The 103021-nt window shown below is 43.2% G+C and carries 90 protein-coding genes and 7 tRNA genes (1 of these 97 cut by a window edge); 56 read left to right on the top strand and 41 right to left on the bottom strand.

Going from position 1 to position 103021, the window contains the following annotated elements; all coding sequences use genetic code 11:
- Positions 1 to 47 precede the first annotated feature (47 nt).
- From MHN30_RS09040 to MHN30_RS09010, 7 genes are all read left to right on the top strand, one after another.
- A tRNA-Lys gene (locus MHN30_RS09040) sits at positions 48 to 123 on the top strand.
- A gap of 154 nt (positions 124 to 277) precedes the next feature.
- Positions 278 to 353, top strand: a tRNA-Lys gene (locus MHN30_RS09035).
- 154 nt (positions 354 to 507) lie between these two features.
- Positions 508 to 583: transfer RNA gene (locus MHN30_RS09030), tRNA-Lys, on the top strand.
- Between the two features lie 154 nt (positions 584 to 737).
- Positions 738 to 813 (top strand) — tRNA-Lys (locus tag MHN30_RS09025).
- 29 nt (positions 814 to 842) lie between these two features.
- A tRNA-Lys gene (locus MHN30_RS09020) sits at positions 843 to 918 on the top strand.
- Between the two features lie 133 nt (positions 919 to 1051).
- The gene (gene nadA / locus MHN30_RS09015; RefSeq protein WP_026000839.1) at positions 1052 to 2095 is read left to right on the top strand and encodes a quinolinate synthase NadA; all 1044 of its coding nucleotides are present in this window, start codon (positions 1052 to 1054) and stop codon (positions 2093 to 2095) included.
- Between the two features lie 89 nt (positions 2096 to 2184).
- A tRNA-Ser gene (locus MHN30_RS09010) sits at positions 2185 to 2275 on the top strand.
- Positions 2276 to 2623: 348 nt separating this feature from the next.
- Here MHN30_RS09010 and MHN30_RS09005 read toward each other — a convergent pair.
- Together MHN30_RS09005 and MHN30_RS09000 are read right to left on the bottom strand one after the other, a co-directional pair.
- On the bottom strand, positions 2624 to 3682 hold the full coding sequence (locus tag MHN30_RS09005; RefSeq protein WP_239359297.1) for a hypothetical protein: 1059 nt from the start codon (positions 3680 to 3682) through the stop codon (positions 2624 to 2626).
- An 84-nt stretch (positions 3683 to 3766) separates the two neighbouring features.
- Positions 3767 to 3979, bottom strand: coding sequence for a hypothetical protein (locus tag MHN30_RS09000; RefSeq protein ID WP_239359296.1), 213 nt, complete (start codon positions 3977 to 3979; stop codon positions 3767 to 3769).
- Between the two features lie 409 nt (positions 3980 to 4388).
- On the opposite strand from MHN30_RS09000, the gene MHN30_RS08995 reads away from it, so the two are divergent.
- The 3 genes from MHN30_RS08995 (at position 4389) to MHN30_RS08985 (ending at position 6339) form a co-directional block, all read left to right on the top strand.
- Positions 4389 to 4904 carry a hypothetical protein gene (locus tag MHN30_RS08995; protein WP_130164335.1) on the top strand — a complete coding sequence of 172 codons (516 nt, stop codon included), beginning with the start codon at positions 4389 to 4391 and terminating at the stop codon, positions 4902 to 4904.
- Between the two features lie 82 nt (positions 4905 to 4986).
- A complete protein-coding gene (locus MHN30_RS08990; protein ID WP_130164334.1) occupies positions 4987 to 5388 on the top strand; it encodes a hypothetical protein in 402 nt (133 codons plus the stop codon).
- 135 nt (positions 5389 to 5523) lie between these two features.
- The gene (locus tag MHN30_RS08985; RefSeq protein WP_239359295.1) at positions 5524 to 6339 is read left to right on the top strand and encodes a hypothetical protein; all 816 of its coding nucleotides are present in this window, start codon (positions 5524 to 5526) and stop codon (positions 6337 to 6339) included.
- Here the strand turns inward: MHN30_RS08985 and MHN30_RS08980 are convergent.
- On the bottom strand, positions 6336 to 6914 hold the full coding sequence (locus MHN30_RS08980; RefSeq protein ID WP_045990613.1) for a TetR/AcrR family transcriptional regulator: 579 nt from the start codon (positions 6912 to 6914) through the stop codon (positions 6336 to 6338). The two genes, MHN30_RS08985 and MHN30_RS08980, sit on opposite strands and share 4 nt — an antisense overlap.
- Positions 6915 to 7070: 156 nt before the next feature.
- On the opposite strand from MHN30_RS08980, the gene MHN30_RS08975 reads away from it, so the two are divergent.
- The 5 genes from MHN30_RS08975 (at position 7071) to recD (ending at position 18223) form a co-directional block, all read left to right on the top strand.
- On the top strand, positions 7071 to 8111 hold the full coding sequence (locus tag MHN30_RS08975; protein WP_239359294.1) for an alkene reductase: 1041 nt from the start codon (positions 7071 to 7073) through the stop codon (positions 8109 to 8111).
- 305 nt (positions 8112 to 8416) lie between these two features.
- The gene (locus tag MHN30_RS08970; protein WP_130164331.1) at positions 8417 to 9442 is read left to right on the top strand and encodes a GGDEF domain-containing protein; all 1026 of its coding nucleotides are present in this window, start codon (positions 8417 to 8419) and stop codon (positions 9440 to 9442) included.
- Between the two features lie 126 nt (positions 9443 to 9568).
- Complete coding sequence (recC, locus tag MHN30_RS08965; RefSeq protein WP_239359292.1) at positions 9569 to 12826, top strand: exodeoxyribonuclease V subunit gamma; 3258 nt, start codon at positions 9569 to 9571, stop codon at positions 12824 to 12826.
- The gene (recB, locus tag MHN30_RS08960; protein WP_239359290.1) at positions 12813 to 16349 is read left to right on the top strand and encodes an exodeoxyribonuclease V subunit beta; all 3537 of its coding nucleotides are present in this window, start codon (positions 12813 to 12815) and stop codon (positions 16347 to 16349) included. Before recC ends, recB begins: the two co-directional genes overlap by 14 nt.
- Positions 16346 to 18223 (top strand): exodeoxyribonuclease V subunit alpha, encoded by a 1878-nt coding sequence (recD, locus tag MHN30_RS08955; RefSeq protein ID WP_239359288.1) that lies wholly within the window; start codon positions 16346 to 16348, stop codon positions 18221 to 18223. The genes recB and recD overlap by 4 nt, the downstream gene beginning before the upstream one ends.
- A gap of 136 nt (positions 18224 to 18359) precedes the next feature.
- On the opposite strand, the gene MHN30_RS08950 is transcribed toward recD, so the two are convergent.
- Together MHN30_RS08950 and MHN30_RS08945 are read right to left on the bottom strand one after the other, a co-directional pair.
- A complete protein-coding gene (locus tag MHN30_RS08950) occupies positions 18360 to 20546 on the bottom strand; it encodes a cation:dicarboxylase symporter family transporter (protein ID WP_239359286.1) in 2187 nt (728 codons plus the stop codon).
- Between the two features lie 94 nt (positions 20547 to 20640).
- Positions 20641 to 21129: a malate synthase gene (locus tag MHN30_RS08945; RefSeq protein WP_130126123.1), complete on the bottom strand. Its 489-nt coding sequence runs from the start codon at positions 21127 to 21129 to the stop codon at positions 20641 to 20643.
- 145 nt (positions 21130 to 21274) lie between these two features.
- On the opposite strand from MHN30_RS08945, the gene MHN30_RS08940 reads away from it, so the two are divergent.
- A complete protein-coding gene (locus MHN30_RS08940) occupies positions 21275 to 22756 on the top strand; it encodes a DUF3612 domain-containing protein (protein WP_239359285.1) in 1482 nt (493 codons plus the stop codon).
- 501 nt (positions 22757 to 23257) lie between these two features.
- Here the strand turns inward: MHN30_RS08940 and MHN30_RS08935 are convergent.
- Entirely contained in the window at positions 23258 to 23395 is a 138-nt protein-coding gene (locus tag MHN30_RS08935; RefSeq protein WP_239359284.1) for a hypothetical protein, read from the bottom strand.
- Positions 23396 to 23408: 13 nt separating this feature from the next.
- Here MHN30_RS08935 and MHN30_RS08930 point away from each other — a divergent pair, with 13 nt between their 5' ends.
- Both MHN30_RS08930 and MHN30_RS08925 read left to right on the top strand, forming a co-directional pair.
- Positions 23409 to 24800, top strand: coding sequence for a pre-peptidase C-terminal domain-containing protein (locus MHN30_RS08930; protein ID WP_239359283.1), 1392 nt, complete (start codon positions 23409 to 23411; stop codon positions 24798 to 24800).
- Between the two features lie 240 nt (positions 24801 to 25040).
- Positions 25041 to 25496 (top strand): GNAT family N-acetyltransferase, encoded by a 456-nt coding sequence (locus tag MHN30_RS08925; protein WP_239359282.1) that lies wholly within the window; start codon positions 25041 to 25043, stop codon positions 25494 to 25496.
- A gap of 55 nt (positions 25497 to 25551) precedes the next feature.
- Here the strand turns inward: MHN30_RS08925 and mnmC are convergent, their stop codons facing one another.
- Complete coding sequence (gene mnmC, locus MHN30_RS08920) at positions 25552 to 27537, bottom strand: bifunctional tRNA (5-methylaminomethyl-2-thiouridine)(34)-methyltransferase MnmD/FAD-dependent 5-carboxymethylaminomethyl-2-thiouridine(34) oxidoreductase MnmC (protein ID WP_239359281.1); 1986 nt, start codon at positions 27535 to 27537, stop codon at positions 25552 to 25554.
- Between the two features lie 176 nt (positions 27538 to 27713).
- On the opposite strand from mnmC, the gene fabB reads away from it, so the two are divergent.
- A complete protein-coding gene (gene fabB / locus MHN30_RS08915; RefSeq protein WP_010379118.1) occupies positions 27714 to 28928 on the top strand; it encodes a beta-ketoacyl-ACP synthase I in 1215 nt (404 codons plus the stop codon).
- Between the two features lie 82 nt (positions 28929 to 29010).
- Here fabB and smpB read toward each other — a convergent pair whose 3' ends face one another.
- Entirely contained in the window at positions 29011 to 29493 is a 483-nt protein-coding gene (gene smpB, locus MHN30_RS08910) for an SsrA-binding protein SmpB (protein WP_010379116.1), read from the bottom strand.
- A gap of 141 nt (positions 29494 to 29634) precedes the next feature.
- Between smpB and MHN30_RS08905 the strand changes: the two genes are divergently transcribed.
- Both MHN30_RS08905 and MHN30_RS08900 read left to right on the top strand, forming a co-directional pair.
- Positions 29635 to 30069 (top strand): type II toxin-antitoxin system RatA family toxin, encoded by a 435-nt coding sequence (locus tag MHN30_RS08905; RefSeq protein ID WP_017215972.1) that lies wholly within the window; start codon positions 29635 to 29637, stop codon positions 30067 to 30069.
- Positions 30069 to 30404, top strand: a complete 336-nt coding sequence (locus tag MHN30_RS08900; protein ID WP_222243500.1) for an RnfH family protein — start codon at positions 30069 to 30071, stop codon at positions 30402 to 30404. Before MHN30_RS08905 ends, MHN30_RS08900 begins: the two co-directional genes overlap by 1 nt.
- 258 nt (positions 30405 to 30662) lie before the next feature.
- On the opposite strand, the gene bamE is transcribed toward MHN30_RS08900, so the two are convergent.
- Positions 30663 to 31022 (bottom strand): outer membrane protein assembly factor BamE, encoded by a 360-nt coding sequence (bamE, locus tag MHN30_RS08895; RefSeq protein ID WP_239359280.1) that lies wholly within the window; start codon positions 31020 to 31022, stop codon positions 30663 to 30665.
- Between the two features lie 181 nt (positions 31023 to 31203).
- On the opposite strand from bamE, the gene MHN30_RS08890 reads away from it, so the two are divergent.
- Positions 31204 to 31536 carry a GIY-YIG nuclease family protein gene (locus MHN30_RS08890; protein WP_045987601.1) on the top strand — a complete coding sequence of 111 codons (333 nt, stop codon included), beginning with the start codon at positions 31204 to 31206 and terminating at the stop codon, positions 31534 to 31536.
- Here MHN30_RS08890 and MHN30_RS08885 read toward each other — a convergent pair.
- From MHN30_RS08885 to ilvC, 4 genes are all read right to left on the bottom strand, one after another.
- Positions 31464 to 32399 carry a M20/M25/M40 family metallo-hydrolase gene (locus tag MHN30_RS08885; RefSeq protein ID WP_239359279.1) on the bottom strand — a complete coding sequence of 312 codons (936 nt, stop codon included), beginning with the start codon at positions 32397 to 32399 and terminating at the stop codon, positions 31464 to 31466. The two genes, MHN30_RS08890 and MHN30_RS08885, sit on opposite strands and share 73 nt — an antisense overlap.
- A gap of 8 nt (positions 32400 to 32407) precedes the next feature.
- Positions 32408 to 33607, bottom strand: coding sequence for a tetratricopeptide repeat protein (locus tag MHN30_RS08880; protein WP_130164318.1), 1200 nt, complete (start codon positions 33605 to 33607; stop codon positions 32408 to 32410).
- Between the two features lie 197 nt (positions 33608 to 33804).
- Positions 33805 to 35706, bottom strand: coding sequence for a methyl-accepting chemotaxis protein (locus MHN30_RS08875; protein WP_130164317.1), 1902 nt, complete (start codon positions 35704 to 35706; stop codon positions 33805 to 33807).
- A gap of 270 nt (positions 35707 to 35976) precedes the next feature.
- The gene (gene ilvC, locus MHN30_RS08870) at positions 35977 to 37449 is read right to left on the bottom strand and encodes a ketol-acid reductoisomerase (protein ID WP_239359278.1); all 1473 of its coding nucleotides are present in this window, start codon (positions 37447 to 37449) and stop codon (positions 35977 to 35979) included.
- Positions 37450 to 37554: 105 nt separating this feature from the next.
- Between ilvC and ilvY the strand changes: the two genes are divergently transcribed.
- From ilvY to MHN30_RS08840, 6 genes are all read left to right on the top strand, one after another.
- Positions 37555 to 38448: an HTH-type transcriptional activator IlvY gene (gene ilvY, locus MHN30_RS08865; protein WP_130164316.1), complete on the top strand. Its 894-nt coding sequence runs from the start codon at positions 37555 to 37557 to the stop codon at positions 38446 to 38448.
- A gap of 63 nt (positions 38449 to 38511) precedes the next feature.
- Complete coding sequence (locus tag MHN30_RS08860) at positions 38512 to 39207, top strand: response regulator transcription factor (RefSeq protein ID WP_010373828.1); 696 nt, start codon at positions 38512 to 38514, stop codon at positions 39205 to 39207.
- Positions 39208 to 39516: 309 nt separating this feature from the next.
- The gene (locus MHN30_RS08855; protein ID WP_239359277.1) at positions 39517 to 41343 is read left to right on the top strand and encodes an Ig-like domain-containing protein; all 1827 of its coding nucleotides are present in this window, start codon (positions 39517 to 39519) and stop codon (positions 41341 to 41343) included.
- A gap of 82 nt (positions 41344 to 41425) precedes the next feature.
- A complete protein-coding gene (locus MHN30_RS08850) occupies positions 41426 to 42694 on the top strand; it encodes an imelysin family protein (protein ID WP_239359276.1) in 1269 nt (422 codons plus the stop codon).
- Entirely contained in the window at positions 42687 to 44894 is a 2208-nt protein-coding gene (locus MHN30_RS08845; RefSeq protein WP_239359274.1) for a TonB-dependent receptor, read from the top strand. Before MHN30_RS08850 ends, MHN30_RS08845 begins: the two co-directional genes overlap by 8 nt.
- Positions 44895 to 45011: 117 nt before the next feature.
- On the top strand, positions 45012 to 45998 hold the full coding sequence (locus tag MHN30_RS08840) for a sterol desaturase family protein (protein ID WP_239359272.1): 987 nt from the start codon (positions 45012 to 45014) through the stop codon (positions 45996 to 45998).
- Between the two features lie 188 nt (positions 45999 to 46186).
- Here the strand turns inward: MHN30_RS08840 and MHN30_RS08835 are convergent, their stop codons facing one another.
- Positions 46187 to 46474 (bottom strand): hypothetical protein, encoded by a 288-nt coding sequence (locus MHN30_RS08835; RefSeq protein WP_069020008.1) that lies wholly within the window; start codon positions 46472 to 46474, stop codon positions 46187 to 46189.
- A 277-nt stretch (positions 46475 to 46751) separates the two neighbouring features.
- Positions 46752 to 48323, bottom strand: coding sequence for a cation:proton antiporter family protein (locus MHN30_RS08830; RefSeq protein ID WP_130164311.1), 1572 nt, complete (start codon positions 48321 to 48323; stop codon positions 46752 to 46754).
- A 131-nt stretch (positions 48324 to 48454) separates the two neighbouring features.
- On the opposite strand from MHN30_RS08830, the gene MHN30_RS08825 reads away from it, so the two are divergent.
- Together MHN30_RS08825 and MHN30_RS08820 are read left to right on the top strand one after the other, a co-directional pair.
- Entirely contained in the window at positions 48455 to 49198 is a 744-nt protein-coding gene (locus MHN30_RS08825) for a sporulation protein (RefSeq protein WP_010605088.1), read from the top strand.
- A gap of 107 nt (positions 49199 to 49305) precedes the next feature.
- Positions 49306 to 49752 (top strand): GNAT family N-acetyltransferase, encoded by a 447-nt coding sequence (locus tag MHN30_RS08820; protein ID WP_130164349.1) that lies wholly within the window; start codon positions 49306 to 49308, stop codon positions 49750 to 49752.
- Between the two features lie 35 nt (positions 49753 to 49787).
- Here MHN30_RS08820 and MHN30_RS08815 read toward each other — a convergent pair whose 3' ends face one another.
- The 4 genes from MHN30_RS08815 to MHN30_RS08800 form a co-directional block, all read right to left on the bottom strand.
- The gene (locus MHN30_RS08815) at positions 49788 to 51134 is read right to left on the bottom strand and encodes a sodium-dependent transporter (RefSeq protein ID WP_130164310.1); all 1347 of its coding nucleotides are present in this window, start codon (positions 51132 to 51134) and stop codon (positions 49788 to 49790) included.
- A gap of 222 nt (positions 51135 to 51356) precedes the next feature.
- Positions 51357 to 52643, bottom strand: a complete 1287-nt coding sequence (locus MHN30_RS08810; protein WP_239359268.1) for a HAMP domain-containing sensor histidine kinase — start codon at positions 52641 to 52643, stop codon at positions 51357 to 51359.
- A 21-nt stretch (positions 52644 to 52664) separates the two neighbouring features.
- Positions 52665 to 53372, bottom strand: a complete 708-nt coding sequence (locus MHN30_RS08805; RefSeq protein WP_130164308.1) for a response regulator — start codon at positions 53370 to 53372, stop codon at positions 52665 to 52667.
- 119 nt (positions 53373 to 53491) lie between these two features.
- Entirely contained in the window at positions 53492 to 54295 is an 804-nt protein-coding gene (locus tag MHN30_RS08800) for a hypothetical protein (RefSeq protein WP_010605083.1), read from the bottom strand.
- 98 nt (positions 54296 to 54393) lie between these two features.
- On the opposite strand from MHN30_RS08800, the gene MHN30_RS08795 reads away from it, so the two are divergent.
- Positions 54394 to 55641 (top strand): serine hydrolase domain-containing protein, encoded by a 1248-nt coding sequence (locus tag MHN30_RS08795; protein WP_239359266.1) that lies wholly within the window; start codon positions 54394 to 54396, stop codon positions 55639 to 55641.
- Here MHN30_RS08795 and yhbY read toward each other — a convergent pair.
- The gene (gene yhbY / locus MHN30_RS08790) at positions 55638 to 55934 is read right to left on the bottom strand and encodes a ribosome assembly RNA-binding protein YhbY (protein WP_010373854.1); all 297 of its coding nucleotides are present in this window, start codon (positions 55932 to 55934) and stop codon (positions 55638 to 55640) included. The two genes, MHN30_RS08795 and yhbY, sit on opposite strands and share 4 nt — an antisense overlap.
- 86 nt (positions 55935 to 56020) lie before the next feature.
- Here yhbY and rlmE point away from each other — a divergent pair, with 86 nt between their 5' ends.
- The 9 genes from rlmE to MHN30_RS08745 all read left to right on the top strand — a co-directional run bounded on the left by rlmE (position 56021) and on the right by MHN30_RS08745 (position 65748).
- Complete coding sequence (gene rlmE / locus MHN30_RS08785; RefSeq protein ID WP_017215956.1) at positions 56021 to 56650, top strand: 23S rRNA (uridine(2552)-2'-O)-methyltransferase RlmE; 630 nt, start codon at positions 56021 to 56023, stop codon at positions 56648 to 56650.
- A 67-nt stretch (positions 56651 to 56717) separates the two neighbouring features.
- Positions 56718 to 58670, top strand: a complete 1953-nt coding sequence (gene ftsH, locus MHN30_RS08780; RefSeq protein WP_130164305.1) for an ATP-dependent zinc metalloprotease FtsH — start codon at positions 56718 to 56720, stop codon at positions 58668 to 58670.
- Positions 58671 to 58816: 146 nt separating this feature from the next.
- Positions 58817 to 59662, top strand: coding sequence for a dihydropteroate synthase (gene folP, locus MHN30_RS08775; protein ID WP_130164304.1), 846 nt, complete (start codon positions 58817 to 58819; stop codon positions 59660 to 59662).
- A complete protein-coding gene (gene glmM / locus MHN30_RS08770) occupies positions 59659 to 60999 on the top strand; it encodes a phosphoglucosamine mutase (protein WP_130164303.1) in 1341 nt (446 codons plus the stop codon). Before folP ends, glmM begins: the two co-directional genes overlap by 4 nt.
- A gap of 79 nt (positions 61000 to 61078) precedes the next feature.
- Positions 61079 to 61819, top strand: a complete 741-nt coding sequence (gene tpiA, locus MHN30_RS08765) for a triose-phosphate isomerase (protein WP_239359264.1) — start codon at positions 61079 to 61081, stop codon at positions 61817 to 61819.
- A gap of 4 nt (positions 61820 to 61823) precedes the next feature.
- Positions 61824 to 62171: a preprotein translocase subunit SecG gene (secG, locus tag MHN30_RS08760; protein ID WP_010373860.1), complete on the top strand. Its 348-nt coding sequence runs from the start codon at positions 61824 to 61826 to the stop codon at positions 62169 to 62171.
- A gap of 23 nt (positions 62172 to 62194) precedes the next feature.
- Positions 62195 to 62279 (top strand) — tRNA-Leu (locus MHN30_RS08755).
- Positions 62280 to 62770: 491 nt separating this feature from the next.
- Entirely contained in the window at positions 62771 to 65014 is a 2244-nt protein-coding gene (locus MHN30_RS08750) for a TonB-dependent receptor (RefSeq protein ID WP_239359262.1), read from the top strand.
- Between the two features lie 329 nt (positions 65015 to 65343).
- Entirely contained in the window at positions 65344 to 65748 is a 405-nt protein-coding gene (locus tag MHN30_RS08745; protein ID WP_223193607.1) for a PaaI family thioesterase, read from the top strand.
- Between the two features lie 123 nt (positions 65749 to 65871).
- On the opposite strand, the gene MHN30_RS08740 is transcribed toward MHN30_RS08745, so the two are convergent.
- The gene (locus MHN30_RS08740; protein WP_239359260.1) at positions 65872 to 68124 is read right to left on the bottom strand and encodes a TonB-dependent receptor; all 2253 of its coding nucleotides are present in this window, start codon (positions 68122 to 68124) and stop codon (positions 65872 to 65874) included.
- Positions 68125 to 68377: 253 nt separating this feature from the next.
- On the opposite strand from MHN30_RS08740, the gene MHN30_RS08735 reads away from it, so the two are divergent.
- The 3 genes from MHN30_RS08735 (at position 68378) to MHN30_RS08725 (ending at position 72297) form a co-directional block, all read left to right on the top strand.
- Positions 68378 to 69379: a substrate-binding domain-containing protein gene (locus MHN30_RS08735; protein ID WP_239359258.1), complete on the top strand. Its 1002-nt coding sequence runs from the start codon at positions 68378 to 68380 to the stop codon at positions 69377 to 69379.
- A 129-nt stretch (positions 69380 to 69508) separates the two neighbouring features.
- A complete protein-coding gene (locus MHN30_RS08730) occupies positions 69509 to 70771 on the top strand; it encodes an MFS transporter (protein WP_239359256.1) in 1263 nt (420 codons plus the stop codon).
- Positions 70772 to 70779: 8 nt separating this feature from the next.
- Positions 70780 to 72297 (top strand): trehalase family glycosidase, encoded by a 1518-nt coding sequence (locus MHN30_RS08725; protein ID WP_239359254.1) that lies wholly within the window; start codon positions 70780 to 70782, stop codon positions 72295 to 72297.
- On the opposite strand, the gene MHN30_RS08720 is transcribed toward MHN30_RS08725, so the two are convergent.
- A complete protein-coding gene (locus MHN30_RS08720) occupies positions 72233 to 73144 on the bottom strand; it encodes an AraC family transcriptional regulator (RefSeq protein WP_039497388.1) in 912 nt (303 codons plus the stop codon). The genes MHN30_RS08725 and MHN30_RS08720 overlap by 65 nt on opposite strands.
- Positions 73145 to 73302: 158 nt before the next feature.
- Here MHN30_RS08720 and MHN30_RS08715 point away from each other — a divergent pair, with 158 nt between their 5' ends.
- Positions 73303 to 74823 carry an aldehyde dehydrogenase family protein gene (locus MHN30_RS08715; protein WP_239359252.1) on the top strand — a complete coding sequence of 507 codons (1521 nt, stop codon included), beginning with the start codon at positions 73303 to 73305 and terminating at the stop codon, positions 74821 to 74823.
- A gap of 61 nt (positions 74824 to 74884) precedes the next feature.
- On the opposite strand, the gene MHN30_RS08710 is transcribed toward MHN30_RS08715, so the two are convergent.
- Together MHN30_RS08710 and MHN30_RS08705 are read right to left on the bottom strand one after the other, a co-directional pair.
- Positions 74885 to 76528 carry a HAMP domain-containing sensor histidine kinase gene (locus MHN30_RS08710; protein ID WP_239359250.1) on the bottom strand — a complete coding sequence of 548 codons (1644 nt, stop codon included), beginning with the start codon at positions 76526 to 76528 and terminating at the stop codon, positions 74885 to 74887.
- 114 nt (positions 76529 to 76642) lie between these two features.
- Positions 76643 to 77359, bottom strand: coding sequence for a haloacid dehalogenase type II (locus MHN30_RS08705; protein WP_239359298.1), 717 nt, complete (start codon positions 77357 to 77359; stop codon positions 76643 to 76645).
- Between the two features lie 147 nt (positions 77360 to 77506).
- Between MHN30_RS08705 and MHN30_RS08700 the strand changes: the two genes are divergently transcribed.
- The 4 genes from MHN30_RS08700 to MHN30_RS08685 all read left to right on the top strand — a co-directional run bounded on the left by MHN30_RS08700 (position 77507) and on the right by MHN30_RS08685 (position 80581).
- The gene (locus tag MHN30_RS08700; RefSeq protein ID WP_130164294.1) at positions 77507 to 78394 is read left to right on the top strand and encodes a LysR family transcriptional regulator; all 888 of its coding nucleotides are present in this window, start codon (positions 77507 to 77509) and stop codon (positions 78392 to 78394) included.
- A gap of 119 nt (positions 78395 to 78513) precedes the next feature.
- A complete protein-coding gene (locus MHN30_RS08695) occupies positions 78514 to 78798 on the top strand; it encodes a hypothetical protein (RefSeq protein WP_130164293.1) in 285 nt (94 codons plus the stop codon).
- A 204-nt stretch (positions 78799 to 79002) separates the two neighbouring features.
- Positions 79003 to 79485 carry a YbaK/EbsC family protein gene (locus MHN30_RS08690; protein WP_239359248.1) on the top strand — a complete coding sequence of 161 codons (483 nt, stop codon included), beginning with the start codon at positions 79003 to 79005 and terminating at the stop codon, positions 79483 to 79485.
- Between the two features lie 331 nt (positions 79486 to 79816).
- Positions 79817 to 80581 (top strand): class II glutamine amidotransferase, encoded by a 765-nt coding sequence (locus MHN30_RS08685; RefSeq protein ID WP_010605063.1) that lies wholly within the window; start codon positions 79817 to 79819, stop codon positions 80579 to 80581.
- Positions 80582 to 80645: 64 nt separating this feature from the next.
- Here the strand turns inward: MHN30_RS08685 and MHN30_RS08680 are convergent, their stop codons facing one another.
- The 3 genes from MHN30_RS08680 to purM are packed head-to-tail and all read right to left on the bottom strand — an operon-like array spanning position 80646 to position 83057.
- Positions 80646 to 81341: a DUF3108 domain-containing protein gene (locus MHN30_RS08680; protein ID WP_239359246.1), complete on the bottom strand. Its 696-nt coding sequence runs from the start codon at positions 81339 to 81341 to the stop codon at positions 80646 to 80648.
- A 13-nt stretch (positions 81342 to 81354) separates the two neighbouring features.
- Complete coding sequence (gene purN, locus MHN30_RS08675) at positions 81355 to 82005, bottom strand: phosphoribosylglycinamide formyltransferase (RefSeq protein WP_010605061.1); 651 nt, start codon at positions 82003 to 82005, stop codon at positions 81355 to 81357.
- Entirely contained in the window at positions 82005 to 83057 is a 1053-nt protein-coding gene (gene purM / locus MHN30_RS08670) for a phosphoribosylformylglycinamidine cyclo-ligase (protein ID WP_039497406.1), read from the bottom strand. Before purM ends, purN begins: the two co-directional genes overlap by 1 nt.
- Positions 83058 to 83443: 386 nt before the next feature.
- Here purM and MHN30_RS08665 point away from each other — a divergent pair, with 386 nt between their 5' ends.
- Positions 83444 to 83686, top strand: a complete 243-nt coding sequence (locus tag MHN30_RS08665) for a DUF465 domain-containing protein (RefSeq protein WP_039497408.1) — start codon at positions 83444 to 83446, stop codon at positions 83684 to 83686.
- A gap of 252 nt (positions 83687 to 83938) precedes the next feature.
- Positions 83939 to 85441, top strand: a complete 1503-nt coding sequence (locus tag MHN30_RS08660; RefSeq protein WP_239359244.1) for a bifunctional diguanylate cyclase/phosphodiesterase — start codon at positions 83939 to 83941, stop codon at positions 85439 to 85441.
- 61 nt (positions 85442 to 85502) lie between these two features.
- Here the strand turns inward: MHN30_RS08660 and MHN30_RS08655 are convergent, their stop codons facing one another.
- The gene (locus MHN30_RS08655) at positions 85503 to 86474 is read right to left on the bottom strand and encodes a LysR substrate-binding domain-containing protein (protein ID WP_010605058.1); all 972 of its coding nucleotides are present in this window, start codon (positions 86472 to 86474) and stop codon (positions 85503 to 85505) included.
- A 155-nt stretch (positions 86475 to 86629) separates the two neighbouring features.
- On the opposite strand from MHN30_RS08655, the gene MHN30_RS08650 reads away from it, so the two are divergent.
- Both MHN30_RS08650 and MHN30_RS08645 read left to right on the top strand, forming a co-directional pair.
- Positions 86630 to 87610 (top strand): zinc-binding dehydrogenase, encoded by a 981-nt coding sequence (locus MHN30_RS08650; RefSeq protein WP_226898914.1) that lies wholly within the window; start codon positions 86630 to 86632, stop codon positions 87608 to 87610.
- A 322-nt stretch (positions 87611 to 87932) separates the two neighbouring features.
- Complete coding sequence (locus MHN30_RS08645) at positions 87933 to 88520, top strand: ABC transporter substrate-binding protein (RefSeq protein WP_010373895.1); 588 nt, start codon at positions 87933 to 87935, stop codon at positions 88518 to 88520.
- A gap of 78 nt (positions 88521 to 88598) precedes the next feature.
- Here MHN30_RS08645 and MHN30_RS08640 read toward each other — a convergent pair whose 3' ends face one another.
- Together MHN30_RS08640 and MHN30_RS08635 are read right to left on the bottom strand one after the other, a co-directional pair.
- Positions 88599 to 89579, bottom strand: a complete 981-nt coding sequence (locus tag MHN30_RS08640) for a 2-hydroxyacid dehydrogenase (protein ID WP_239359242.1) — start codon at positions 89577 to 89579, stop codon at positions 88599 to 88601.
- Positions 89545 to 90060, bottom strand: coding sequence for a glutathione peroxidase (locus MHN30_RS08635; RefSeq protein ID WP_010373899.1), 516 nt, complete (start codon positions 90058 to 90060; stop codon positions 89545 to 89547). Before MHN30_RS08635 ends, MHN30_RS08640 begins: the two co-directional genes overlap by 35 nt.
- A gap of 128 nt (positions 90061 to 90188) precedes the next feature.
- Here MHN30_RS08635 and MHN30_RS08630 point away from each other — a divergent pair, with 128 nt between their 5' ends.
- Positions 90189 to 91076, top strand: coding sequence for an NAD(P)-dependent oxidoreductase (locus tag MHN30_RS08630; RefSeq protein ID WP_239359240.1), 888 nt, complete (start codon positions 90189 to 90191; stop codon positions 91074 to 91076).
- 43 nt (positions 91077 to 91119) lie between these two features.
- Here MHN30_RS08630 and MHN30_RS08625 read toward each other — a convergent pair whose 3' ends face one another.
- The 7 genes from MHN30_RS08625 to MHN30_RS08595 all read right to left on the bottom strand — a co-directional run bounded on the left by MHN30_RS08625 (position 91120) and on the right by MHN30_RS08595 (position 97672).
- Positions 91120 to 91812, bottom strand: coding sequence for a M15 family metallopeptidase (locus MHN30_RS08625; RefSeq protein WP_130164346.1), 693 nt, complete (start codon positions 91810 to 91812; stop codon positions 91120 to 91122).
- Positions 91805 to 92932, bottom strand: a complete 1128-nt coding sequence (gene dapE / locus MHN30_RS08620) for a succinyl-diaminopimelate desuccinylase (RefSeq protein ID WP_239359238.1) — start codon at positions 92930 to 92932, stop codon at positions 91805 to 91807. Before dapE ends, MHN30_RS08625 begins: the two co-directional genes overlap by 8 nt.
- Complete coding sequence (locus MHN30_RS08615; protein ID WP_039497426.1) at positions 92932 to 93279, bottom strand: ArsC family reductase; 348 nt, start codon at positions 93277 to 93279, stop codon at positions 92932 to 92934. Before MHN30_RS08615 ends, dapE begins: the two co-directional genes overlap by 1 nt.
- Complete coding sequence (locus MHN30_RS08610; RefSeq protein WP_039497428.1) at positions 93276 to 93788, bottom strand: PTS glucose transporter subunit IIA; 513 nt, start codon at positions 93786 to 93788, stop codon at positions 93276 to 93278. Before MHN30_RS08610 ends, MHN30_RS08615 begins: the two co-directional genes overlap by 4 nt.
- On the bottom strand, positions 93785 to 94165 hold the full coding sequence (locus MHN30_RS08605) for an ACT domain-containing protein (protein ID WP_039497430.1): 381 nt from the start codon (positions 94163 to 94165) through the stop codon (positions 93785 to 93787). The genes MHN30_RS08610 and MHN30_RS08605 overlap by 4 nt, the downstream gene beginning before the upstream one ends.
- A gap of 157 nt (positions 94166 to 94322) precedes the next feature.
- Positions 94323 to 96470, bottom strand: a complete 2148-nt coding sequence (pta, locus tag MHN30_RS08600) for a phosphate acetyltransferase (protein WP_026001076.1) — start codon at positions 96468 to 96470, stop codon at positions 94323 to 94325.
- A gap of 2 nt (positions 96471 to 96472) precedes the next feature.
- Positions 96473 to 97672 carry an acetate kinase gene (locus MHN30_RS08595; RefSeq protein WP_045989341.1) on the bottom strand — a complete coding sequence of 400 codons (1200 nt, stop codon included), beginning with the start codon at positions 97670 to 97672 and terminating at the stop codon, positions 96473 to 96475.
- A 152-nt stretch (positions 97673 to 97824) separates the two neighbouring features.
- On the opposite strand from MHN30_RS08595, the gene yfbV reads away from it, so the two are divergent.
- Complete coding sequence (gene yfbV / locus MHN30_RS08590) at positions 97825 to 98271, top strand: terminus macrodomain insulation protein YfbV (RefSeq protein ID WP_130164345.1); 447 nt, start codon at positions 97825 to 97827, stop codon at positions 98269 to 98271.
- Between the two features lie 67 nt (positions 98272 to 98338).
- Here yfbV and rlmA read toward each other — a convergent pair whose 3' ends face one another.
- From rlmA to xthA, 3 genes are all read right to left on the bottom strand, one after another.
- Positions 98339 to 99139: a 23S rRNA (guanine(745)-N(1))-methyltransferase gene (gene rlmA / locus MHN30_RS08585; RefSeq protein WP_130164287.1), complete on the bottom strand. Its 801-nt coding sequence runs from the start codon at positions 99137 to 99139 to the stop codon at positions 98339 to 98341.
- On the bottom strand, positions 99136 to 99759 hold the full coding sequence (locus MHN30_RS08580; RefSeq protein ID WP_130164286.1) for an energy-coupling factor ABC transporter permease: 624 nt from the start codon (positions 99757 to 99759) through the stop codon (positions 99136 to 99138). The genes rlmA and MHN30_RS08580 overlap by 4 nt, the downstream gene beginning before the upstream one ends.
- A gap of 81 nt (positions 99760 to 99840) precedes the next feature.
- Positions 99841 to 100650, bottom strand: a complete 810-nt coding sequence (gene xthA, locus MHN30_RS08575) for an exodeoxyribonuclease III (protein ID WP_130164285.1) — start codon at positions 100648 to 100650, stop codon at positions 99841 to 99843.
- Between the two features lie 265 nt (positions 100651 to 100915).
- Here xthA and MHN30_RS08570 point away from each other — a divergent pair, with 265 nt between their 5' ends.
- On the top strand, positions 100916 to 101350 hold the full coding sequence (locus tag MHN30_RS08570) for a hypothetical protein (RefSeq protein ID WP_010373924.1): 435 nt from the start codon (positions 100916 to 100918) through the stop codon (positions 101348 to 101350).
- Positions 101351 to 101391: 41 nt separating this feature from the next.
- On the opposite strand, the gene MHN30_RS08565 is transcribed toward MHN30_RS08570, so the two are convergent.
- Positions 101392 to 101676 (bottom strand): hypothetical protein, encoded by a 285-nt coding sequence (locus MHN30_RS08565; protein WP_130164284.1) that lies wholly within the window; start codon positions 101674 to 101676, stop codon positions 101392 to 101394.
- Positions 101677 to 102097: 421 nt separating this feature from the next.
- On the opposite strand from MHN30_RS08565, the gene MHN30_RS08560 reads away from it, so the two are divergent.
- On the top strand, positions 102098 to 103021 hold the 5' portion of the coding sequence (locus MHN30_RS08560; RefSeq protein ID WP_130164283.1) for a DEAD/DEAH box helicase. The gene runs 312 nt beyond the window's last position; the window shows 924 of its 1236 coding nt (coding positions 1-924); the start codon lies at positions 102098 to 102100; the stop codon falls past the right edge of the window.

Here is a 103021-nt window from a genome sequence, read left to right as displayed (position 1 = left end):
CGGAACACCTCTTCAGGATGAATCAATGGCACTTTTAATGCTTGAGCGGGTCATTAGCTCAGTTGGTAGAGCAGTGGACTTTTAATCCATTGGTCGATGGTTCGAGTCCATCATGACCCACCACTTATAAGCTGGCGAATTCGATTTTGAGCGGGTCATTAGCTCAGTTGGGTGAAAAAAGACCGAAGCAAGGCTTCTACGCTTTTTGAACGCGAGTCAGGACGACGAGCCGGAACACCTCTTCAGGATGAATCAATGGCACTTTTAATGCTTGAGCGGGTCATTAGCTCAGTTGGTAGAGCAGTGGACTTTTAATCCATTGGTCGATGGTTCGAGTCCATCATGACCCACCACTTATAAGCTTGCGAATTCAATTTTGAGCAAGTCATTAGCTCAGCTGGGTGAAAAAAGAACGAAGCAAGGCTTCGCCGCTTTTTGAACGCGAGTCAGGACGACGAGCCGGAACACCTCTTCAGGATGAATCAATGGCACTTTTAATGCTTGAGCGGGTCATTAGCTCAGTTGGTAGAGCAGTGGACTTTTAATCCATTGGTCGATGGTTCGAGTCCATCATGACCCACCACTTATAAGCTTGCGAATTCAATTTTGAGCAAGTCATTAGCTCAGCTGGGTGAAAAAAGAACGAAGCAAGGCTTCGCCGCTTTTTGAACGCGAGTCAGGACGACGAGCCGGAACACCTCTTCAGGATGAATCAATGGCACTTTTAATGCTTGAGCGGGTCATTAGCTCAGTTGGTAGAGCAGTGGACTTTTAATCCATTGGTCGATGGTTCGAGTCCATCATGACCCACCACTTACAAGCATACGAATTCAATTTTGAGCGGGTCATTAGCTCAGTTGGTAGAGCAGTGGACTTTTAATCCATTGGTCGATGGTTCGAGTCCATCATGACCCACCATCCTCATATTCTTCATATATTATTCAAAATACTTTCTTAAACTCGCCATTTTGAGCTAAACATTCGCTAGGATTACCCCTGTATTTTTCGTATAATTCTACCTAATTATGCAATGTGGACTAGTGGTCGAGAAATGAGTCTAGCTGAACGTATTATGCCGGAAGATTATATCTTCCCTCCAAAACCTGCCCCTCTTACCGTTGAAGAAAAAGCAGAGTATAAAGCGCGTATCAAAGCGCTATTAGTTGAAAAAAATGCGGTACTGGTTGCCCATTATTATACTGATCCTGAGATCCAAGCACTTGCTGAAGAAACTGGCGGCTGTGTTGCTGATTCATTAGAAATGGCACGGTTTGGCGCTAAGCAAGAAGACAAAGACATGATCATCGTCGCCGGCGTGCGCTTTATGGGCGAAACGGCAAAAATATTAACACCGCACAAAACTGTTGTGATGCCAACGCTCGAAGCAACTTGCTCGTTGGACGTTGGTTGCCCTATCGACGAGTTTTCTGCGTTTTGCGATCAACACCCAGACAGAAAAGTGGTGGTATACGCCAATACCTCAACTGCGGTAAAGGCCAGAGCGGATTGGATCGTCACCTCTTCTTGCGCGCTTGAGATTGTTGAGCACCTTGATGAGCAAGGCGAAAAAATCATCTGGGGTCCGGATAAGCACTTAGGTTCTTATATCCAAAAGAAAACGGGCGCCGATATGATCATGTGGAACGGTGCGTGTATCGTTCATGATGAATTTAAAACCAAAGCCCTTAAAGACATGAAGCAGCTACATCCTGACGCTGCGGTACTGGTTCACCCTGAGTCTCCTGCGGAAATCGTAGACTTAGCGGATGCAGTAGGCTCAACGAGTCAATTAATTAAAGCTGCGCAAGAAATGGATAATCAGAAGTTTATCGTTGCCACCGATCGCGGTATCTTCTATAAAATGCAGCAACTTTGCCCTGAGAAAGAATTCTTCGAAGCACCAACCGCTGGTGAAGGCGCTACATGTCGTAGCTGTGCCCATTGCCCTTGGATGGCAATGAACGGCCTACAGGCAATTGAAGAAGCGCTTATCAGCCCACAAGGCAAAGAAGTCTTCGTTGATATGGAATTGCGTGAAGGCGCACTACGTTCGCTTAATCGCATGCTAGATTTTTCTGCATCCTTGCAGAAATAGTAGGATTAATAGACAAATAGATCCTAAAAGCAAAAAACTGCTTGATAAAGTGCGAGGCTTTTCATAGTATTAGCCCCGCAATTCAGTGCGGAGAGATGGCTGAGTGGCTTAAGGCGCACGACTGGAACTCGTGTATACGTTTATAGCGTATCGAGGGTTCGACTCCCTCTCTCTCCGCCATTCCTTCTTTATTCAAATCAATCACCTACTAAAAGCTGCTCGTACTTTTGGGGACATTCTGGGGCTATGATAACCCTAAACTTTATTTTTATTTCCTAAATACAGCGCATCTTCAAAAACCATTCTGGCTTACGTCATTTCTATTTAAAAATATCTTTGTTTGTGCAATTTAGCTTTAGATTATCGGCTGGAGTCGCAAACGGCATAGTCGTACGAATTTGAGTTCAGTATCCGTGATTTATCTCGACTTAAATGTCTCAGCGATATAAAGCTAAACAAGCATGAGGTTGAGCGAGTTTCGCTATCTTATTTACAAAAAATACGAAACGCCCACTTTAAGTTTAAAAATTACTTTTCTAAAAGCCATTCGAACCAGACTGATTTCTGAATATCGGGGTCGGTTTGTAGGTGGAGTAGGGTATCAAATTGAGCGGGCTTGAACTCAATAGGCGGTGCGAGCACTTGAGTATTTTGCGTTAAGGTTACGCCATTTTTCCGTCCTTTTTCGGTTACCTCACAGACCCCGTTTTTGCATGTCACATCCGGTTCTGGGAGGGAAATACTTTCTTCAGATTGGGTCATGACATAGCGCTCGTTGATGCTACTAGCCTCGGTGAAAGTTTTAAATTGCGTTGCTGAGTCACTGGTCGCAATACCGGCAGTTACTTCTGCTATATGTGCCAGAAACTGGTAGCTGCCTTGGTGAGAGAGTGCGCCAAGGCCAGGGTCTGTGATAAAAGATACAAAGCCCGCGTCCAGAGCGCTGGAAGATAGTGCATCATTATTCATCAGGCGATCTATAGAGGCTTGATCTCTTTGCGTAAATGCGACAGTGAGCTTTTGGCCTTCGGTATTAAAATGCCCCTCGTTGAAATTACTGAGTAATTTGCCGTCATCATGTCGTCGGTAGTTTCCTATGTCACTAGCAAGTTTTTGAATATATTCGAAATCTATGTCATTTTTATCTGCATATTGATACATATCAGCCAGCATAAATCTGTCTTTATGAGTCAAGAAGTCATAGTTGCTGCGTTCTAAGTTGTGTGAAGACATCCCTTCAGCGCCATTGTGCACTTTAGGTTCATTGCCAGCAAACAGATCTGTAACCATTAGGCTATAGTAATGCTCAGCTTGATTGCTCATTGTATGCGCTGATAAGTTCATGTCTTGGAGCGCTGACTCGAAGTGTGACTGTGCTTGCGAAAGATAATCATCAGGGAGCATAGCTTTACCGAGTTCTGAGAATGTCTGGCTATGTGTGTATAGCGCAGCTTCAAATGATGTCATTGCATTATCATCATTGAGGGCGTTCCGCTTCAGCTCAGACAACGCTCGTTGATCAAGTGCATGCCACTTTTCGTAAGCAGCAGCCTTCTCTGCTTTTGAAAAGGTATTACTGGGATCCATGGCGATAGTCTCCAGTTGAGGTTTGGACAGTTGCTCAAACTCCCACTTAGCCGAATTAATCTCTTCTTGATTACTTTGCGCTTGTCACATTAAAACGTTGTTATTCTGTGGAAATGATTGCTGATTTAAACGAGCTGCGTCAATCGCCTGTTGTGCTTCTTTTAGTTTCACAGCCAATGAAGAAACAGACACCTTTGTATTGCGTGCGTTGTTTTGGTTGGTATCCGTATTCGAACGATATGACTTAGCAGGAGAAGCTTTGGTTTTAGCATGCCATTGGGTATTTGATATATCCATACTGTCTGTCCCTGTGCTTACTTAGCCCTTTCTTATATGAAGGGTTAAGTCAGCATTCGTTGGTAAAATAGTAGAAAGAAACATTTTTCTCTCTGTTTGGTTTTATATAGTTGAGACTACTTGATGCATTTACATGATGTATTATTGGTGCTAAAACATCCGCTCTTAGTCATAAGATATAGTTAAATCCCCTGAAGCATTAGGAGAAATTTCTGCGTTCCTATTAGGATTTTACTATAAGCTCGATAGTAGCATAATTAAGCTGCTCCGGAAGTTGACTCTGAAAGTCAAAAAAGCAGCGACACTCATCATAATTTAGACTTTAGAAAGTGCTAAATTACACAATAACTCACCTCCAACATAGAGAAAAAAGATGGAACTCAACAAAATATCAAATAAGGAATTAAAGTTGGCTCTTAAGGCCAGTGCGGCATTAGATATTGAAATCTCAGATGATGAGTATTTGCGCTGTTTTACTTATACCGAAAATTGGGTTGCTGGTATTGATATCGCGACTTACGAAAATGGGGGCGGCGACAATATTGTTGTCGTGATCAAAGGCGAGTCGATCCTTATCAAGGGATTCGATCATGAGTCAGAAGTTAGCCCTCATGCTCAAGAAGAGTACGGTGTATGGCCGGGGATGTACGAGGGAGCGCCAACTGAGCTGTTGGAAGTACTGAATGACGAGGTTTTCGAAATAGAAGAGGTCACGTTTTGCATTTGGCGACTTGATAATGAAGCAACTTGGTCTCAAGGAGCAGTAGAGTTTACTAATGATGAAGATGACGGTTCGAGCTGGCTTCTGTCAGCTATTACTACCACTCCAAGCGCCTTTATTGAATATGTCGAAAGCTATCATGACAGTGATTTCAACCTGCTAACGCTAGAGAAAATACATGACGTATTTGCGGCGCAAATGTAGAGTATGTCAACTAAGCTGCTGAAGGCTTTTCTCCGGCAGCAAATTCTCAAAAAATGTGATGTTAGTGGATAAGGAAAGTTTAATGAGGCGAGTTAAAGTCTATTACCAACATCGTGACGGTGGCACTGAGCTCATCAATTATGAAAAAGAATTACAGTCTTATCGTGAGGCTTGGGATGTTATTGATCATTACCCTTGGGACAAGGAATTGGAGTTGTTTGAGGCACTTGGGGAAGGTGGCGGGTTCTTTTTTATACTTGGCGATGAAGGCGGTAAGTGCGCGTCTTACCAATTGACACCAATAGAAAATAACCGCGGATTACTGGCTTTGGATGTTGTGTCTAAGCCAGCTACTTTTGGACTCTTTGGTGGTAAATCTGCTTCAGTCGATTTTGAGCTTGTCTCAATTCCAGAGGCTAAAAATCATATAAAAGCGCTATTTGAATACTCAATTGATTCTCTGTACGAAAAATATCGAAAGTAACAGTGTTGTATGAAAAGTATCCGTAGATATCAATTCCGGTGATTCATTTATCTTGGGCTTGTTCTCGTTGTATACTCTGCCTTATATATTAAACGGCGTGTGGCACGTTTCAACGGGAAATAAAAGGATGTATCAATGAATAGACTTGGCATACTAATTGGTTTGTTATTTTGTTGTAGCTATTCAATCGCTCAGCCCCAGCCGCAAGCAATCACAATTTACAATAACCCTTCTCAAGGTGTTCAAACCGAAAGCCGTGTATTTTCCTATCTGCAAAGCCAATTAACTCAGTTTGAGATTACACAGTCTGATGCCAGTGTTGACCGTGCGCTTAAAAATATTGCAGGAGGTGAAGGGGAGTGCGTTAGAAACTTAGTTGTGAATAAAGCGCGCAGTAAAACATTGCTATTTTCAGAGCCGACCACTTACTTTTTGGGGTTACAAGTTTTTGCTGCACCCTCAGTGCAATTGTTGTCTACACAAACCGAGCAAAACCTAGAGGCATTGTTAACGAGTCATCCCAAATGGTTGTTGGGCGTAGAAAAAGAGCGCTCATATGGTGATATTGCCGATGCCATGATACAGCAGACGCCAGCAGATCAGCTCTACGTGAAAGAAGGCAGCGAAAACGAAGCGCAAATGTATTCTATGTTGATGAGCAAGCGTTTTGAGTTGCTGCTTGAATATCCTTCGGTTATTGCATACCACGCGAAAGACGCATCAGAAAAACCCGTACCAATTGCGGTTAGTGGTTTTGCTCCATTTATTACTGGGCATATCGCTTGTCGGGATACACCCGTTACACGCGGGTTTTTAGCGGCGGTTAACTCTGTATTGGCGGGCTTGACGATGGACGAGCGCTTTATTAATTGGCATCTAGAATACATAGACAAGAGTTTACACGATACATTTAAACAGCAGTTTAGCCAAGCGCAAAGCTCTCGGCTTTAAACTGAGACTTCCAATAACCTATCTGCCAGTGCATTTAGGTGTGAGCTATCGCACTGCGTCGCTGCATAAGTTCGAATACCATATACAGACATAATAAAGAAACGGGCCCTCTTTGTGGCTTCATCTTCACTTAATGCTTCACTATCGGGCCAAGCTATCAAAAACTGTTGCCTGATCAGTGATTCAAATTGGTGCAAGTTAGCGCTGAGTGCCGCTTGAATTTCCGCATCCTGCTCGCCAATTTCATTAAGCGTTTTGGTGAGCAAACACACTTTCTTTGACTCGTCGCCTAAACATTCACCGACAAGATCTTGTAAGAATCGCTCAAGTGCACAGCGAAGGCTGGTGCTGTTTTCGAACAGCTTTTGATAATGCACTCGTCGGTCTGCTTGATATTGATCTATGGCGGCTAATAGCAAACCTTTTTTATTTTTGAACGCACAGTAGATAGAACCCGGATGGAGTCCGGTGACTTCGGTCAGTTTGGGCATACTGGTTTTGTTGTAGCCATAAGTCATAAATGCTTGCATGGCATTTCTCAGTACGGTTTCTCTATCAAACTCTGCTGTTCTCATCGATTTCCTAAGTGCACCAAATGTGTTTAAACGTCGCCATTATACCAATACTTCACCCCTATTTTTGATAACAATGAAAAAAATGTAAAGGTTTAACTTGAATAATGATTCAAGAATCCCTATCTTGAATGTATATTCAAATATGGAGAGACACGCATGCCACAGGTACTTTTTGAAAATGTTAAGCTAAATAACACGATATCACTCAATAATCGCATCTTGATGGCGCCATTGACGCGCTGTATGGCAGACGACGATCTAGTGCCTACCGATGACATGGTGAAGTACTACGCTAAGCGAGCCAAAGCAGGATTAATCATTAGTGAAGCGACGATTATTCGCCCTGATGGGCAAGGGTACCCGAATACCCCAGGTTTGTTTACACACGCACAAATTGCAGGGTGGAAAAAAGTAACAGATGCTGTACATGCCGAAGGCGGCAAGATGTTTGCGCAGTTGTGGCACGTTGGGCGTGTTGCGCACCCGTACTTCTTTGACGGAGAAGTCTTAGCACCGTCGGCTATTGGTATCGAAGGTTCAATTCCAAGAATGCGTGATTTAACCTACCAAACGCCAAAAGCGGCGACGAAGGAAGATATTACAAAACTCATTGCCGATTATGCCCAAGCGGCAGCAAACGCGATTGAAGCTGGTTTTGATGGAGTGGAAATTCACGGTGCCAATGGTTATTTAATTGATCAGTTCTTACATCACGCCGCGAATCAGCGTACCGATGAGTATGGTCAAACACCAGAAAATATGAGTCGATTTGCTCTGCAAGTCACCGATGCTGTCGCCGATCGTATTGGTGCCGACAGAGTGGGTCTGAGAGTGTCACCTGGTGCTTACTTCAACATGGATGGTGACCAAAGAGACAGAGCGGTATTTGATTTCTTAATCTCGGCATTAAACAGTCGCAACTTAGCCTATCTGCACGTGGGTATCTTTGATGACGCGATGGAGTTTGAATATTTGGGCGGCAGTGTCTCGGCTTATTTGCGTAGCATCTATAAAGGAACGTTAGTTGGTGTGGGGAGCTACACTGCAGCGTCAGGTGCAGAAGCGATTCAAAATCAACAATTTGATTTATTGGCGATTGGCAGACCGTTCATTGCCAATCCTGATTATGTGGAGAAGGTGAAAGCCGGTCAAGCCGTGAAAGAGTATGATGAGTCGATGCTCGCAACATTAGACTAAAACCAACCCATAAGTATGAATTTAGAGAAATGCCAAACACTTAAGTTTGGCATTTTTTTGTACATTGCATAAGCTTAAAGCAGGCGTCAGTGGTAAAGCGAAAACTTTTGATGCAAAAGTTGTCATCTTTATCAATTAAGCTTGAGAGCAGTTAAGTGTTTAACCCTCAAGTATTTGCTAATTAATAATCAACTGGATTGTAGCTTATTTTTTAACATTGATAGGAATAAAGGAGTACTTTGGAGTTTATTTGTTCGCTAAGTGTGTAATAATATGCCAGCAATGCAGTTGTGAGTGCGTCGGACATGCAAGAAGATTTACTAAATTCCGTTATCAAAATAACAAAAACGAGAGACGTTGATTCTCTCGAATACAGCTTAGTGTCTACTATTCAAGAGTTCATAGGCTGTAAAGAGGTCGCTGTTTATAAGGATCTGCTCGTTCCTGGAGAGATCGCGATAGAGAGAAGCTTGTTGCTAAGAAAACTGTCCGATAAGGAATTTGATTGGGAAGAGCGAAGCTTAGTTAAAGAGCCTGATAAGGAATTAATTTCTTGCTTGCAGTCAGCCTGTATCATTACGGTACAAGCGAAAGATGGCACCGAGCATCGTTGGGTGCCAATTAGCCTTCAAGAAAAGCCTGTTGGTGCGATAGCGGTTATCAGCACTGGGTTGTCGAGTGCAGATCAAGTACTACTTAATGCATTTTGCCGCATTTTTGAAAATTATCTCACCATTCTTCACGAAAACGAGCGCGATAAACTCACCGGACTACTGAATCGTCAAACGTTTGAAAAGCGCTTGAAACAACTGATTGAAAAGCAAGTTATCAAACAACATAAAACGGTATGGCATGGTGATGTGCGCTCGGTGCATAAAGGCGCAACCTCGTGGCTTGCTATCATGGATATCGATCACTTTAAAAAAGTAAACGATAACTACGGACATGTATGCGGAGATGAGGTTTTACTGTTATTAGCACAGCGTATGCGCCAGTTTTTTCGCTCCACAGACTTATTGTTTCGCTTCGGAGGCGAAGAATTTGTTCTGGTCTTTGAGCCAACCGATTACGATTCAATCAAAGCTAAGATGGACGAGTTTATGGAGCTGGTACGAAATACCCACTTCCCATTCGTAAAAAAGCTCACCGTCAGTGTCGGAATGTCTCGCATTAGCCCGTATGATTTCCCCATCACTGTGCTTGAAAACGCCGACAAAGCGCTTTATTACGCAAAAGATAATGGTCGCGATATGCTCTGTTTTTACGAAGAGTTGCTGTCTGAGCATAAAATTGAAGCGCCGGAAGAGAGCTCTGATATAGATTTGTTCTAACAGTTTATCTAAGAAGCGACGGTTGTCGCTTTTCTATTCAAGCGCACTCGCATTAACCTCAATAACTACCGCTTATAGGAAGATTCAGATACACTTAACACAGCGTTAAACTGCATGGCAGACAACATGTTACACATCATCCAATCGAATCGAATGGAAATCTTGCAGGCGCAACTCTGCACACTCATAAAATCAGCACCGCTCGCTAACCCTTTTGCAAAAGAAGTGGTGTTAGTACAATCTCCTGGTATGTCTGAATGGCTCAAACTAGGCATGAGTCAACATTTAGGAATAAGTGCACAGGTCGACTTTCCATTACCATCTAGCTTCATTTGGAAGCTATACCAAAATTTCATTGATGATGTTCCCAAGGAATCCGCTTTTAATAAAAGCAATATGACTTGGAAGCTATTTACGCTATTACCTGACTGCATTGATAAGCCTCAATATATTGCGCTTAAGCACTATTTAGGTGACGACCCGTCAGGAATTAAGCTATTTGCCTTGTGTGAAAAAATTGCCGACGTTTTTGACCAATATTTAATGTACCGCCCCCAGTGGATTGAATTTTGGGATCAGGGCCAAGATGCGCTTATAGATGTGGATGTTGAAGCCATCGCCCCTTGGCAGCCTGATCTCTGGCGTCGTTTAGTCCACCATGTTGAAGCACTTGAACAAAGTCCATATCACCGTGCCAACATGCACGATCAGTTACTGCAAGGGCTGGCCAATGCACCAGAAGGCAAACTTCCCGAGCGGATCTGTATATTTGGACTGTCGGCCATATCGACCAGTCAGCTTGATATTTTTCAAGCGCTTGGCCAAAAAACGAATGTATTTTTATTCTTTTTTAACCCCAGTGAACACTACTGGGGAGATTTAGTCGATGAGAAGACTCAAGCTAAAGTCGCTGCAAAATACGCCAAGATGCCAGAACTCGAAGCGAAAGACGGCGAGTATTACTACATTGGCAATCCACTCCTTTCTTCATGGGGAAAGCTTGGGCGTGACTATTTTGAGCAATTATTGCAGCTTGATGCCAGTTGGATAGATGGATTTGATGACGCGTTTGAGGACAGCCTGCTTGGCCAGGTACAGCAAGAGATCTATCAGTTGGCATTTAAAGGAGAGTCGTTAACCGCGGATCCAAATTGGTTTGTTTCGCAGCAGGGCAAGTTACCCATTATGGCCGATGATACCAGTATTGTTTTTCAGGATTGCCACACGCCACTACGTGAGGTCGAACGGCTCCATGATTATTTACTCAATCTGTTTGAACAAAATCCAAGCCTGACGCCTAAAGACATTATCGTCATGATGCCTGATGTGGGCACCTATTCGCCATTTATTAAAGCGGTGTTTGACAGCAGTGAAGATAGGCTAAGGATCCCCTATGCGATTTCCGATCTTGCAATCGAGCAAGAGCGGCCTATTTTAACGTCTTTTGTGACACTAACAGACTTACCCAATAACCGTTTTTGCGTGTCGGATATTCTCGATTTGTTGGGCGTTTTGCCGATAGCCGAACAGTTTAACCTTGAAAGTCATGAGTTTGACTTAATTCGCTATTGGCTTGATCAGGTCAGTGTTAAGTGGGGCTTAAATGACAGCCATAAAAGCGAATATGGCTTGCCAAAAATACCATTAAATACTTGGCAGCATGGACTCAACCGTTTGCTCTTAGGAGTTGCAACAAACGACGAACAGATGCCGTTCGCATCTATTTATCCCGCTGATGAAGTCGAAGGTATGTCGGTGGCGGTACTTAACAAGCTTATTGGCTTTGTTGATGCACTGATTAGGTTAAAGCGACAACTCAGCAGTGAAAAGACCTTATTGAGTTTCGCAGCAATTCTACGTGAAGCCATGGCGCTATTTTACTCGTCAGAATCTGAACAGAGTTGGGATTTACTAAAGCTTGAGCAGATTATAGAGAACATCGAAAAACACCATGAAAATGGCGATATTCAAGCGCCAGTCTCAGCAAAAATCTTAGCGTATTTGGTTAAGCAAGGCGTTAGAGAAAAAGGGGTTGGGCAGCGCTTTTTAGCCGGAGCGGTAAACTTTTGTACGCTGATGCCGATGCGTGCTATTCCATTTAAAGTGGTGTGTATGCTTGGTCTAAATGACGCGGACTATCCTCGTACCGTGCAGCCTATTGGTTTTGATTTAGTCGCACACTCCACGAGACGTAAAGGCGATCGCTCACGAAAACTAGACGACAGATACTTGTTCTTAGAAGCGTTACTCAGTGCCCGAGAAAACTTGTATATCAGTTATATTGGCCGCTCTTGTTTTAACAACGAAGCCCAAGTGCCATCCGTTCTAGTCAGCGAATTGACTGAATATCTAGATCGCAGCTTTTATTTTGAAGATATGCCAAAGCAGTCGCTTGTTACTCGATTAACTTCACAACTGCCATTACAACCTTTTAATCCCGAACATTTTAAAGCAGGCTCACTACAGAGCTATAATCGTACTTGGCTTTGGCAGCATAGAGCGGTGCAAGCTGATGAAATAAAACCGTTGGCACCAGTTTTAGACGCAGAAATTGAGTTTAGCGATTTGCTGCGCGGCGTTTGCGAGCCGCAAAAGTTATTTTATCAGCAAGCGCTGGGCATTAAACTTAAACCAATAGAAGCGTTAACACTCGATGAAGAGCCTTTTGCATTAGATGCATTGGAGCGCTATCAATATTTAGATGAAGTGCTAGATGCTCAGCTACAACAACAGCCCTTAAATCTTGAACAGATATTACAACGAGGCTCGCTGCCTCAAGCAAACATTGGCAAACTACAGCTAGAGGGGTTGCTCAGCCGCGTTGAACCTATGGTTAACGTATTGACCCCATTGCTTAATGAACCAAAGGAACCTCTAGAGCTAAAACTTGGTGTTGCAGAGCATATACTGGTTGGTTGGCTTGATTGTGTGTATGACAACAGGCAAGTGTATTACCGTAGCGCCAGTATTAAAGCCAAAGATTTGATTAAAGGGTTTTTACATCATTGCGCGGCCTGTGTAATGGGGCATGAAGTTACTACTTATATTGTTGGGCTAGATCAAAGCGTGCACTTTGCCGCTATTTCACAGCCGCAAGCACAGCAATATTTGGAGCAGTGGCTGGCTTTTTATAAGCAAGCACTGAGTGAACCTGTGGCATTTTTTCCAAGTTCTAGCATGGAATACGCCAAGACACAGGATATTAAAAAGGCTGTAAATAAATTTAAGCCGCAATATGTTGGTCGAGGAGAAGGGGAAGATCCCTATGTTCAATTATGCTTTAGCGATTTGTCAGCTCATGAAGCGTGTTTTTGTGCTCTTAGCCTTACTTTGTTAACACCTATTCTTGATGCCGCCGAGGAGGTACGCCATGGAGATGCTTAATCCCATTACTATGCCTCTAAGTGGCCAAAACCTAATTGAAGCCAGTGCAGGTACGGGGAAAACCTACACCATCACTGGTTTATATCTGCGCTATTTACTTGGCTTGCGTACATCTGATCAACAACATGAGCCGTTAAGCGTCGAACAGATCTTAGTGGTAACCTTCACAGAAGCGGCAACACAAGAGATAAAAGACCGAGTGAGAAAACGCATTATTCAAGCTCGAGACGTGCTACTAGGTGAAAACTGTAAAGATGAATTGATAGGTGCCATTTTGGCGCAAGTTGAAGATAAAAAGCGCACCTTTGATCTCCTTGATGCTGCCGCTAAGTCAATGGATGAGGCCGCGATATTCACCATTCACGGCTTTTGCCAAAGAATGCTGAAGCAACATGCTTTTGAGTCTAAGGTGGCATTTAATCTCGAGTTTATTCTCGACGAGAGCGAGCTGATTGACGCCGCGATGGCAGATCATTGGCGACGTTTTGTCTATCCACTAGATACAGAAAAAACACAGGCTGTGATAGAGCAATTTGCCACGCCATATGCATTGGCGAAGCAAGTTAGACCCTTATTAGCAAGAGAAAATGCCGAAATTAAACCCTCTGTTTCCTTAGATGCAGTGTTTGCAGCTCGCGAAAAATACCAAACATTAGCACTGTGGCTAAAGGCCGAAATAGTCAAAGCTGACTACATCAATGTGTTGAAAAACGCAGGACTGGCAGGCAATCGGGCACCTGGGCGAAAAGCTAATCTTCAAGCTCTGGAGGATTATGTCAACAGTGAGCAGTGGTGGTTTGAGTTTGGTAGCAGTAATCACTCCTTTGGACTTTGGGGCAGTGAAAGCCTTGCCGATGTTGCTCAATACAAAAAGAATACAACGCCGCTGGAGCATAAGCTCATTCGTCATTTTGATACCTTGGCAGAGCTCCATCAATTGGTCGGGAGTGGGCTTAAAATCGCGTTAGTGCAACAAGCGGTGACTGAGGTGAGAGCTTTGCTTCACGCCCACAAAGAAGAATATGGCTTGATCTCTCCCGACGATTTACTTAAGCAGCTGCATCAAGCGCTGCTAGGCGACAGTGGTGAGCGCTTAGCCGAAAAAATTGCACAGCAATATCCGGTTGCCATGATAGATGAGTTTCAGGATACCGATCCCATTCAATATGGGATCTTTAGCCGAGTTTATGCAAAGGAAAGTACCGCATTAACCTTGATAGGCGACCCAAAACAAGCCATTTACGGCTTTCGCGGAGCGGATATTTTTACTTATATCGGTGCAAAGCAAGGAGTTGCGCAAGACAGGCAGTATACGCTTGCAACCAATTATCGCTCCGATAGTGACGTGGTTGCCGCAGTGAATACGATATTTACTCGCCATCCCAATAGTTTTATCTACAACAAAGATATCCCTTTCATTGAGGTGAGCGCGCAAGGTAAAGCCGAGGATGCGCAATTTACTATCGCGTCTAAAAAGTCGTCAGCTCTGCGCTTCAGTGTATTACCAAATGAGGATGAAGCGCTTAACAAAAGCGCCGCGCAAGCGCGGCTAAGTCAGGCGTTCGCAGGTCGAGTTGCAGCGCTTATCGAGCATGGGCAGTCGGGGATTGCGAAGATTGGCGAAAACCCAGTTGTGCCAGCGGATATCTGTGTTTTAGTTCGCGACCGCATAGAAGCGAGCTTGATCAAACGAGCCTTAAATCAACTCGATATTGCCAGTGTGTACCTTGCCAGAGATAGTGTATTTAGGCAGCCGTTAGCAATTGCCTTGTATCAACTGCTTGATGTACTGCACGGGAGTTACGACGAAGCGGCGCTCAGAGGCGTGCTTGCGGGACCATTATTTTATTTAAACAATCAAGCGCTATACGACTTGCAGTTTAATGAGCAGCAGTGGCAAGGTTATTTGCAGTTATTTAGTGAGTTAACACAGCTTTGGTATCGCTCTGGTGCAATGGCGATGCTGGAACACTTATTGATAACTTGTGAGCTGCCAGTGATTTGGCAGCAGCAGGGAATGGAAGTGGAGCGTTGGCTAACTGACTTCCGTCATTTGGCTGAGCTTTTACAGCATAAGCAATTAGAGCTCGATGGCACGGGTCGTGTGTTACGTTGGTTTTTATCGCAGCTAAATAACGCCCAGAGTGACAGCAGCCAAATTCGCTTAGAGAGTGATGCCAACCTGGTAAAAATTGTGACCATGCACGCATCAAAAGGTTTGGAGTATCCGATTGTCTTTATGCCATTTGTGCTTGGGTTTCGTGAACCTGATACCTTAGTTTATCACCAAGGGGATAAGCTAGTTGTCGACCTTGAAGCCAGTGACGACGCCAAAGAAAAAGCAGAGCAAGAACGACTGGCTGAGGATATTCGCTTACTTTACGTTGCGCTGACGCGTGCGGTGCATTATTGCGAGCTTGGGCTTTACGACATTCAACAAGGGCGCAGTAAAAAGTCTGCGCTGCACAAAACGGCTTTAGGATTTGCTTTGTTTGGCACGGAAACCTTCGACAGTGCTGAGGCTTGGCAAAGTGCCTTAAGCCAGTTGTGTAAAGCACATGTGGCAATGGAATATGTAAGATTAGATGAAATCACCACGCCACAGCAAGCGATAAACACTAAACTTGAAGACAAGCCTCTAGCTTTGTCAGCGAAAACCTTCAGCGGTCAGATTGAACGCCACTGGCGTACTACAAGCTTTAGCCAGCTAAGCTATCACACGCATCATGGTGATAAACCAGCTGGGGCCGTGGACGAAAACCATTTACTGGACTTACCTGAGCAGCGTCAAGAGCGGGAAAAAACCTCTTATACTTTTCCTAAGGGCGCCAAGCCGGGTAGCTGTTTGCACGAAATCTTTGAGCTCATAGATTTTACCGCACCGCATTCCCCTAAAAACGAAGATAAGTTTACGCTGACTGAAGCGGTCTCTAAGTCTTTGGATAAGTTTGGTATTGCGACGGAATGGCAAGAGACAACAGAGCGTTGGATAACAAGCTGTTTGGCAGCACCACTTGCACCACATCCTCATTTACAACTTGGTGTCTTGCCACCGGACGACTGCATTGTTGAAATGGAGTTTTATTTGCCACTGAAACCACTCAGTGCGGTGAAGTTGAACAAGATCCTCAGTGATATCACTGGACAAAAGTCGTTTTTAAACTTTGATGATGTAAAAGGCATGCTGAAGGGGTTTATCGACTTAATCTTCAAGTGGCAAGGGCAGTTTTTTGTTCTCGATTACAAGTCCAACTACCTTGGTGATAGCCCAGAAGATTATCACTACGATAACCTCAATGCCGCGATGTCGTCTCATCAGTATCATTTGCAGTATATGATTTATACCGTGGCACTTCACCGCTTGTTAAAACAGCGCCTTGTGGACTATAACCCTGAGCAGCATTTGGGCGGGAACTACTATTTGTTCTTACGCGCATTACCGGACAATCAGGGGATTTTCTTCAATCAGTTAAGCGTAGAGCAGGTGTTAGAATTAGATGCATTATTTGAGGAGTCTGTATGAGCCAGTTGAGTATGGACTTTGAGGCATTCGATCATCATAGCTTTATAATGTTATTGCTTGAACATAAACGAGTTGGTAAAGCCGATATCGCGTTAGCCAAGTTGCTGAATCAGCAAGGCTACGACGATCACTTCTATGTATTTTTACTATTATTAATCGCTCATGGACGTCAGCATAGTTGTTTAGAGTTAGACAGTATTAATTACCAGGATCCGTTTGAGCTCAGCTACGCGGTTGCGGATGGATCTGTAGAGTTGTCGCCATTTTCAAGCACAGGTATAGCCTTTGCTGCGCTCGCACAGCATCCTGCGATCGGTGAAGATAAGCCGCTTCGGCTATACGGTAATAAGCTCTACTTGGCGAGATTAGCAAATTATGAAGCAAGGCTTGCGGGACACTTTGAAATGTTGGCAAAAGCCAATGTTACGCTGGACGAAGCAAAACTGAGTGCACTGTTGGCGTCGTTTTTTCCAGCCAGTGAAGAAGACATTGATTGGCAAAAAGTAGCTTGTACACTTGCTATCATTAAGCGATTTTGTGTCATCACGGGCGGCCCCGGTACGGGAAAAACCACGACGGTCACAAAACTGCTTGCGATTTTGCAATCGCTTTATAACAGTGCGCCGTTGACCATCAAGCTAGTGGCGCCAACCGGCAAAGCGGCTGCGAGGCTCAGTGAGTCAATTATCGGTGCGAAAGCGAGGTTAAATCTGCCGCCAGCGCTTGCTGATTTACTGCCGGAGCAGGCGCAAACTATTCATCGCTTGTTAGGCGTTATTCCTAATAGCGTGCACTATCGTCACAATCAAGATAACCCGCTGCATGTTGATGTGCTGATTGTTGACGAAGCATCCATGGTGGACTTATCGCTTATGGCAAAACTGGTGGATGCATTACCAAAACATGCACGGCTTATTTTACTCGGCGATAAAGATCAGCTCGCATCGGTAGACACCGGTAACGTACTCAGCGACTTATGTGAAAACTTAACGCTTGGGCAAGCACCACATTACAGTCAGGCACTGAAAGCAAAGCTAGCTGAGTTGAGTAAACAAAACTTGCCTGAATCGGGTGATACCAGCGCTGACTTTATGTTGGAAGATAATCTGGCGTTTTTACAAAAAAGTCACCGTTTTGACAGTCGAAGTGGGATTGGTCAGTTAGCATTTGCCGTAAATAGTAACAATAAGCGGCAATTAGACAGCGTGCTGGGGCAAGGTTATAGCGATATACAGCATCATGAATTAAATAGTGAAACCTACAATGCCCTAATTGCTAGAGCGGCGGAGCAATACCAACGATACCTGCTTGCCATTCATAATGGTGAGAGTGAGGCCATAATTCATAGCGAGTTTGCCAGTTATCAATTGCTTGCGGCCGTGAGAGAAGGCCCTTACGGTGTGAACGAGTTAAATCGCAGAATAGAGCTTAAGCTTAGTCAAATGGGATTAGTGCAACCGACAGGGCGCTTTTACGTTGGTATGCCCATTATGATCACCCAAAATGATTACCAGTTAAAATTGTTTAACGGCGATATCGGGATCATTTTACGCGATGAACAGGGTGAGCTACAGGCATCATTTATTGATGAACAGGGCAGCGTTAGGCGCTTTTATCCTGCCAGATTGCCGAGCTTTGATAGAGTGTATGTAATGACTATCCACAAATCGCAAGGCTCTGAGTTTGCTTACACGGCAATGATACTACCACCCATTCAACGTGCGCAGCAGGGGATAAATCGTCAGCTTATTTATACTGGGATCACCCGAGCTAAACAGCAGTTTGAATTGGTGGCACAATATAAAGTATTAGTGCAGGGTATGAATCGAAGTGTCAGTCGCAGTAGTGGTTTGCGAAGTCGGTTATCAAATTGATGAATTTTTTGTTAAAAACTTGTTTTATTTTGTGGTTTAGCTAAGGTTAAAGTGAGCTTGAAAGCTAGCTCGCCCAGTGAGTAGACTTGCCGTCAGTTAACGTGTTAACTGACGGCGTTTTTTTATTCCGTTGGTATTAGAACTTTAGTTTATCAATAAGTGTGTTAGGGTCGATTTCCAGTTCATCCATTAACGACCAGCGAGTTTGCTTTTGTACACTACCTTTTCCTAAGATCCAGTAATCATAAGTTTTTTCAATACGGCCATTGGTATGCTGGATAGTCAGCCAAGCATTTACATAACTCAGTAGATCTTGATTGCGCTTGGCGACAGCGAATCCAACGGGGTATTTCAAGCTCGCTCCTTCCGGCACCACAACACCAAATTCAGGGTAGAACATGCTCCATGCAAAGCCCGCCTCTGCGCTGATCACTAAGGCGTCATATTTTGCTGGGTGCTTAAAATAGCTTTGCAAATTGTTAATGCTGGATACTTTTACCTTAGGGTTTTGCTGCGCCAATTGTTTGAGTAGCGGAGCATACTCAACGTGGGCTAAATTCAGCTTATCAAGCGTAAGCAGGGCTGACTTGTCAGCAAACTTCTTCAAATCATGATCTTTGGCCAAGAGCGCCAGTTGCAGCTCCAACACCTTGTCACTAAAGCGCACGCTTTGTAAGTCGGCAATATTAATTTCAAGGCCGGACATTGCAATATCGAAATATCCCTTGTTGAGATACTCTGCCAGTTGTGGCTTTTTAAAAGGAATAAACTCGATTTTAACCCCAAGGTCGGATGCGAGCCTATGTGCGAGGCTGACATCAAAACCCACTAACTGGTCTTTTTGATTAAAGTAACTAAACGGCACATTATCGATAAGATATCCAACACGCAGCAAGTTACGTTTTTTAATCACATCGATATTTGTCAAAGACAACTCACCACTTTGGTATGCTTTAGGGACATAGCTAAGCACATGAGCAGGGACGGTATCCGAGATCACCATATTAGCTATAGCCTCATCGGCCGATTTAGTTTGCTTACCGAGGTAATTATTTGCTGTAAAACTCAACAACATAAATGCTGGGAGTAGTGCAGATAGTAGCGTTAAATAATAAACCGAGCGCACGCGTTTTAGGTGTAATTGTCTGCGGTTGATGAAAATACATAAAAATACAAATGCGAAGATATATACCACAGTGGTCGGTGAAACCACTTTTGCGGTGAGTACTGACATCGATAAATATAACTGATAAGTATCAGCCGGGACACGCAAGGTATCGAGCAAATAGGGAATCGCGATATGTACGTTTGCAAAGTAACTTAACATCGCCGATAAAGACACATTAGGAATTTGTTCGATGCCGATTTGGTTGCCGGTAAGCCATGCTGCAAAAGAAACAAAAATGAGGGTCGTAAGCTTTCCTAAACTCGGGAAGGTATAAGCGATAGGCACTAACACCTCAGCGGTGTGATCAGAGCTTTCGTCGCTTTGTTTTATTTTGCGTAAATGATCTTTGATCCCCTCGGTGATCACCGGCAATACAATAAAAACGTTTCCGGTACTAAATGCGGTGATCCATGCATTGCGCATAACCATGATGAGGTCGCGGTACTTAACAGGGGTGAGTGCAGCAACAAGCATAGGGAGTAGTACTAACATCAAGTACACGCCGACACATAAAACGACAACCCAGTACACTTGCAATTCAGACAGTTCTTCTGCGCTCATGGTGCCAGCGGTGCTTGCTGTCATCGCAAAAATGCCGATAGGGAAGATGGCAATGATCTTCTTGGAAATCACCGACAGACCTTGACCAACGACTTCTAACACATCGAGTAAACGGTTTTTCTTTTGATTAGAAATAAGCGCCATGCCTAGCGCAATACAAAATATGACTAAGGCCGGTACATTTCCTTCTGCCATAGAAGCAAAAGGATTAGAGGGAATATAATGTTTAACGAAGTCTACTTCGGGAGCTGCGGCGACCAATGCTGGGGAGAAAAAGGTCCCGGCATCATGCGCTGGTAATGTCATAATAAAGCACCAGATCACAGCAAGACCTACCACCCAAATGGAGATCATGACTAGCGCTGCTTTTGCAAGAATGCTTTTAACTTGTTCGGGATTAAATTTCCCTAAACCCACGATAAGGCTGACGACAATATAAGGGAGAATGGTGATTTGCATCAGGTTTACAAAACCTGTACCAATAGGTTTTAAAAATGATAACCGTTCACCGAAAACTAAACCAGCAAAAATGCCAAGTATGAGCGCCCAAAGCATCCAGTTAATGTTTTTTAGAAAATTAAGCAATTTAGTCATGTGCTCAGTCGAAAAAAGAGCGGTATTTTAATTAGCTTAGCTTAAAACTTACTGAATGTTTGAGCGATTTGATTACAAATTATCGAGTGTTTACTCAAAGTTCATAATCATCCCCATTTTTGGCACGATAACAGGCTTTTCCTGCTGGTTGTTGCACGCCGTGATAAAAGCTCATCCATAGTTTTTGTAGCTGGGTTTTAGTCTTTTTACCAACCACAGACGCCAGTGGTGTTTCGACGATAATATCTTCGATATGAGCGCTATCAAATTGGCCGAGCATTCCGGTGCGATTGAAAGTAATTTCAATATGTAAGCCATCCTCCTGTTTTAACAAAATAGCTTCCGGTGTTTCACGGTGACCGCAAAGCGCGACGAATTGGCTACAATTTTTTAAACCGCAATGGGTGCCGTTGGCAAAAAACGCAAGCAGGTGATTGTAGTAAACCACATAGTCTGTCACCTCCATGTGTGAGCCAAACTCTAAAGGACATTGTTCATCAAGATACTGTTTTGCCAGCATTGACTGTTGCGCTTTCGTATCGTCAATTGGTTGCTCTGTATGCGGTTGTAATTGCGCTGCCATGATCCACCTCACTTGTTCATGTTGTCATAAATTGGGAAATATATTCTGGTTGTTTCGTGTACATTTTGAGTGTAAGTTAAATATTCAAATAATTTCACAAAAAGAATTTCACAGTGTGAATTTCACAAAAATGGGGTGTGAAATCATGGCAAAAGTTGCAAGCTTAATTAGAAAGTCTCACTTTTTGGGTACTAAAATAAGAAATCTAAGAAAGCGTAACCATCTGACTTTAGAAGACTTATCGGCTCGATGCGTTAAGCAAGATCCAGCCAGCGCGCCTTCCGTTTCTTACCTATCAATGATTGAAAGAGGCCAGCGTACGCCAAGCGAAGCGATGCTCGAAAACTTCTCCACTGTATTTCAAAAACCGATTGAGTGGTTTTTAGACAGTCAACCAGAAGCGCCGGAGATTGCGCCAGATAAAGGCAATTTCGGTGGGGTAGTGGGGATGGCTTTAGAGCCCAACTTTCTATTTGCCAAAGAGATATTACAAATTGCGATCCCAGAAATGCTGTCCCAAGCGGGGATCAGTGGTAGGCAGTTTGCTCACCTTTTGATCCGCGCCCACCAAGAGCACCATCAAAACCACTTTCCTGATTTAGAGCGAGCAGCCGATGAAGTGGGAGGTAAAAATCTCTATCTCAGTTGTGATGACCTCATGGCAATTTTGCTAGCAAAAGGTCGAAAAGTGGAGTGGTTTGAGCAATCTTCGCCTGACGGAGAGGGGATGATCACTTCTTATTTCAAAGAGCCAAACATAGTGTTTATAAATCGCGCGTTGCACGCACATCCCGCGAGAATGAAATACGATTTAGCCGTTCATATTGGGCATGCCGTGCTTCACAATAGTGAGGGTTTAGAATGTGTACTTACTACTGGAGAAAGTCGTAAAAGTAACGATAACCCCGATCATGATACTCCAAATGCCCAAGATATTTTGAGCGCGTGGCAGGATTTTGAATCGAGCTTCTTCGCAGGGGCCTTATTGTGTCCCCGTACACCATTTCGGCAGTTACTCGAAAGCCGAGGTTACGATGTACGTGTCCATGAGCAACTTGGTATTTCTGCTTCCGTCGCAATGCGCAGAATGACATCGGTTTCACCTTATCCACATTGGCATTATTTTGATGCTTATCAAGCAGGTAAACTCAAGGCGGTGTATCGGGGCAATGGCATTCCTTTACCTTGGGGTAATATGCGTAGCGTTGCCGATCCGTGTCAGCACTGGGCCGTATTTCGTAAATTTCATGATGATAGTAATAGTGCCAGTGCTCAGCTTTCGATCCTGAATGTTAATGGCAAACCGCGTCTGTATTGCTGTGAGTCAGTAAAAATCGTTGATGTAGCGAATCGTCCAAGGGTGCTGTGCGCGGGTCTTGATCTCAATCCTGCTATTAATGCACAAGGAATTGATGCTGACGCCTTGATTGGAGAATTGCAACAAGCTTGTATTAGCCATGGTGGCGCGAGTGTGGTGCCCTATCATATGAAAACCCAATTACTCCGTGTTGCCAAGATTTTAAATATCCAGTGGATTGAAAGAGGGCTTGAGGGCTCTGTTAGGGTGATTTGTACTCGAGGAAAAAGCTGTCCAAGAAAGCCGAGCTGTTATGTCGAGAGTCCGTAATTGACGCCATTCGATGATTGTTTTGTTGAGTTTTTGATAATAAAAGTTGAAAAGGTGGGCGTTGCATGCCATATTTTTTAAGCGGGTTGTTTACATCTGCTTAATACTCATTCTTTTAACTATCATCTAGGAGACGTAAATGTTCATCTACAACAAACAACGCCCTAGTGATCTGCATGAATGTTCCGTTAATTACCACTTGAGTGAGTGGTTCGACGAATAGCCTCACCTGAATTTCAATTCTATTCCCACCGACAATTTGTTGGTCGGGTTTTATCACGTTCCGTATCAATGCGAATGTAAGCTCTAATGCTAATTGCGTTTAGGTTTTTCAAAAAACCAAATTAATAATACCAGTTGTATTAAGTAAATGATCTATCTTGAAGCGGGGAAATAGCTTTAGTAGCAAGGCAAAAATTTTGCTATTTAGTTGTTCTAAATGAGAAATTTTTAACGAAGCTAATATGCTATTTCACCCTTCAAATTGATTAGAGAATTAATTCAATTGGTATAAGGCTTACTTCTGCACTTTTGGCCATCGCCACCTGTGTATAAGTTGCCGTGGGCGCTTCGTGCAAATACCAGTGCGGCAGCGTAGCTTTGCAATGCAACGGTACGGATCATAGAAACATATATCATTCAGGTAAATACTATGAAAAACAATAACATTCTATTTGTATCACTAGCTGCTTTAATGCTTGTTGCAAGCCATAGCTATGCTTGCTCAACGACTGAAACTGAATCTAACGACAGCGAAGGTAATGCCAATAGTGGAGTGTGTAATAACACGACAATTAGCGGCGAGTTATCCAGAGGTGATATCGACTGGTTTACTTTTGATGTGGCGGCGCCAGGTTCGATAGATATCTCGCTAGACCATAGCTCTGGTGATGATTTTGACTGGTTCTTATATCAAGAAACAGGCTCAGCAGTTGTCAGTAGAGAAACGAGTCAAATACCAGAAACGGGGAGCTTTTATGCTGAGACTGCAGGTACTTATTATATAAAGCTAACGCGATATAGTGGCTCTGGTTGGTATGATTTGATTGTGAATTTTGTCCAAGGTGAAACTCCTCCGCCGCCAACTGGAGAGTGTAATTACGGTATTCGTCCGTCAAAACCTGGGGCATTAAAGGCTTATCTTGCTGGAAATAGCTCAGACACGTGCAACACGCTCACACCGGATAACGGTGCCACGCTCCTAATGGGAGGGGGAACCGATGTTGATAATGCTTTTAGCCAAAGAGTAGCTCCTCATATTGGTAATGGTGCTGATGTGGTGGTACTGCGTACTTCCGGCACGGACGCGTACAATGATTACTTACTTGGTCTGATGGCGGCAGATTCAGTTGAGACGTTAATTATTGATTCTGTTAGTAAGGCTAATGACCCTTATGTTGATTGGGCGATTCGCAGTGCCGAGTTTGTCTGGTTTGCTGGAGGCGATCAGTCTGATTATCTAAATAAATGGCAAGGAACTTCTGTCCAAAGCGCGGTGCAGCACGTTTTTGATAAGGGAGGTGTTGTTGGTGGTACATCAGCTGGAATGGCGTTACTGGCCGACAGTATTTACGATCCTGATGGTGTGCTCGGTGCTATCTCCAGTGAAGTAGTAACCGATTTTTGTCACGAAACACTGAATTTTAGTAGTCGGTTTGTTTCTATCCCCATGCTAGACAATGCGCTAACAGACACGCACTTTGCTGAGCGTGACAGAATGGGACGTGCAGCCGTATCTTTAGCTCGCCACAGTAGTAACTATTTTAATATTGCAGCGAGTGAAGCAACATCAATTTTCATCAATAGCGAAGGCGAAGGGATCGTGGATGGCAGCGCTGAAGTTTATATTCTCAAAGAAACAGCACAAACTAAAAGAACAGCACTTGCTTGCGGTCAAGCAGTACAATATCAAGACTTTTTGCGAGTTAAAGTGTTGCCGGGGCAGAGTTACAACATCTACACCCATACACATAGTAGCAGTGAACTCGCGGTTTCCATTAACGGAAACTTGAGTAACTTTTATTTACCCAATAACCCGTATTAAGCGGCTAAATACAATTACTTTTCTGACTTAATATTAGCCAAAACCCAATACCGTTGTCGGTATTGGGTTTTATATCCGGAGTAAAAGCACCGTGCTAGAGTCGGGTGATATTTTTGATCTATGCATTTTAGTTAGTTCATTTCTAATTCCAAGTTCAGATGAAATAGTAATTTTGTCTGTTTAACTTTGTGCACTATTGCTGTAAGTTACGCCGACTAATTCTGAGTAAAGGTCGGTATTTTGGAAATTCGTCAAGTAGTGGGTTCATTAACACAAGTCTATTTTAATTTGGTGCAAGCATATGAAGCTGAGTTTTCAGTGTTGACGGAAAAATTACCAGATAGTAACGGTTTATTTCAGATAGATACGCCAATAGATGAGCAGCACCTTGGCTACTTGGCATATGAAAATGACCACCCGGTTGGCTTTATCAATATTTTTAAAGCGCAAAATACCTTTGAGGTGTGTGAGTTTTATATTGTGCCTGCAGCGAGAAAACGCAAACTTGGTTCTTCGTTTATGTCCAAAATATGGCAAATGTATCCTGGGCATTGGCAAGTCAAGCAAATTCAAGGCGCAGATCACGCGATCAATTTTTGGCGCAACGCATTGACGTTAAACGGTATCGACTATAGCGAATCTCAATATCAAGACGACTATTGGGGTGTCGTAAATAGACAGGTCTTTACCGTGTAATGGGTGTATATCGATTAAGGCATAATATCTAGGTGATGTTATGCCTTAGCCATTATTAGATTTTACTTCTAATTAAATCCCTAACGAGCAATCTGGCTGGGTGGATTGCCTGATGTACTCGCTCGCTTAAAGGCCTTGCTTCGCCAAGTAGAGTTGCAACTAAGTGCTCAGTTGCAAGTGGAGCACTGCACAGTCCTCTTGCGCCAAAACCGGTAACAATATGAATTCCTTGATAGGGTAGTGCTGGCTTCCCAAAACCGTAGTGTTTTCCCTTCCTTAAATTAGCAAACGCCGAGCAAAACTCATCGTTATGCTGGACTTGACCAAGCATAGGCAAATGATCGTTAAAACAGCAACGTACCGCGGCTTTTGCTGAGGTAATCTCGCCAAGACTCGCGGCTAAATCCGTGTCTTTATAAAAGCGTTCAAGCTGGGCGCGGTTAACTGCATCATCTTCGGCTTTCACCTCTCGGCTTTTGCTATTTTTTTCAAATGTCGCACCCATACAATGCTGCCCATTCATTGCGGGAGTAAAGTACCCTTTATGGCAAAGTACGGTATTGAGTTTTTGTGATTCTTCTCCAGCATCAACATGAGAGACCTGACCGCGAACGCCGTGTATAGGAATATGTTTGGTTTGCTCGAATCGGTCAGAGTGCTCACCGCCACAGACAAAGACATCTGAAAACGGCCCAAATGTATTATCTTCACTGTGTAACAGCCAGCCGCTCTCAGTTTTTTCAAGCTTTTGTATATCAGTATTAAAATGAGTCGAAACCGCTTTGAATGCGTGAGCTGCATCAAACACTGCTTTCGTTACCTCTGCCGGGTTTAGCCAGCCAGCCTCTGGAATATAAAGTCCACCGTAGGGCAGTGTGGTATTCGCTATGACTGAAGCCTGCTTGGCATCAACGGCATGAATTAAGTCATGCGGCCAAGTTGCTTTTTCAGCTAAGTTTTGGTGCTGCGTTTGTTTGGCTTCACTAACGGACTGCAAGAGTACGCCACACCAATCGTGTGCGAATTGGTAGCCTGTATTTGCAATATGCTGATAAAGGCGCTTTGCATATAAAAAGCTGTGGGCGTATAGCTCGCTCGGTGGCGTGTGATCTGCTTGCAGGTTTGGATATAGCGCGCCTTGGCGATTGTGAGAAGCACCTTTGGCTAACGCGTCGTCTTGGCAAAAAAGTGTTGCGCCAAGATTACGTTTACCAAGATGATACAACAAACAACTTGAGGCAATACCGCCGCCAATAATAGCGATACTCTCTAGCTTACGCGGTGTGGTGCTGTAATACGCTGGAGTATTGGAGTTTTTATTGGCACGGCTCAGCGTTCCAACCACCATTTCGCGTTTGCGACCAAACCCTTTGACTTTTTTGCACGCAAAGCCGGCGTCTTGTAGTCTTCTGCGGACAAAACCCGCTGCGGTAAATGTTGCAAAAGTAGCGCTATCTCGGCTCATATTGGCCATGGCATCAAATAAGCTTTGTTGCCACATATCTGGGTTTTTACTCGGTGCAAAGCCATCTAAAAACCAAGCATCGACAAATCCGGTTTGTTCAAAACTTAGTTGTGGTAAATTATCGTGAATATCACCAAACCATAAATCTAAGGTCACTTGACCATTGTCAAACTCTAGGCGATGGCATCCTTCAAGGGCCATCGGGTATTGTTGGCAAAGTTTTTCGGCGAGCGGGGCAAGCGTAGGCCAAGCTTGTAGCGCTTTAACTAAATCATCAATATGGATTGGATATTTCTCAAATGTGACAAAGTGAAGTTGGTTAACGCATGCGTCTTTGCTACGTTGGTTGAAGTGATACCAAGCGTTGAGAAAGTTTAATCCAGTACCAAAACCAGTTTCTGCGATGACAAATCGGTCTTTGCCATGATTTTGTAACCGCTCGTCGATATGGTTCTGAGTATAAAAGACGTAATGTGACTCAGCTAACCCATCATCGTTGGAAAAATAGACATCGTCAAAACTATCGGCAACAGGGGTGCCAGCATCGTTGAAGTGTATTTGAGCGTTTTTTATCATGAAAGACTCTATGTTCGACTATTTGAGAACTATTTTACTGTCTTTCGACTCAATAGTCTGGTTGCATTTTTAGTTATTTAGGTTCAGAGTACATGTGTACGCTGGAAAGCTGACCACTTGGCGCTAAAATTCAGCGTATACTACGCATAATTTGTAATATCGAAGGGAATAAACCCATGAGAAGAGCCGTTATTACGGGGATCGGTGTTGTTTCGAGCATCGGCAACAACAAGCAAGAAGTTTTAGAGTCATTAAAAGCAGGTAAGAGCGGTATTGCTTTTAACCAAGAATTTGCAGACTACAACCTACGTAGCCAAGTGTCTGGTAAAATAGATATCGACGTAAAATCTCTCGTTGACCGTAAGGCACATCGTTTTATGGGGGACGCGGCAGCGTTTTCTTATATCTCGATGGCACAAGCAATTGAAGATTCAGGGCTATCAGAAGAGCAAGTATCAAACGAGCGCACAGGCCTTATCGTAGGTTCTGGTGGCGGTTCGTCTAAGTACCAAGTTGAAGCCGCTGATATTCTGCGCGAAAAAGGCGTTAAACGTGTAGGGCCTTATATGGTTCCACGTACCATGGCAAGCACGACTTCTGCGTGTTTGGCAACACCATTTAAAATTAAAGGTGTGAACTACTCAATCAGCTCTGCATGTGCAACATCAGCACACTGTATTGGCAATGCAGTTGAACAAATTCAACTAGGCAAACAAGATGTTATTTTTGCTGGTGGTGGTGAAGAGCTACACTGGACGCTCGCGATGGAGTTCGATGCCATGGGGGCGTTGTCAACCAAGTACAATGAAACGCCTGAGCGCGCATCACGTACGTACGATGCAAATCGTGATGGTTTCGTCATCTCTGGCGGTGGCGGTATTGTGGTAGTTGAAGAGCTAGAACACGCACTTGCTCGCGGCGCGCACATTTATGCTGAAATCGTTGGTTATGGTGCGACATCAGATGGTTACGACATGGTAGCACCATCTGGTGAAGGCGCGGTACGTTGTATGAAACAAGCGATGCAAGGTCTTGATGCACCTATTGACTACCTAAACACGCACGGTACTTCAACACCAGTTGGTGACGTGAAAGAGTTAGGTGCTATTCAAGAATTGTTTGGCGATAATTCCCCTGCTATTAGTGCAACTAAAGCAATGACAGGCCACGCACTGGGTGCGGCTGGCGTGCATGAAGCGATTTACTCTTTGCTGATGCTAGATAATGACTTTATCGCACCATCAATTAACATTGATGAATTGGACGAACAAGCACAAGGTTTAGACATTGTAACCGAGCGCCGTGATGGACCGCTTAACACCGTGATGTCCAACAGCTTTGGCTTTGGTGGTACTAACGCAACACTTGTGATGCAAAAGTATAAAGGTTAAGCGCTTTACACTTAACTTTATATCAAACACAAAAAAGCAGGCTAAGCCTGCTTTTTTCGTTCTGTTCGTATATTAAAATAAATTAACGTACATTGTGTTTCATCAAACGTTCTTTATCACGTGACCAGTCACGGTCTTTAATATCAGCACGCTTATCATGTTGCTTTTTACCCTTTGCAAGATAGAACTCGAGTTTTACCCAGCACTTTTTCCAGTACATTGCTGTGGCAATCAGAGAATAACCATCACGCTCGGTTGCACCGATAAGACGTGAGATTTCACGTTTATTTAGTAGCAGTTTACGATAACGAAGCGGATCGCATATCACATGTGTAGAGGCACTATTTAACGGCTGAATTTGACTGGCCAACAAATAGGCTTCGCCGTTTTTGATATGGATGTAAGTATCTGAGATATTGACTTTACCGGCGCGGATACTTTTTACTTCCCAGCCTTGTAATTCGATACCTGCTTCGAACTTTTCATGTAGTGAATACTCATGACGCGCTTTTTTATTTAGCGCTATGGTATTGCTATTTGATTTACTTGAATTTTTCTTTGCCATAATGGCTTAGTCTACCTATAAATCCTGTTTTAAGACAGCGCTTTTTCATTAATGTGACGTATTTTTACTTAGTCAGTGGCTGCAAACAAGATAAATCTGCAAAACCTTGGTAAAATCCTTGTATTAAGATTTGGAGTGTCTATGCCACAGATAGAAAAAAGTGCTTTGGTGATGTATAGCACCAAGGAAATGTTTGAATTGGTCAATGATGTTGACGCTTATCCCGCATTTCTACCGCATTGCTCAGATGCAAAAGTTATCAGCAATGATGATCAAGGGATGACCGCGAGTCTAGAAATTTCGAAAGCCGGCCTAAAAAAGTGGTTTACCACAAAAAATGAATTTGACGGCAATCGAGTAAAAATGTGCCTAGTAGATGGACCATTTAAGTCTTTAAATGGTTATTGGGAATTTACCGCGCTTGATGAACAGGCTTGTAAGGTGAGTTTAAAATTAGAGTTTGAATTCGCGAGCAAATTAATTGAGATGGCGTTTGGCAAGCTATTTAATGAAGTGGCCAAGAATATGGTGTCTGCGTTTACCCAGCGAGCCAAAGTTGTTTACGGAGCGAGATGATGATAAAGGTTGAAGTGGTATTTGCATTGCCAGACAGCGCGACGTCATTGTCGGTTGATGTGCCTGAAGGGACGTCTGCTGAGCAAGCAGTACTACAGTCAGGGGTTTTAGAAAAATGCCCAGAGATAGATGCGAATGATTTGACGCTCGGGATCTGGAATCGAACGGTAAAATTACAGCAAGTAGTCAGTGATGGTGACAGAATCGAAATCTATCGTCCGTTAATTGCTGACCCGAAAGAAGCGCGCAGGCGCCGTGCGGAAAAAGCAAAAGAAGAAGGTCGTGCAAGCAAAGTTACCGGTGGACGACCTGTCTCTTTAGGAGATAAGGAATAATTAACCTGAACTTCGGATAGTTAATGCCTTTCTAGCAGCCAGTTTTAGCGCTAACTGCGTTGAATTCACTTCCAATAGCCAACTATTGGTGCGTAAATTCGCCTTGTTATCCCTAAAACTCTCTGGCTAGATAAGGGTATAATTTAATGTGGTATTAAAAACAATGAGTTAGCTCATTCCTTATCCAAACCTCAGGCTAATTAAAAAAGGGGAAATACCTTTCCCCTTTGACTACGAAATAATGTGTGCCCTTTGACTCTATGAGTCTAAAGGAGTGTTAAATTCTTCTGGCTCTTCGAAGTCGCCGCTTACGCGAATTAGTTTGTCATTCTCGAAATAAACGCTAAATGACTTTCGGACCTCAGAGTCTCTGTCAATATTAAATACGTATTGGTAATGCCAGACATTGTTATTAAAAGTGTCTTTTGCAAGTGGTGTACCTAGTACATATAGCACTTGCTCTCTGGTCATTTGGACGCGAAGCTTATCTACATCTGACTGCTCTAAGAAATTACCTTGTGGCACGTTGATGCGATAAATCCAGCTTGAACAGCCAGACATAAACACCGTCATAACTACAGCACTGAGCCAAACAGAAAGGGTTTTATTAGACAGCATGAAATTGTGTATCCTTATTATCAGTTGTTTGCATGATACCGATTGCACAGAGAAGGTAAAGTCTCTTAGCGGAATTGGACTGCACTAAGTGTAAAAAGTTCGTACATAAGTTGCAATAGTCATCATGTGCAACACAAATTGCAGATAAGATCTTGAGGAGAACCACGAAGTGCTAGGAAAGATGTTACTTAGCGAGCCCAATAAAACGGAACACCAAGCTACTTGGAGCTTATATATCCTAGAAACGCGCTTTGGTCATTGGTACACAGGAATAACAACCAATGTAGAACGGCGCATAGAGCAACATCAGGCTGGGAAAGGGGCAAAAAATTTAAAAGGTAAAGGACCCTTAACGTTAAAATATCAATATCGAGTCGGTACTAAATCCCAAGCTGCAAAACTTGAGTGGCATGTTAAGCAGCTTACAAAAGCACAAAAAATTCAGCTAGTAGAGTCAAGTGGTGAGCGAGTTAATGACAAAATAAAGTCATTAATGAGATTTACCCCTGCCTGATACTTATTTAAATCCATATTATCTAATGTATCTCTTGTAGTGTGATGATGTTTATCTTCACCCATACCGAAATAAATATAGGGGATCCCTTGGCGATAAAAAGCGTAGTGATCGCTTGCTTTGTGCCAATCAATTCTCGGATTATTTGTATAACGCTCAATTTGTCGTTGTGACGACACTATAGTCAATTTGATTTGAGATTGTACCTTGTTCTGGAGCTCAGTTTTATATTCCTTAAAACCCGGTGAAAACAACGCAAATAAACGGTTGTTGTTATTTATCCCTAACATATCGAGGTTGATATTGAGTTCAACTTCCTGAGTAAGGTGTTTGGCATAATATTTTGCACCATGTAAGCCGCGCTCTTCAGCATCGGTGGCGACAAACAATATATCGCGAGCGCGATTTGTTTTACTGAGTTGCCTAGCCATGTGTAACATCGCAGCTACGCCAGATGCATTATCATTGGCGCCTGGATAATGTCTCTGTCCTGTGGTTCCTAAATGGTCGTAATGCGCACTGATAACAATGGCCTTGTCACAACGAGGTTGGGTGCAAGGCAAAGTCGCTGTGATGTTGTGACCTGCGTCTTTACTAAAAATACCGGCTCTAAAGGTAAAGTGCTGATAGCTCGGATTTCCACCTAATTGCTCAAAAGCAGCAAAAATATATTGTGCACTGATGTTAGGCGATTGGGCTCCACTTTTACGGCCTTGGTGACTAATGCTCGTAAGTGTTTGAAGATCCTGCACCAATATATTATCAACATGAACAATACTTGGATGTTGCGTTTGCGCCACTGCACTCGTGGTACATATCGCGGTTAGCATCATGCCAAGTAGTTTGAACGGGAGCTTCTTCATTGTTATTGTTATCTCTCATCGTCGTCTGTGGAATGTAACTGGTTGCTTGCAACACCTCTCAACAAGGCTAATTTGCCTTCGTAGCGTGTTTTGTCGTGCTCGAAGACAGATGCTTTGTATGCTTTATTGAGGTAGTACTCTGCTTTTTCTCTATTCCCTTCTTCAAATGCAACTTTTGCTAATCCAAAGAAACTGCCGTGAATACTATGGTCGAGTTGATAAGCTTTTTGATAAAAATGCTTAGCGCGACTTAAATTTCCATGCTTAAACGCTTCATTACCCAACACTAGCATATAATAGGGATTGCTCTTTCTTAAGTTGTGAATATTGGCTTCGATCATTTTTGCTTCGTGGTCACGCTCTGTGAGGTGGTAAAGTTTTGCAAGATTGCCTAGTGCGTTTCGATTGTCATGATTAATGGCAAGTGCTTGGTTATATGCGCGCTCAGCAAGGTCGTACTGTTGAGTTAGGCGATATAGGATCCCAAGATTACCCCATGCGCCATCGTGATAGGGATCGCTCTCTACCGCTGCTTTGTAGTAACTGTAGGCCATGTCAAGGTCGCCATTAATCATTTCCATGGCGCCTTTGTTGTTATAAAACATGGATAAGATAGTGTTTGTATCTATTGCCGATGTACTAAAATGTTGTGCTCTGCTATTAGGGTCAAAGTCTACGGTAACGGAAGCGGGTTTGACATAGAGTGTTTTTACAGAATCTTGGGTATTATCCACTTCAAATATTTTTATGTTTACGTGCCCTGTAAGCAAGCTGTAGCCTTGGCTCTCATCCCAATATTCGGGTATGTGTACACGTTGAAATTGTGTTCTCAAACCCACTTGTCTCGCGATAGCATGGGTTAAAATTGAAAGCGAAAGACAATTGGCATTCATATTACTAAAAGCTTGGTTGGCAGTGAGATTAGCACCAGATAAATATGACATTGAATCGTCGCCACTATTGACCAAAAACGCCATCAACATTTTTGCGCGTTTAACGCCAATTTCGTCGTTATGAAAATATTGCGCGAGTTTTGCTTTAATTTGATTGTTTAGCTGAAATACCTCTGAGTATGACTCTACAGGCTGGATATTAAATTGATGCTTTGAATTGAGAATTGACGTGTCTATCGTCGCTTTGGGAGTGCTATTACAGGCACTAAGTAAAACACTAAGCACAATAATAGAGAACTGAATTACTATCTTCATACAACCTCCAGATTGGGCATTCGGCTGACTTTTAGTTATGGCTTCATTGCTTATCTTTGGCCCTTACTATTATTGAATTTAGACTATAATTGCAAAATTTGCGCGGTGTGATTGTTACACCATGTAACAAAGAGACAATGTGAAAGGGTAAGCCTACAAGACGAAACGTGCAGGCTTACTTTAGAGTTGAACAAAGGTTAAAAGCTCGCGACAAGATCATCAAGCGCTTTTGCTGATGCAGCAAGACGTTGAATTGCTTGTTCCGTGTCAAGTTGCTCGTTCATCACGGCATCGCTTATTTCGCTAATTTGCTCGATGTTGCGGCCGACGTCCGCGACGACATTACTTTGCTCTTCTGTCGCTGTTGCGATAAGCGCGGTCATGTCATTTATTTGATTTGCGGTTTCCGATATTTCCAACATTAACTCCACTGACGATTGCATTGTTTGAACACTTTGCTCTGCTTGTTCACTGGATTGTTGGATTTGGTTTACGACAGCGCCAGACACCTGAGTTAATTCAGATATCGTTGCTTGGATCTCGTCGGTAGATTGTGATGTACGGCTCGCAAGCGCTCTCACCTCATCTGCAACGACGGCAAACCCACGGCCATGCTCACCCGCACGCGCAGACTCAATCGCGGCATTGAGTGCAAGCAAGTTGGTTTGCTCAGATATGCCTCTGATCACATCAACGATGTTGGCAATGGACTGTGTTTTTTCGGCCAATGTAGCGACTTGACCTGCCATATTTTCGATGTCACCAGCAAGTAAGTGAAGTGTTTCTTGGCTTTCTTGCACACCTTGACGGCTGCGCTTAGTTGACGCTTTACTTTCTTCTGTTAATTTTGCCGTATTGGTCGCGCTGCTCGCTATCTCTTGTACTGTCGCACCCATTTCATTGATTGCCGCGGCAACAGACATAGTTTGAGACTTTTGTTCATCCAGAGACTGAGAGTTTTGCTGGCTCTGTTTAAACACGGCTTCGCTCGTCACGCGAATTGAACGGCTCTCTTCCGCAACCATGTGGATAGCTTCTTCGATCTTAGCCATAAACTGGTTGAAGCCGCCAGCCAAAGCATGAAGTTCAGGTTGTGCTGAGTCTGGTAAACGATAATTGAGTTTTGCGTCGCCGCTGCCAAGCTGTTCAAATAAATCTGCCATCTTTTTAAGTGGCGCGCTTAAGTTTTTAGCCAGCAGCATACTAAAAAAGCTCGCCACTAGCGCAATCACCAGCGAAAAACCAATGATTTGCCACTGCAAAGAAGTGATCCCACTATTGATTTCACTGGTTGGCACTTGGGCAATAACAAGCAAATCTGTGTTTGGAATTGGGCTCGCTGCAACTAAATTGGTTTCGCCACCCACTTCCAACTCTTTAACGATAAATCCATGTGTGGAGGTAAAATCGCGACTGTGCTGGCCGTAAAAGTCTTCAATTGAGGACTTTGCGACTTTGCCTGCATCTGGGTGCAATTGCACCGTACCTTGCCTATTAATGACGAAAACAAAGCCACTTTGCTCGATTTTCATATTAGCAAGCATCGCCTGCATATCATCAATACTTTTCGCAAGTCCAGCTAAACCAACACCGCTTAGTTGTTGATGGTTTACAAACATTTTTACATCGCCCGGTGCTTCTTGATAGATACTAATAGAGTATGGCGAGCCACTGGTGGTAAAGCCGAAAAACCAACCATCCTGCTCTCTATTTAGTACTCGCAGAAAGCCGTTTTGATTCCAATATTGATTGGTTTCGCGGTTAGCCCAAGAAGCCGTAACTAAGTCATACTGCGCCGCAATACGCTTGAGTTCGTTGACAAGAAGTTTTTCGTCCAAAGTATTTTGCTTGGCACTTTGGGTGATTAATAAATTGCTTGAAAGCTGCTCGGCTGCATTTTTCAACGTGTCTATCTGCTTGCTTAATGATTTATTGATACTTTCTATCTTGCTTGGCAATTCAGACTGCATCATGCGTTCATTAATGAGCGTTTTGGCGCTGTAAAGCGAGGTAAACCCGATTAAACAAGCGACAGCAATCGCAATGAGACTACCCAAAAGGGTAATTCTTTGAGTAATTGTTAAACCTGTGTTTTGCATTCGATTAGTGTGTGTAATCCCGTGGAACCGATTATTCTAGCATAGTAAATAACCAGCTCGGAACAAGTAACAATCCAAGTCACAAAAAAATAATTTTGGTTTATAAAATAAAGTTAATCTCAGTATTTAGTGTTAACTGTATTTGAGTTAAATGGGTGGTTATGTTGAGAAATAGAGATAAAAGGCCACAATCTCAGGGTGGAAAGTGGCCTTGGTTACTAACAAGCGAACTAGTTTGCTATATTATTGACGCAAATTTATTTCTGCTTACTAAACAATCTTTTTCATATCTGACATGTAACCGCGAAGGATTTCACCTATTTTTTCTACCGGATGGTTACGGATCGCACGGTTTACAGCGATGAGCTTTTGGTTGTCAGCATAATTGTCACTGTCTAACAAGCCTTCACCAATCTCACGTTTTGTGATTGATTCCATAAATGGCTTCAATAGTGGTAGACATGCGTGATTATACAGGTAGCAACCATATTCTGCGGTATCAGAAATAGTACGGTTCATCTCGAACAGCTTTTTGCGCGCAATGGTGTTCGCGATTAGCGGCGTTTCGTGTAGTGATTCGTAGTACGCTGATTCATCAATAATGCCTGCTGCTGTCATGGTTTCGAACGCTAGCTCTACACCAGCTTTGACCATAGCAACCATCAAAATACCTTGGTCGAAGAAAGTCTGCTCTGAAATTTCAATATCAGTATTCGCTTGCTTTTCAAACGCAGTTTGTGCGGTTTCTGCACGCCATGTAAGCAATTTATTGTCGTTTTCAGCCCAATCAGCCATCATACCTTCTGAAAACTCACCACTGATGATGTCGTCCATATGCTTGTTATAAAGCGGGCGCATGATGTCTTTTAGTTGCTCGCTCAGTTCAAATGCGCGTAACTTAGCGGGGTTAGACAGTCTGTCCATCATATTGGTGATACCACCGTGTTTTAGCGCTTCAGTGATGATCTCCCAGCCATATTGTACGAGCTTTGATGCATATCCAGGTTCAATGCCTTCTTCTACCATTTTGTCAAAGCATAGTAGTGAGCCAGTTTGTAACATACCACATAGGATGGTTTGCTCACCCATTAGATCTGATTTTACCTCAGCAATAAATGATGACTGCAATACGCCAGCACGATGACCACCGGTTCCCGCCGCATATGCCTTAGCTTGCGCGAGACCTTTACCCTCAGGGTCGTTTTCAGGGTGAACTGCTATCAGCGTAGGTACACCAAAGCCGCGTTTGTACTCTTCACGCACTTCTGTGCCAGGACATTTTGGTGCAACCATGATTACGGTGATATCTTCACGCACTTGCATACCTTCTTCTACGATGTTGAAGCCGTGAGAGTAAGCAAGTGTTGCGCCTTTTTTCATTAACGGCATGACTGCGTTTACAACAGAAGTATGTTGTTTGTCAGGCGTTAAGTTTAGAACCAAATCAGCTTCAGGAATGAGTTCTTCATAGGTGCCAACTATAAAGCCGTTTTCAGATGCATTAAGAAAAGATTGACGTTTTTCTTCAATTGCTGAAGGGCGTAGTGCGTAACTGACGTTCAAGCCAGAGTCTCTTAAGTTTAGACCTTGGTTCAAACCTTGTGCGCCACAACCAACGATGACCAGTTTTTTACCAATCAGAACGTCGACACCTTGTTCGAATTCTTTTGGATCCATGAATTCACATTGAGAAAGCTGAGCTAATTGCTCACGTAAAGATAAAGTATTAAAGTAATTCGACATGATATTTCCTGATTCTGTAGAAATAGATTGAAGTCAGAGTAGGGCGAACTTTTGATTGCGTAAAATGATATATTTGAACTATAGTGTTTCAAAAGGTGAAATACTATGAATCACAAACAACTTAAATATTTTTTGGCACTTGCAGATACGCTGCATTTTTCTCGGGCGAGTGAACGCTGTTTTGTAAGTCCTCCGACATTAAGTCGTCAAATCAAACAGTTAGAAGAGGAAGTTGGCGCGCCTTTATTCCTACGAGATAATCGCACCGTTGAGCTGACTCAGCAAGGCAAAGCGTTTGTTCATTACGCGCAAGCGACATTAGCAAGCTGGCGGCAGTTTAAGAGTGAATGCGTTGACGATGATAAGCCTTTGACTGGTGAGCTGAGTTTATTTTGTTCCGTGACCGCGACTTACAGTTTTATTTATGACCTTTTTTCCAAGTTTCGCCATCTGTACCCTCAAGTAGAGTTAAATCTTATTACCGGCGACCCCGCGCATTCAATAGCAGAAGTGGCCAGTGGTAAGGAAGATGTCGCGGTAGCTGTGAAGCCAAAACATTTACCGAACGGTATAGAGTACTTGCCAATCGGCCGTTCGAGATTGGTGTTTATTGGCCCAACGATGGACTGTCCGCTTAAGTCTATTATTGATGAATATAGTCATAGTGAAGTGCCGTGGCAGAGGCTGTCTTTTATTATGCCAGAGCAAGGCGTGTTAAAAGATCGAACCGATAACTTTTGCAAAAAACACAATTTTGTTCCTAAAGTTTATGCGCATGTTTCGGGTCATGAAGCTATGGTTGCGCTCGCGAGTTTAGGGTTTGGTATTGCGTGTGTCCCCGAGATAGTAATTAGTCAAAGTCCATTTAAGAATCAAGTTCAGCTTTTACAGCTTAGATCGGATGAAATTGAAATTGGACTTGTAACTAAGAATAAACGGTTATATGACCCAGTTGTTAAAGCACTTTGGGATACGGCAAAAGGATTATTTACGCTGTAAAGCATCCATTCAGGTTGCGTGACTACACTGTGTTCATCCATGTTGAATGAATGAGGTGCGTCCGTGTCCACTATCTTGGTTGCACAAAGCAATAACAATATATTGACATCACAACAAAAAATGCTTGAAGAGCAAGGCTATACTGTTGAGTTGTTGAGGGAATTAGGTCAATTGAACGGTTTTTCAGGGAAATCTATTAACGGTATCGTGCTTGATCAAGCTATCGCATCCGTACCAACCTGCGATTCAATCAGCCAATTTAGACAAAGATTTAAAGCTCCCGTGATCGTCAGTCTTGACAGCGATGACGAGGATGTTCACAGCCTGTTTTTAGAGCTCGGTGCTGACGAAGTTATTTCCAAAGACGCAAAGCCTAGATTATGGCGAGCTCGACTTGATGCAGTGTTAAGAAGGCAAGCTGCAAACTCGCAGTTTGACGATGAGCCAGAGCAATTAACCTTTGGCCAGCTGCATATCGACAAAAACACCAGGCGCGTGAGTTATGGGCAGGAGCGCATTGACCTCACAACCCATGAGTTTGAGTTGCTATGGTTACTTGCGAGCAATGGCGGCAAAGTAGTGAAACGTGACTTTGTATACGAGCAGATCCTTGGCAAATATTATCGCCCAGATACTCGGACAATAGACGTTCGCATCTCTCGCTTGCGTAAAAAGCTACACGATAATCCGAGTCGTCCAGAGAAGATCAAAACGATTTGGCGTCAGGGTTACTTATTTGTTACCGATGTTTGGAACTAAAAAGTAACAATTTGATTTAACGCAAAGATACTTCGGATTTTTCGAATGCTCAATTCGGAGAAATTTGTGAAACAGGTTTCTGAGACAAAGGGATAACGTCATTTTTATGATGTTATCCCTTTGTTTTATATGGAGTATCCGTATTCTCTTTCACAAGTGATAGCGCTGGAATAGTTAGCTGTTACGTAGCACTTTTAAAAAAATTGTTATTTATACAATGCAAATAATATTGATTGCTATTTAGGTGTGTGTATACTTTACGCCTAGTTATGAAAATATAAACATAATTAGTCTCAAAGGAACAATTCAATGGCACTTAAAAAGTCTCTGTTAACGACTGCTATTCTCGCTGCAACTTTAGGCCTCACCGCATGTGGTGGCTCTAGCAGCAACTCAAATGACAACGATGATAACAACACAACACCACCTCCAGCCACCAATGCTGCACCTACTATTACCGTAGACAGTGCATCAGTATCTGAGGATACGCTTGGTGCTGCGGTTGCAAATATCTCTTTTTCTGACGATAGCGATGAAGTAAGTGCATTGACACTAACCATCTCTGACAACCGTTTTGAAATTGTTGACGGTGCGGTTAAGCTCAAAGCTGCAAACGCACTAAACTTCGAACAGGTTGAAGGCGGTAAAGTATCGGTAACTATCACGGCAACTGACAGCAAAGGCGAAAAAACAGAAGTTGAAGCTGAAATTGCTGTTCAACAAATTGCTGAAGAAAACAAAGCGGGTGTAAACCGCTATGCCTTTAATAACACACAAGGCGAATCTTCAGTTTCTTATTCTGGCCAAATCGCACGTCACGCAGCTATGGTTCATATTAAGAGCCTAATGGGTAAGCTTAGTAATGAAACTGTGGGTAATGCGGCGGAGCAAAAAACAGCTGAAGCGGCAATCACTGAGATTAAAACCTTCTTGATGCCGACAGACACAGTGGTCTTGGATGAAACCCTTGATTTCGCTGTTGCCGCAAACGCTGCACAAACCACATTAGGACAAATTTCAAGTTCACTGAAAAACGTCGCTGGCGAAGGTGGTAAAATTGCGGGACGTGATACCTCTAATATGCATAAAGCATGGGAAGAGGATGGTGTCATGGCTGGTTGGGTTAACTTTGGTACACAGCCAAAAACACCTGAAGGTTTAGCCCTACACTATTTAGACCTGCTACAAGCGCAACTTCAGCAATTTGAAAATGGCTCAACAATCAAAGCAGAGCATAATGGCACAGCTATCACGCTGAACAAACTGTATGTAACACCGGAAGGCCTTGATCTTGCCCAGCTAATGCAAAAACACTTAAACGGTGCAGTATCGCTTTCTCAAGGTGCGGACGATTATCTAGATGATTTACTCATTGGTGAAAAGTCAGCTGATAACGCGACATTAGCGGATGGCAAAAGCTACACTGAACTTGAACACAAGTTTGATGAAGGCTATGGCTATTTCGGTGCTGCTGTTGATTATCTAGACTACACAGACGATGAACTTTCAGCTAAAGGTGGCCGTGAAGCGTATGCAAGTGGTTATCATGATTTGGATAATGACGGCAAAATCGATCTACTATCTGAATTTAACTTTGGTAACTCAACCAATGCAGCAAAGCGTGACCGTGGCACTAAATCTAACGCTAACCCAACGGACTTCAGCGCTGAAGCACAATTAGCGTTTATTGAAGCGCGTAAACTTATCAACGCTAATGTTGGTACTAATGTTGCGCAGTGGTCAGATGAGGACAAAGCACGCTTAGAAACATTGCGTAATCAAGCGTTGTTAGCATGGGAAAAGTCTATCGCTGCAACCGTTGTGCATTATATCAATGATACAATCTCAAATGATGATGGTGATTTAGATGATATCGCATCAGGTGATTTTGATGCTGATCAATTCTATGCAGTAGCAAAGCACTGGTCTGAAATGAAAGGCTTCGCATTAAACTTCCAGTTTAATCCGTTTTCTCCTGTCACAGATGCTGCTTTTGCTGAAATCCATGAATTAATGGGTGACAAGCCTGAGCTTACGGCAGACAAGGTTGAAGCTTATAAGGCTGATTTATTGAAAGCGCGAGAAATCATTGCCAATGCATATGGTTTCGATGCTGAGAATGTTGCCAACTGGTAATCTAAATTTTCGTTTATAACGTTAAAAGGTTAGCCGTTAATTCTGCTAACCTTTTGTTGTATATAGATAATAGAGAATACAAATGAGAGTATCTAAACGTTTAAGTGCCGCAGCCATAGCAGTAGCCTTGGTGTTGTCGGGTTGTGGTGAAAGCACTTCAAGTAGCCAAGGTCCAGGGATCAAAGACAACAACTCGGGAACGGATAACCCAACCTTGCCCACGCAATTTGATGAAGCGGCCTTGGTGAGTAACTTAGTGAATAATGTGCTTACTCCTGCAATTGAGCAATTCAATGAACTCGCAGTAACACAACAACTTGAAGTTGCGAGTTATTGTAGTGCTGAAAAAATACTGGCAGAAAATACCGCTGCGTTAAAGCAAAATGCTCAACAAAGTTGGCGCAACGCTATGGTTGGGTGGCAGTATGTTGAATTGATGCAAATGGGTCCACTTACTGCCAATAGTAAAGAGCTTAAAAATAATATTTACGTTTGGCCCGCTACAGGTTCGTTATGTGATATCGACTTGGATGTAGTGTATTTTGAGGATGGTGTTATTAACGGTAATGCTAGCAATCCTTATAATATCTCTGAGCGTACTGCAAACCGTAAAGGCTTAACTGCCTTAGAGCACCTTCTATTCAATGCCAATCTTGACCATAACTGCTCGTCAGTGAATGATGCGTTGGCACCATGGAATAGCCGTTCGACTCAGGAAAGAGCGGTTGCGCGTTGTGAGTTTGCGACGGAAGTGGCTAAAGACATTGAAGCGCAGAGTAGTTCACTTCTGTCTCAATGGACTGGAGAAAATGGCTATGCAGCTAAACTTGTTAATGCAGGACAACCAGGCTCGCCGTTTGACACGCCTCATTTAGCACTTAATGAAATATCAAAGGCGCTATTTTACATGACCGAAGAGTTAAAAGACGGCAAAATAGCGACGCCGTTAGGCCTAGGTTTTCCGAATGCGTGTGGTTTAGAGGCTTGCCCTGAAGCGGTGGAGTCGCCAATTGCAGAACATTCGAAAGAGAATTTACTTGCTAACATCAGAGCATTTAGAAACATCTTCACTGGTAATGGCCAAGATGCTGAGAATACATTGGGCTTTGACGACTTTTTAGATGCTGAGAATGGTAGTGATGTAAAAGAGCGCATGCTTGCAGGGCTAGCGGATGCAGAAGCTACTCTGCTTGCGATGAATGCGAGCCTGAAAGCTGAGCTTGCAGGTTCTACAGAGCAAGTGACGCAAACGCATACAGACGTTAAAAAAGTGACGGATGATTTAAAGACCGAGTTTATCGAAAAGCTCGCCCTAGAACTTCCACAAACTTCGGCAGGTGACAATGACTAAGCGCATGAACATGAAGAAATCTTTATTAGCGGTAGCGGTAATTTTTGCACTACCTCAAGCGCAAGCTGCGGATGACAATCAAGATATTGAGCATATCTCTATTATCAGCCATCACGATAAATTGCGAAAAGAAGCCGGCTCTGCAACGTTATTGTCAGAAGCGCAGTTGGCAGAATACGAATACGATGATATTCACCGTATTCTTTCCAATGTACCTGGTGTTAATATTCGGGAAGAAGATGGTTATGGCCTGCGACCAAACATTGGTTTTCGTGGTGTAACACCTGAGCGAAGCAAAAAAATCACCATTATGGAAGACGGTGTGCTCATTGGCCCAGCTCCTTATTCTGCGCCGGCTGCTTATTATTTTCCGGTTACGACTCGTATGACCGCGGTTGAGGTGTTCAAAGGGCCTGCGGCTATCAAGCATGGTCCGCAAACAGTTGCTGGTGCGCTCAACTTAGTGACTCGCCAAGTGCCAGAATTTACAGAAGGCGGTATTGATGTTGCGGCTGGCAGCGACGGTTATTCCAAAGCACACGGTTACTACGGTTCAGTAGTAAATAATGTCGGCTTCTTATTCGAAGCGGTAAACCTACAAGCCGATGGTTTTAAAGAGCTTGATGGCGGTGGTGATACGGGGTTTGAGAAGAACGATATATTAGCCAAGTTTAATTATAAACTTTCTCAAGGTGAGCTAAACCATACATTTGGCTTAAAACTCAGCTATGCCGACGAGTTGTCCGATGAAACTTACCTTGGTTTAACGGATGCAGATTTTGCTGAAAATCCGTATCGTCGATATGCAGCGTCTCAGCCTGCAGAGATGGATACCAAGCATACTCAGATAATGTTATCCCATGTGCTTGATGGCAAAGACTTTAACGTTACAACAAGATTGTACCGTAATGACTATGAGCGAGCTTGGCTCAAGCTCAATAGTGTGGGGAGCAAAAGTGGACCATCACTGTCAAAAATCATGGCAAACCCAGAGGCTTTTGCAAATGAGTACGGCGTGATCACAGGGGCAAGGGACTCTGTCGTTGCAGGTTCAAATATCTTTTTGAATATGGGAACTAATGACCGTGAGTATTTCTCTCAAGGTCTTCAAGTCGATGCCAATACCAGCTTTAGCCTGTTTAATTTAACTCATGACGTCGCAGTTGGTGTGCGTTTCCACGAAGATGAAATTGAGCGCAAACACTTTGAGCAAGCGTATGCAATGGAAGGTGGTTCACCTGTGTTGCTAGAGGGTTCAAAGCAGTTTACATCACTGAATACTGAAAATACCAAAGCGTGGTCGGTATATCTAGAAGATAAAGTACAACTTGATGCGTTGACTTTGGGCCTCGGCCTTCGTGGCGAGCTGATGGACATGTCTTACCAAGATAATAAAGATGCCGATGTTTGGATTGATAAAACCACCCGTATTTGGCTACCTAGCCTAAGTGGTTTCTATCAACTTTCTGATGATGCCGGTCTTTTATTTGGTGTGCACCAAGGTTTTGTGCCTTCTTCACCACAACAAGATCCAGATATAGAGCTTGAGAAGAGTGTTAACTACGAATTTGGTGGGCGCTTTAATGATGGTGTGACTCAGTTTGAGATTGTGAGCTTTTTCAATGATTATGAGAATCTGAACGAAAGCTGTGGTCAGTCTAATTGTGGTGTTAATGACCAGCAAGATCAGCAATTCAGTGGCGGTGAGGTGGATGTTTACGGTCTCGAAATGCAGTTTGCACAACGTTACCCTTTGAACCTTCAACTGGATATCCCTTATAGTCTCACCTACACCTATACGAAAGGTGAATTCCAGAATGAGCGTGCGACAACGTTCGCACAATGGGGTTATATTAAAAATGGTGATGAGCTTCCGTATTTACCATCTCATCAAGCCACTTTTAATATTGGCCTTGCAGCAAGTGACTGGAAAGTTAACGTAGCCATCAAATACATCAGTGAGATGAGCGAAGCTGCTGGCAGAAGCACTGAAGACTTTGAGCTTGTACTTGAAGGCGCAAAGGTGCCTAGCACAACCATCGTTGATGTATCTGCAAGTTACGAGCTAGGCCAGTATGGTCAAATCTATGCTAAAATCGATAACTTGTTCGATGAAGCAGAAATTGTCAGTCGCCGCCCGTATGGCGCGCGCCCAGGCAAACCAAGACAATTTAGTTTAGGCTATAAATACCAGTTTTAATTGATTGTCTATGCGGCTCTTAAAATAAGGGCCGCAGCTTCATGGCGCCTGTCGTAAGGCCTATGGAGCTATTCCAAAAATATATGAACTCATTATTTCTTTTTGATGGAAATGACTATGTTAGAGCAATTATGGCAAAGCATTACTGAACTCCCTGGCTACTTGTTCGATGCCAATAAAAGAGTGTATTTGCCATACTTGTTTAGTGCCATTTTGATGGCTGTTCCTGTTTATATCGCCACAGAAAAAGTGCGCTCTGGTAAAGGTTTTTTAAAGTTTCTGTTTCCCAAGCAAGTGTGGTGGTGCAAAAGCGCCAAGCTCGATTACTGTTTATTGGTCACAAATCGATTGATAAAGGTGGCGACGTTCACGCCTATCGTGTTGACTATGGTACCGGTGGCGTTGGGGTTATCTGGGGGGCTTGAAGCGCTTTTTGGTCCAGCGTTACATATTGAAGCGCCAGAATGGCTGGTGATTGGACTATTTACGTTATTTTTATTTATAGTCGATGACTTCACTCGGTTCTTGCTGCACCTGATCCTACATAAAATCCCATTCTTTTGGGAGTTTCACAAGGTGCACCATTCTGCAAAAGTCCTAACCCCCTTTACCATTTATCGCTCACATCCCGTTGAAAGCTACCTGTACGCCTGTCGTATGGCATTAACTCAAGGAATTGTAGTTGGAATAGGGTATTACGTATTTGGCAGCAGCTTGAGTATGTACGATATTCTTGGTGCGAATGCGTTTGTCTTTTTATTTAATATCTTTGGGGCCAATTTAAGGCATTCACATATATGGCTGAGTTGGGGTGATAGGCTAGAAAATTGGTTTATTAGTCCTGCACAACATCAAGTGCATCACAGTGATAATCCAATCCATTTTGATACCAATTTAGGCTCGGCACTAGCCATTTGGGACCGTATGTATGGCTCGCTTATTAAGGCCTCGAGTGCGGGTAAAATTACCATTGGTGTTGGGCAATATGATGCAGGGCATGATTCACTGACCGCAATTTACTTGAAGCCATTCAAGCAGGCTTGGAAAACGTTATTACCGAAAAAGAAAAATAACCCGCCACTTAAATCTCCGCAGGGTGACTGATCTCGGTTACTCAGCTCTACTTCTTTGCAGGGAAAAATTGGTGTTGCTAATCACCGTAATAGCTTACGCTATTTATTACTTTATTAGGATGCTTGTGAAAGAGGTGAAAGCTTGTGCTTGGAAGAGGAAAATAGGCTGACGACGGGCATTGTCAGCCTATGTGGGAGAGTAGGCTCCCTAAATCTTTACTAGTGTAGTTGCGATGAAGGCTTGCTGCGGAAAAAGCCCAGCTCATTTAACTTCTCAATTATTTTAGGATCGTCTAAACGGCTCGGAGTTTCTTCATCTCTTAAATAATGATCGTTTGGTACCGCATGCATATCGAGCATTTTATGAAACAGGATATTGCGAATTGCCAGCGCTGTCATGCCGCTGTCCTGAATTGCGTCTAGCCTTTCTTGGAGGTCTGAAAAAGGCGCAGCCTTAACGTCATCCACTACTGCAGAAAATTGACCATTAGATTTATTCTTAATCATAAAACCCCCAAAGGTATAGCTTGTTCACAATCCAGTGACGCGATGTTCAAAAGGCATTCGGTATCAATTTATGTTCATAAAATAGATACTTACGCCATGTCCGATGTGATCAGTTTACTCTGAAGTGGGGGCAAATTACCATCTTGGATGTAAAGCTTTGTAAATCGAATAATGAGAGGAATGAAACAATGAAAATAGACGTCTAGACGTAACATAATGATCTGAATATGAAAATAGTTCTCAGTACCAATTATGATACTGAGAACCAATATCTAATTTAAGTAAATAATTTCTCTTTTACGTGTTCTGCAAAACCACTACCTGCTTCAAGGTAGAAGTTATAGGTAGAATTCACGCCCATTTCTTCTAATTCCTTCTGTTGATCAGGGTAGTTCGCAATGGCGGTAACTTGGCCGTTATAACCCGATGCTTTGAGCTGCTCTAGTGCGTAAATGTTCTGCATATGCTTTGGCATCGCGAGCATTACCATTTCTACTTCAGAATGATTTACACGTTGCCAAAAGTCAGGATCGGTTGCGTCAGCGGTCAATACTCTGCGGCCTCTGGAAACATGTTTTTCAACCACCTCAGGCTTAATATCTACACCCGCAACGGTATCAGGGAAACTGGCTTGTATCGTTTCATAAGCACCTGTTCCAATTCTTCCCATGCCAAATATTACGATTTTTGTATCGGTCAGGTTTACGGGGAGCTCTTCTTCTAAGCGGTCTTGACTTTCAAACTTTAATAACCAAGGCTCTAATTTAACGTAGATTTCGTTCGAGCGTTTGTTTAGCGGAGACGCAATCACAAAAGTAATAGAAACAGCAATAGCCACGACTGCTAACCAGTCAGGAGCAACCGCACCAGAAGCAGATGCAACAGCACACACGATAAGACCAAACTCGCTATAGTTAGTGAGTGTAAAAGCGCTCAATAGCGATGTACGAGCACGCAATTTGAACATATTGGTGAAGAGATAATAAAGTGAGACTTTAATCGGTAGAACAATTACCAGTAGAATCGCTATTAAAAGTGCGTCCAGTGTAATCGTGGCATTTAAACCAATATTCAAGAAAAAGCCAACAAGCAAGATGTCTTTTACATTCAGTAGTGATTTTGATAACTCACCGGCTTTTTTATGTGGGGCAAAAATCATACCCATGATCAGCGCACCGAGATCACCTTTGAGACCCGCAAATTCAAAGGCATGATAACCTGCGACTAACGCAAAGAAGAAGCCAAAAAGAGGGAGTAACTCACCATGCTTTGAACGGCTTAATACCCAAAACATAACTGGACGTACAAGCGGTAGCACTACAAGCAGTGCCAGTGCCCAAATATTGGGTACTTTGCCCGTACTGACGGCGAGAAAGATAACCGCAAAGATATCTTGCATAACCAAAATACCGATTGAGATTTTACCGTGAAGACTTGCCATTTCACCGCGTTCTTCCAGCACTTTTACCGCAAAAACGGTACTGGAAAAGCTAAATGCAAAACCAACCAATAAAGCGCTTTGCCAGTCTAGGTTAGTAAATAAAGGTAGGCTCATCGCCCCTAGCATCAACAACAGGCTAGCGAAAAACGCCGTACTGGTAATGATGTGCATACTCGCTGGCGCCCAAACTTGAGGCTTTATCAAGTTACCAACTCGTAACTTTAAGCCGATGCTGAAAAGCAGCAGCGTTACACCAAGATCTGCCAGTTGGGTAAGTAAATCCGTGGTTTTATGGCCAAGTAGGTTTAAGACAAAGCCTGCCATCAAAAAACCAATCAAAGGAGGAAGCTTTAATTGATAAACAGAAAATCCGCATGCAAATGCGACAGCAAAATAGAGCAGTTCCATAACTTTAAATTTTTATCCAAGATATGAGCAGTGTACCAAAACCTCCTGATATATAAATTATAAATTTTCGCTGACAAGTTGGAAAAAATATGGTTATGATGCAGGTAAGGACATACCGGACAGGAGACGTAATGTTTAAGAAGATCCTAGCATCTGTCGGTATCGGTGCGGCAAAAGTAGATACTGTATTGGAAACAGAGCATTTGCACCCGGGACAGAAATTTCAAGCGCAAATTGTAGTAAAAGGCGGTGACGTTAGCCAAGAAGTAACAGGTTTAGAGCTTGCGCTAATGACAAGAGTTAAGGTTGAAGGGGAAGACGGAGAATACTTTAGTAATCATGTTATTGACCGTTGGCGTGTAGGTAATAATTTCACGATAGGCCCAGGCGAAGAAAAAGTTATTCCTTTTGAAGCTCGACTTCATTCAGAAACACCAATCACAGAAATCAATGCAGGCTTCAACCGTTGTCATGTTTGGATTGAAACTGGCTTAGACATTGATTTAGCAATCGATCCGTCAGACAAAGATGCTTTACACATTTATCCAAATGAAGCAGTGAAAGCATGTATGACAGCGATGGAGCGTTTAGGTTTCCATTTAGTAAAAGCGGATGTAGAAAAGGGCTATTTACGAGCGTCTGAGTTTCAGTCTGTTTCTGGTTGTTACCAAGAACTAGAATACCGACCAAACTCACGTGCATTATTTGGACTACAAGAAGTTGAGCTTTCGTTTGTACCTGAAGCGCATCGTACTCATGTACTGATAGAGTTAGACAGAGCGTTTCGAGGGGATGGTTACGTCGATCTAACGATTGAGCACGATCACGTAAATATCTCTCAATTGTGCGATCAGTTGGAGCGGCTGTTCTCATAATCACTTAATTTACTCTAAAACGCCCAGCTTTGTCTGGGCGTTTTTATTTTAAGCATAAAGGATACCAATTAGTCTTAATTAAGCTAATTGGTATGACAGAGAATAATATGAATTGGCAAATTAAAAGTTATGATGCGCTCACTAAAGATGAGCTTTTTGAGATTTTAAAGCTAAGGGTGGAGGTATTCGTTGTGGAACAAGCATGTCCCTATCCAGAAATTGATGATATCGATAGGGCGCCTGAAACTCGACACCTATTTTTAGTTAAAGATGAACAAATTTTAGCGTATGCACGTTGTTATAGAAAATCCGCAACTACTGCTTCCATTGGCCGTGTTATCGTTTCGCCAATGCTGCGAGGGCAGGGCGTTGCACATGAACTTATGCATCGCGCGATTGCTTGTTGTGAAACGGATATTACTCATGAGACTTTAGCTATTTCTGCGCAGTGTTATTTAGACAAATTTTATACTGGACTCGGCTTTGTGAAGCAAGGTGAAGATTATCTAGAAGATGGGATCCCGCATCAGGATATGCTATTTGTGAAAAAGTAAAAGAGGCTATGAGTAGCCTCTTTTTATGAGCGAAATTAAAGTGAATTTAAAAATACCGCAGCAATGGCTATTGGACAAACGAAGCGGATGTACCAAGGCCATACTTTCCAGAAGAAACTACTGCCAACTTCCGGGCATCCTGATTCAATTTCTTTAAGCAGTTTTGCTCTGTGCCAAATCCAACCGACAAATACACAGCACAGCATGCCAAGTAGTGGCTGACCAAACTTCGTTGTTAGGCTAACAGTAAAGCCGAACAGGGTTTCGATGTTTACCAAAATGGTGAAGCTCACAGCTGTTACCAGAGTACCGATGATCCAGGTGGCCTGTACTCTGCCCAATGCAAAACGTTCAACAGCATAGGATACGGGCGCTTCTAGCATCGAAATAGAAGAGGTGAGTGCGGCAATACTCATCAGCGCAAAGAAAGCGAAGCTTACCAAAAGGCCAATACTCCCCATGCTATCAAACAATGCTGGCAATACTTGAAACACTAAGGTGTCTTCATTAAGCAGTGAGCCGTCAGCTGCAAAAATCTCTACACCTTGCGCTTGCGCGACATACATAGCGGGAATGATAAGTAAGCCGGCAATGAATGCGATAAAGACGTCGATTAAGGTAACCATTGCACCAAGTGAAACTAAATTCTCTTTTTTACTTATGTATGAGCCGTAAATGATCATCACGCTGGTACCAAGCGAAAGCGAGAAAAATGCTTGTCCTAGGGCATCAACGAGTAACTGCGGATTAAGCACAGAGTAAAAGTCAGGAACAAGATACACCTTAAGACCTTCAACAGCACCTTCTTGGGTTAATACGTACGCAATTAATGAGAATAAAATACCGATAAGTGCAGGCATCAAACGCTTTGACCACTTTTCAATCCCGTTTTCTACGCCTTTACTAATTATAAGCACGGTGAGTGCAATAAAGGCGGCTGTAAAGACGATGTTGCGCGACATAGACGAATCAGCAAGCCAAGATTGCGCTTGAGTCATTGATGCAACTTCCGCGATGGGTTCAAGTGTTGCGCTAAACATCCATCCAGCCACGATGGCATAAAAACTTAAAATAAGACCCGCACAAATTATGCCGCCGAATCCTACAACAAAAGCAAGCTTACTTTGCCATGCTGTATTTGTTAGTTTGCGCAGTGAAGATACGGCATTTGCTTGGCCGTGACGACCAATGACGAGTTCTGCCATTAGTGCTGGATAGGCAAGACAAAAAGCCAAAACCAGATAAACTAAAACAAACGCAGCACCACCATTGGATGCCGTTTGTGTTGGAAACCCCCAAATGTTTCCCAAACCTACCGCCGACCCTGCGGCGGCCATAATAAAACCAAAGCGAGAGCTGAACTCTCCTCGGACATTGCTCATAATTATTATACTTCTCTAAAAATTTCTAACGGCGCTGACAATCTACTGTAATTAAAAAGAAATAAAAAGAGTAAATTACCTTGATTTAGCGCAAGTTTTAGCCTGATATTTAGCCGTAATTAAGTTGTTGCACTCAAAAAGCAAAGCTTAGCTTATAAGCTAATGTTTTCACGATTATTTCTATATAGAGTAAGTCGACGTGTAGCGACTTATTTACAATAATTATTTTTCTTTACAGGGTAGCGAAAGCACAAATTTTGCGCCACCTAATCGTTCTGACTGGCTAACGGTGGCTGTACCATGATGCCAATCCATAACTTTTGCAACGATTGCAAGGCCTAAGCCATAGCTTTTACCTGCACGGTTGCGATGAGTTTGCTCTTGAAAGAAAGGACTAAAGACTTTATCCCAATTTTGTCTCGCGATCCCCGGGCCATCGTCTTCAACGGTAATAATGAGCCAATGCTCAGTGCGGTGTGCACTTAATAACACACTGGCAGTAGCAAAATCACAGGCATTGCTGATCAAATTACTTATTGCTCGTGCAAGCCAATGTAAGTCACCATGGATCATTAAGTGTTCAGGAATTTCTACCCGACCAGACAGCTGGTTCTTTTGCAGCTTTGGTTGCATTTGCTGCATCAGATCTTGACCATAGCGAGATAGGGTTGTTACTTCGTGCTTGAGTAAATGAGACTTTTGTTCAAGCGTCGCAAAAGATAGATAGCTCGAGAGCATATCTTCCATTTGATCTAGATCTTTTTCCATGCGCGTTAAATAGTCGTGAATAGCATCGATATCACTTTCATCTAAAGCTGCATCTAGGCCAAATCTTAAACACGCAACAGGTGTTCGAATGTCATGAGAAAGACTGGAGGCCATTAGCTTATTCTCAGCCATTAACTTCTCTATTTGGCTTGCCATGCGATTAAAGGTATTTTCTAAGTCACGGATGTAAGTGAAATGATTGGGGGCGATGCGCGCGCTTAGATTACCGCTGGCAAAGTGCTTTGCTGCAGTGTTGAGAACGATCAAGCGTTTAACTAACGGAGAGAGAATAAACCATAATATTGCGCAAATGCCACCGTAGAAAAATAACGTTAGCAATACGTCGTAATCTGCCTGTTCAACCTGAGGCTCCCATTCAAGTTCAACGTAATCAGGCGCCATTTCAGGGGTTGTTTTTAGCAGATATACATTCTCGTTCTCTATCACTAACCCATCAGGTTGTAACATCTGTTGCTTTAATTCGAGCGGCATGGCTAAAGTATCGCCATCTTTATACCGAATGTTGATGTCGAATTGTTGGGCAATTAAAGTCGTTGCATTTTCGCGCTCTTTCTGCTCAATATTTGCAACTTGCTTCGCAAGGCCGGTGATCAGTTTGCTTTGCCACTCAAAACTATCTTCTAAGGGAGCGGTTTGCTGATTATAGGTGTCGATCACCCAACCCAGTGCAAAGATTGAAATCAATGCACCAGCGAGTAAGTAGATGTAGAGTTTCTTCACGATATTAGCTTGCGACCTTCATTACCAAGCTGATGGCACGAGTAGATATCCTTTACCCCACACCGTTTTAATTTTTTCTGGGTTTTGAGGATCATCATTAAACTTTTTCCGTAGGGCAGAAATGAGCACATCAACGCTTCTATCGAGGCCGTCATACTCTCTTCCTTTTGTCGCTTTAAATACTGCATCGCGAGAGACAACTTCACCAGCGTGACTGGCTAAAAATTGCAGTAGTAGATATTCAGCACTAGAAACGATGACTTCTTGGCCAGCAACACTGACTTTACGAGCTTGAGTGTCGATACATAACTGTCCAACTACGAGTTCGTGATTGGCTGCGTGACGATCTTGGGGTTTTTCTTGTGCAGCGCGCACATTTGCCTTGATTCGAGCGAGTAAGGCACGAGGACGAACAGGCTTGATAACGTAATCGCTAGCACCGACTTCCAAACCGATGACTTCATCCATTTCTTCATCTTTGGCAGTGAGCATAATAACAGGCTTGTTATAAAACTGACGCAAGTCACGGCATACGCTGATACCGTCCTTACCTGGGAGCATAAGATCGAGTAAAACAAGGTCGGGGTCTAGTGACTTAACACGTTCAATAACTTCATCACCGCGATAGCAGCAATGTGTTTTATAGCCTTGGTTATCAAGATATTCGGCGACCCATTGCGCCAATGAAGTATCATCTTCAACCAATAAGATTGTGCCGTATTGCTCCATGTCTTTACTCCGAACTTTTTATTTTTCTGCGTCGAGTATAATCCTAAAAGCGTCATTGTCTGTAAATAAGTGTAGCGCCAGCTTGCAGTTGACCTCTGTCAAACTGGCGAGTACTTATATTACTTAACGTTTAGCTTTTCAATTAAACTCTCGGCCAAGTGTTTTTGCATATCCGCTGTTAACGCTGATACTTCCGTTTGGGTACATGCACCAGCGGTTTTCTCAAGCGGTGAAACCGTTTTAGTTACCTTGTAAGGAGGAATATCAACGGGCTTCTCGCCACGCTGACGGCGTGCCTCGTCGGTATTTTGTGCGACGATAAACGACAGTACATCGTGTTCATTTTCTATTTTCTCCACCTCGGTAAAGGTGAATTGTAAAGGGATACCTTGGAAGCCCGCGCTATCTACTGAAGATTTAGCAAACCAGACAACATCGGATGATGCTTGGTGTGCCAAACGCATACTGACAGAGGCTACAATATTAGTACATTGAAATGCTGGCGAATTTTGAGCAAGTTCAGCAATATGTGGATGTGGATTTCTTGGCCTATCCAGTGCGTACGTTTTATTAGCTGCAAATTCCAAATCAAGTTGATGAATCGTTAGCGTGTAGTTTGCGTTTTTAGCTGCAACAACTTTCAGGCCTTTTTTCTCAAGTAAAGCAACAATCTGCTTTCTCAGTGTATCAGTCAAGCTTACCTTATCGGCATTGATGTAGACTGTGTCACCTTGAGCAAGTGGGTGAGCGGGCAATTGCACTGATTTAATTCGTGCGGAATTAAGTTCGGTACTATAGCTGATTTGATAAACAGACTTTTTTAGTAGTGGCTTCTTAGGTACATCTAACTTTGGCGCTAATGGCGCTGTGGTGACACATCCAAAAAGTAGACTTGTACATAGAGCTGCTAGCACTAAACGCATTAAAATACCTCAATTAAACAGTTATTTTCTTATATTTAGTGAGTTCCGCCAATTCATCATGTTAGTATGGCGGGCGAGTGTTAATGAAATGAGTCATTATGAAGTCGCTAATTCTCACATTAGTTTGTTTTTTTTGCATTAGTTATCCAAAAATAACGATTGCAAAAACCCCAAACCAGCAATGGTCACAATTTTTAAAGAGCTATTCTAAGCAAGTCGAGCGCAAACTAAAAGAAAAATCGGTGCCCGGTGCTGCTTTATCCGTCGTGCATGTCGAGCACGGCAGCTACGCAGAAGGTTTTGGCAAGACAAAAAGTCGACAAGGAAGTGTGGTCAACGAACAAACTCGCTTTCGCTTGGCATCGGTTTCAAAAACGTTTGCAGGAAGTCTGACGGCTAAATTGGCGAGCGAAGGGTATTTTAATATTGACGATAGAGTGGGTAGCTATTTGCCGCAAGTCGCCAAAGGTGATTATAGCCAACTTAAGCTCTATCATTTATTAAGTCACTCGAGTGGCTTAGTGCCTAATGCCTACGATAATTTAATCGAGTCTCGCATGGACTACCCACAAATTGTTGAGCGCTTACTGCAAGTCAAAGCGTTATGTCAGCCCGGGGAGTGTTATGGTTATCAAAATGTCATGTTTAGCTTGATTGGAGATGTTATCGAGCAGGCGACGAATATTAGTTACAAAACTTGGATGGAAGAGTTTGTTTTCGCGCCTCTTAATATGTATGACGCCGGTCTTGGTTACGAGCAAATGACAAAAAATGATAATTTTGCGTGGCCGCATGTCAGAGGGCGAAAGCGTTGGCATACCGCTAAATTAAAGCCGCATTATTATAAAGTACTCCCCGCAGCTGGTGTAAACGCCAGTGCTGCTGATATGGCGCAGTGGTTAAAAGCACAATTAGGTATGTATCCAAGTGTTTTATCACCAGATGCTCTGAGTAAGCAATCAGTGCCGTATACGTTGACGAAACGTGAGCTGCGCAGGCGTGTTTGGCGTAGTCATGTAGAAGAAGCTTACTATGGACTTGGATGGCGAATTTATCGCTATGATGGCAAACTGCTCTATTACCATAGCGGCTGGGTGCAAGGTTATCGTACCGATGTGGTGATTATTCCAGAGCTTGGAATTGGGTTTAGTCTACTGTTAAATGCAGAGAGTGGCATTATTAATCAGCTAACGAACGACTTTATTGTTGACGCATTGGCGCTTGAGAAGAAATTAATGCCTCAGGTGAGTGAGCAGGAAATTAAGAAAGTAAAAGCAGAAGAAGCGAGTTTATTACAAGAGATTGCGACGTCTTCTGATGAAAACGTCGCAGACAACAAAGATTAGTTACGAGGTAACTGGATCTTTTTGTCTTCGCTTTGGCGGTACAATACAATGATATGGCCAATGGTTTGTACTTTATGTGCATTTGTTTCACGAACAATTGCTTCAAAAATCAGTTTCTTAGTTTCACGATCATTGGTTGGTACTTTTACCTTGATGAGTTCGTGAATGTTCAGGTTTTGCTCAATTTCAGCCATGACGCCTTCGGTTAGGCCGTTTGCGCCTAGAAGAACAACAGGGTTTAAAGAATGAGCTAGCCCTTTTAGGAACTGCTTTTGTTTATTTGATAAGGTCATATTGATACAATCTTATTTATTAAAAGGCTTGAATTATCGATATTCTAACGCCATCTAGACAATATTACTAATGAGTTGTAGTTAATATGGCAAATAAAAAACATTCCGCCAGTTCGAAACGTTGGTTAAAAGAACACGTAGAAGACCCGTATGTACATGAAGCCCAAAAACGTGGCTATCGTTCACGAGCGGTTTTTAAGCTGGAAGAAGTCCAGCAAAAGGATAAATTGATCCGCAAAGGAATGACGGTAGTTGATTTAGGGGCTGCTCCGGGGAGCTGGTCGCAGTATCTCGCAGAGCAGGTAGATATTGACGGGCAAGTTATTGCTTGTGATATCTTACCGATGGACTCATTAGCGGGTGTCGATTTCCTTCAGGGGGACTTCAGAGAAGAAGCGGTATTAAATGCATTACTGGATAGAATAAACGGCAAGAATGTTGATGTGGTTTTTTCTGATATGGCACCAAATATGAGCGGAAATATGTCAACCGATCAATCTGGCAGTATGTATCTGGTCGAGCTAGCATTAGATATGTGCCATCAAGTGCTAAAACCAAACGGTGCATTTGCGGTTAAAGTTTTCCAAGGAGAAGGCTTTGATCAATTTGTACAAGAGGTACGTAATTGTTTTAAGGTCGTAAAGATCCGTAAACCAAAAGCGTCTCGCCCTCGTTCACGCGAAGTATATGTAGTGGCGACGGGCTACAAACTGTAGTACAGTTGGAAAGCATCAAGTTGAATTTGAATTTTTTTGGATACAAGAGGTTAACTCCTTGAGCGATATGGCTAAAAATCTAATACTCTGGTTAGTGATTGCAGTAGTGCTAATGACTGTGTTCCAGAGCTTTAACGGTGGCGAACAGTATGATCGCCAAACGAGTTACACACAATTTGTAAAGGATGTGCGCAATGGCTCTGTAAGAGAAGTCAGTATTGATCGTCAAACCGGCGTGATTAGTGGCGTTCGTTCGAGTGGAGATCGTTTTCAAACAGTAATTCCATTAACTGATTTGGATTTGGTTAATGACTTACTTAAGAACGACGTGAATATCAAAGGTGTTGCACCGGAAGAGCAATCTTTCCTTGCGAATATCTTTATTTCTTGGTTCCCAATGCTACTGCTTATCGGGGTATGGATTTTCTTCATGCGCCAAATGCAAGGCGGTGGCGGCAAAGGCGCAATGTCGTTTGGTAAAAGTAAAGCTCGATTAATGAGCGAAGACCAAGTTAAGACAACATTTGCGGACGTTGCTGGTTGTGACGAAGCGAAAGAAGATGTTACTGAGCTAGTAGATTTCTTGCGTGACCCGTCAAAGTTCCAAAAGTTGGGCGGTAGCATTCCGAAAGGCGTGTTGATGGTTGGTCCTCCAGGTACGGGTAAAACCCTACTTGCTAAAGCCGTTGCTGGCGAAGCAAAAGTACCATTCTTTACCATTTCCGGTTCTGACTTCGTAGAAATGTTTGTTGGTGTTGGTGCATCTCGTGTTCGTGACATGTTTGAACAGGCAAAGAAAGCTGCGCCTTGTATCATCTTTATCGATGAAATCGATGCGGTAGGCCGTAAACGTGGCGCAGGTATGGGCGGTGGTCACGACGAGCGTGAGCAAACACTTAACCAAATGCTTGTAGAAATGGATGGCTTTGAGGGTAACGAAGGTATTATCGTTATTGCTGCTACTAACCGTCCTGATGTACTAGACCCTGCATTATTACGTCCTGGTCGTTTCGATCGCCAAGTAGTGGTCGGTCTTCCGGATATTCGTGGCCGTGAACAAATCTTAAACGTTCACATGCGTAAAGTGCCTTTAGACGATAATGTTGAAGCGTCTGTGATTGCGCGTGGTACGCCGGGCTTTTCTGGTGCTGACTTAGCTAACCTTGTGAATGAAGCTGCACTGTTTGCCGCTCGTGGCAACAAGCGTAAGGTAAGTATGGCGGAATTTGACGCCGCGAAAGATAAAATCATGATGGGTGCTGAGCGTAAGTCCATGGTGATGAGCGAGCAAGAGAAGGAAATGACGGCTTATCACGAAGCCGGTCACGCGATTGTTGGTCGTTTAGTGCCTGAGCATGATCCTGTATATAAAGTGTCGATTATTCCACGTGGTCGCGCATTAGGTGTAACAATGTACTTACCGGAGCAAGACCGTGTAAGTCACTCTAAGCAACACCTAGAATCTATGCTTTCGAGTTTATACGGTGGTCGTATCGCTGAAGCGCTGATTTACGGCGATGACAAAGTAACAACAGGCGCGAGCAACGATATTGAGCGCGCAACCGATATTGCTAAGAAAATGGTTACTCAGTGGGGCTTAAGTCCGAAACTTGGTCCACAGATGTACTTAGAAGAGCAAGGCGAGATGTACATGGGTGGTGGTTCTCACCGCATGTCAGGTATGTCAGATGAAACCGCTAAGCTTATTGATGCTGAAATTAAAGATTTCATCGATCGCAACTACCAACGTGCGGAGCAAATCCTAAAAGATAATATGGATATTCTTCACACGATGAAAGATGCGTTGATGAAATACGAAACGATTGATGCATTGCAGATTGATGATCTAATGGAGCGTCGTGATGTTCGTCCACCAAGGGATGCACATGACATTAAGCCAGAGAAAAAAGCAGAATCTGCAAAAGCAACAGACATAAAGCCTGAGCCTAAAGCTGAAAAACCAGCAGAAGAGCAGTCAAACGACACATCATCAAACTCAGAGCTTGATGACAAATCGTAAGATTAGGTAGAATACGACAGCCCCGAGCAATCGGGGCTTTTTTGTATCAGTTGATATAAGTTTTATGACATTCGATGCGAGAACTTAAATCAACTGCTATAAGCCTTTCGTTATCGCCAAACTTAGACTACAGAAATAGGTATAGAATGTACGAGTTACGTTTACCCAAAGGGCGCACCCTTAGTTTAGATAAGCCTCAGGTAATGGGGATTTTAAATGTTACTCCCGACTCATTTTCTGATGGTGGACATTTTACTCACCTTGATAGCGCAATCGAGCAAGCAAATTTAATGCTTTCACAAGGCGCTACCATCTTAGACATAGGTGGAGAGTCCACTCGTCCCGGCGCGCCAGACGTACAATTAGAAGAAGAATTACAGCGCGTAATACCGATTATTAAAGCAATTCGCACACACTCTAACTGTGTGATTTCGGTAGATACTAGTAAAGCCGAGGTAATGAAACAAGCAATAGAGGCTGGCGCTGATATCATTAATGATGTTCGAGCGTTGCAAGAGCCAGGCGCGCTTGAAGTCGCAGCTCAATACAGTGATGTACCAATTTGTTTAATGCATATGCAAGGTCAACCTCGCTCAATGCAAAATAACCCTCACTATGATGACTTATTTTCAGACATCAGTCAGTTTTTCGAAGCTAGGATCAGTGCGTGCAAGCAAGCTGGGATTAATATCAATCGGCTGATTTTAGATCCTGGTTTTGGCTTCGGTAAATCTCTAGAGCATAACTTTCAGATATTAGGTGGGTTGGATAAGTTTCACGCTTTCAATTTGCCTATTCTGACAGGCCTCTCTAGAAAGTCCATGTTTGGACAACTACTCACTCGGGAAACGCATGAGCGCGTAGCTGCGAGTCTAGCTGGTGCATTGATATGTGCGCAGAAAGGCGCGCACATAATTCGTGTTCATGACGTAAAAGAAACAAGCGACGCGCTTAATGTATGGCTAGCGTCGGTCAATGGAGTTACTCAATGACAACAAGAAAGTACTTCGGTACGGATGGTGTAAGGGGCATGGTGGGCGAGTTCCCAATTACGCCTGAATTTGCAATGAAGCTAGGCTGGGCGGCTGGAAAAGTGCTGTCTGAGCGTGGTACCAAAAAGGTAATTATTGGCAAAGATACCCGCATTTCTGGCTACCTTCTTGAAACCGCGTTAGAGGCTGGGTTAATTGCCGCGGGGATCAATGTGATTTTATTGGGGCCTATGCCGACACCTGCTGTTGCTTACTTGACACAAACGTTCAGAGCTGAGGCTGGTATTGTGATCAGCGCATCTCATAATCCATACCATGACAATGGCATCAAGTTTTTTGGTGGCGATGGTAAAAAGCTCCCTGACGAGGTGGAACTTGCAATAGAAGCAAAGCTGGATGAACCGATGACGTGTGTCGCGTCCGAAAAACTCGGTAAAGCTAAGCGTCTAGAGAGTGCTGATGGTCGCTATATCGAATTTTGTAAAGGCCAGTTTCCTAAAGAGCTATCGCTTGAAGGGTTGAAAGTGGTGTTGGACTGCGCAAATGGCGCGACTTATCACATTGCACCAAGTGTCATGCGTGAACTTGGTGCGGATGTGATCACAACCGCATGTGAACCTAATGGTGTCAACATCAACGAAAAATGCGGTGCAACGCATGTCGAAGCGTTGAAAAAAGCCGTGCTTGAACATCAAGCAGATGTTGGTATCGCTTATGATGGTGATGGTGACCGAGTCATGATGGTCGATCACGACGGTCATGTATTTGATGGTGATGACATTGTTTATATTATTGCATGCCAAGCTCATACCGATGGCACATTAGGTGGCGGCGTTGTCGGTACGGTAATGTCTAACATGGGGCTCGAAAACGCCCTTAAATCACGCGGAATTGCTTTTGAGCGCAGTAAAGTCGGTGACCGCTATGTAATGGAGCTTCTTGGTGAGAAAGGCTGGAAAATCGGCGGCGAAAGTTCAGGTCACGTTTTAAATCTGGATCTTATCAGCACCGGTGATGGCATTGTCTCTAGCTTACAAGTGCTTGCAGCCATGGTTGCGCAGAATAAAACATTAAAGGATTTGGGTGAGGGTTTTAGCAAATACCCAATGAAGATGATTAACGTGCGCTATAGCACTAAAGATGATCCAACCGAGCAAGACGCTGTTAAAGCAGTCGTCGCTGAAGTTGAAACTCAGCTTGCCGGCAAGGGCAGAGTGCTATTGCGTAAATCTGGTACAGAGCCAGTGGTTCGCGTCATGGTTGAAGCTCAGCAACAGAAGCAAGTTATCGATTTTGCCCAAAAAATCGCTGAAGTTGTTGAATCTGTGAGCAATTAAACCAAAAATTAAATTTATTTCTTGTAACTTCGGGTGAGTAGAGTTAGTATCTCACCCGCTTTCTACTGCGGAGTATCGTATGACAACTAGAAAGCAAATTGTTGCTGGTAACTGGAAAATGAATGGCTCAAAGGCCCTCGTTGACCAAATATCAGAAGCAGTAAGCAATCAAACATTTCAAGCAGATGTAATTGTTTTTCCTCCTGCCATGCTCATTGAGCAAGCAGCAAGTAAAGGGCTTACTGTCGGAACACAAACTGTTTCGGAATATAAAGAAGGCGCATACACTGGAGAAATTCAGGCGTCCCTAGCAAAATCGCTAGGTGCAACATATACCTTAGTTGGTCACTCAGAGCGTCGAGCTATTTATGGCGAAAGCGACGAAGATGTTGCAAACAAATTTGCACATGCTCAAGAACAAGGTTTGACACCAATTTTATGTGTTGGTGAGACCGAAGAAGAAAGAGAAAATGGGCAGACAGAGCAAGTCGTTGCTAGACAAATAAACGCGGTTATTACCAAATTAGGTGTGGCAGCGCTAACTCACTCTGTGATAGCATACGAACCTGTTTGGGCTATTGGTACTGGTAAAACAGCATCTCCAGAGCAAGCGCAAGCAGTACACAAATTTATACGTAATTTGCTTTCAGAAAATGACAAGCAAATTGCACAATCACTGCAGCTTCTTTACGGTGGCAGTGTTAATGAACAGAACAGTGAATTGTTATTCGCACAAGACGATATAGACGGTGGACTTATCGGTGGCGCAAGCCTAAAGCCTGAGAGTTTCACAGCTATATGCAGAAGTGCAAAAGGATAAGTAAATGTACGAAATTCTAATGGTTGTTTACTTAATTGTAGCGTTAGCACTAATTGGTATGGTGTTGATTCAGCAAGGTAAAGGTGCAGATATGGGCTCTTCGTTTGGTGCGGGTGCATCAGCGACAGTTTTCGGCTCATCAGGCGCAGGCAACTTTATGACTAAGACAACAACAATCTTAGCAACGATCTTCTTTGTGCTAAGCATTGTTCTAGGTAACCTAACTACGGGTCAGATTAAGAAGACTAATGAGTGGGAAAATCTAGAGGCACCAGCTGCTGCAACAACAGTTCCAGCGACAAATGATGTGCCAGCGACAGAAGAAAATCCAGCTTCTGACGTACCTAACTAATCGTTAGGAAATACACCGAATTTGCGAATGTGGTGGAATTGGTAGACACGCCATCTTGAGGGGGTGGTGGCTTCGGCCGTGGGGGTTCAAGTCCCCCCATTCGCACCAAATAAAAAAACCAGCTTATGCTGGTTTTTTTTCGTCTATCGTTTACCACTAAGCCTAATACTAATTAGTCTTACCATTCACAGCTTCATTAATAGAAGTTATTTTCAAATGAACCTAGAACCACGGCAAAAACCTAGACAGAAGTTTCACTTTAGTAACATATCATCCTGCTATTCAGTATAATTATTTGTTCTATAACGCTTTTTTATAAAAATTAATTTCCTAATATTGGTTTTATTATGGTTACAAAAACCCAAAAAGTAATTTTTATTAAATAATTATTTCAATTTATCCCCGTTGTGACTATAATACCCCTCCAGAGGAAAGAGATGCCCCTAGTGCATCTTTTTTTATGCCCAAAATTTGTAGTGTCCAAATCTATTTAGATTTTACGGATTACAGGGCTAGAAGTAATAACACCTAGCTTGTTACTTCTCTAGTTTGCGACCTCTCGCAACTAGTACACACACGGTGATTCCTTTGGAGATTATATGATTACAGTTTTACCTCGCCTTGGTTTATCTGCGATTTCAGCTGCAGTGTTAGCAGCCGTAGCCCTTCCTAGTACAGCATTGGCTGAGCAAGCTAATGTAGAGCAAGAAAAACAAGTGTTTGAAAAAATAGAAGTGACTGCTCGTAAACGTACTGAAAGTTTGTTCGAAACGCCTACTGCGATTACTTCTATCGGTGCTAGTGATATTGATAAAGCCAATATCAGCAATCTAGACGATATTGGTAAGTTCGTTCCAAACTTAAATATTACTCGTTATGGTGTAGGTAACGCTGCACATGCTTCTGTATTTATCCGTGGTATTGGTCTACAAGACCATGTGATCACAACAGACCCTGGTGTTGGTGTTTATGTAGATGGTGTATACCTTGGCCGTCAGATGGGTTCTAACCTTTCACTGCCTAATGTTGAACGCGTAGAAGTACTACGTGGTCCACAAGGTACACTTTACGGCCGCAACACATTAGGCGGTGCGGTAAATGTGATCACTAAACAACCTGGCGCTGAAGAAGTTGCACGCGTTGAAGCTAAAATAGGTTCTCGCGGTCGTTTAGCGACTGATCTTTATACAAGCCAAACGTTAACAGACACACTAAGCTTTTCTGCAAGTGCTTCTTATAAAGAGCGTGATGGTGTAGGTAAAGCAATCAACTTAGCAAATCCTGAAAAAGAAATCGGCGAAGAGCAAGAGTTTAGTGGTCGTTTAGCACTTAGATGGCAAGCGACGAATGATTTAGTTGTCACTGCCGCATTTGACGGTGTTGAAAACGAGTCTGGTCAATCACCGTATACTATCGAATTAACAGAGCGTGTTGACCCGAATGATCCTACTAAAGGTGATTTCCCATTGCTAGATGAATCTATGCTGCCAAACAATCCTGATGATTTGGCAACAACGGTTGCAGGCATTGAAAGCACTGATTATTCTGGTTGGGGCGGCTCAGTGACTGCAGATTGGCAAGCAAGTGATGTTTACTCGGTTAAATTTATCGCAAGCAAGCGTAGCTCTGAATATACCGGCGGCCTAGATGACGATGCGGTAGCACTTAATCTATCTGAATTCCCAGAAGAAGGCGGTGCAGATCAGTACTCATTTGAACTACAACTAAACGGTACTTATGACTCTTGGGATTTTGTATCGGGTCTTTATTACTTTAACGAAGACGGTTTTACCAGCTCTGGTCCGTTCGTATTTAGCCCTTTTAACACGCCAAATGGTTTATTAAATGATGGTCAGACCGCTTCTTTCGGTGGCTACGGTTACTTTGATATCAACCAAGAAACCGATGCCTATGCGGCTTACATCAATGCAAGCTTTGACATAACTGAGCTGCTCAGCATTGGTGGTGGTTTACGTTACTCTGAAGACAAAAAAGAGGCAAATGCGCTGTTCCCAAGCTTTGGTGCTCGTAAATACGTAAGCGCAGATTTTGACGAAGTAACATGGGACGTAAACGCGTCATACCAGCTAACTCGCGATATCAATGTTTACGCACAGGTCCAAAAAGGATATCAAAGTGGCGGCTTCCCACCACGTCCATTTGGTGGTCCAGATCAATTCGTAGCGTTTGATGAAACTAAAGCGATTAACTACGAAATCGGTTTCAAAGGCCAAGTGCATGAAAACGTATCTATGATGGTTGCTGCATTTGTAACGGATTACACCGATCTGGCGTTACCTTTCAACGACCCGACTGCTGGCGGTGGCTTTGTCACTATCGTGGAAAATGCGGGTGAGTCAAAAGCGCAAGGTATTGAACTTGAAACAACAATAGCAATCACTGATGATTTCTCGGTGCGTAGCTCAATTGGTTATCTAGACTCTGAAATTACCCATGTTGATGAGGGGGTGAAGGGTATTGCTAAAGGCGATGCGCCAGCACTCACACCTCGATGGACTGTGATGGTGGCACCATCTTACTTCCATGACTTAGAGCACGGTGCAACGATTGCAGTTAATGCAAGCTACTCATACCGCTCAGATATGCAAGGACAATCAAAAACACTTCTTAGTGAGCATATTGAATCACGCGAACTGCTTGGGTTTAACATTTCATACACCAACGCTGAAGGCGATATGGAAGTAACGCTATACGGCGAAAACGTGCTAAACGAAGTATATGATGTAGGTCGTCTGCAACAAACTGGCTTTGTTGGTGTCATGCGCAGCAATGACCGCAGTGAGTTTGGTATTAAGTTCAAAAAAGAGTTCTGGTTAGATTAATCCAGCCCTTGTTTGAATATAGAAAAAGCCGCTTAGTTTCTAGCTAAGCGGCTTTTTGGTTTTAAGTGTCTTGTCCTAAATTATTTTGAAAAGTTTATACCAATTAATCTAATTGTTATTAAAACTCATTCAGAATAATGCTAAGAAATTGATATAACGGCTTGTTTACATTGTGATTGATCTATGGAAATCTAGCGATAGGCAATATTTCTAGCCCAGCTTTTATTCGCGTTGAGCTAATCATATCGCTACCTATAAACGTGAAGGCTGTTCGCGATGTAGAGTCTATTTGAGCGTTGATATTTTTAAATATTACTAAGGAGAGAAAGTTGAGCAATACTATGTTAGAAGAAGGAAAGGAGATCCTAGCACAGCAGTCTTTTAGTTTATTGTTAGGCGCTGAGTTGGAGGTGTTTGAGGTTGGCGTTGCTGAGTTAAGCCTTGCTATTCGAGATGATCTTAAACAAAACTATGGTTTTGCACATGGCGGCGTGGTTAGCTATCTAGCTGATAATTGTATTACTTTTGCTGGTGCGTCGGTGCTTGGTAGCTGTGTTACCTCAGAGTATAAAGTGAATTATGTTAGACCCGCTATTGGTGATAAGCTAATCGCGAAGTCAACCGTGTTGTATTCGGGTAAACGTCAGGCGACATGCGAATGTAAGGTATATGCGAAAAGCGGTGACGAAGAAAAGTTGGTGGCGGTTTCTCTTGGCACAATAACTAAGGTTTAGGGTCGCAGGCGGTGTTCTGAAGTGTATTTGCACACAATAAACGTATTAGGTCTTTTTAGCGCTACCAACCTTAGAGATTTGATATAAGCAGGCAGCGCTATGTTAAACGCTTAGTTACAGCAACTAGAACGCATACGCAACGCTAAATTTCACACTCCTTGGCATGATATAGCGGCCGTTAGGTGAATCTGGGTTACGTGGATCCCCCTCGGTGATCCCTTGTTTATCAGTAAGATTATCTACCGCTAGTTGTAATTTTACGCCCTCTGTTGGCTCTACGATAAGGCCAATATCAAGCTTTTCGTAGCCCTCTAACACGACAGTATTTTCATTATCCCCAAAACGGTCATCTACAGCCGAAAGGGTGCCATACAAGGTGGCGTACATACCCGACATTTCAAAGTCATAGCTCGGTGTAATACGGAGCATCCAGTCAGGTTGGCGCTGCGCTTTATTCCCTTCATTGGTCGGGCTTTCAGTAATTTCAGTGTCTTGCCATGTGGCATTCAAGTTTACCGATAGGCCCGACTCATGGTTGTAACTGTAATCAAGTTCTACACCCGTTGCTTCGTTGGTTAGAATTTCCGCAGGTACTCCTGGGCGTCTTACAAACGTGTCGCCTTTTACTTCGTTGGTAAATAAAGTAACAAACAGGTCGCCGGTTTCACCCATATATTTATAGCCAAGCTCAGCTTGTGTGACTTCTTTAATCAGCGACTCGCCCGATTCATAGGTGCTATAGTTATCTCTAAAGTCGTCGAAATAAGGCATTTTATAGCCTTTGTTCATACGCACAAAAACACCTGAATCTAAGCTCAAACTATAGTCAGCACCTAAGGTCCATGAAGTCTTACGTTCATCATAGTCAACCGCTTTGGTGATAGCCCCATCTAAACCTTCGTCGACCGAATACTCAACCTCGTGTTGCTCGCTACGTAAGCCTAAATCTAACTTAAGGGCTTCCGTTGCTTGGTAACTTTGGGTAGTGTAGATGGCCCACGTTGTCGCATCACCAGAACTGTTAATGTCGTAGTTGAAGGCACAACCTGCAACATCGCTATTACACGCGATACCATTCAATGCTTCGCCACCTTGCTCCAACACGTGGTAGGCGGTATTACCTAAGCTCCACCAGTCTTTTGCTGAGGTAGTTGCTGTATAAATACCAAAGGCACTTGACCAATCACCAAAGGTTTTGCTTAAGGCTAAGTCATTGGTGAAAGCTTCGATATCTTTTAATACAACCCAGCGACCATATTGTTGTACCATGGTATCGCCCGCGTATTCATCGCCCGTGACGCTACCTGTTGCGGTTTCACCATTGTCCGCCACTTCACTTAAACGCATCGCACTGCCAGCAGGCACAAGGCCTAGTGTATTTGCATCGCCTTGCGTTAAGCTAAAGCGCTCATTTAATTGCCAGCCGTTTTTGAATTCTACTTTTAAGCTACCTCCAGAAACATGGCCTTTCCAGCCGCGACCATCACCCATATCTACGCTCATCGGTGCATTTTCATCACCGACATAAATAATCGCTTTGCGATTATTCGTTCCCAGCTGAGTAAAGCCCGCATCCACACCCTCAACATTAAGTGGGGTTGGCAGGTACCATGCTCCTCTGTCATCAGTTTGACGGGTATAAAGGTTAAACTCACCGTCAGCAAACTCTTTGGTTAGGTTTATGGTGAATTGATGGCCTTTTTCTGAGGTAAAGCCCGCATCACGGATCCCAGAAGAGCGTTTGATATAACCGCCAACCATGTAGTAAAGGTCATTGGAAATCTCACCACTTAACACGCCGTCAATGCGGTTTAGACCATAGTCTGTGGTGGTGTATTTAAACGTCCCTTCGGTGTCAGCTTGGCCACGTTTAAGTTGAAAGTTAGTTGTTAAGCCCGGCTGACCATTAGACACCACGGGGTTTGGTCCACCACGCAGGCCTTCCATCATACTGATGGTTTCATCGAGTCTGAAAATCGAGGTGTTTTCTAAAAATGAGAGCGTTGGCGCGGGATAGATAGGACTACCTTGCAAATTAACCGTTAAGAATGGTGCATCACCACCGCCTGGAAAGCCGCGAACAAAAACGTTGGCACCGGATTCACCTCCTGAACTTTCAACCCAGATCCCAGGCACCGCTTTAAGCAAGTCAGCGGTACTTTTTGGGGCGAGCTTATCAATTTGCACGGCATCGATGTTAGTCACAGCAAAGCTTGCATCAATTTTTCTGATCCCTGCGCCACCAGGTGTACCCGATACGATGATGGTTTCTACTTTTTCTTTGTTATTGTTCGGTTGTTGTTCAGCCTGAGCTGATGCGCTTAACGCAAGCGTTATAGCAGCAGCGATCAAGCTTAAGGAGTTAGTTTTTATCACGGCTAAAGCCCTCTTGTTGTTGTCATAGACTGGTATTTAACGACTGTCTATTTTTTAAAATAGATCTTAATGCAAACGTTTGCAATGATGTTGTTTAAAAATTTGTCATAAAATGATGTAAGGCGTTACAAATTTACAGTGATTGCTTATCTTTTCTGCTTAGTTAGGGTAGGAGATTCAATTAGTTATGGTTTAAGTATCAAAAAATTGTAAGAATAGCGATGTAATAGTGTGTGCTAAGAAGGGGTTTGCGATGGGAACAACACAATTAAAGCTATCGGATCTAGCAAGGCTAGCTGGAGTCTCTACCTCCACAGCTTCCCGTGCACTCAATGATAACCCTCTGATAAAAAAGGAAACTCGAGAGCGCATTCAGGCGCTTGCAAAAGAGCATCACTTTAGTGTTAACGCGGCGGCTAGTCGCTTACGGATGCAAAAAACCAAAGTCATTGCCGTTATTATCAATCTCGAAGCCGAAACCAAACAATCCGTCGACGACCCATTTTTACTTAAAGTAGTGAGCGATATTAATCGTGCAGTGAACCGAAAAGGCTACGAGTTATTGCTCTCCAATTCTTATATGGCGGGGGAAGACTGGCATGGTTATTTTATTTCTGGCCGTCGAGCCGATGGAGTTATCGTTGTCGGGCAAGGCAAGGAGCAAGCACGAATTGAGCGTGCTGCAAGAGCTGGCACGCCGATCGTGGTATGGGGAGACCCTAAAACTTCTGCAAATTATCCTATCGTTGGGAGTGACAATTTTATTGGTGGCCTTAACGCAACGGAGCACTTAATTGCCAGGGGAGCGTCTAAACTTCTATTTTTGGGCGATCCGGGTCATGCCGAACTTGGTGAGCGCTATCGCGGATTTTGCCATGCGGTGGAAAAAGCCAAGGTAGAAGCGCAAATGATTAAAATCGACATTACTTCAGAGGCTGCCTACGCGAGTATAAACGCTTTGTTGCGAGCGCAAGGACTAATCTTTGATGGGATCTTTGCATGTAGTGATATGGTCGCGCTTGGAGCACTAAAAGCCCTAAAAGAGCGTTACGTTAGCGTACCAAATGACGTACGAATAGTCGGGTTTGACGATATAGCCATGGCACAGATCAGCTTCCCTGCGCTATCTACGATTAAACAAGACACCAATGCGGCGGCACAGTTATTGGTGGAAAAGCTGCTCTCTCAGCTAAGTGGTGAGACATGTGCGTCTCAAGAGGTGCCGTCATTATTAGTGATCAGACAATCTAGTTAACGCAGCACAATATGCGATAACAATCATTAGCTTAAATTGTTTTGATGTGATTTAAAATGCAAACGATTGCAAAAATAAAAAAGTCTGTCTAGACTAAAAAGGAATCACAGTGTTTTAACGAGAATAACAATGAATCGAGCACGTATCATACTTGCCATGGCCGTTAGTTACTTCCTATTTGCTATTTTGCTCAATAGTGTAGGGACGGTCATCTTGCAGTCTATTCATAGCTTCGGCATTACAAAAGCGCAGGCCGCCACCTTAGAGGCATTTAAAGATCTTCCCATCGCCATCGTTTCATTTCTGGTTGCGTCGGTTATCCCTAGGGTCGGATTTAAAATCGCTCTGACCGCAGTGCTCGCGGGCGTAGCATTGATTTGCAGTATCACTCCTATGGTCGCTGAGTTTTGGATTCTTAAATTAGTATTTGCTTGTGTGGGTGCGGCATTTGCGGTGGTCAAAGTGTCGGTTTATGCACTCGTTGGCCAAGTTACTGAAGGGAGTAATCAACATTCAAGCCTGCTTAATTTTATTGAAGGCGTGTTTATGTTAGGGGTCCTCGGCGGTTATTGGATTTTTGCGGCGTTTATTGACAGCGGCGATAACTCTCTTGGCTGGTTAAACGTCTATTTCGTGTTAGCTGTGCTGAGCGCTTTCACCGCATTTATTGTTTGGATCTCCCCAATTGCAAAGCCAGAGCCAACGCAAGCCACCGAGTCTAGTGTCTTTGCATTTATAGCGATGCTAAAGCTTGTGGCTAAGCCGCTTGTGCTGGTATTTGTGATTTCCGCATTTTTATACGTATTGATAGAGCAGAGTATAGGCACTTGGCTGCCTACTTTTAATAATGAGATCTTGTCATTACCGGTGAACATTAGCGTGCAAATTACCAGTGTTTTTGCTGCTTGCTTAGCACTTGGTCGGCTAGGTGCTGGCATTGTGCTAACCAAAGTACATTGGTATGTGGTGTTAAATGTTTGCCTTGCCGCAATGGCAGGATTAGTGATTTTAACGTTACCGATGACTGAGGGTATTGAGAAAACGCTTATTTCTTCGTTATTTGATGCACCCCTTGTGGCTTTTCTCATGCCGCTGATCGGTCTTTTTATGGCGCCTATTTATCCGGTGATTAATTCGGTAATGCTAAGTAGTTTACCCACTACACAGCACGCGTCGATGACAGGGCTAATCGTTGTATTTTCAGCGCTGGGTGGTAGCACGGGTTCAATGATCACAGGTTTAGTATTTCAACATTTTGGTGGTCAACAAGCGTTTTATGGGGCACTTATTCCCATGCTGGTGATTGCTGTGTGTTTATATTTCTTTAAATCGATGAGTGAGTCTAGCCAATCAAATCATGCTCACATGCCAAATCAACAAAAGGTGAGCTGAGGTTTTACATGCAGTACCAATCAAACTTTTATTCCACAGAGATTTTTAAGGCGGTGCAAAGCGCTGGTTTGTTTTCAGATAGTAAAGTTTTTGCAGATGCCATCGCAAAAATTCCGCTCGCAGAGATAGAAAACCAGTATGTGATGCAAAAGCCGACGGGAGAGGCGTTACTTAGATTTGTGCATGCGCATTTTGACTTTGTTGCCAACAAAGAATTAGATGCCTTACCAGACTTTACTAGTGCGCAGCAGTATATCAGTGCGCTGTGGTCGCGTTTATCTAGAAAGCCGAGCACCGTTGCTAAAGGCTCCTTGCTACCTTTACCCCATCCGTATGTTGTACCGGGCGGACGTTTTAACGAGATTTATTACTGGGATAGCTACTTTACGGCACTCGGGCTTTTGGATGCGAACAGAAGCGATCTCGTTGAGGGAATGTTAGATAACTTTGTGAGTCTTATTGATCGTATTGGACATGTACCTAACGGTAATCGAGATTATTACCAAAGTCGCTCCCAGCCACCTGTAACGGCATTAATGGTTGATTTACTGTGGCAGGAAAAATCTCATGATAAGCAGTGGCTGTCGCGAGTTACTCAGGCATTACTGAAAGAACATCAGTTTTGGCAGACCGGAGAGGATTTGAGTTGCACGGATAAAAAAGCGCAGTACCGAGTCGTCAACATGCCATGTGGGGGCACACTGAATCGCTATTGGGATCCGCTTGCAGCACCGCGCCCAGAGTCTTTTATTGAGGATATAGAATTAGCCGCAGCGGTTACGGACAGCGGAACCTTTTATCAGCACATTCGTGCGGCTTGTGAGTCGGGGTGGGACTTTAGTAGCCGTTGGTTAGCAAACGCTGACGATTTAGCGAGCATTCGTACAACAGACATTATCCCTGTGGATTTAAATGCACTACTAGTATTGCTTGAGTCGCAAATCGCACGTTGTTTTGAGAAATTAAACGAGCTAACGCAAGCGCAGTACTATGCCAATTTAGCGTCAAATCGCAGTGCACTGATACAGAAATATTGTTGGTGTGATAAAAAAGGCTGGTTTTTCGATGTGGATCTTAATGATTATGCGCGTACCTCCGTTGAATCTCTAGCGGGCGTTGTGCCTATGTTTGCTGAGCTGGTTACACCCGAGCAGGCAGAGCATATTGGCAAAAAACTCGAGGCAGAGTTTTTGCAGCAAGGTGGATTGGTTAGTACCTTAGTCACTACTTCACAGCAGTGGGACAGTCCTAATGGCTGGGCACCACTGCAGTGGTTTGCGGTGTCAGGTTTAAGGGCATATGGTCAAAATCAACTCGCGAATAAGATTATGCAAGCATGGCTTTATGCTGTTGAAACCGGCTTTGAGCAAATCGGCTGTTTGCTTGAGAAGTATAATGTGGTTGAACCGGATAAACAGGCAAGTGGCGGAGAATACGTGGTGCAACAGGGTTTTGGCTGGACTAACGGAGTAACCAGTCGTTTTTATCGGCTTTTAGTGCCTGAAGTTGATAGTCCTTCGGCGTGATATTAAAGGCTTGTTTAAACGCTCGACTGAATTGACTTGGATGCTTAAAGCCGAGTGCAAAACTAATTGCGGTGATCTGAATTCCTGCTTTTAGTTTTGCCTTTGCTTCAGTTAGTCTCCGTGCTTGGAGCCACTGCTGTGGCGTCGTCGCGAATGATTTTTTAAATTGATTGAAAAAGCGACTTCTACTCATGCAGCTAAGTTTACAAAGTTTCTCTACATCTAATGGCTCGTCTAAATGAGTCTCCAAATAATGCACCGCTTGATACAAACCATTATGATCTGGTGCTTGTTTTACTGCGCCTAACAGCAGATCTCGGCTTTGTTGCTGTAGTAGTCTTGCAATTAGTTCGTCCATTGCCAAATCGATAAAGTACCCCCGCTCAGCCTCATTCTCACTGAATAGATGGAGCAATCGCCCCAAGCAGTGCTGGGTTTGCCAGTTATGCTCGGTGTGAACCAGCTGCTTTTGATAATTAAAATCACTAGGAAGCGAAAGCGCTAACTTCTCGCTCACGGTATTAATTTTCTCTCGACTGATCTCGATTGCTAAACAGGTGGTGGGAGCGGATAAGCTGGCGTCGGGAAAGTCTATAAATACGGTTTGTTCTGGTGCCAATACGAAGCTTTGATGAGGTAAAAAGGGCTGGTGATAGTCACAACTGTCTACGTGCATCACTTTTTTACCAGTGATCATCGCACAAAACAACACTTCATTAGAGGCGAGTTTGACTCTATTGGTACTTTCGTATGTGTCATAGACGCTAAGCTCTACTTGATTGGCAGCAAAACTTATTTTGTTTTCAACTAAGCGTTCGACACGACTGCGATGTTTAGAGATCTGCAAACAATGCACTCCTTCTCGGTTATTTTTGGACTGTGCGTATACATTCCGAGACCCTAAGTTAAGTTTTTAAAGGTGAACTTGGCTAATGTCAAATATTAGTAAAAACAAAATTGGGACGAATGAAGCCCAAATAAATAACACAAGTTGCAGAGGTAAAAATGATATACGCAAATCCAAATACTGAAGGTGCAATCGTCAGCTTTAAGTCGCAATATCAAAACTTTATTGGTGGTGAGTGGACGCCACCCGTTGACGGCCAGTACTTCGACAATATTAGTCCTGTTAATGGCGAAGTATTTTGTCAGATCCCGCGTTCAAATGATGCAGACATTGAACTGGCACTTGACGCCGCCCATGCTGCAAAGGCGGCGTGGGGTAAAACTTCGGTCACTGAACGAAGCAATATATTACTCAAAATCGCAGACCGAATAGAAGCAAACCTTGAATACCTAGCGGTAGCCGAAACATGGGATAATGGTAAAGCTGTACGTGAAACGCTAGCCGCTGATGTTCCGCTCGCTGCTGATCATTTCCGCTATTTTGCAGGTTGTATTCGTGCTCAAGAAGGAGCCATTGGTGAAATTGATGAGTCAACCGTGGCCTATCATTTTCATGAACCTCTGGGCGTTGTGGGACAGATCATCCCATGGAACTTCCCATTACTTATGGCCGCTTGGAAACTGGCACCCGCTCTCGCTGCTGGAAACTGCGTAGTGCTAAAGCCTGCGGAGCAAACGCCTGCGTCTATTTTGTTGTTGATGGAACTTATCGCTGATTTATTACCAAATGGCGTGGTTAATATCGTAAACGGTTTTGGGAAAGAGGCGGGTGAAGCGCTTGCTACGAGTACGCGTATCGCGAAAATTGCGTTTACAGGTTCGACTCCAGTGGGTTCTCACATTCTAAAATGTGCGGCTGAAAATATCATTCCCTCAACGGTGGAGCTAGGGGGTAAGTCGCCTAATATCTACTTTAATGATGTGATGCAAGCTGACGATGATTACCTAAGTAAGTGTATTGAAGGCGCTGTGCTGGCCTACTTTAACCAAGGAGAAGTATGTACTTGCCCATCGCGATTGCTCGTGCAAGAAGATATATACGATGACTTTATAGCCAAAGTCATCGAACGCACTAAGGCGATTAAACGCGGCAATCCGCTTGATACAGAAACCATGGTTGGTGCACAAGCCTCACAAGCTCAATTTGATAAAATTCTTAGCTATATTGATATTGGCAAGAAGGAAGGGGCTGAAGTGTTAATCGGTGGTGAAGTCGCAGAGCTTGGCGAGGGTTATCATAAAGGCTTTTATATTCAACCCACGCTGTTAAAAGGGCATAACCAAATGCGGGTATTCCAAGAGGAAATATTTGGTCCGGTGATCTCTTTATGTACTTTTAAAGATGAAGCGGAGGCGTTGGAATTGGCGAATAGCTCTGAGTTTGGTTTAGGTGCTGGGGTGTGGACTAGAGATATGAATCGTGCATATCAATTTGGTCGCCAAATCGAAGCGGGTCGCGTGTGGACTAACTGTTATCATATGTATCCTGCACACGCGGCATTTGGTGGTTATAAAAAATCAGGTATTGGCAGAGAAACTCACAAAAAGGCGCTGGATCATTACCAACAAACCAAGAACCTCTTGGTGAGCTATAGCACCAGTCCTTTAGGCTTTTTCTAATTTAATTATTATAGAAGTATTGAGTACTGACCATTGTGGCAGTACTCAATCAGCCATCCGGTTAAGAAACGACTTTTAATGGCGTCGCTTGTTTATTAGCAAATGCTATCCTATATTCGAGTCCTTTGCCGGGCTCGCTGACGGTGTGTACATCTCCATCTAGCCCTTGAGTCACCAAGTTATAGATAATATAAGCGCCAAGTCCCATACCGCCACTTCCTCTTTTGGTGGTGTAAAATGGCTCGAATAACTTACTTAATTCAAGCTCCGACATACCTTTACCATTGTCTTTATAAATAAGCTCAATGTGTTCATCATGTTTAAAGAATTCAATGGTGATCTCACCTTGTTCTGACTCTTTAAAGCCATGTGCAATGGAATTTGCGACTAAATTCGAAATGATCTGAAAAATAACACCGGGATAGGTCGTGGCGATAAGGCCGGGATCGCAATGAAACTTGATTTTATGGTCATGCTTTTTAATCTCTGGACTGAGCGCCGCGATGATCTCTTGAACATAATCATGAACATTAAAGGCCCTCACTTGCTCGCAAGATTGATCGACAGCGACTTGCTTAAAGCTATTAATTAAATTCGCGGTGCGTTGGAGGTTTTTTAATAGCAGTTTGCAAGCGCCAGTTGAATCTGAAATAAAGTCCTCCAATACTCCGGTAGAGAGCACTTTGGTTTGGTACTTCATAGTGAGGTCGTCTAAGTGCTGCTGTAGATAAGTGGTGGAAGTGATGCCAATCCCGATGGGGGTGTTGATTTCGTGTGCAACACCCGCAACCAAATCGCCAAGCGATGCCATTTTCTCTCGTTCAAGTAATTGCGTATGAGTACGGTTGAGATAGGCGACGGTTTCTTCTAGCTTTTGATTGGTCTCGACTAGTGAGCGAGTGCGCTCACTCACTAACTCTTCTAACTGCTCTTTATGTTGTTTTAACTCTTGTAAGATTTGCATTCCTTCAACTAGTAAAAACCCTAAAGCGACGATATAGGCCATTAACCTTAAAATATGCCAGCCCCACCAAGCGGTATCCCACAACTTGGATTGCTCGAACATAATAGCGGCTGCGCCAAATAGGAAACAATGTAAGCAAAAGAGCAAATCGCTCACATTATGAGAGTCGCGATATACAAGGAGAATTTTAACTGCGGCGACAAAAAACATAGTACCGCCAATGACGTTGAGTGCCATCGCTGTACCAGTAAAGTGACCTTGCTCAACCATATGTGGTAAATCCGTAGGGTAAGCTAGGCTCATGGTGCCGATGATGATAGCGGCTGTGCATGCGCTGATCAGCCAATAGCGATTTTTAAACCAAGTAAATCGGTTGTGAGCAAGAAGGGTGATAAAAGTGAGACCACCAAAGAAAGTCGCGATACTGTGAAGCCAAACGAAGGTTTGGCCAACATTTACGGCGGCATGGAATCCATCTAAGATCCCCATTACCAGCAGCGCCGTGGCGATTTCGATATTAAAACTTGTCCCGGTGTTGTACTTTTCAAAAAATAACAACGCTAATGCAATGAAAAGGGCGACAGCGGAGCCGAAGGTTTCAACTACTGCATGCGCTTCTATCAGCGGCCAAGTTATATTATTAAGAAGCGTATTGCTCAGTAAAAGGGATGCGCCGTGGATAGTTAAGCTAACACCTATGATTATCCAGATCACAATGTGGGTGTTTTTATTTATATTCATGGAGGCTATTCCTTCGATTCACCTCCTTAAATCTAGTACATTTATTATGTAGATAAAGCATGCTGAGCATTTTTATCAGCTGGTATCAAGGTGCCAGCTGATACATTTCCAATGTTACTCGTTTCCAGAAGTGGTGAGCTTGTCAGCCAAACTTGTTAAGTCAGGTAGCACGTAATCTGGTGCTTCTGCTAGAGGGTAGAGCTGCTTTTGTGGTCTTGCAATAAATGCTGTGTGCATGCCCGCGGCTTTAGCGCCGGCAACATCCCAGCCGTGAGCCGCTACCATTAGCGCTTGATCTGGACGAATATTTAATTGCTGTAACGCCCATTCATAGGCTCTAAGGTCGGGCTTATACACTTTAATGTCTTCAATACTCAAGCGTTGATCAAAATAGGTGATTAGACCGGCATTTTCAAACTGCGCTTTAACCCCCGCATTCGATGAATTGGTTAAACTCACGAGTTTAAAGCCTGCTTGTTTGAGGCGTTTTAGCGCTGGAATGACGTCTTCATGCGGGGGCAAAGAGAGCAGGGCGGGCACGATTGCTTGTTTAGCTTGTGAGTCAGTTATCGTTAGGCCTTTGTTCTTTGCAACCATTTGTAGCGCGGCAACGCCTATCTTGCCAAAATCTTGATAATCACCACTTACTGTAGTCACTAACGAGTGATGTAGCATAGTGGAAAACCAAAGGGGTAATAGGGACTCATCGCCCCCCAAAACTTGGCTAACCGGTTTATTCATTGACTCTAAATCAAGTAAGGTCTCATTGACATCGAAGAATATAACTTCCGGGCGTTCAACCTTTGAGTTCGCTTGGCTAATATTCGGCATTAGGCCTCCTAACATAACGTATAGACTAATTAAGATGCGTTTCATTGATAATTCCAATTTAGTTGCGGTGAGAAGCAGTATATTTATTTGATAAATTTAAACAAAGCGCGCATATTCGAAAGCAAGATTCGAAAAAATTAAATCGACATGTATTCAATCGCTGAACTCGAAACATTCTTAGCTATTATTAAACATCAAGGAGTGGTTAATGCTGCGAAGCAATTGAGACTCTCACCCGCGACAGTTAGTCATCGTCTTAATAAGTTAGAGCAACATTTAGGTACGACTTTGCTGTTTAGAGATAGTCGTACGCTAACATTGTCCCCAGCCGGAAGTACTTTTAGAGAGAGGGTGGAGCATATATTAGAGGCGCTTTATGATGCTGAGCACGAAATAGGTGCAAGGGGATCAGCGGTGAGCGGGTTACTTCGTGTTACTATGCCGCCTTGGGTGTTTTCACAATTTGTGATGCCAAACCTAAGTCAATTTGAGCAAGCGCACCCGCAATTAGCACTCGATTTCCTGATCAACGACCAGTTTGTAAACATAGTTGAAGGTGCTCAAGATGTAGCGATACGCGTTGGGCAACTCGCTGATTCTGGGTTGTTGGCGAGAAAACTATGCGATAACCACCGGATATTATGTGCAGCGCCGAGCTATATTGACCGCTATGGCATGCCTGATAATATCAGCGAATTACAAAACCACTTTTTTGTATGCTTACCTTGGCAACGAGAATTTAAGTTAAAAGAACCAAACGGTAGAATTGTACACTTTAACGCAAAAACTCGTTTTACGATTTCAAACTCAGACAACATGACTTCAGCCGCCTTGGCTGGGCATGGCATTGCAGTTAAATCTCACATCGCCATCAGAGATAACTTAAAAAGAGGTGAGTTAGTACCTATAATTCCAGGTTGTCTCGAAAGTGACGACGCACCTATTTGGTTTGTCAGGCCTCAGCACTCGCTGAAGACACGCAAGGCAGAGGCATTCTATGAGTTTATGAAGGCATTATTCGAAAATAAGGGCTAATACTTTAGTCTGCTTGTACTTTTAAACTAATAACTCTAAACTCCGTATTAAAATTAGAAACTAGCCAGCGTGATGATCGTAAAATCAAACTGGTAACACTGATAGCAAACGGAGCTGCTATGTTCAAATTCATTTCTTGGATTTTTTCTATCACCGCATTTTCACTTACTCTATTCTTTATCGTGCAAGGTAGTTATATGCTTTGTTTAGTCATGCTACTAGCTGGATTGATTGCATTGCCAAAACATGAAAAAGAATTGCAACCACTTGGTATGAGATTACATGCTAAGCATTTTTCTCGGGAGTCTCGTTCACTTAGCTCAAAAGAGGTAATGAACTTTTTATTAGCATGCTCATTGGCTGGTGCTAGCCTTGCGTACCAATGGTATGTGGTAACAATATAGACTTTACTGAACTTAATATCTTGAGTGTTTATATACAGCCATGATCCGAGTTTCTCTTAATGGGATACTCGGATATTTTTCACTGCTACTCCCGAGATAGGGTTAGCCTCATATCACAAATAGTATAAAACATACTGGATGTTTAAAATCCGCTCACTAGCTGTTAGATTGGTTTTAACTACCACAGCATGGAAGAGCAATTGGATGTCACTGCCGTTAAAATCCTCATCAATACGTGTTCAAGAGTTCCTAGCCAGTCGTGGGCATAACTTCACCGTTACAGAGCTTGCAGACTCTACTCGTACTGCGAAAGATGCTGCAAATGCGATTGGTTGCACTGAGTCTCAAATCGCCAAATCTCTGATATTTAAAGATAGCAATACAGAAAAAGCGGTCTTGATAATTGCTTCTGGTAGCAACCAAGTGTCCGTGAAAAAAGTGGAAGCTGCAATTAATGTAAAGCTCGAAAAAGCGAATGCAAACTTTGTGCGGGAAAAAACCGGGTTTGCCATTGGCGGTGTGCCTCCTGTGGCACACACTGATTCCGTGTTGACGATAATTGATAAAGATTTAAAGCGATACGATCGTATTTGGGCTGCTGCAGGCACGCCCAATTCGGTCTTTGAGTTAAAAGCGCATGATCTAGATACGCTTACAGGTGGCACTTGGTTAGATATTGCGAAGTAACCCTCAGTTCGTAATCTACTTTGTGTCTATGTGATCTATCTATCAGTCAACTTGGGGTGGTCATTAAAGTTCTCAACCAATAAAGTGCTTTCTAGATGAGAACAGCCCGACAGTCATTCAAAATAATCGTATTAATACCGCTCTCAAGGTAGTTGAATTTAAAAAAGTAAAGACACAGAGATACATGATAAACTTACCGCCAATAATTCAGTAGTATGACTATTAAGATAATCGAGCTACTAGTCAAAAGTGTGACCAAACGTGTGACCTTTTGATATTTGTGATTTGTATTTTAATCATAACTTTATGATATTTAGGGTTTAAGTGATTTATGTGTGAGCTTTTGGGGATGTCGGCGAACGTACCGACGGATATTTGTTTTAGCTTTTCTGGTTTGTTGGAGCGTGGTGGCAATACGGGTCCTCACAAAGATGGCTGGGGTATCACCTTTTACGAGGGAAAAGGATGTAGAACATTTAAAGATCCTGAGCCGAGCTGTCAGTCTGAAATTGCTAAACTGGTCAAAGCATATCCGATTAAAAGCGTGTCTGTAATAAGTCATATTCGACAGGGAAATAGGGGGCGAACTTGTCTTGAAAATACCCACCCGTTCACTCGTGAATTATGGGGGCGGGAGATCACTTACGCTCACAATGGTCAGCTTTCGGACTATAAAGATTTAAAAACTGATTTCTATCGACCTGTTGGGAATACAGACAGTGAACTTGCCTTTTGTTGGATTTTGGACAAAGTAAGAGAAAAATACCCAAGCCGCCCGTCAAACATGGTCTCAGTTTTCAGGTATATCGCAAAGCTAGCGCACACATTGAGAGACAAAGGGGTATTCAACATGTTGATAACCGATGGCATTTATGTGTTGGCGTATTGCACCAATAACCTACATTGGATAACCCGTAGAGCCCCATTTGGTAAGGCTACCTTAATTGATGCGGATATGGTGGTGGATTTTCAAAAAGAAACCACACCAGATGATGTTGTTACTGTTATTGCAACTCGACCGCTGACCAACGATGAACAGTGGCAGAAACTTGAGCCCGGTGAGTTTGCTTTATTCAAATTAGGTGAGAAGGTGTAGTTCTGAGTTTTTGTAAGCAAAGGCGGCTTAGTTGAGCCGCCTTGATGAATTAACGATGTTGCTATCAACTCTCTGATTTGGGTTGGTAGGTTTTAAGCTCTATCTGAAATTGCTCCATACCATCTTTACCTTTGTACATTTTCACCAGCATATGATCATAACTTGGTGCAAACCAAGCAATGGCTTGACGATCGCTATCATCATAAACGCGTTTAACTTTAATGGTTTTGACGTTGCCAAAAGGCAGAGTGATCATTTCCTCGCCGGCCACCTCAAAATCATAGCTTCGCTGGTCGCCTTTTTTGTCTATGATTGGGTAGCTAAACCTGGTCTTTCCCGCCTTTAAATCTTCTCGCAGCTGTACTTGATAACTAATTAAATCTTGTTGATTCTCAAGCCATTTCACTTTCAGAGGATACTTTTCTTCACTGGAGGTGATTGCTTGGTTTTGGTGATCAAACTTAATTTTGTAGCTTTTATCTGGGCCAGTCCCTTCACGAGTCATACTGTAATGTAGTGGGCTGACGGTATTTTCAGCGACTTTAAACAATGATTCTTCAGTTCTTACGTCTGAAAAAATCATCCATTCGATATCGCTTTTGTAACGTACAGCGTATGTTGCATCCGCTATTTTTGTGAGGTCTCGCGTGGCACTACCATGAACCTTACCTTTGCGTGAAACTTGGTATTCGGCGTGATATTCAGTGAGTGAGTTCGCAAATGTCGAAGTGGAAAGTAGAGCGCTAATACCAATTAGCACAGCGCTCCATTTTTTATTTTTCTGGGTACGGCGCACCTTGAACTGGTAAGGTTTTGTTATCAAAAACAGCATAGTCTGCTTCCATTGTTAGTCTTTGTTCACTGAACCATTTGACCACCAAAGGATAAAGAATGTGTTCTTGCTTATGCACACGTTGCGCCAGTGACTCTGCCGTATCATCTGGAAGAACAGCGACCTTGGCCTGACAGACCACAGGACCACCATCTAACTCCTCTGTGACAAAGTGAACGCTAGCACCATGTTCTGCATCGTTTGCATCGATTGCTCTTTGGTGGGTGTTCAGCCCTTGATACTTAGGCAACAAAGAAGGATGAATGTTCAACATTTTTCCTCTAAATTTTTGCACCAAGTTTGGAGTTAGAATACGCATAAATCCAGCTAATACAACCAAATCTGGTGTAAAGCTATCAATTAGTTGACCAAGCGCAACGTCATACTCTTCACGAGAAGCATATTGTTTATGGTCTAAAACAGATGTTGCTATACCAGCCTCTTGCGCTCTGGTTAGGCCGTATGCGTCCGCTTTATTACTAATAACGGCAGCAATTTCACCTTGAATATAGCCAGCTTTGCAAGCATCAATGATTGCTTGCAAATTTGAACCACTACCAGAAATCAGAACAACAAGGCGAGTGGGTGCCATTACTCGGCACCACCTAAGATCTCAACTTGCTCTTCACCAGCCTGAGCGTCTTGAATTTCACCAATGTGCCAAGCGTTCTCGCCTTGTGCTTTCAGGATGTCAAGGCTTTGCTCAAGCTTGTCAGCAGGAACAACTAAGATCATGCCAACACCACAGTTGAATGTGCGGTACATCTCGTGAGTTGCAATGTTACCGTTCTCTTGTAACCAGTTGAAGATTGCAGGCCATTGCCAACTATCACCTTTGATCACCGCTTTTGCAGATTCAGGTAGCACGCGAGGGATGTTTTCCCAGAAGCCACCGCCAGTGATGTGAGAAAGTGCGTGAACATCAACTTCTTTTAATAGCGCTAAGATTTGCTTCACGTAGATACGCGTTGGCTCTAGCAGGTGCTCGCCTAGAGTTTTGCCTTCGAACTCTGCGTTAGTATCTGCGCCAGATACTTCTAGTACTTTACGGATTAGAGAGTAGCCGTTTGAGTGCGGACCGCTTGAACCCAACGCAATCAGCTGATCGCCAGCCGCAACTTTAGTTCCATCTATGATTTTAGACTTTTCTACCACGCCAGTACAAAAGCCAGCCATATCGTAGTCATCGCCTTCGTACATGCCTGGCATTTCAGCCGTTTCACCACCGATAAGCGCACAACCAGATAGTTCACAGCCTTTACCAATACCAGATACTACGTCCGCCGCAACATCAACGTCTAACTTGCCTGTAGCATAGTAGTCCAAGAAAAATAGGGGTTCAGCGCCTTGGACAATAAGATCGTTAACACACATAGCAACTAGGTCAATACCTACTGTGTCGTGCTTTTTCAAATCGATAGCTAAGCGTAGCTTAGTACCAACACCGTCAGTGCCAGCAACCAAAACAGGCTCTTTATATCCAGTTGGAAGTTCGCATAGTGCACCAAAACCACCAATGCCACCCATTACTTCTGGGCGACGAGTTTTTTTCACTACGCCTTTAATTCTTTCGACCAATGCGTTGCCCGCATCGATGTCAACGCCAGCGTCTTTATAACTAAGAGACTGTTTTTGTTCGCTCACAGGTTTTCCTCAAAAGTTGCTAGATAGATTTGCTTAGAAACGCCGACATTTTACAACAATTGCATCTAGGCGGCTAGCGACTTTGCGAGAAACCCTAAGAATGTGGTCAAAGGTCCTCGATTTCGTATCTCGAACAGTATAAAGAAACGACAAAAACTTTGATTGTTTATAACTGAATGTGATTTGCGTTAGATCAATATTCAAGGAAGGTAGCAGCGTACTATGAATACAGACCCAATCAGACAGTAACTTCAAAAAATGTATTCGAAATCACTGTCACTAACGGCGCATTGATTGGGTCTACCCAAAACTCAAATGCATTTTCAGCCTTAACCTGAGGTTTGAACCTAAACTCAGATTACCTAGCTAATTATGGGAATAAAACGATGAATATTGAACGCCACAGCCTAGCTAAAGAACTCCCAGAATTTAAAGATAAAATTCACGACTTGAAACTGTCTGATGGACATTTCTCAAAGTTATTTAAAGATTACCATGAAGTAGACAATGAAGTTATTCGAATTGAAGACGGTGTAGAGCACTCAAGTGATGAGTATCTTGAATCACTGAAGAAAAAGAGGCTGTGGTTAAAAGATCAACTTTACCGAATTCTAAAAAGTGCAGATTAACTGTTAATCAAGGCCAACCGGCCGATGTGAGCGGGCTGCCAAGTCCGCTGCTATATTCTCCACCAATTGTTGAATAATTTAGCCTGTCCCGAGCAAGGGCAGATTTATAATCTATACTCTAACCATTGTATTCCATCCACGACGATTCCTTTGATTGCACTTATATTAGTATTAGCTGGCAGCTTTATCATGGGATTAGCTTTTTCTCCGGCCTTTAAGATATGTCGATTAACCTCTTCGGTCGGGTGGCGAGTGTTGTTAATTCTTATGGCTCTGTTTGAACTCGGATACTTGAGCTTTGCCTACTTCCTGTACGATCACAATAGCGCTAGTTTTATTGAGCAAGGCTTAAGTTTAATCCTGTTTCTTGGCTCCATTTTTGTTTTTGTGGTGAATTGTCTAAGTCTAACTAGCCTGCAAGAATTAAATGAAATTGCAACGCAGGCCAAATATAACGCTGAACATGATTTTTTAACGGATTTGGAGAATCGTCAGCGCTGCATTGATGCCATTAATGAACGTAAACATCAGCAGCTCGACTTTAGTGTTATCTTGGTTGATTTGAATAATTTTAAACAGATCAATGATGCAAAAGGGCACTTCTTTGGTGATAAGTTGCTGGTGGAACTTGCCCACAAGATGCGCGCAGCATTGCTTCCTCGTAGCAAGTTATATCGCATGGGCGGCGATGAATTTATCATCTTGATGGACGTGACAGACGTAAATTGTATTTACTCTCAAAATAATGCACTGCTGAGCGAATTAAAGTCAGGTATAGAAATTGAAGAGTTGCAGCTGGACGTGACGTATAGTGCAGGAGCAAGCTTATGGACTAAATCGCGCCAACTTGATGTGTTTGACCTTTTGAAGCAAGCCGATATTGCCATGTATTCGGCCAAACATAGCCGTCAAAGCATCGTCATCTTCGATGAAGAGCTCCATGAGGGAATTGAGGCTGAATTCCAACTGTTGGCTAACCTCAAAGTTGCGCTCGCTCGAGGTGAACTGACGCTCTATTATCAACCGATAGTGTGTTCTCAAAGCGGTGATATTCATGGAGTAGAAGCGCTATTAAGGTGGCCTCAGTCCGATGGCACAATGATAATGCCAGATCAGTTTATTGAGTTAGCGGAGCGCAATAATTTGATCAGGCAATTGAGTGCGTTTGTGATTAACCGTGTATTCCAAGACCTCGCAATATTGATTGAAATAGATGACAAGTTGGTTGTGCATATCAATCTTTCCTGCCAAGATTTTGCTGAACAGAATCTAATTAATACCCTTGCCATGCTACTGGATACTCATCGAGTAGACCCAACTCATATAGTATTTGAGCTTACAGAAAGCACCGTAATGGAAGAAGTGGAAAAAGCGAGAAGCTTAATTGAAACATTAATAGACATGGGATTTGCAGTGAGTATTGATGATTTTGGGACTGGTTTTTCTTCATTTTCTATTCTAAAAGAGTTACCAATTTCGCAGATTAAAATAGATGGTTCGTTTGTAAGGCTAAGTCATGAAAGTGAAAAAGATCAAGCCATAGTAGAAACCAGTATGTTTTTAGCGCGTAAATTGAATTGCAGTATTGTTGCCGAGGGTGTTGAAAGCGATGCCTGTTTGCAATATTTGTATAGCTTAGACTGTCCTTATATTCAGGGCTTTCAGATATGTGAACCACTCTCGCTAAGCGAATGCGTAAAGTGGATTAATTCCCAGAACATGGTGAGAGGGGCGATGAAAAGGTTAGACGGTTGAGGTCAATACCCTCCCTCTGCAAAAAGCTTGATACCCAGATATACGAATAAATTGCAGTCGACTAGAAAGTTAACATGGGTTTAGGTGGGATAAAGCCGTACATTTGTTCAAACCCTGGGATTTCAGTTTCCCATATTGGGGTCTCTTCACCAATATATGCCCGGAATGCGTCTAAAAAGAGTCTTGTTCTAACAGGCAAGTCGCGGTGGGGGTAGAGCGCATACATCGCAGCAAAATCGACCAGCTTTGTATTAGTTAAAATCGGTTGTAATTTGCCTTCAGTAATTTCTTTGCCGACTAAAAAGGCTGGTGCAACAATATAACAAGTACCGGATAGGACACTTTCCATTAATGTATCTCCGTCGTTGGTTCTGAAGATACTCTTCACAGGCATTTGTTGTTCGATACCTTGCTCGTCTTGATAGGTGATACTGGTAAACCTTAATGCATCACTGGCGTAGGTTGCTGCAGGTAATTCGCTGAGCTCCTCGAGCGAGTTTGGCGTGCCATGGGTTTTTAAGAACGTTGGGCTTGCTAATATGAGCAATCGATTGCGCGCAATTCTGCGGGCGATAAGCGATGAATCTTTTGGCTCGCCGACACGAAAAGCTAAATCAAAACCTTCACCCACTAAGTCCACGAGCCTATCTTCAAGCCTAAGCTCAACTTCAACATGAGGAAAACGTTTTTGGAAGTCATTGATAACAGGTTGTACATAGCGTCGACCTACCACAGTAGAGCTGGCGATTTTAAGCAATCCTTTAGGCTCGGTGTGATAATTCTGTGCGATACGCTGAGTATCGTTTAGTAGCAGCCTTAGCTCTTCTGCTTTTTTTACCATCTCGGAACCTGCAGAGGTGAGCGAGAAGGAACGAGTTGTACGATTCATTAATCTTACACCGAGTTCTTCTTCCAGCTTGGTCATCTGCTTAGAAATGACAGAGCGATCGATATTTCTCAGTTGTGCGGCACTGGCAAAGGAACCACGTTCCACAACGTCTAAAAAGATTAATAATCTGCTGCTAATATCCATAATGCGAGAAAGTTCACTAAGACTGATGCCATTGTGACACTAAACAATTGGAATTGCGAGGGGCATATTTACACTAATAAAGTTGTGGCAAAATGCTAACAATGGTTTAATGAATTTAGTCTCACTACTTTATTTTTAACATAACGCAAAGGCATATGATGAAAGCAGTCCGATTCAATCACACAAATGGACTTACCTTCGAGCAGGGAGAAATTAACTTACCTGAGGCAACCGATGATCAAGTCTTGGTCAAAGTTGAATACGTTGGTTTAAGCTTTATCGATACCAAAGTGGCTAATTGCCCCTGTGATGAGACACCAAACAGAGTGTTTGGTGTGGATGCCGTGGGGGTCGTGGAAAAAGCATGTAAAACGGGGTTTCCTGAACCGGGTACGCGGGTTTTTTGGCACGGTGACATTCGAGAGCAAGGCACGATGAGCGAGTTTGCTTTGGTGCCAAGTCACGCGCTTACTGTATTGCCAAAAAATGTTGATGGAAAGTTGGCTGCCGCTTCAATTGCACCGGCAATGTGTGCATTAATAGGGCTATTCAAGCTGCAATTAAATGCAGGGGATACGGTCTTAATCGAGTCGGCTCATCACCCTGTTGGTCAAATGGCAATACAATTTGCGAAACAGCTGGGGCTTGGGGTAGCGGCACGTTCCGAGCTCAAACATAAAAAGCTGCTTGAAAAGCTCGGTGCGGATCTCGTGTATACCCAGCCTGACTTCACCGGCCTAGCCGATGCCCTACAGCTTCATTTTGGTGCAACAGAGGTGCAAGGCGCACTAGATTTAACAGGTACACATACCCAACAATTGATTTCTCATTTGACATTTTGTGGCCGAGTAAGCTGCCTAGCTGGGTTGCCAGCCATTGAACAGCATATATTAATGAAGAAAGCGCCGAACATAGGAATTGTTTCTTTATGTGGTAGTTGGCTCTCTAATAGCGTTTGTGCGCAGCAAAGAATGGCATTTATTGGAAACGCTCTTGCAGAAAAGCTTGAAAAAAATGAAATTACTTTGCAGCAACTTGAATCAATTTCACCGCAGCATGATGCGATAATTGAAACGCTGAAAAAGCTAGAAAGTAACGATAACATCACGTTTTTTGCGGCAGATATGAAACTGTAGTCCCCATCTGCAACGATAATTTATCCCCTTCACGCAACAATACTGAGTTTGGCTTCATTCGCTAGGCTCAGCTTCCAAATAAATTGATACAATTTCTGACATTTTTCATCGTTTGAACACCGTATACTTCCCTGCAGGCCTCGCCATGAAGGGAATACGCCTTTCCTTTACGACTTCATAAAGAGTCATTGTCATCGTAAGGCGAAATTTTACATTGCGTTAATTGATGTCGGAGGGGCATCAATTTGGTGCGAATTGATATGTTTATTTGCACTCGTCAAATTGGATAGACTAGTGTCATCAGTTTAATAAGGATTAAACAATGAAAAAGTTACTTGTTATTTTCAGTTTTCTCATCTTCTCAGGTGTCGCGTTTGCGAATGACACACCTTATGAATTAATTAACCAAGTTGGCGATAAGCTATTTGCTGATATAAAAACGGTTAATCAAGATGGTAAGGCAACTGAAACTCAGATGAAGGGCATAGTACGTAGTCGCTTGATGCCACACATCGATGTGAAGTTTGTATCTTTTAAATTGCTTGGTAAACATATTAAAGGGTTAAAAAGAGACGAAGCCATCGAGTTTATTGGTGCGGTTGATAACTATCTTGTATCTACCTACGCTAATGCACTTTTACAGTACAAAGGCCAAGACGTATTGTTTGAAGAGTTACCGGTTTCTGATGGTGCTGATTTTGCGACGGTTAAGGTGGTAATAAGAGAGCAATCAAAACCAGATATAGACATGCATTTTAAGTTTCGTCAAAGCAAAGATGGAGACTGGAAAGTGTATGACATGGTTGCTGAAGGTATTTCTTTATTGAGTGCTAAACAAAAAGAGATCACGATGAGAATTTCAGAAGTAGGTTTAGCTCAGGTTACGGCTGAATTGAAGAGTAAAGCATAAATCAAATTACTTCCCCCGACTTTGAAGTAACCAAAAGAGCACATCATGATTGATATGCTCTTTTTTTTGGTTCTGAAATCAGACGACTTGGTTCATTAGTGGTTTTTCCAGTCTTGCTGCGTCGAGGTTTTCACAGGTTATTGTTGCAATTTGTTTTAGTGCTTCTTTGGTAAAGAAGCCTTGATGTCCTGTAACTAGTACGTTGGGGAAGCTAACTAAACGCGAGAAAACATCGTCTTGAATTATTTCTTCACTGTGGTTTTTAAAAAATAGCTCTGACTCTTGCTCATACACGTCTAAGCCAAGGTAACCGAGGCGTTTAGACTTGAGCGCGGCGATACAGGCTTTGCTATCTAACAGCGCGCCTCTACTGGTGTTAATAAGCATCACACCCGCTTTCATTTTGGCAAACGCAGCATCATCAATAATATGATGAGTATATTCATTAAGCGGACAGTGCAAGCTAATAATATCCGATTGTGCTAGTAAGATATCTAGAGAGACCAAAGTATAGGGGCCTTCTCCAATGTTTGGGTCATAAACCAGCACATTGGCACCAAAGCCGTTTAAGATACTGACTAAGGCTTGGCCAATTTTGCCACAGCCGATGATACCGACCGTTTTATTATAAATATTAAAACCAAGTAAGCCGTTGAGATCAAAATTATCTTCACGAACTCGATTGTAGGCCTTATGTGTCTTACGGCTGAGCGTTAGCATCAACGCGATACAATGCTCTGCAACTGCTTCTGGGCTGTAGGCTGGAACACGGACAACCTTTATGTCACGCTGTTTTGCCCGTTGAATATCAACGTTATTGAAACCTGCGCAGCGTAGGGCGATGGTTTTAACGCCATAGTCAGCCAGTTTATCAATCACTTGCGCATTTACAGTGTCATTTACAAATACACAAACCGCGTCATATTGCTGGCACAGCGAAACCGTTTTTTCATTGAGTGACTCACTAATAAAACTTATTTCAAGTTCAGAGTAGGAATTTACGGCTTGCTCAAAAAACGGCACTTCATAGTTTTGCGAACTGAATAGGGCGATTCTCATGATTAATGTGGCTCTCTATCACTGACTTAAGCGTTTCTGGTTTTGTTCTTGGGGCATATCGAGATACTAGCATGCCTTCAGAGTTTATTAGAAACTTGGTAAAATTCCATTTAATTGCGCGGTTTTGCGCGATACCACGGGTATGAGATTTTAAATAGCTAAATAATGGGTGTGCATCAGGTCCGTTGACTTGTGTTTTAGTACAGATCTTAAAGCTTAAATTGAAATGTGTATTGTAAAACTCTTTAAGCATTTCATCTTCAAGTGGCTCATTGCGACCGAACTGGTTACAAGGAAAGGCCAACACCTCAAATCCAAAAGGTTTGTATTTGCTGTATAGCTTTTCAAGTGCAGACAGTTGCGGAGCAAAGCTACATTTGCTCGCAATGTTAACGATCAATAGCGGTCTTCCCGCCAGAGACTGTAATGGCAAAACTTGGCCATCAATAAGTTGTGCACTAAAACGATAAATATTCTCCATCCTTTCAGGCTCCGTGTGATTTATTCATGTTATTCGGTATCAAAGCGGTTTTTTCATTTGCTATGACAGAGGTGCTCGGGTATAAAAACTCCATTCTTATTAAGATAACAACGAAATAGGACAGAAATATGTCAGTGAAAGTCGCATTTATAGGATTAGGTGTCATGGGGTATCCAATGGCTGGGCATTTGCAAAAAGCGGGTTACCAAGTCACAGTATACAATCGTACTACCAGCAAAGCCGAAAAATGGGCCGCTGAGTATGCTGGCAACTTTGCAGTTACACCTAAAGACGCAGCGACTGACTGTGATTTTGTATTTATGTGTGTTGGCAATGATGACGATTTACGCTCAGTCGTATATGGCGAAAGTGGTGTCTTATCGGGAGTAAAGCCGGGAGCTGTGATAGTTGACCATACTACAACATCTGCAAAAGTTGCCCGTGAGATAGCGCAAGAAGCCAAGAAATTACAAGTTGAATTCTTAGATGCCCCGGTATCAGGAGGTCAGGCTGGTGCAGAAAATGGCGTGTTGACGGTGATGGTTGGAGGAGACGAAAATACGTTTGAAAAAGCACAACCAGTCATGGCCGCGTTTGCTCGCTTTAGCCAATTAATTGGAGAAGTGGGTGCAGGGCAGCTTTGTAAAATGGTCAATCAGATTTGTATCGCGGGTGTGGTACAGGGGCTCGCAGAAGGCTTGCACTTTGCTAAAAAAGCGGGTCTTGATGGTGAAAAAGTGATTGAAACGATTGCTAAGGGAGCTGCTGGCTCTTGGCAAATGGAAAATCGTTATAAAACCATGTTAGCAGGCGAATATGACTTTGGTTTTGCAGTCGATTGGATGAGAAAAGATTTAGGCATCGCACTAGACGAATCAAGAAGTAACGGCGCTAATTTGGCGCTTACAGCTTTAGTAGATCAATATTATGCGGATGTTCAAGCGCTTGGCGGCAACCGTTTTGATACTTCAAGTCTACTGGCTAGGCTTGACGCTATCCACGACAAAAACAAATAGCCCTTTCGTTTCTAATCTAAGTAACTTAAGGTCGCATTAGTCGTTATGGCTGCGCTACATTGGTGATAAATTGCTGATGTAGTGCACTGAGATTTGTCAGTATTGCGTCTTTACCTTTGATATCGCTACGTTTCAGCACTGCATCAATCACATCAACGGACTGCAACGTGACAAGTTTTGATGCCGTTAGCTGGTGGCTAATATGCCAAGGCTCCGCAGCAACTCCCCCTCGATAGCAATCATAAGGCCGATAGAAACCAAAAGTTGCTAAATGCGCATCAAGCCACAGCGAAAATTCGTGCTGATGTCCATCTTGCTGGTATTCCCATGGTTCTAGTTGTAGTGACTGTCCTGTCGGTACAAGGTTTTTGGCGAACACATCCAGATCAGTACCCAAATGGTGGCGGCTAGCACTAGGTAGGGCGGAGAACAACATAATTGCTTTTACTTTGTCGATGTCTGAGAGATTACTCAGTTCTATCTCTCGGTTAGAGATATCAAAAACAGGACGGTGCATCGCAAACTTGCTATTCCAAATCGCTTTTTGCCTTTCAAACCCTCGATATGCGGATGCCATGTAAAACTCAAAACCGGCCTTTTTTGCAGCTTGTGAGAGGGCGTTGAGATCAGAAACGATTGCGCTATGCACATGACGACCATGGTAAAAAACCAGATGTGATTCATTAACGCCACAAGCGCTGCATTCAGCGCTTGTAAGCATATAGCGGCTAGGCAAGTAACTTCTCCAAGATCTTTTCATAGACTAAGGCTAATTGATCTAAGTCTTTGCAACTCACGCATTCATCGACTTGATGGATTGTGGCATTAATTGGACCAAGCTCAATTACTTTACATCCCGTTTGGGCAATAAATCGGCCATCCGATGTGCCACCTGAAGTTTCCGGTGTGGCTTGCCTTCCCGTCACTTCTTTGATGGCTGCAATCGTCACATCAAGCAATGGACCTGGCTCTGTTAAAAACGGTAAGCCATTCAGTATCCAATTCAGCTCATAATCAAGTTGATGCTTGTCTAAAATTGCAATAACACGTTGTTTGAGCTCATCGGCTGTAACTTCGGTGCTAAAGCGAAAGTTAAACTGTACTTGCAAAGAGCCTGGTATCACATTGCCAGCCCCTGTTCCGCCATTAATATTGGAAACTTGAAAGCTTGTTGCGGGGAAAAATGCATTCCCTTGATCCCACTCGGTCTGACTGAGTTCAGCAATCGCCGCTGCAGACAAGTGGATGGGGTTTTTCGCGAGATGAGGGTAAGCTACGTGACCTTGTTTTCCAATCACTTTTAGGTGTCCGGTGAGTGAACCGCGACGACCATTTTTTACGACGTCGCCGAGCTCATGGCGTGATGAAGGTTCACCGACTAAGCACATATCAATTTTTTCGTTTCGGGCTTCTAATAAATCTACAACTCGAGTTGTGCCGTTCACGAAAGGGCCTTCCTCATCAGAGGTTATCAGAAAAGACAATGACCCTTTGTGGTTGGGGTGTTTTTCGATAAACCTTTCCGTTGCCACGACCATAGCTGCAAGTGAGCCTTTCATGTCAGCAGCTCCGCGGCCATGTAACATGTCATTTTCAATCACTGCAGCAAATGGCGGGTGCTGCCATTGACTCTCGTCACCAACCGGTACTACATCTGTGTGTCCAGCAAAGCAAAAATGTGGTCCGCTGTCGCCTTTTCGTGCCCAGGTGTTGAGCGTATCAACAAAGAAGTGTTCTTCGATGGTAAAGCCAAGCTTTGCCAAACGTTCATTCATTAATTGTTGGCAACCAGCATCATCAGGTGTAACAGAAGCCCTTTGGATCAGAGCTTGAGCGAGCTTAACTACTTCGCTCATTAGGCAAAAATCTCATCATACTGTGCAGCTTTAAAACCCAAGTGATATTGACCTTGGTACTGCAAAATAGGGCGTTTTATCATGGCTGGTGCCGCCAAAAGGTGTTGCTTAGCTGACTGCGCATCGAGATTTTGTTTTTGTTCTTCGCTAAGCGCTCGGTATGTGGTCCCGCGTTTGTTTAACACGTTTTCCCAGCCAAGTTGGTCAATAAAAGCAGTGAGTAGAGCTTCGTCTAATCCATCTTTGCGATAGTCGTGAAAGGTGAATTCGATATTGTTGTCTTGGAGATATTTTTTGGCTTTTTTAATGGTATCGCAGTTGCTGATCCCATACATGGTGATTGTCATAAAGCACACGCCCTTGCAATTGTGATTATCGGCTCTTTGGCCGCAGATACTTGTTTTAAAGGATAATAACACGCACCAAGCTTTTGTGCATTGAGTAGCACAATGGCGGCCATGGTTTTTGCTTCACTGAGTGGAATATCAAAAAAGCATAGCGGCTCTCCAAGCTTTATCGTGGTTTTGCCAAAGCTGTTTGCTTTGAGATATTCGGGTTTGGCAAACTCATTGCCGATTTCTAAGCTCAGTAACATTTTTAAGCCGTTATTGGCGTGTAAAATGTATTCGCAGTTATTTTTTCTGATCTGGATTAGTTTTCCGTTACAAGGAGATAGCAACAAAGGCACACGCATTTGTACGCAAACGCCTATTCCTAACATACCAGACGCAATCGCCGCGTTTGGATGCGTACTTAGCGGTAAGACTTTGCCGGAAAAAGGGCTTGGAATGTGCGCAATCGGGTTTGCGATTTGGGATATTGGCCGATATTGGATTGGTGGTGAGAGTTCAATCAAAGTAATAAATATCCATCTTTTTTGAGCGCTTGCATCGCTTGCTGGATTTGGCTTTCTTTTACAAGAATGTAATCGGTATCGTATGTTGATAAGGTAAAAATAGAGACGTTGGACTTTGCTAGCACACCAGAAATATTAGCCATAATCCCCGTCAGCGAAAACCCCAGCGGGCCCACGACTTCCAATGCTCTCCAATGACTTTCAGCCGCGAGGCTACTGACTACGATATCTGACGCGCAAACGATAGAGAGTTCATCCTCAGTTTTGGCAATAAAAAAGATTTCACTGTTTAACACTGCTTGTGGAACAGCGTCATCGCAATCCAAGCTATGTATCGTAAATTCTTGTTTGAGCAATTGCAGCGTTTGCTTTGACATTACCAACCCTTGTTTTTGGAAAAATACCAATTGGTATAATTCATAGTATAGCGAAGTCAATTTAAAGACCAGAGCGTTCGCCTGAATTCTAGGCAAAAGAAAGGATTAGTGAGGTGAAAAAGAAAAGGGCTCATGCATTGAGCCCTTGGTATAAAGATTATTCTTCGATTTGTGTTGCCTGAATAGCAGTCAAGGCAATGGTGTATACTATGTCATCAACCAAAGCCCCACGGCTTAGGTCGTTAACCGGCTTACGCATACCTTGTAACATAGGTCCGATGCTAACAAGTTCAGCACTTCGCTGTACCGCCTTGTATGTGGTGTTACCTGTATTTAAATCTGGGAAGACAAATACCGTTGCTTTACCAGCGACTTTGCTGTTTGGCGCTTTTTTACGTGCGACATTTTCCATAATGGCGGCATCGTATTGCAGCGGCCCGTCAATATCGAGATCAGGGCGTTTCTTTTGTGCGATCTCGGTGGCTTCACGCACTTTTTCTACGTCTGCACCTTGTCCAGATGTTCCTGTGCTGTAACTGATCATGGCAACGCGAGGCTCAATGCCGAATGCTGCAGCGGAATCTGCAGATTGAATTGCGATATCTGCTAACTGCTCTGCCGTTGGATCTGGGTTAATTGCACAGTCGCCGTATACCAACACTTGGTCCGGTAGCAGCATGAAAAATACTGAGCTTACCAACGACGCGCCTGGTGCCGTTTTGATTAACTGTAGTGGTGGGCGAATAGTATTGGCGGTAGTATTTACCGCACCAGATACTAAGCCATCAACTTGGCCTTCGGCTAACATCATGGTGCCTAGCACGACGTTATCTTGCAGCTGCTCTGCCGCAACGACCTCGGTTAGGCCTTTGTTTTTACGTAGCTCAACCATAGGCGCAATGTACTTTTGCAGCTCTTCTTCAGGAGATAAGATAGTCACGTTTTCATTAAGCTCAACACCTTGTTGCTGGGCGATACGTTCAATCTCTTCTCTGTCCCCAAGTAGTACGGTTTTAGCGATATTTCGCGCACCACAGATAGCAGCTGCCTTAATCGTTCTCGGCTCATTACCTTCAGGCAGCACAATGGTTTTGCTTGCACGTCTAGCTAAATCAGTTAGCAGATAACGAAACGCAGGAGGGGAGAGTTTGCGAGTTTTTGCGACCCCTTTGGCCAAACTTTCCAGCCATTCGCTATCGATGTGACGGGCGTTGTGCTGCTTTACGCGCTCAATGCGCTGCTCGTCATCGCTGGGCACTTCCATATTGAAATTGTGTAATAGCAAAGAAGTGCGCCAAGTATCAGCCTCAGTAGCAAGGATAGGCAGACCGGTATCCATCGCTTGCTCACATAAGGTCATGATCTTCTCTTCTGGTTTGAATCCACCAGTTAACAAGATAGCGCCAATCTTGGTGCCATTCATGGCCGATAAACACGCTGCGACTAGGATATCCGACCGATCGCCAGGAGTAACCAACAGAGCACCTGGTGTAAAGTGGTTAAGAATGTTCGATACTGTTCTTGCACAGAAGGTAACACGGCGCAGACGACGGTGCTCCATATCACCCGCATTGATGATTTCGGCTTTTAAATAATTGCTTAAGTCGATAACTCGTGGCGCTACTAAGTCAAAGTCCCATGGTATGGCACCTAAAAGTTGAAATGGGTGTTTTCTGAAAATAGGCAGCGATGCCAAACGATTCATTTCGTTTTCAAGCTCTTCTGGTTTGTATTGATCAACCAGATCGGCGCGTGCTCTGCCATCTTCATCCAGCGGTGCATTCACTTTATTGAAAATACAACCCAATACGCGAGGGTGGTTTACACCGCCATAATTACCAGCGGCAATCTCTAAGCGGTCTTCAAGCTCGTCGATAGAGTCATTACCCGGCGTTAAGACAAACACAATATCTGCACCTAATGTTTGCGCAATCTCGCGGTTTACACGGCCAGCGTAAGGTTGACGACGGGTGGGAACCATTCCTTCAATGATGGCAACTTCATCGTCTTGTACTGTGCCTTCAAAGCGCTCCACAATTTCTTCTAACAAATCATCGCCTTTACCATCACCTATCATTTGCTCAGCGTAGCTCAGCTCAAAGGGCGTGGGTGGGGCAATGGTTGAACCTTGCTGAACGATGAGTGTTGACTTCTCAGGGCCGACTTCATCTTTACGAGGTTGTGCGATTGGCTTGAAGAAGTTTACTTTTACCGCTTTTTGTTCCAGTGCTCGGACTATTCCTACAGACACCGACGTCAAACCAACGCCCGTTGAAATAGGAATAAGCATAATACGACGACCCATCATTACACTCCTTTAGCAAGCGTAGCTGCGTCGTTGGCAATCACCCATTCTTCATTGGTTGGGATGACCATAGCGACAGGAGAGTGAGACTCATCAGTGATCACACCTTGATTTCCAAAGCGTGCGTTGAGGTTACGCGCTTTATTGATATGCATGCCAAGGAAGTTAAGCTGGTTTACTACTTTTTCACGGATAACATCAGAGTTTTCGCCAATTCCACCGGTAAATACAAGTGCATCTAAACCGTTTAGTGGTACCAAGAAGCTAGCAATTTGTTTGGCTAAACGATAACAGAAAATATCAAGCGCCAGTGTTGCTTGAGGGTGGTTTTCCTGTGCAGCTTCTTCAATCGTTCGGCAATCGTTAGAAAGCTCACTAATACCCAAAAGGCCACTTTGTTTATTCAACAAGGTGTCAATTTGCTGTGTTGAATAGTTCAGGTGGTTAACTAAAAACGAGAACAAGCCCGGATCAATATCACCACTTCGGGTGCCCATCACTAGACCCTCTAATGGTGTTAAGCCCATGCTGGTGTCCACCGATTTACCGTCTTTAATTGCGGTAACGGAACAACCATTGCCTAAGTGTGCGGTAATAATACGAGATGGCTTATCTTTTAAGCCTAAAATCTCGATGGCCTGCGCCGATACATAAGCATGGCTGGTGCCGTGGAAACCGTAGCGTCGAACACCATGTTCACGATATAGTGAATAAGGTAGGGCATAAAGGTACGCTGTTTGATCCATACTTTGATGGAAAGCCGTATCAAAGACAGCAATTTGCGGTAGATGCGCAAATGCTGCTTGAGCTGCGCGGATCCCAAGTAGGTTAGCTGGATTATGTAAAGGCGCCAGACTAGCCGTTTCTTGGATAGCATTTATAACGGAGTCATCGATAATGACAGATTGTGTAAAGCGCTCACCGCCGTGTACAACGCGGTGGCCGACAGCGACAAGATTTGCGTCTAACGCGAGATCTTTGATGAGTTTTACAAGTGTCGTGATCGCAACTTGGTGCGCATCACCACTATTTAGGGGCACGATTTCCTTGTTGCCTTGGAACTTATATTTAATTTGTGGTGATTGTTCAGCTAGGCGTTCAGCCAGACCTGATAATATCTCCTCTCCCGTTGCGTTATCGATGATTGCAAACTTAAGACTGGAGCTTCCACAATTAAGAACCAAAACATGCTGAGATGACATAATGACTTTCCGTTTTGACAATAACAGTTATTGCGTATTAAGCTTAAAGCTATAGCGCATATAAGCTACGCATTTAGACTAAGGTATAGTTGACAGTAAAGACGTCGATTTTACCTCATTTTTTATATAAAAGTTAGCACCTAGGAGTTATGATGCAAAAAAGTCTTATTTCGCAAGTGCAACTTGGACGTCAATACTCGAAAGAGTGGCCTATGCGCAAGGAATTAGCACCGTTGTTCCCCGAATTTAGGGTGATCAAGGCGACAGAACTTGCTTTAAATACAATGCCTATGCTGGCGGTGTTTACCCTGTTTTTGCAGACCAGCCAATTGGGTTTTCAATATCTGCCGCAAGCCATTGCGATTGCTTTGTTCTTTTTATCGCTTCCTGTCCAAGGGTTATTATGGCTTGGTAAAAGAGCTGAAACGCCGTTAAATCCGGCTTTGTATTCTTGGTATACAGAACTGCACCAGAAGATGGTTGCCAATGGCTACGATGCCCCCCTGTCCTCAAGAAAACCTAGATATAGAGATTTAGCGCGATTGCTAAAAGATATGTTCGATAAAATGGACAAAGCGTTTATGCAAGAAAATCTGTAGTTTCTGTTTTCCTGCCTACCAAGCAAGTAGGCAGCGATTTGCTCATAATTGGTGATCTGATGTTGGGTTACTTGCGCTGATATTGGTTTATCAAAAACGAGAGCGTGATTTCGATATGGTCCATCTTCTGTAATCTGTCCATGTGTTGTTGCTTAAATTTCCAAGCAAATGGCGTCATCATGATTAAGTGTTCAACACACTCAAATTCCATTCTGTGTGTTTGTTGTAATTTAGTCCGTTCAACCAATTCAAACCCTTGTGGTGTTTCTGGTGCTTTGTGTAGCTTTACATTGTCATAAATCAGAGACTTGAGTTCGAATAGATGATGCTCGCCGGGTGAGACGACATACAAACTGCCTGATGGTTTGCATAGACGGACGAGCTCCTCGGCGAACACTGGCGCAAAAATACTCACAATCACATCTGCAAATTCATTTTCAAAAGGAGCCTCTTTGATGGAGGCTACGCTAAATTCTACTTGAGGATAGCGTTTAGCGGCATAGCGGACAGCAGGCTTTGCGATATCGACCCCGTAGACTTTGGCATTCTCGCAGCGATTTGCTATTTCATGGGTGTAAAAGCCTTCACCACATCCTAAGTCCAGCAGGGTAGTCGGTGCTTTTTCAGAGACAATTTGTGCAAGCCTATCACGTAGAAAGTGATAATGATCGGTTTCGAAGAATGCCCGACGCGCTGCGACCATTTCTTGGTTGTCGCCCGGCTGTTTTGATTTTTTATTTTGCACGGGTAGTAAGTTGACATAGCCTTCTTTGGCAATATCAAATTGATGATTATTATTGCAGCTGTAGCTTGCACCGCCTTGATATAAAGGCAGTTTACACAGTGGACAGCGGTAGTGGGAGATCATTTGTCTAAGTATTCCCTATCAAAAAAAGTTTTTACCCAATGTGGGCGATATGTAATGAGTAAGGTGATGGCCATGCCATTTAACATGGCTTCAGGGAACCACATTATTACGGCAAAATGGAGATAATTGTCTGCCAACTGATACCAAGTATAGGCATCGATTGCATAATAATAGAATGCGCTTAGAAGTATCTTTAAACAGCCCACCGTACCTGCGAAAATAAATGCACAAACAAAAATATAAACGAAAAAGTGCCGCGGTAAATGATGATAGCAAAGGGCAAAGAGTCCATAACTTAAGTAGACAGGTATCAGTGCAGTAAACAGCCAAAAATTACCAAACTCCACCAAGGTAAAAGCACTAAAGTAACTATGGACGAGGCATGCCAAAGTTGCACTCAACGCTCCCAGTCGCCAGCCTAAAATTAACGTTACTGCTGTTATTCCAAGAATATGAATGTTCAGCTCAGGTAAAATGCCTGCTTTTATTTGCCACAGTAACGTGAGGACAACCGAACAACTTAATACGCCGGTTTGTCTGGCTGGTACTTGTAGTAATTGCTGGTATTCTTTGCGATGGAAACTGAGTAAAAATAACCCAAGGGCAGCGATAAACGTCACGTTTCTATCCAGTTTTTAAATTTGGTGATTTTGCTCTATGCCGAGCACTGTATTTACAGTCTCGGCGGAAAAAGCAGATGATTAAATGTCGAAAGTTGCCCAAATTGGTGCGTGATCCGAGGGCTTATCAATTCCTCTCAATTCGTAATCTATGTCACTTTCGATACATTTCGCAGTTAATGGAGCGGTTGCTAAAACCACATCTATGCGTAGACCTCGGTTATCATCAAACCCTTTTGAGCGGTAATCAAACCACGAATATTTTTCGGTTGCATCAGGTGTCAGCACTCTAAATGTATCTTTAAAGCCCCAATCTAGCAGTGTTTTTAACCATTCGCGCTCTTCTGGTTGGAACGAGCACTTACCCGTCTTTAACCAACGCTTGCGGTTTTGCTCACCAATACCAATATCCGCATCCAGTGGAGAAATATTAATATCGCCCATGATAACAAGATTAGATTGAGGATCGGCAAAATCATTTAAGTGGGTCATGAGATCTGCATAAAATTGTCTTTTATACGGAAATTTAGTTTCATGGCTGATGTTATCACCTTGAGGGAAGTAACCATTCATAACGGTAACTTCGTTACCTGAATCGCTTTCAAATGTACCGCTGATCATGCGACGTTGTGATTCTTCAGTATCCGTAGCGAAGCCTTTTTGGATAGCTTTTGCAGGTTTCTTGGAGAGTAGTGCCACACCGTAATGCGCCTTTTGACCATGGAAGTAAACATGGTAGCCAAGCGCTTCTACATCGTCGATAGGAAAAGCTTCGTCATGGACTTTAATTTCTTGTAGTCCAATGACATCAGGTTGGTGTTTTTCAATCAATGCCTGTAATTGATGCAGTCTAGCTCTGAGGCCGTTTATATTAAACGAAACAATTTTCATAGCGCTCTCTTTAGATTCTTGCTGTTATTTGGCAAAGTTTATCACTTAAAAACGAGAGGGTCAGCGCTTGGGTGAAATTACTTCTTTAGTCAGCTGAGAAGCATGTTGGCAGTTGTTAAATTTTGCACAAGTTTAGCGAGAGGATAACGAGGATTTTAGCTTAGTGTAAATAGATCATTAAATAACCAAAATTGCATGATTTAGCTGTTTACTTCTTCGTCGTTGTAATTATAATCCGCGCCGAATCGTTCAATTGGGGTATATTATGCTTAAATCTCTCTCTTTCTTTGGTCTTGTTTCTTTGGTTTCTACAACGGCTTTCGCTTCACAGGTTGAGTTCACTCAAGCTGACGCATCACCAGCGACGAAAGTATGTGCTGTTGCAGCAGAGCAAGGTTTCAGTGCAGCACGTAAAGAAGCTGCATCACTAGGCCTATTTATTTCTCGCTTCTCACCAAGCATCCACTGTAATGGTGAAGATATTCGTGAGTTTGCAAAAGCGGCAAAGCGCTCGCAAAAGCAAGAAAAGAAAGTTGAGCTAATCGCTGAAAAAACAGATACCGCAACTGAGCTATGTTTAGATGCAGTACGTCACGGCGTTAATCACTTACGTTTGAACAACCAACAGGTTCGCAACTTACGTTGTAACGATATGCCTGTTAAGCAATTTGTTAAAGAATTCAGAAACGCAGCAATTTAATCAAATTGATGTGAAGAGAAGAGGGGCAGTTAGCCCCTTTTTTATTGGTTTCTATTTAGGTTTGCATCACGGTATTTAGTGTAACAGAGCAAAGCCGCCAAGCCTGCCACAGGGATAGAAATCATACTTACCCAACCACCTGTGTATAAAATGGCCAGTAGCATTCCAATATCAATACCGCCGATAACACAATCAGAATGACCACTTTCTGAAACCCGACAATTCAGTACTGCAACACTAAGTTCAGCAATGAGTAAACCAAATAAAGGCGCAATGGCAAGAAACCCTAGGCTCACCGCTAAAACTTTCAATTGCTTTTGTGACATGTGCATCTCCTTATTTATCACTTTTGAGCATTGTGCGTTAGCGTGCTTAATCTTATCTGAGAAGTTGTTCTGGCTAAATAAAAATCAGTGGAAAGTAACCAACCTGAGCTGCGGATAATTAATGCCTTTCTAGCAGCCAGTTTTAGCGCTAACTGCGTTGAATTCACTTCCAATAGCCAGCTATTGGTGCGTAAATTCGCCTTGCCTACAGGATGTAGGTACCTTAGCAAGAGCAGGACGCTGAAGCGGTGTTTTCCCTAAAACTCTCTGGCTAGGCAAGGAAAAAACTAAGTTGTCCTTTAGAAACAATGAGTTGGAACATTCCTTATCCAAACCTCAGGTTAACTAGATTGAACATTACAGTGCTTAGATAATTCTTTGCTATAATCCGCTCAATTTTGGTAATAGACACTGATCTCCAATGACATTTAGCGAGTTACAACTTCACCCTGAACTACTAAGCGCAATTACTGAGCTTGGGTTTGAGTCACCCACACCAATTCAAGAAAAGAGTATTCCACTTCTGCTCAGTGGTTGTGATTTAATTGCAAGTGCCCAAACTGGAACCGGTAAGACTGCTGCCTTCATGCTACCGATTTTGCACTCCATGCTGATAGGCGGTGAGCAAGGTGAGAAATCGGTTAGGGCATTGATATTAACGCCGACTCGTGAGCTGGCACAGCAGGTTGCAGAACATACTGAAAAGTTAGTTGTGAACACTAACTTAAATGTCGTGTGCTTATATGGTGGTGCAAATATTGGCCCGCAAGAAAAGCGCTTAAGAGCGGGTGTAGACGTAGTGGTTGCGACACCTGGGCGTTTACTTGACCACCTAATCAAAGGCACATTAACACTCAAAAATATTCAACACTTGGTCTTCGATGAAGCAGATCGCATGTTAGATATGGGGTTTATGGGGGAAATTAAGCGGATCATGCGCACTATGCCGCTTAAGCGTCAAACGTTGCTATTTTCAGCTACGGTTGACGATGCTGTGTTATCCCAAGTAAAACCTTGGTTGAACGACCCTAAGCGAGTAGGTGTTGAATCCCAGAACAGCACCGCAAGTACAGTTACGCAAACTTTCTATTCGGTAGACGAAGATCGCAAACGTGAATTGATCGCCCACTTGATTGGCAAAAATAATTGGCATCAGGTACTGGTGTTTACTCGCACAAAAAATAGTGCTGATAGCTACGCAAAAGAATTGAATAAGGATGGCCTTAAAACCGCAGCGATCCACGGTGATAAGTCTCAAGGCGCGCGTGACAAAGCGCTATCTCAATTCAAATCAGGTGAAATTCGCGTCTTGGTCGCAACGGATGTAGCAGCTCGTGGCATTGAC

Source organism: Pseudoalteromonas sp. OF7H-1 (genome assembly GCF_022347825.1).
In the GTDB taxonomy this organism is placed as follows: Bacteria; Pseudomonadota; Gammaproteobacteria; order Enterobacterales; family Alteromonadaceae; genus Pseudoalteromonas; species Pseudoalteromonas maricaloris.
The sequence above is the reverse complement of the archived record's forward strand: the minus strand, read 5'-3'. Positions and strand labels throughout refer to the sequence as shown.

Coding starts and splice junctions, on each gene's coding strand:
- MHN30_RS08570 (WP_010373924.1), top strand. CDS start 100,916: ATGCTTAAATCTCTCTCTTTCTTTGGTCTTGTTTCTTTGGTTTCTACA.
- yhbY (WP_010373854.1), bottom strand. CDS start 55,934: ATGACCTTATCAAATAAACAAAAGCAGTTCCTAAAAGGGCTAGCTCAT.
- MHN30_RS08615 (WP_039497426.1), bottom strand. CDS start 93,279: ATGACAATCACCATGTATGGGATCAGCAACTGCGATACCATTAAAAAA.
- MHN30_RS08985 (WP_239359295.1), top strand. CDS start 5,524: ATGAATAGACTTGGCATACTAATTGGTTTGTTATTTTGTTGTAGCTAT.
- MHN30_RS08845 (WP_239359274.1), top strand. CDS start 42,687: ATGACTAAGCGCATGAACATGAAGAAATCTTTATTAGCGGTAGCGGTA.
- MHN30_RS08725 (WP_239359254.1), top strand. CDS start 70,780: ATGCAGTACCAATCAAACTTTTATTCCACAGAGATTTTTAAGGCGGTG.
- MHN30_RS08945 (WP_130126123.1), bottom strand. CDS start 21,129: ATGGCAGCGCAATTACAACCGCATACAGAGCAACCAATTGACGATACG.
- bamE (WP_239359280.1), bottom strand. CDS start 31,022: ATGCTGTCTAATAAAACCCTTTCTGTTTGGCTCAGTGCTGTAGTTATG.
- MHN30_RS08735 (WP_239359258.1), top strand. CDS start 68,378: ATGGGAACAACACAATTAAAGCTATCGGATCTAGCAAGGCTAGCTGGA.
- folP (WP_130164304.1), top strand. CDS start 58,817: ATGTACGAGTTACGTTTACCCAAAGGGCGCACCCTTAGTTTAGATAAG.
- MHN30_RS08905 (WP_017215972.1), top strand. CDS start 29,635: ATGCCACAGATAGAAAAAAGTGCTTTGGTGATGTATAGCACCAAGGAA.
- recD (WP_239359288.1), top strand. CDS start 16,346: ATGAGCCAGTTGAGTATGGACTTTGAGGCATTCGATCATCATAGCTTT.
- MHN30_RS08805 (WP_130164308.1), bottom strand. CDS start 53,372: ATGGAGCAATACGGCACAATCTTATTGGTTGAAGATGATACTTCATTG.
- MHN30_RS08695 (WP_130164293.1), top strand. CDS start 78,514: ATGTTCAAATTCATTTCTTGGATTTTTTCTATCACCGCATTTTCACTT.
- MHN30_RS08565 (WP_130164284.1), bottom strand. CDS start 101,676: ATGTCACAAAAGCAATTGAAAGTTTTAGCGGTGAGCCTAGGGTTTCTT.
- MHN30_RS08935 (WP_239359284.1), bottom strand. CDS start 23,395: ATGATATATGTTTCTATGATCCGTACCGTTGCATTGCAAAGCTACGCT.
- rlmE (WP_017215956.1), top strand. CDS start 56,021: ATGGCAAATAAAAAACATTCCGCCAGTTCGAAACGTTGGTTAAAAGAA.
- nadA (WP_026000839.1), top strand. CDS start 1,052: ATGAGTCTAGCTGAACGTATTATGCCGGAAGATTATATCTTCCCTCCA.
- MHN30_RS09005 (WP_239359297.1), bottom strand. CDS start 3,682: ATGGATCCCAGTAATACCTTTTCAAAAGCAGAGAAGGCTGCTGCTTAC.
- MHN30_RS08850 (WP_239359276.1), top strand. CDS start 41,426: ATGAGAGTATCTAAACGTTTAAGTGCCGCAGCCATAGCAGTAGCCTTG.
- MHN30_RS08970 (WP_130164331.1), top strand. CDS start 8,417: ATGCAAGAAGATTTACTAAATTCCGTTATCAAAATAACAAAAACGAGA.
- ilvY (WP_130164316.1), top strand. CDS start 37,555: ATGAATCACAAACAACTTAAATATTTTTTGGCACTTGCAGATACGCTG.
- pta (WP_026001076.1), bottom strand. CDS start 96,470: ATGGGTCGTCGTATTATGCTTATTCCTATTTCAACGGGCGTTGGTTTG.
- smpB (WP_010379116.1), bottom strand. CDS start 29,493: ATGGCAAAGAAAAATTCAAGTAAATCAAATAGCAATACCATAGCGCTA.
- secG (WP_010373860.1), top strand. CDS start 61,824: ATGTACGAAATTCTAATGGTTGTTTACTTAATTGTAGCGTTAGCACTA.
- MHN30_RS08875 (WP_130164317.1), bottom strand. CDS start 35,706: ATGCAAAACACAGGTTTAACAATTACTCAAAGAATTACCCTTTTGGGT.
- MHN30_RS08880 (WP_130164318.1), bottom strand. CDS start 33,607: ATGAAGATAGTAATTCAGTTCTCTATTATTGTGCTTAGTGTTTTACTT.
- purN (WP_010605061.1), bottom strand. CDS start 82,005: ATGGCACCCACTCGCCTTGTTGTTCTGATTTCTGGTAGTGGTTCAAAT.
- MHN30_RS08900 (WP_222243500.1), top strand. CDS start 30,069: ATGATAAAGGTTGAAGTGGTATTTGCATTGCCAGACAGCGCGACGTCA.
- MHN30_RS08710 (WP_239359250.1), bottom strand. CDS start 76,528: ATGAATATAAATAAAAACACCCACATTGTGATCTGGATAATCATAGGT.
- recC (WP_239359292.1), top strand. CDS start 9,569: ATGTTACACATCATCCAATCGAATCGAATGGAAATCTTGCAGGCGCAA.
- MHN30_RS08830 (WP_130164311.1), bottom strand. CDS start 48,323: ATGGAACTGCTCTATTTTGCTGTCGCATTTGCATGCGGATTTTCTGTT.
- MHN30_RS08655 (WP_010605058.1), bottom strand. CDS start 86,474: ATGGATATTAGCAGCAGATTATTAATCTTTTTAGACGTTGTGGAACGT.
- MHN30_RS08890 (WP_045987601.1), top strand. CDS start 31,204: ATGTTACTTAGCGAGCCCAATAAAACGGAACACCAAGCTACTTGGAGC.
- dapE (WP_239359238.1), bottom strand. CDS start 92,932: ATGAGCGAAGTAGTTAAGCTCGCTCAAGCTCTGATCCAAAGGGCTTCT.
- recB (WP_239359290.1), top strand. CDS start 12,813: ATGGAGATGCTTAATCCCATTACTATGCCTCTAAGTGGCCAAAACCTA.
- MHN30_RS08700 (WP_130164294.1), top strand. CDS start 77,507: ATGTATTCAATCGCTGAACTCGAAACATTCTTAGCTATTATTAAACAT.
- MHN30_RS08640 (WP_239359242.1), bottom strand. CDS start 89,579: ATGAGAATCGCCCTATTCAGTTCGCAAAACTATGAAGTGCCGTTTTTT.
- MHN30_RS08800 (WP_010605083.1), bottom strand. CDS start 54,295: ATGCGTTTAGTGCTAGCAGCTCTATGTACAAGTCTACTTTTTGGATGT.
- MHN30_RS08950 (WP_239359286.1), bottom strand. CDS start 20,546: ATGACTAAATTGCTTAATTTTCTAAAAAACATTAACTGGATGCTTTGG.
- MHN30_RS08630 (WP_239359240.1), top strand. CDS start 90,189: ATGTCAGTGAAAGTCGCATTTATAGGATTAGGTGTCATGGGGTATCCA.
- mnmC (WP_239359281.1), bottom strand. CDS start 27,537: ATGATAAAAAACGCTCAAATACACTTCAACGATGCTGGCACCCCTGTT.
- MHN30_RS08705 (WP_239359298.1), bottom strand. CDS start 77,359: ATGCCGAATATTAGCCAAGCGAACTCAAAGGTTGAACGCCCGGAAGTT.
- MHN30_RS08635 (WP_010373899.1), bottom strand. CDS start 90,060: ATGGAGAATATTTATCGTTTTAGTGCACAACTTATTGATGGCCAAGTT.
- MHN30_RS08795 (WP_239359266.1), top strand. CDS start 54,394: ATGAAGTCGCTAATTCTCACATTAGTTTGTTTTTTTTGCATTAGTTAT.
- MHN30_RS08990 (WP_130164334.1), top strand. CDS start 4,987: ATGAGGCGAGTTAAAGTCTATTACCAACATCGTGACGGTGGCACTGAG.
- tpiA (WP_239359264.1), top strand. CDS start 61,079: ATGACAACTAGAAAGCAAATTGTTGCTGGTAACTGGAAAATGAATGGC.
- MHN30_RS08665 (WP_039497408.1), top strand. CDS start 83,444: ATGAATATTGAACGCCACAGCCTAGCTAAAGAACTCCCAGAATTTAAA.
- MHN30_RS08605 (WP_039497430.1), bottom strand. CDS start 94,165: ATGTCAAAGCAAACGCTGCAATTGCTCAAACAAGAATTTACGATACAT.
- MHN30_RS09000 (WP_239359296.1), bottom strand. CDS start 3,979: ATGGATATATCAAATACCCAATGGCATGCTAAAACCAAAGCTTCTCCT.
- MHN30_RS08715 (WP_239359252.1), top strand. CDS start 73,303: ATGATATACGCAAATCCAAATACTGAAGGTGCAATCGTCAGCTTTAAG.
- MHN30_RS08840 (WP_239359272.1), top strand. CDS start 45,012: ATGTTAGAGCAATTATGGCAAAGCATTACTGAACTCCCTGGCTACTTG.
- rlmA (WP_130164287.1), bottom strand. CDS start 99,139: ATGATCTCCCACTACCGCTGTCCACTGTGTAAACTGCCTTTATATCAA.
- MHN30_RS08835 (WP_069020008.1), bottom strand. CDS start 46,474: ATGATTAAGAATAAATCTAATGGTCAATTTTCTGCAGTAGTGGATGAC.
- ilvC (WP_239359278.1), bottom strand. CDS start 37,449: ATGTCGAATTACTTTAATACTTTATCTTTACGTGAGCAATTAGCTCAG.
- MHN30_RS08855 (WP_239359277.1), top strand. CDS start 39,517: ATGGCACTTAAAAAGTCTCTGTTAACGACTGCTATTCTCGCTGCAACT.
- MHN30_RS08825 (WP_010605088.1), top strand. CDS start 48,455: ATGTTTAAGAAGATCCTAGCATCTGTCGGTATCGGTGCGGCAAAAGTA.
- MHN30_RS08685 (WP_010605063.1), top strand. CDS start 79,817: ATGTGTGAGCTTTTGGGGATGTCGGCGAACGTACCGACGGATATTTGT.
- MHN30_RS08645 (WP_010373895.1), top strand. CDS start 87,933: ATGAAAAAGTTACTTGTTATTTTCAGTTTTCTCATCTTCTCAGGTGTC.
- xthA (WP_130164285.1), bottom strand. CDS start 100,650: ATGAAAATTGTTTCGTTTAATATAAACGGCCTCAGAGCTAGACTGCAT.
- MHN30_RS08815 (WP_130164310.1), bottom strand. CDS start 51,134: ATGAGCAATGTCCGAGGAGAGTTCAGCTCTCGCTTTGGTTTTATTATG.
- MHN30_RS08750 (WP_239359262.1), top strand. CDS start 62,771: ATGATTACAGTTTTACCTCGCCTTGGTTTATCTGCGATTTCAGCTGCA.
- ftsH (WP_130164305.1), top strand. CDS start 56,718: ATGGCTAAAAATCTAATACTCTGGTTAGTGATTGCAGTAGTGCTAATG.
- MHN30_RS08690 (WP_239359248.1), top strand. CDS start 79,003: ATGTCACTGCCGTTAAAATCCTCATCAATACGTGTTCAAGAGTTCCTA.
- MHN30_RS08885 (WP_239359279.1), bottom strand. CDS start 32,399: ATGAAGAAGCTCCCGTTCAAACTACTTGGCATGATGCTAACCGCGATA.
- MHN30_RS08930 (WP_239359283.1), top strand. CDS start 23,409: ATGAAAAACAATAACATTCTATTTGTATCACTAGCTGCTTTAATGCTT.
- MHN30_RS08975 (WP_239359294.1), top strand. CDS start 7,071: ATGCCACAGGTACTTTTTGAAAATGTTAAGCTAAATAACACGATATCA.
- MHN30_RS08820 (WP_130164349.1), top strand. CDS start 49,306: ATGAATTGGCAAATTAAAAGTTATGATGCGCTCACTAAAGATGAGCTT.
- MHN30_RS08595 (WP_045989341.1), bottom strand. CDS start 97,672: ATGTCATCTCAGCATGTTTTGGTTCTTAATTGTGGAAGCTCCAGTCTT.
- MHN30_RS08940 (WP_239359285.1), top strand. CDS start 21,275: ATGGCAAAAGTTGCAAGCTTAATTAGAAAGTCTCACTTTTTGGGTACT.
- glmM (WP_130164303.1), top strand. CDS start 59,659: ATGACAACAAGAAAGTACTTCGGTACGGATGGTGTAAGGGGCATGGTG.
- MHN30_RS08650 (WP_226898914.1), top strand. CDS start 86,630: ATGATGAAAGCAGTCCGATTCAATCACACAAATGGACTTACCTTCGAG.
- fabB (WP_010379118.1), top strand. CDS start 27,714: ATGAGAAGAGCCGTTATTACGGGGATCGGTGTTGTTTCGAGCATCGGC.
- MHN30_RS08730 (WP_239359256.1), top strand. CDS start 69,509: ATGAATCGAGCACGTATCATACTTGCCATGGCCGTTAGTTACTTCCTA.
- MHN30_RS08980 (WP_045990613.1), bottom strand. CDS start 6,914: ATGAGAACAGCAGAGTTTGATAGAGAAACCGTACTGAGAAATGCCATG.
- yfbV (WP_130164345.1), top strand. CDS start 97,825: ATGCAAAAAAGTCTTATTTCGCAAGTGCAACTTGGACGTCAATACTCG.